Annotated in this window: 101 protein-coding genes and 16 pseudogenes (2 of these 117 running past the window's edge); 54 read left to right on the top strand and 63 right to left on the bottom strand. The window is 61.8% G+C overall.

The window, feature by feature from the left end; genetic code table 11:
* A pseudogene (locus RS901_RS35905) lies at window positions 1–103 on the top strand (hypothetical protein) (its annotated part extends 197 nt beyond the left edge of the window); the annotation flags it as partial.
* Window positions 104–286: 183 nt separating this feature from the next.
* Here RS901_RS35905 and RS901_RS35900 read toward each other — a convergent pair.
* The 5 genes from RS901_RS35900 to RS901_RS35880 form a co-directional block, all read right to left on the bottom strand.
* The gene (locus RS901_RS35900) at window positions 287–511 is read right to left on the bottom strand and encodes an H-NS family nucleoid-associated regulatory protein (protein WP_316157409.1); all 225 of its coding nucleotides are present in this window, start codon (window positions 509–511) and stop codon (window positions 287–289) included.
* A gap of 577 nt (window positions 512–1,088) precedes the next feature.
* A complete protein-coding gene (locus RS901_RS35895) occupies window positions 1,089–1,499 on the bottom strand; it encodes a MarR family transcriptional regulator (protein WP_316157408.1) in 411 nt (136 codons plus the stop codon).
* Window positions 1,496–1,861, bottom strand: coding sequence for a toxin-antitoxin system TumE family protein (locus tag RS901_RS35890; protein ID WP_316157407.1), 366 nt, complete (start codon window positions 1,859–1,861; stop codon window positions 1,496–1,498). Before RS901_RS35890 ends, RS901_RS35895 begins: the two co-directional genes overlap by 4 nt.
* 1,006 nt (window positions 1,862–2,867) lie before the next feature.
* Window positions 2,868–3,158, bottom strand: a complete 291-nt coding sequence (locus RS901_RS35885; protein ID WP_316157406.1) for a hypothetical protein — start codon at window positions 3,156–3,158, stop codon at window positions 2,868–2,870.
* Window positions 3,159–3,237: 79 nt separating this feature from the next.
* A complete protein-coding gene (locus RS901_RS35880) occupies window positions 3,238–3,528 on the bottom strand; it encodes an H-NS histone family protein (RefSeq protein WP_316157405.1) in 291 nt (96 codons plus the stop codon).
* A 740-nt stretch (window positions 3,529–4,268) separates the two neighbouring features.
* On the opposite strand from RS901_RS35880, the gene ltrA reads away from it, so the two are divergent.
* The gene (gene ltrA, locus RS901_RS35875; RefSeq protein WP_316157404.1) at window positions 4,269–5,552 is read left to right on the top strand and encodes a group II intron reverse transcriptase/maturase; all 1,284 of its coding nucleotides are present in this window, start codon (window positions 4,269–4,271) and stop codon (window positions 5,550–5,552) included.
* 212 nt (window positions 5,553–5,764) lie between these two features.
* Here the strand turns inward: ltrA and RS901_RS35870 are convergent, their stop codons facing one another.
* Window positions 5,765–7,051 (bottom strand): IS701 family transposase, encoded by a 1,287-nt coding sequence (locus RS901_RS35870; protein ID WP_316150576.1) that lies wholly within the window; start codon window positions 7,049–7,051, stop codon window positions 5,765–5,767.
* A 480-nt stretch (window positions 7,052–7,531) separates the two neighbouring features.
* Between RS901_RS35870 and RS901_RS39050 the strand changes: the two are divergent.
* Window positions 7,532–9,368 (top strand): annotated as a pseudogene (locus tag RS901_RS39050) (DUF4158 domain-containing protein); the annotation flags it as partial.
* Window positions 9,369–9,473: 105 nt separating this feature from the next.
* On the opposite strand, the gene RS901_RS35860 reads toward RS901_RS39050, so the two are convergent.
* The 6 genes from RS901_RS35860 to RS901_RS35835 all read right to left on the bottom strand — a co-directional run bounded on the left by RS901_RS35860 (window position 9,474) and on the right by RS901_RS35835 (window position 15,239).
* Entirely contained in the window at window positions 9,474–12,128 is a 2,655-nt protein-coding gene (locus RS901_RS35860) for an ABC transporter permease (RefSeq protein WP_316157402.1), read from the bottom strand.
* Window positions 12,125–12,802, bottom strand: a complete 678-nt coding sequence (locus RS901_RS35855; RefSeq protein ID WP_316157401.1) for an ABC transporter ATP-binding protein — start codon at window positions 12,800–12,802, stop codon at window positions 12,125–12,127. The genes RS901_RS35860 and RS901_RS35855 overlap by 4 nt, the downstream gene beginning before the upstream one ends.
* Window positions 12,795–13,457, bottom strand: a complete 663-nt coding sequence (locus RS901_RS35850; RefSeq protein ID WP_316157624.1) for an ABC transporter ATP-binding protein — start codon at window positions 13,455–13,457, stop codon at window positions 12,795–12,797. The genes RS901_RS35855 and RS901_RS35850 overlap by 8 nt, the downstream gene beginning before the upstream one ends.
* 4 nt (window positions 13,458–13,461) lie before the next feature.
* The gene (locus tag RS901_RS35845; RefSeq protein WP_316157400.1) at window positions 13,462–14,058 is read right to left on the bottom strand and encodes a hypothetical protein; all 597 of its coding nucleotides are present in this window, start codon (window positions 14,056–14,058) and stop codon (window positions 13,462–13,464) included.
* 71 nt (window positions 14,059–14,129) lie between these two features.
* Window positions 14,130–14,681 carry a DedA family protein gene (locus RS901_RS35840; protein WP_316157399.1) on the bottom strand — a complete coding sequence of 184 codons (552 nt, stop codon included), beginning with the start codon at window positions 14,679–14,681 and terminating at the stop codon, window positions 14,130–14,132.
* 126 nt (window positions 14,682–14,807) lie between these two features.
* A complete protein-coding gene (locus tag RS901_RS35835) occupies window positions 14,808–15,239 on the bottom strand; it encodes a carboxypeptidase regulatory-like domain-containing protein (protein WP_316157398.1) in 432 nt (143 codons plus the stop codon).
* A 173-nt stretch (window positions 15,240–15,412) separates the two neighbouring features.
* Between RS901_RS35835 and RS901_RS35830 the strand changes: the two genes are divergently transcribed.
* The 3 genes from RS901_RS35830 to tnpC all read left to right on the top strand — a co-directional run bounded on the left by RS901_RS35830 (window position 15,413) and on the right by tnpC (window position 18,309).
* Window positions 15,413–15,589, top strand: a complete 177-nt coding sequence (locus tag RS901_RS35830; RefSeq protein ID WP_316157397.1) for a DUF6444 domain-containing protein — start codon at window positions 15,413–15,415, stop codon at window positions 15,587–15,589.
* A 114-nt stretch (window positions 15,590–15,703) separates the two neighbouring features.
* Window positions 15,704–16,969: an IS256 family transposase gene (locus RS901_RS35825; protein ID WP_316154236.1), complete on the top strand. Its 1,266-nt coding sequence runs from the start codon at window positions 15,704–15,706 to the stop codon at window positions 16,967–16,969.
* Window positions 16,970–17,037: 68 nt separating this feature from the next.
* Window positions 17,038–18,309 (top strand): IS66 family transposase, encoded by a 1,272-nt coding sequence (gene tnpC, locus RS901_RS35820; RefSeq protein ID WP_410054254.1) that lies wholly within the window; start codon window positions 17,038–17,040, stop codon window positions 18,307–18,309.
* On the opposite strand, the gene RS901_RS35815 is transcribed toward tnpC, so the two are convergent.
* Window positions 18,264–18,425, bottom strand: coding sequence for a hypothetical protein (locus RS901_RS35815; RefSeq protein ID WP_316157396.1), 162 nt, complete (start codon window positions 18,423–18,425; stop codon window positions 18,264–18,266). The genes tnpC and RS901_RS35815 overlap by 46 nt on opposite strands.
* Before the next feature lie 178 nt (window positions 18,426–18,603).
* Here RS901_RS35815 and RS901_RS35810 point away from each other — a divergent pair, with 178 nt between their 5' ends.
* Window positions 18,604–19,629 (top strand): IS1595 family transposase, encoded by a 1,026-nt coding sequence (locus RS901_RS35810; protein ID WP_316157395.1) that lies wholly within the window; start codon window positions 18,604–18,606, stop codon window positions 19,627–19,629.
* A gap of 135 nt (window positions 19,630–19,764) precedes the next feature.
* On the opposite strand, the gene RS901_RS35805 is transcribed toward RS901_RS35810, so the two are convergent.
* From RS901_RS35805 to RS901_RS35790, 4 genes are all read right to left on the bottom strand, one after another.
* The gene (locus RS901_RS35805) at window positions 19,765–20,160 is read right to left on the bottom strand and encodes a PepSY domain-containing protein (protein WP_316157394.1); all 396 of its coding nucleotides are present in this window, start codon (window positions 20,158–20,160) and stop codon (window positions 19,765–19,767) included.
* 173 nt (window positions 20,161–20,333) lie between these two features.
* Window positions 20,334–21,698, bottom strand: coding sequence for a HAMP domain-containing sensor histidine kinase (locus RS901_RS35800; protein WP_316157393.1), 1,365 nt, complete (start codon window positions 21,696–21,698; stop codon window positions 20,334–20,336).
* Between the two features lie 28 nt (window positions 21,699–21,726).
* The gene (locus RS901_RS35795; protein ID WP_316157392.1) at window positions 21,727–22,404 is read right to left on the bottom strand and encodes a response regulator transcription factor; all 678 of its coding nucleotides are present in this window, start codon (window positions 22,402–22,404) and stop codon (window positions 21,727–21,729) included.
* A 615-nt stretch (window positions 22,405–23,019) separates the two neighbouring features.
* Window positions 23,020–23,928, bottom strand: a complete 909-nt coding sequence (locus RS901_RS35790) for a LysR family transcriptional regulator (protein ID WP_316157391.1) — start codon at window positions 23,926–23,928, stop codon at window positions 23,020–23,022.
* Window positions 23,929–24,022: 94 nt separating this feature from the next.
* Between RS901_RS35790 and RS901_RS35785 the strand changes: the two genes are divergently transcribed.
* From RS901_RS35785 to RS901_RS35755, 7 genes and pseudogenes are all read left to right on the top strand, one after another.
* Complete coding sequence (locus RS901_RS35785) at window positions 24,023–25,012, top strand: PDR/VanB family oxidoreductase (protein WP_316157390.1); 990 nt, start codon at window positions 24,023–24,025, stop codon at window positions 25,010–25,012.
* A 59-nt stretch (window positions 25,013–25,071) separates the two neighbouring features.
* Window positions 25,072–25,827, top strand: a complete 756-nt coding sequence (locus tag RS901_RS35780; RefSeq protein WP_316157389.1) for an SDR family NAD(P)-dependent oxidoreductase — start codon at window positions 25,072–25,074, stop codon at window positions 25,825–25,827.
* Between the two features lie 85 nt (window positions 25,828–25,912).
* Window positions 25,913–26,983, top strand: a complete 1,071-nt coding sequence (locus RS901_RS35775) for an aromatic ring-hydroxylating dioxygenase subunit alpha (protein ID WP_316157388.1) — start codon at window positions 25,913–25,915, stop codon at window positions 26,981–26,983.
* Window positions 26,984–27,033: 50 nt separating this feature from the next.
* A complete protein-coding gene (locus tag RS901_RS35770) occupies window positions 27,034–27,804 on the top strand; it encodes an alpha/beta hydrolase (RefSeq protein WP_316157387.1) in 771 nt (256 codons plus the stop codon).
* Between the two features lie 92 nt (window positions 27,805–27,896).
* A complete protein-coding gene (locus RS901_RS35765) occupies window positions 27,897–29,249 on the top strand; it encodes a nucleobase:cation symporter-2 family protein (protein ID WP_410054262.1) in 1,353 nt (450 codons plus the stop codon).
* 106 nt (window positions 29,250–29,355) lie between these two features.
* The gene (locus tag RS901_RS35760; protein WP_410054261.1) at window positions 29,356–30,429 is read left to right on the top strand and encodes a porin; all 1,074 of its coding nucleotides are present in this window, start codon (window positions 29,356–29,358) and stop codon (window positions 30,427–30,429) included.
* Window positions 30,430–30,674: 245 nt separating this feature from the next.
* A pseudogene (locus tag RS901_RS35755) lies at window positions 30,675–31,651 on the top strand (IS3 family transposase); the annotation flags it as partial.
* Here RS901_RS35755 and RS901_RS35750 read toward each other — a convergent pair.
* From RS901_RS35750 to RS901_RS35720, 7 genes and pseudogenes are all read right to left on the bottom strand, one after another.
* Window positions 31,627–33,195 carry a recombinase family protein gene (locus RS901_RS35750; RefSeq protein ID WP_316157384.1) on the bottom strand — a complete coding sequence of 523 codons (1,569 nt, stop codon included), beginning with the start codon at window positions 33,193–33,195 and terminating at the stop codon, window positions 31,627–31,629. The pseudogene RS901_RS35755 and the gene RS901_RS35750 overlap by 25 nt on opposite strands.
* 110 nt (window positions 33,196–33,305) lie before the next feature.
* A complete protein-coding gene (locus tag RS901_RS35745; protein WP_316157383.1) occupies window positions 33,306–35,042 on the bottom strand; it encodes an IS1634 family transposase in 1,737 nt (578 codons plus the stop codon).
* Window positions 35,043–35,183: 141 nt separating this feature from the next.
* Window positions 35,184–35,678, bottom strand: a pseudogene (locus RS901_RS35740) (recombinase family protein); the annotation flags it as partial.
* 56 nt (window positions 35,679–35,734) lie between these two features.
* Window positions 35,735–37,084 carry an IS4 family transposase gene (locus RS901_RS35735; protein ID WP_425476451.1) on the bottom strand — a complete coding sequence of 450 codons (1,350 nt, stop codon included), beginning with the start codon at window positions 37,082–37,084 and terminating at the stop codon, window positions 35,735–35,737.
* 110 nt (window positions 37,085–37,194) lie between these two features.
* Entirely contained in the window at window positions 37,195–37,467 is a 273-nt protein-coding gene (locus tag RS901_RS35730) for a hypothetical protein (protein ID WP_316157382.1), read from the bottom strand.
* Window positions 37,468–37,478: 11 nt separating this feature from the next.
* A complete protein-coding gene (locus RS901_RS35725) occupies window positions 37,479–37,940 on the bottom strand; it encodes a helix-turn-helix domain-containing protein (RefSeq protein ID WP_316157381.1) in 462 nt (153 codons plus the stop codon).
* Window positions 37,941–38,147: 207 nt separating this feature from the next.
* A complete protein-coding gene (locus tag RS901_RS35720) occupies window positions 38,148–38,417 on the bottom strand; it encodes a DUF5372 family protein (protein ID WP_316149634.1) in 270 nt (89 codons plus the stop codon).
* 14 nt (window positions 38,418–38,431) lie between these two features.
* Here RS901_RS35720 and RS901_RS35715 point away from each other — a divergent pair.
* Window positions 38,432–38,614: pseudogene (locus RS901_RS35715) on the top strand (integrase core domain-containing protein); the annotation flags it as partial.
* A gap of 232 nt (window positions 38,615–38,846) precedes the next feature.
* Here RS901_RS35715 and RS901_RS35710 read toward each other — a convergent pair.
* From RS901_RS35710 to RS901_RS35685, 6 genes are all read right to left on the bottom strand, one after another.
* Entirely contained in the window at window positions 38,847–39,197 is a 351-nt protein-coding gene (locus tag RS901_RS35710; protein ID WP_316157380.1) for a hypothetical protein, read from the bottom strand.
* A 421-nt stretch (window positions 39,198–39,618) separates the two neighbouring features.
* On the bottom strand, window positions 39,619–41,076 hold the full coding sequence (locus RS901_RS35705) for an acetate kinase (protein ID WP_316157379.1): 1,458 nt from the start codon (window positions 41,074–41,076) through the stop codon (window positions 39,619–39,621).
* Between the two features lie 75 nt (window positions 41,077–41,151).
* A complete protein-coding gene (locus tag RS901_RS35700; protein ID WP_316157378.1) occupies window positions 41,152–41,907 on the bottom strand; it encodes a flagellin in 756 nt (251 codons plus the stop codon).
* Between the two features lie 9 nt (window positions 41,908–41,916).
* Complete coding sequence (locus tag RS901_RS35695; RefSeq protein WP_316157377.1) at window positions 41,917–42,612, bottom strand: C39 family peptidase; 696 nt, start codon at window positions 42,610–42,612, stop codon at window positions 41,917–41,919.
* Window positions 42,609–42,974, bottom strand: a complete 366-nt coding sequence (locus RS901_RS35690) for a hypothetical protein (protein WP_316149637.1) — start codon at window positions 42,972–42,974, stop codon at window positions 42,609–42,611. Before RS901_RS35690 ends, RS901_RS35695 begins: the two co-directional genes overlap by 4 nt.
* Before the next feature lie 250 nt (window positions 42,975–43,224).
* A complete protein-coding gene (locus tag RS901_RS35685; RefSeq protein ID WP_316157376.1) occupies window positions 43,225–44,040 on the bottom strand; it encodes a hypothetical protein in 816 nt (271 codons plus the stop codon).
* A 424-nt stretch (window positions 44,041–44,464) separates the two neighbouring features.
* Here RS901_RS35685 and RS901_RS35680 point away from each other — a divergent pair.
* From RS901_RS35680 to RS901_RS35670, 3 genes and pseudogenes are all read left to right on the top strand, one after another.
* Window positions 44,465–44,883 (top strand): annotated as a pseudogene (locus RS901_RS35680) (IS4 family transposase); the annotation flags it as partial.
* 1,207 nt (window positions 44,884–46,090) lie between these two features.
* Window positions 46,091–47,050, top strand: a complete 960-nt coding sequence (locus tag RS901_RS35675) for an IS5 family transposase (RefSeq protein ID WP_316157375.1) — start codon at window positions 46,091–46,093, stop codon at window positions 47,048–47,050.
* Window positions 47,051–47,159: 109 nt separating this feature from the next.
* Window positions 47,160–47,447 (top strand): hypothetical protein, encoded by a 288-nt coding sequence (locus tag RS901_RS35670; protein ID WP_316149638.1) that lies wholly within the window; start codon window positions 47,160–47,162, stop codon window positions 47,445–47,447.
* 88 nt (window positions 47,448–47,535) lie between these two features.
* On the opposite strand, the gene RS901_RS35665 is transcribed toward RS901_RS35670, so the two are convergent.
* Entirely contained in the window at window positions 47,536–48,561 is a 1,026-nt protein-coding gene (locus tag RS901_RS35665) for an IS1595 family transposase (RefSeq protein ID WP_316157374.1), read from the bottom strand.
* A gap of 563 nt (window positions 48,562–49,124) precedes the next feature.
* Between RS901_RS35665 and RS901_RS35660 the strand changes: the two genes are divergently transcribed.
* The 3 genes and pseudogenes from RS901_RS35660 (at window position 49,125) to RS901_RS35650 (ending at window position 51,883) form a co-directional block, all read left to right on the top strand.
* Window positions 49,125–49,799 (top strand): IS6 family transposase, encoded by a 675-nt coding sequence (locus tag RS901_RS35660; protein WP_316149633.1) that lies wholly within the window; start codon window positions 49,125–49,127, stop codon window positions 49,797–49,799.
* Window positions 49,800–49,830: 31 nt separating this feature from the next.
* A pseudogene (locus RS901_RS35655) lies at window positions 49,831–50,631 on the top strand (IS110 family transposase); the annotation flags it as partial.
* A gap of 130 nt (window positions 50,632–50,761) precedes the next feature.
* A complete protein-coding gene (locus tag RS901_RS35650; RefSeq protein WP_316157373.1) occupies window positions 50,762–51,883 on the top strand; it encodes an IS110 family transposase in 1,122 nt (373 codons plus the stop codon).
* Between the two features lie 548 nt (window positions 51,884–52,431).
* Here RS901_RS35650 and RS901_RS35645 read toward each other — a convergent pair.
* Together RS901_RS35645 and RS901_RS35640 are read right to left on the bottom strand one after the other, a co-directional pair.
* A complete protein-coding gene (locus RS901_RS35645; protein ID WP_316153348.1) occupies window positions 52,432–53,790 on the bottom strand; it encodes an IS1182 family transposase in 1,359 nt (452 codons plus the stop codon).
* A gap of 205 nt (window positions 53,791–53,995) precedes the next feature.
* Window positions 53,996–55,022: pseudogene (locus tag RS901_RS35640) on the bottom strand (IS1595 family transposase).
* Window positions 55,023–55,095: 73 nt separating this feature from the next.
* On the opposite strand from RS901_RS35640, the pseudogene RS901_RS35635 reads away from it, so the two are divergent.
* Window positions 55,096–56,031 (top strand): annotated as a pseudogene (locus tag RS901_RS35635) (IS110 family transposase); the annotation flags it as partial.
* A 664-nt stretch (window positions 56,032–56,695) separates the two neighbouring features.
* On the opposite strand, the gene RS901_RS35630 reads toward RS901_RS35635, so the two are convergent.
* From RS901_RS35630 to RS901_RS35595, 8 genes and pseudogenes are all read right to left on the bottom strand, one after another.
* On the bottom strand, window positions 56,696–57,193 hold the full coding sequence (locus tag RS901_RS35630; RefSeq protein ID WP_316157622.1) for a hypothetical protein: 498 nt from the start codon (window positions 57,191–57,193) through the stop codon (window positions 56,696–56,698).
* A 17-nt stretch (window positions 57,194–57,210) separates the two neighbouring features.
* Window positions 57,211–57,636, bottom strand: a complete 426-nt coding sequence (locus RS901_RS35625; protein ID WP_316157621.1) for an IS66 family transposase — start codon at window positions 57,634–57,636, stop codon at window positions 57,211–57,213.
* A gap of 172 nt (window positions 57,637–57,808) precedes the next feature.
* Window positions 57,809–58,051: pseudogene (locus RS901_RS35620) on the bottom strand (transposase domain-containing protein); the annotation flags it as partial.
* A gap of 36 nt (window positions 58,052–58,087) precedes the next feature.
* On the bottom strand, window positions 58,088–58,435 hold the full coding sequence (gene tnpB / locus RS901_RS35615; protein WP_316157613.1) for an IS66 family insertion sequence element accessory protein TnpB: 348 nt from the start codon (window positions 58,433–58,435) through the stop codon (window positions 58,088–58,090).
* Window positions 58,429–58,842 carry an IS66 family insertion sequence element accessory protein TnpA gene (gene tnpA / locus RS901_RS35610; RefSeq protein ID WP_316157612.1) on the bottom strand — a complete coding sequence of 138 codons (414 nt, stop codon included), beginning with the start codon at window positions 58,840–58,842 and terminating at the stop codon, window positions 58,429–58,431. Before tnpA ends, tnpB begins: the two co-directional genes overlap by 7 nt.
* A 117-nt stretch (window positions 58,843–58,959) precedes the next feature.
* Window positions 58,960–60,156 (bottom strand): cellulose synthase complex periplasmic endoglucanase BcsZ, encoded by a 1,197-nt coding sequence (bcsZ, locus tag RS901_RS35605; RefSeq protein ID WP_316157611.1) that lies wholly within the window; start codon window positions 60,154–60,156, stop codon window positions 58,960–58,962.
* 120 nt (window positions 60,157–60,276) lie between these two features.
* Window positions 60,277–61,005: a cellulose biosynthesis protein BcsS gene (gene bcsS / locus RS901_RS35600; RefSeq protein WP_316157610.1), complete on the bottom strand. Its 729-nt coding sequence runs from the start codon at window positions 61,003–61,005 to the stop codon at window positions 60,277–60,279.
* An 8-nt stretch (window positions 61,006–61,013) separates the two neighbouring features.
* Window positions 61,014–63,230 carry a glycosyltransferase gene (locus tag RS901_RS35595; RefSeq protein ID WP_316157609.1) on the bottom strand — a complete coding sequence of 739 codons (2,217 nt, stop codon included), beginning with the start codon at window positions 63,228–63,230 and terminating at the stop codon, window positions 61,014–61,016.
* 467 nt (window positions 63,231–63,697) lie between these two features.
* On the opposite strand from RS901_RS35595, the gene RS901_RS35590 reads away from it, so the two are divergent.
* The 4 genes from RS901_RS35590 to RS901_RS35575 all read left to right on the top strand — a co-directional run bounded on the left by RS901_RS35590 (window position 63,698) and on the right by RS901_RS35575 (window position 68,484).
* Entirely contained in the window at window positions 63,698–65,395 is a 1,698-nt protein-coding gene (locus tag RS901_RS35590; RefSeq protein ID WP_316149552.1) for an IS1634 family transposase, read from the top strand.
* Window positions 65,392–65,889 (top strand): CHAD domain-containing protein, encoded by a 498-nt coding sequence (locus RS901_RS35585; protein ID WP_316157608.1) that lies wholly within the window; start codon window positions 65,392–65,394, stop codon window positions 65,887–65,889. Before RS901_RS35590 ends, RS901_RS35585 begins: the two co-directional genes overlap by 4 nt.
* Before the next feature lie 375 nt (window positions 65,890–66,264).
* A complete protein-coding gene (locus RS901_RS35580) occupies window positions 66,265–66,900 on the top strand; it encodes a transposase (protein WP_316157607.1) in 636 nt (211 codons plus the stop codon).
* 354 nt (window positions 66,901–67,254) lie between these two features.
* Entirely contained in the window at window positions 67,255–68,484 is a 1,230-nt protein-coding gene (locus RS901_RS35575) for an ISAzo13 family transposase (protein ID WP_316149395.1), read from the top strand.
* Window positions 68,485–68,728: 244 nt separating this feature from the next.
* Here the strand turns inward: RS901_RS35575 and RS901_RS35570 are convergent, their stop codons facing one another.
* The 6 genes from RS901_RS35570 to RS901_RS35545 all read right to left on the bottom strand — a co-directional run bounded on the left by RS901_RS35570 (window position 68,729) and on the right by RS901_RS35545 (window position 73,244).
* On the bottom strand, window positions 68,729–69,100 hold the full coding sequence (locus tag RS901_RS35570; protein WP_316157606.1) for a PHA-granule associated protein 4: 372 nt from the start codon (window positions 69,098–69,100) through the stop codon (window positions 68,729–68,731).
* An 87-nt stretch (window positions 69,101–69,187) separates the two neighbouring features.
* A complete protein-coding gene (locus tag RS901_RS35565) occupies window positions 69,188–69,631 on the bottom strand; it encodes a GNAT family N-acetyltransferase (RefSeq protein WP_316157605.1) in 444 nt (147 codons plus the stop codon).
* A 224-nt stretch (window positions 69,632–69,855) separates the two neighbouring features.
* The gene (gene phbB / locus RS901_RS35560) at window positions 69,856–70,599 is read right to left on the bottom strand and encodes an acetoacetyl-CoA reductase (RefSeq protein ID WP_316157604.1); all 744 of its coding nucleotides are present in this window, start codon (window positions 70,597–70,599) and stop codon (window positions 69,856–69,858) included.
* A gap of 165 nt (window positions 70,600–70,764) precedes the next feature.
* The gene (gene phaP, locus RS901_RS35555; RefSeq protein ID WP_316157603.1) at window positions 70,765–71,331 is read right to left on the bottom strand and encodes a TIGR01841 family phasin; all 567 of its coding nucleotides are present in this window, start codon (window positions 71,329–71,331) and stop codon (window positions 70,765–70,767) included.
* Window positions 71,332–71,567: 236 nt separating this feature from the next.
* Window positions 71,568–71,765, bottom strand: coding sequence for a hypothetical protein (locus tag RS901_RS35550; RefSeq protein ID WP_316157602.1), 198 nt, complete (start codon window positions 71,763–71,765; stop codon window positions 71,568–71,570).
* Between the two features lie 231 nt (window positions 71,766–71,996).
* Window positions 71,997–73,244 (bottom strand): ISL3 family transposase, encoded by a 1,248-nt coding sequence (locus RS901_RS35545; protein WP_316157601.1) that lies wholly within the window; start codon window positions 73,242–73,244, stop codon window positions 71,997–71,999.
* On the opposite strand from RS901_RS35545, the gene RS901_RS35540 reads away from it, so the two are divergent.
* Together RS901_RS35540 and RS901_RS35535 are read left to right on the top strand one after the other, a co-directional pair.
* Window positions 73,243–73,674: a hypothetical protein gene (locus RS901_RS35540; protein ID WP_316157600.1), complete on the top strand. Its 432-nt coding sequence runs from the start codon at window positions 73,243–73,245 to the stop codon at window positions 73,672–73,674. The two genes, RS901_RS35545 and RS901_RS35540, sit on opposite strands and share 2 nt — an antisense overlap.
* A 287-nt stretch (window positions 73,675–73,961) precedes the next feature.
* Window positions 73,962–74,165: a cold-shock protein gene (locus tag RS901_RS35535; protein WP_316157599.1), complete on the top strand. Its 204-nt coding sequence runs from the start codon at window positions 73,962–73,964 to the stop codon at window positions 74,163–74,165.
* Between the two features lie 368 nt (window positions 74,166–74,533).
* Here the strand turns inward: RS901_RS35535 and RS901_RS35530 are convergent, their stop codons facing one another.
* From RS901_RS35530 to RS901_RS35515, 4 genes are all read right to left on the bottom strand, one after another.
* The gene (locus RS901_RS35530) at window positions 74,534–74,806 is read right to left on the bottom strand and encodes a hypothetical protein (RefSeq protein WP_316157598.1); all 273 of its coding nucleotides are present in this window, start codon (window positions 74,804–74,806) and stop codon (window positions 74,534–74,536) included.
* A 76-nt stretch (window positions 74,807–74,882) separates the two neighbouring features.
* Window positions 74,883–75,164 (bottom strand): hypothetical protein, encoded by a 282-nt coding sequence (locus tag RS901_RS35525; RefSeq protein ID WP_316157597.1) that lies wholly within the window; start codon window positions 75,162–75,164, stop codon window positions 74,883–74,885.
* 155 nt (window positions 75,165–75,319) lie between these two features.
* On the bottom strand, window positions 75,320–75,457 hold the full coding sequence (locus RS901_RS35520) for a hypothetical protein (RefSeq protein WP_316157596.1): 138 nt from the start codon (window positions 75,455–75,457) through the stop codon (window positions 75,320–75,322).
* Between the two features lie 554 nt (window positions 75,458–76,011).
* Entirely contained in the window at window positions 76,012–76,440 is a 429-nt protein-coding gene (locus RS901_RS35515; RefSeq protein ID WP_316157595.1) for a hypothetical protein, read from the bottom strand.
* On the opposite strand from RS901_RS35515, the gene RS901_RS35510 reads away from it, so the two are divergent.
* Together RS901_RS35510 and phaZ are read left to right on the top strand one after the other, a co-directional pair.
* Entirely contained in the window at window positions 76,439–76,987 is a 549-nt protein-coding gene (locus RS901_RS35510) for a phasin family protein (RefSeq protein ID WP_316157594.1), read from the top strand. The genes RS901_RS35515 and RS901_RS35510 overlap by 2 nt on opposite strands.
* A 253-nt stretch (window positions 76,988–77,240) precedes the next feature.
* The gene (gene phaZ, locus RS901_RS35505) at window positions 77,241–78,479 is read left to right on the top strand and encodes a polyhydroxyalkanoate depolymerase (protein ID WP_316157593.1); all 1,239 of its coding nucleotides are present in this window, start codon (window positions 77,241–77,243) and stop codon (window positions 78,477–78,479) included.
* A gap of 236 nt (window positions 78,480–78,715) precedes the next feature.
* Here phaZ and RS901_RS35500 read toward each other — a convergent pair whose 3' ends face one another.
* The 3 genes from RS901_RS35500 to RS901_RS35490 all read right to left on the bottom strand — a co-directional run bounded on the left by RS901_RS35500 (window position 78,716) and on the right by RS901_RS35490 (window position 82,882).
* Complete coding sequence (locus RS901_RS35500; RefSeq protein WP_316157592.1) at window positions 78,716–80,521, bottom strand: PHA/PHB synthase family protein; 1,806 nt, start codon at window positions 80,519–80,521, stop codon at window positions 78,716–78,718.
* A 204-nt stretch (window positions 80,522–80,725) separates the two neighbouring features.
* On the bottom strand, window positions 80,726–80,968 hold the full coding sequence (locus tag RS901_RS35495) for a hypothetical protein (RefSeq protein WP_316157591.1): 243 nt from the start codon (window positions 80,966–80,968) through the stop codon (window positions 80,726–80,728).
* A gap of 567 nt (window positions 80,969–81,535) precedes the next feature.
* A complete protein-coding gene (locus RS901_RS35490) occupies window positions 81,536–82,882 on the bottom strand; it encodes a polyhydroxyalkanoate depolymerase (protein WP_410054258.1) in 1,347 nt (448 codons plus the stop codon).
* 22 nt (window positions 82,883–82,904) lie between these two features.
* Here RS901_RS35490 and RS901_RS35485 point away from each other — a divergent pair, with 22 nt between their 5' ends.
* On the top strand, window positions 82,905–83,558 hold the full coding sequence (locus RS901_RS35485) for a glutathione S-transferase family protein (protein WP_316157590.1): 654 nt from the start codon (window positions 82,905–82,907) through the stop codon (window positions 83,556–83,558).
* A gap of 147 nt (window positions 83,559–83,705) precedes the next feature.
* Here RS901_RS35485 and RS901_RS35480 read toward each other — a convergent pair whose 3' ends face one another.
* A complete protein-coding gene (locus RS901_RS35480) occupies window positions 83,706–83,834 on the bottom strand; it encodes a hypothetical protein (protein ID WP_316157589.1) in 129 nt (42 codons plus the stop codon).
* Window positions 83,835–83,878: 44 nt separating this feature from the next.
* Between RS901_RS35480 and RS901_RS35475 the strand changes: the two genes are divergently transcribed.
* From RS901_RS35475 to RS901_RS35465, 3 genes are all read left to right on the top strand, one after another.
* The gene (locus tag RS901_RS35475) at window positions 83,879–84,076 is read left to right on the top strand and encodes a hypothetical protein (protein ID WP_316157588.1); all 198 of its coding nucleotides are present in this window, start codon (window positions 83,879–83,881) and stop codon (window positions 84,074–84,076) included.
* Window positions 84,077–84,156: 80 nt separating this feature from the next.
* Window positions 84,157–84,732 (top strand): TIGR01841 family phasin, encoded by a 576-nt coding sequence (phaP, locus tag RS901_RS35470; RefSeq protein WP_316157619.1) that lies wholly within the window; start codon window positions 84,157–84,159, stop codon window positions 84,730–84,732.
* Between the two features lie 267 nt (window positions 84,733–84,999).
* Window positions 85,000–85,437 (top strand): universal stress protein, encoded by a 438-nt coding sequence (locus tag RS901_RS35465; protein WP_316157587.1) that lies wholly within the window; start codon window positions 85,000–85,002, stop codon window positions 85,435–85,437.
* A gap of 19 nt (window positions 85,438–85,456) precedes the next feature.
* Here the strand turns inward: RS901_RS35465 and RS901_RS35460 are convergent.
* Window positions 85,457–85,964: pseudogene (locus RS901_RS35460) on the bottom strand (OmpH family outer membrane protein).
* A 635-nt stretch (window positions 85,965–86,599) separates the two neighbouring features.
* A pseudogene (locus RS901_RS35455) lies at window positions 86,600–87,694 on the bottom strand (hypothetical protein); the annotation flags it as partial.
* A gap of 62 nt (window positions 87,695–87,756) precedes the next feature.
* Here RS901_RS35455 and RS901_RS35450 point away from each other — a divergent pair.
* From RS901_RS35450 to RS901_RS35385, 14 genes and pseudogenes are all read left to right on the top strand, one after another.
* Window positions 87,757–88,164, top strand: a complete 408-nt coding sequence (locus tag RS901_RS35450; protein ID WP_316157466.1) for a DUF6788 family protein — start codon at window positions 87,757–87,759, stop codon at window positions 88,162–88,164.
* Between the two features lie 88 nt (window positions 88,165–88,252).
* A pseudogene (locus RS901_RS35445) lies at window positions 88,253–88,638 on the top strand (DDE-type integrase/transposase/recombinase); the annotation flags it as partial.
* Window positions 88,639–89,754: 1,116 nt separating this feature from the next.
* On the top strand, window positions 89,755–89,943 hold the full coding sequence (locus RS901_RS35440; protein WP_410054257.1) for a Flp family type IVb pilin: 189 nt from the start codon (window positions 89,755–89,757) through the stop codon (window positions 89,941–89,943).
* Between the two features lie 111 nt (window positions 89,944–90,054).
* Entirely contained in the window at window positions 90,055–90,582 is a 528-nt protein-coding gene (locus tag RS901_RS35435) for an A24 family peptidase (RefSeq protein WP_316157585.1), read from the top strand.
* Window positions 90,583–90,668: 86 nt separating this feature from the next.
* On the top strand, window positions 90,669–91,508 hold the full coding sequence (cpaB, locus tag RS901_RS35430) for a Flp pilus assembly protein CpaB (RefSeq protein ID WP_316157584.1): 840 nt from the start codon (window positions 90,669–90,671) through the stop codon (window positions 91,506–91,508).
* An 88-nt stretch (window positions 91,509–91,596) separates the two neighbouring features.
* A complete protein-coding gene (locus RS901_RS35425; protein WP_316157583.1) occupies window positions 91,597–93,486 on the top strand; it encodes a type II and III secretion system protein family protein in 1,890 nt (629 codons plus the stop codon).
* A gap of 14 nt (window positions 93,487–93,500) precedes the next feature.
* Complete coding sequence (locus tag RS901_RS35420) at window positions 93,501–93,818, top strand: hypothetical protein (RefSeq protein ID WP_316157582.1); 318 nt, start codon at window positions 93,501–93,503, stop codon at window positions 93,816–93,818.
* A gap of 97 nt (window positions 93,819–93,915) precedes the next feature.
* The gene (locus tag RS901_RS35415; RefSeq protein WP_316157581.1) at window positions 93,916–95,076 is read left to right on the top strand and encodes an AAA family ATPase; all 1,161 of its coding nucleotides are present in this window, start codon (window positions 93,916–93,918) and stop codon (window positions 95,074–95,076) included.
* A 42-nt stretch (window positions 95,077–95,118) separates the two neighbouring features.
* On the top strand, window positions 95,119–96,492 hold the full coding sequence (locus RS901_RS35410) for a CpaF family protein (RefSeq protein ID WP_316157580.1): 1,374 nt from the start codon (window positions 95,119–95,121) through the stop codon (window positions 96,490–96,492).
* A 30-nt stretch (window positions 96,493–96,522) separates the two neighbouring features.
* On the top strand, window positions 96,523–97,497 hold the full coding sequence (locus RS901_RS35405) for a type II secretion system F family protein (RefSeq protein WP_316157579.1): 975 nt from the start codon (window positions 96,523–96,525) through the stop codon (window positions 97,495–97,497).
* A gap of 47 nt (window positions 97,498–97,544) precedes the next feature.
* Window positions 97,545–98,504, top strand: a complete 960-nt coding sequence (locus tag RS901_RS35400) for a type II secretion system F family protein (RefSeq protein WP_316157578.1) — start codon at window positions 97,545–97,547, stop codon at window positions 98,502–98,504.
* Window positions 98,505–98,561: 57 nt separating this feature from the next.
* Window positions 98,562–99,074, top strand: coding sequence for a TadE/TadG family type IV pilus assembly protein (locus tag RS901_RS35395; protein ID WP_316157577.1), 513 nt, complete (start codon window positions 98,562–98,564; stop codon window positions 99,072–99,074).
* Complete coding sequence (locus RS901_RS35390; protein ID WP_316157576.1) at window positions 99,074–99,703, top strand: TadE/TadG family type IV pilus assembly protein; 630 nt, start codon at window positions 99,074–99,076, stop codon at window positions 99,701–99,703. The genes RS901_RS35395 and RS901_RS35390 overlap by 1 nt, the downstream gene beginning before the upstream one ends.
* A 20-nt stretch (window positions 99,704–99,723) precedes the next feature.
* A complete protein-coding gene (locus tag RS901_RS35385) occupies window positions 99,724–101,214 on the top strand; it encodes a VWA domain-containing protein (protein WP_316157575.1) in 1,491 nt (496 codons plus the stop codon).
* A 199-nt stretch (window positions 101,215–101,413) separates the two neighbouring features.
* Here the strand turns inward: RS901_RS35385 and RS901_RS35380 are convergent, their stop codons facing one another.
* Complete coding sequence (locus tag RS901_RS35380) at window positions 101,414–101,773, bottom strand: pilus assembly FimT family protein (protein ID WP_316157574.1); 360 nt, start codon at window positions 101,771–101,773, stop codon at window positions 101,414–101,416.
* 614 nt (window positions 101,774–102,387) lie between these two features.
* On the bottom strand, window positions 102,388–102,729 hold the full coding sequence (locus RS901_RS35370) for a hypothetical protein (protein WP_316157573.1): 342 nt from the start codon (window positions 102,727–102,729) through the stop codon (window positions 102,388–102,390).
* A gap of 315 nt (window positions 102,730–103,044) precedes the next feature.
* Here RS901_RS35370 and RS901_RS39000 point away from each other — a divergent pair, with 315 nt between their 5' ends.
* The gene (locus RS901_RS39000; protein ID WP_410054260.1) at window positions 103,045–103,281 is read left to right on the top strand and encodes a hypothetical protein; all 237 of its coding nucleotides are present in this window, start codon (window positions 103,045–103,047) and stop codon (window positions 103,279–103,281) included.
* 715 nt (window positions 103,282–103,996) lie between these two features.
* Here the strand turns inward: RS901_RS39000 and RS901_RS35360 are convergent.
* On the bottom strand, window positions 103,997–105,085 hold the full coding sequence (locus RS901_RS35360) for an IS110 family transposase (RefSeq protein WP_316157571.1): 1,089 nt from the start codon (window positions 105,083–105,085) through the stop codon (window positions 103,997–103,999).
* Window positions 105,086–105,268: 183 nt separating this feature from the next.
* Here RS901_RS35360 and RS901_RS35355 point away from each other — a divergent pair, with 183 nt between their 5' ends.
* Complete coding sequence (locus RS901_RS35355) at window positions 105,269–106,966, top strand: IS1634 family transposase (protein WP_316157570.1); 1,698 nt, start codon at window positions 105,269–105,271, stop codon at window positions 106,964–106,966.
* Window positions 106,967–107,289: 323 nt separating this feature from the next.
* Here RS901_RS35355 and RS901_RS35350 read toward each other — a convergent pair whose 3' ends face one another.
* Together RS901_RS35350 and RS901_RS38995 are read right to left on the bottom strand one after the other, a co-directional pair.
* Window positions 107,290–107,667, bottom strand: coding sequence for a ModE family transcriptional regulator (locus RS901_RS35350; RefSeq protein ID WP_316157569.1), 378 nt, complete (start codon window positions 107,665–107,667; stop codon window positions 107,290–107,292).
* 282 nt (window positions 107,668–107,949) lie between these two features.
* A pseudogene (locus RS901_RS38995) lies at window positions 107,950–108,077 on the bottom strand (IS5/IS1182 family transposase); the annotation flags it as partial.
* Window positions 108,078–109,167: 1,090 nt separating this feature from the next.
* Here RS901_RS38995 and RS901_RS35340 point away from each other — a divergent pair.
* Window positions 109,168–109,863, top strand: a complete 696-nt coding sequence (locus RS901_RS35340) for a helix-turn-helix transcriptional regulator (protein WP_316157617.1) — start codon at window positions 109,168–109,170, stop codon at window positions 109,861–109,863.
* Window positions 109,864–109,895: 32 nt separating this feature from the next.
* Here RS901_RS35340 and RS901_RS35335 read toward each other — a convergent pair whose 3' ends face one another.
* Window positions 109,896–110,921 (bottom strand): IS1595 family transposase, encoded by a 1,026-nt coding sequence (locus tag RS901_RS35335; RefSeq protein ID WP_316157568.1) that lies wholly within the window; start codon window positions 110,919–110,921, stop codon window positions 109,896–109,898.
* 588 nt (window positions 110,922–111,509) lie between these two features.
* On the opposite strand from RS901_RS35335, the pseudogene RS901_RS35330 reads away from it, so the two are divergent.
* The 3 genes and pseudogenes from RS901_RS35330 to RS901_RS35320 form a co-directional block, all read left to right on the top strand.
* Window positions 111,510–111,806 (top strand): annotated as a pseudogene (locus RS901_RS35330) (IS110 family transposase); the annotation flags it as partial.
* Between the two features lie 89 nt (window positions 111,807–111,895).
* Window positions 111,896–112,915 (top strand): IS110 family transposase, encoded by a 1,020-nt coding sequence (locus tag RS901_RS35325; protein WP_316157567.1) that lies wholly within the window; start codon window positions 111,896–111,898, stop codon window positions 112,913–112,915.
* A 291-nt stretch (window positions 112,916–113,206) separates the two neighbouring features.
* A pseudogene (locus RS901_RS35320) lies at window positions 113,207–113,757 on the top strand (IS110 family transposase); its annotated part runs 445 nt beyond the window's last position; the annotation flags it as partial.

The following is a 113,757-nucleotide window of genomic DNA, read 5'->3' as shown; positions in this document are numbered from 1 at the left end:
CCTTCCCCAAGTCCTCGAACAGCGCATCTCTCTCCACCTGAGTGGCTGCCGCCGTTTGCCCCGCTTTATTGAGAACGTACCGAGGGCTATCACAAGTCATTGATGTAGCGGAACATTTCCTCTTCGACGGTATCAATTTGCACGCGAAGGACGATTACCCCCATATGGAACTGTTGCCACGTTGCGTGGCGGGGTCTGGGGCTTGCCCGCCGGAGGATATCGGCGGGGTGGAACGATAGCCCTCGTCACATTGCGGTTGGACAGAGGGCCGAATTTATCTGCGGGACTATCCAACCCGGAAAAACTCCACCGACTGCCCCGCATTGACCGCCCGCCGCAGCCAGTCCGGCATCTCGCCCTGCCCGTCCCACCTCTGCCCCGCGGCGTTCCGGTAGCAGACCACTGGCAGGGGCGCGGGTGGAGGCGGCGGTGGTGGAGGGGGCGGCGGGGGCGGTGGATCGAAGCACCCCGCCGCTGCCAACTCCTCCATGGTCAGCCCGTAGTCGGCCATCTCCGCCTGGATCCAGCCGTTGGTTTGCAGAAAACTGTTCCCGAACTTTGCAAAAGTTTGTTCCTTGCCCCATGGGCCAGACCAAGGAGCGGCACGGGAAGGAGGCCTGACACGTGGCGGCCGCCCCCTTCCAGCCTCACCGCCATACCGCCGGCTTGGCACCGTGCTTGCGCGGGGGCGCACACGGCGCCCCTGACGGCGCGCGTCCGCGGCTTCGCAAGCCTCAGTGGGCCACGCAGCGACTGACCGATCCGTTGGGATAAGGAACAAAATTGCTCAAAACGTCGACTGGAGGAACAATATTCTGCAAAATTCCTTGGCATAAAATTGTTCCTGGTGCCTCGGAAACGGCCAGCTGGCGGGCGACCAGCAGGAACAAAATTATGCAAACCGACGCCTCCCGTTGGTTTGCACGGATTGGTTTTTGCAGAATTTTGTCGCGCCCATGAGGACGACCTGCTGGTGCACGGGAGCGCTCGCGCTGGTGGCAGGCACGGCACACCACTGGCGTGACTCAGCAAGCGCCGGTCGGCGTTTTTCCTAGGATGACTGCCTACCCCAGTGTCGCGCCGCCTTGCTACGCCGACAGCAGGCTATCGGTCGACGACGGCGCGCTGCGACCGGGGGTGAAATCAAAATCCAGATCGAGCTCCACGCCGTCATAGTCCACCCGCGGTGCCAAGCGGCGGCGCGGTCCGGCCTCGAGGCGCACCAAGTTGTAGCGTTCCATGGTGCGTAGCGTACGCGACAGGTTCGAAATCGCGCGTCCGGTTTTCTCAGCCAACTCGTCGAGGGACTCAGGGTGCGTCTGGCTGATGAGCGTGAGTAGTTCGCGGTTGGCGGGCGACAGCACTTTGGCCAGCACGTCGAGCGATTGGAACCAGACCTTGGGCTCGTCAGGACCTGGTTTATATTGGCCCCGCGCAATGGCGATCGTGCGCGCCTTGTAGTCCTCGAGTGACGCAATGCCGATTTTCAATCTGCTCATGATCCGCTACTCCTTTGCTGCAGGATATTGTCGACTTCCGCCCAAAAATCGGAGACAAGCGTGCCCGCATCCTGATAGTCGTAAAACCGCACGCGCTCGCCGGCGTGCTTGTGGTCGTACTCGATTCGAGTGCGCGCCCCAGGGCCGTTGCCCTCAACGATGGAATGGGCATTGTCAAAGCCCAAGAGGCGCAGCCCAGCCGCGTCGTGCAACGTCAGCGAATATTTGATGCCATGCGGCCGTTCGGGCGACACCGCACAAGTCCTCGCTTCAAACTTGACCCAGCATGCCCCATCGGCGTCAACGGTGAAACTCTCGCCATCCAGAGCGAGTAAATTGTCCAAGCTTGGGTCACGTGTCATGCCATATCTTATCAGAGTATGATAATAAACTAAAGGGCGAGGCCGTCGCGTCGTGCGGTGCGCGCTGATACTGGATAAACATACAGTATCTGCCCGGCTCCCCCGGAGACCGAACCGGCATTGCCGCAACGTGCTTGGCTGGATTCTGGTGCCCGCGCAGGTGGTCTCCAGTTTGCACGTCTGATGCGACGGCTGTCCCCTCTGCTGCTCGATCCTGTTGAAGCAATGGCCAACGCCGCCCGCTGTCGCTCTGGGCGCGCAAGCCTGGCGCGCCGGCTTCGAGGCTGGTCGCCGCGTCGACTCGTCGCCCGCCGGCCCTTACCCTCTCCTTTCGGGGTAATCATTTGCCTGAAGCAGTGACTACATCGAGGGCCGGCTCGCGCTCCGCACATCGCCGTCAGATCGCTAGCCTAATCGCTCCAGGCCGATAAAGGCCTATCTGACCGTAGGACACGCTCGGCTAACTTATCCGCCCTCGTAGGACTCATGCGTGCGGCGCGCGACTCTGAAGCGTTGCCAGCCACACAGAATTGCGGCCGAAAACGCCATCAAATCCTGTGTTAAGTCCCGCTTACTTCACCGTATGCTGCTGCCTGAGCAGTCCTGCTACCGCCCGCGTTCCCACCCCCGGTGGCGCGGGTTCTTTTTTTCGCCTCTGCACTTACTCAATGGGGGAGCGATTGTGTGCACGGAGAGCTTGGCGGTTACTGATAGCTTGCACGGCAGCTCATGTGTGATGGCGCGCCTCACCAGCTATCAGTGCGAGCGCGGCTTCGCGGACGGCACTGGAGCCGGCCAGTCGACGATTCGGCGTAGCAAGGACCTCGACTTGCTGTCCGCAGAAACAGGTACGCTGGGCCGCGGGGAAGCCGCCCTGGCGCAGGGCACCGTGTGAGGGGACCTCTGGTGCCCCGCCGTGATCCGCTCGTCGAGTTCGAAGGTGGGGCACATGGAATCATTGGGCTCTTGCGCGATGCGGGGGTTTCCCTTCTGTTAGAAAAAGTGCCTAATGCGACTGTTTTCTGATTTCAACCTGCTCATCGATAATGGCCAGGAGTTCGGATACTGAGCCGGAGAAACACTGTCGTACCTTCTCTCGTGTTTTGCGCTCGCTGGCTGAACGCTCGAGCTCGTAGCTACCGCCTTCTTGCGAAAGTCGGATAACTCGCAGTTCCTTGCTGGGTCGAACCTGCAGCCAATAAGAATACCCATTCCTTATCCCTTTCTCTGTGCGTTCGCGAGGAATCAGGTATGGCCGGGCAAGCATGATCTCGGCGTGAATCGCTTCAGAGGACATGGTGCTGCTCTCAGAAAAACGAAACCCCTGCATTGCGGGCAGGGGCGAATTCTATTCCGAGGTGCAGAAGCTGAGGCTTTTAGGCTTCTTCTGCAATCAGGAATCTCTTGGGGTTCTTACCGAGCCAGGCCGGTTGGCGACCACGGCCGGACCAAGTATTCCCGGTCTTGGGGTCACGGTATTTAGGGGGCAGTTCCGACTTCGGCTTGCTTGCACCGCTGCCCGCTGGACGGCCGCGACGGCGCTTGGAAATGTCTTCGACCGTCAAGCCATACTCAGCCATCAGGGTCTGAATCTTCTCGATGACGCCTGCCACTTCATTAGCGCGTACCTCTTCCAGTTGGGCTTCGAGGGCCTGCTTCTGGGACATGAGTTCCTTATAGGCACCTCATTACACACAACTCCTGAAGGCTGGTCCTCCGCAGAAAGTCGTTTACGGTCAATGACATAGCGGGTGGGGTTGTATAGCGCCAGGATAAGACTGGGAATGGGGGAAGTACCGAAGTATGGGCGGAAACCATTCGTTGGATTCCAGAGGGTTCGACTCCCTCCCGGCAAAGCCTAACCAGCAGCCGCGAAGCGAGCTTTGCATGCGAGTGCGGTAACGCACTACTTGAAGCGTAAGCAGCAGGTACTAAAGCCATGTGATTGAGCCTCGATATCCTAAGCGCAGGGTGTCTTCATTCTTACAACAATGGGGACTGCACTGTTTGGTCGACATGGTGAGACCAAACAGACCGGCCGGGGTCTGAGAGCAGGGCAAAGGTACAGGATGGAATCTCCAGAAACCTGGGAGATCCTGTAGTCGACCAATCTGAGAAGCCGATGGCACGAGGCTATAAACGGGCCGGGCTCTTGCAGGGGCTTGCACGGCAAGGGAGCGAACATGCAAGAACGGATTGGGGCGGAGGAGCGAATAAATAAGTGACTCCGTATTCGCTACAGGAAGTCTTAGTGCCTTCGTAGTACCGTTGACGCCGGGGAACGCTGTTCAGGCGGACCCGGTCGAGGGAAGGGAGGCATCATCGTTGTTTTACAGAACCGTTCACGGGAAACACGGGAGGTACATTGAAACCGGAAAGCGTGTCAACGAAACAGGAACGGATAGCCATGCTGGCAAGGAGCAATCCGGCAATGGCACTCACGTCGCTAAATCAGTACCTCGACTACGAGTGGGTTAAATACGCCTACGACTGCACGCGCAAGGATGGTGCGGTTGGCGTGGATGGCCAGACTGGGGAAAATTACGCTGCCAACCTGGAGCAAAATCTTCTCAGCCTGATCAACCGGCTCAAGTCGGGCAGTTACCGGGCACCACCAGTTCGTCGGCATTTCATCGAAAAAGCCGATGGAAGCCTGCGTGGACTCGGTATTCCTTCTTTTGAAGATAAGGTAGCTCAACGTGCCGTTGTGATGCTGATGGAGCCGATCTACGAGCAGGACTTTATGGACTGTTCCTTCGGGTTCAGATCGGGTCGTAGCGCGCATGGAGCACTGGAAGCGATAAAGGAGGCAATTGTGATGCGGGGTGGGCGATGGGTGCTCGACGTGGACGTACGAAAGTATTTCGACAGCATCGATCGGGCCAAGCTGAGAGAATTTCTGGCCAGAAGAATCACGGATGGGGTGGTGAGGAAACTGGTTGATAAATGGCTAAAGGCGGGAGTGCTGGATCAGGGGCAACTGTCGTATCCCGAAGCCGGTACGCCCCAGGGTGGTGTGATTTCACCAATGCTCAGTAACGTTTATCTGCACTACGTGCTGGACGAATGGTTTGTGGAGGTGGTGCGGCCAAGGCTGCGCGGTCCGGGCAATCTGGTGCGTTTTGCCGATGACTTTGTGATGCTGTTTGCATACAGGGACGACGCAGAGCGTGTTTTGGAGGTGCTCGGCAGGCGAATGGGGAAGTACGGATTGGAACTTCATCCGGACAAGACGAGAATGGTCGACTTCCGGTTCAAGCCAAAGTCAGTGGGCGATGGCCGGGAAAAGGCATTAGCAACGACGTTCAACTTCCTTGGGTTCGTTCATACATGGGTGAAGTCGCGGTTTGGCAAACCTGTGGTGAGGCAACTGACCGCGAAAGACCGCGTGGCACGCGCACACAAGGCATTCAATGAGCAGATAAGAGCAATGCGGCATTGGCCGATACGCGAGCAACACCAGCGGATCTGCCGAATGCTAAATGGGCATTTCGCCTACTTTGGCATCAGTGGTAACTTCCAGCGACTCTCGGCCCTGAAATTCAAGGTGAAGATTCTCTGGCGCAAGTGGTTATCACGAAGGTCGAATGCAAGCTACATCACCTGGAAAGCGTTCAGGGAAATCCTGAACAGGTTTCCACTGCCGAAGGCCAGAATCATTCACCCATATCGCAAGAAGGCAAGTCCGTGAGCGAATCTGGACGATGAAGAACCTAGTGCCTTAATTGGGCTCGCTGGGGTCTGTGAGGGATGCGGGCGGTAACGCCCGTGTCTACTCGGAAACATTGGCTCAACATTAGACATGCGAACGGCCGCCTCGCCGGCTGCGATGGTGGTCGTTAACGACGCGATTTGGCAATGGAAACAGCAATGAGACGCCGTCAGAAGCGCGCGCGGGCAGTCCTACGAGGTCGGTCGCGTGTCGTTGCGTGGCGTCGGCCACTGGAATTTCTGGGACTTGCGGTTCAGGCCATCGCGAAACGCAAGTCCAGTAAATTCCATGCGCAGCCACTGCATGACCAGGCCGGCTGTGACGGGCTGATTCACGCGCCATGGTGCGACCGAGTCCATCGGGAAGGTCTCGGCAAGCACCAGACTCAGCAGTTGGTTCAAAGTCCAGGCCATCGAGCGAATTTGCATCCACAACTCCAGCACGGTGCGCGTTTGCTGCCAGAGATTGCTCACGCCGAACCAGCGCTTGAGATTGTGGAACAGCGGTTCTATGCCCCAGCGGCGCGCGTACAACTGCACGACCTCCTCGGCGCTCAAGTCCGTTTCGGTCGCGAGCAGCAGACGGGGCTTGGTCCAGACCTGTTTCTTCGCATCGAAGAACTGGCACCAGACGGCACGCACCAACGCGCCCTTGAGGAAGCGAGCGCGGGCCTCGGCAGAGCGCAGGCGAACCTGCTGGTCTTTGCCATAGAGCGGCATGCGCAGTTCGATCGCGGGCAGTGCTTCGATGGCCTCGGCATTCAGGCGCTCGCCATAGATGCGCTTGCGACCACGTCTGGGTGTAGTTGGCGGTGGCGGGACGAGAAACAGTGCGGTGTCGATGCGCGCCTGTCCAATCACATGCATTTGTCTGCGCAGCAAAGGCAATACCAGGCGGGCGCGCATGAACCACGAATCGAACAGTACGCGCACCGGCTTGTTGGCCACCCCTGCCAGAGAGCGGACCAGCACCAGCGCAATCTTCAGCTTGTTGCGGTTGCCGGCGTTTGGCACCAGCCGCGAGAGAATTGGCAGCACCAGATTTCCCCCTCCGTTGCCCAGCGCGCTCACGCCCAGTGTGACCCAGCACTGGGCCCGCATGAATTGCGGCCGATTGATCTTTCGGCTGTGGTCGTGGCGATACGCGCAACCGGGCGCCTGCTCCGAGGAGCGCGGCACCAGCGTATCGTCGATGACCAATGTCAGCACATCGCATGGCAGCACTGTGAGCACCAGCAAGAACAATCGGCGGGCCAAACGCACGGTGCGCAAGCTGCCGCGCTCGAGAAGCTTGTAGTAGGTCGTCCAGTGCCTGCGTCGCGCGATGGCGCTGATAGCGCGCGTCACCCAGCCTTCTGGCGAAACCATACAGCCGCACAGCAGTTCGATAAAGCTCGCGCGAGAGCGAATCGGCACGGCCAGAAGCAGGAGGTTGATCCATTCGGACAGACACAGTCGTACACGGTTGGACAAAGACATGGGCAATCGCAAGAGGACCGAAAACGATCCTCATTGGCCGCCGCGCTGCTTGCGCTAAAACCCGCGCAAGCAGCGCGGCGGCCACACGATCATTGCCCCATGTCAAGCATTTTTCGATTTCTTGAATCCGTTTCCAACCCGCTCGTTGAGCGGGCCTGAATGTCTAAAGTTGAGAGGTCATAACTGCTCCAGTGAAACAGAGACTCACGCGACTTGCAGGTCGCACGAACACATGTTTGGCGAGATCGATGCCGAGGATGTCGATTTCCATGATGAACCTCCACGTGTCAGGTTAGGCCGACAGTGTCCTCCGAGGGAGGCGCCGGGTCCATCTCAGTAAAATCTTACGGTTTCCCCGCAAAGCCTTTCTTTATAAGACGCTCCGGGCAAAGCAGAAGGCTGCCTGCTGCCCTCAAGTGACTTCGGGAGTACCATGTCCGCCCGCGATTTCGGATCGTGTCACCTGGATGGGGGCGGAAGATGCCGGGCTTGGAATTTCGTTATGTGGGAAAAGACAGCTTGCCTTCTCGATTGTCGGAATTCGATGTCGAGTACTATTTCGCGCTGACCGACAGCGATGTTGCCGCAATCAACCAGAAATTTCGGCGTGCCGGCCGTGCCGGAGCCGCCATCCAACTGGCATTTCTGCGGGCAAGTGGCCGTACCCTTGACCAACTGAACACACTTCCCCGTCAGCTTCTGCGCTACGTGGGCGAAAAGCTTGGGTTACCAACTCCGACGATCGCCTCGCTGCGCACCATCTATCAGCGATATCCGACGCTGTATGAACACCAGGTCTGGGCCTGCCAATACCTCGGCTTGACACGAATCGATGACGATCACTGGAGAGGCCTCGGAGCTTGGATGCGGCAAGATGCCGCCGAATCGCTGTCCCTTGAGGAGTTGATCCAGCACGCCCACTACTGGCTGTATGAGCGGCGGATTCTGATTCCTTCCACACGAGCGCTGCTGAGTCTGGCTCGTTCAATTTGGGCGGGCATCGAGCGAGATTTGCTGGTGACGATTGAGGCGGTCGTCCCCCTGGCGCAGATAGCAGGAGCCGAAGCTGCCGTGTTCGCCCACCATGCGACAGCGGGGGCGACCGTGCTGGAATGGCTCAAGACCCCGCCAGCACGGCACAGCCCCTCAACTATGAACGAGACGCTGGCCAAGATCCGCTTCCTGAAGGGCCTCGGCGTGCATACTTGGGCGTTTGATGCCATTCCGATCGAGAAACAGCGCGCCTGTGGCCAGCGTATCCAGGCTCGCCGTCCCGCCAAGGTCCGCGAACTGAAGACCTCCACGCGTACGATTGAGCTGGTGTTTTTCCTGCGTGTGACCTTGCTGGAGCTGACGGACGCGATGCTCTACCAAACCGGACGGCGCGTCTCCGACCTGGTTCGGCAGGCCTACAACAAGACCACGACGAAGCAAGCGCGCTCGGCGATCGAATCCCGGCAGCAAATGGTCGAGATCAAGGCCCTGGTTGACGATACCCGCCGCTCGGCCGACGAACGGCTGGCCGACATCGGCAAGCTGCTTGAAGGCCTATCCGGCAAGCCACGCCGCCAGCGTGCGCGAAACGCTCACGGAAGACCACCACCGTATCCGCAACCTCCTGACTTCCTTGCGGGAGTTGGAATTTGCCAGCAACGGCACCGATCCGGCCCTGCGGCAGCTTGAGTTCATCGGTAGTCTGCACGACCAAGGTGCGACGGAATTGCCGCCCGATTGCAATGTGTCGGTGGGCGCGAGCTGGCGTGACCTGGTCGACGGCGAAGACCGTAAGCGCGCGTTGCGCGCGATGGAAGCCTGCGCGATCACGGGCCTGCGTAAGGGGCTGCGCCGCGGCACCGTGTGGATCAGCCATAGCCTGTCATTTCGCGAACGCGATCAGCTGCTGATCCCGCCGGCTCAGTGGGATTCTGAGCGCGACCGGTATCTGTCCACGCTTGGCTTGCCGAACCAGGCGGACACCTACCTCAATCCCCTCATGGATCACCTGAAGGCAGGCCTCGCGGCACTGGATGAGGCGCGTGTAGCAGGCCACGTCACGATCGACACGAACGGCGTGCTGCATCTGTCACCACTCGAAGCGGCGGAAAGCGATGGCATCCCCACGCGCACCCGTGATCTGCTCTTCAAGGAAATCGGCAACGCGCAGTTTTCCGACATGATTCTCGAGATGGATGCCCGTACCAATTTCAGCGAAGTGCTGCTGGCGCGCAAGGCCGGGGACGCGCACGAACTGATCACGCTCTACGCCGCGCTGCTCGCACATGGCACCGAGCTCGACGCCAAGGGTGTCGCCGCCATGGCCTGCCCGCGGGACATGCGCAGCAACGACTTGCCCACCAGCCCAGTAACGAAGCGAAGCACTCGATGCGGTACCAGCAAAGACATGGCTGATGGCAGCTCCATGTTAAATCTCGCGCATTCGTTGTACTGCCGGGACGCGTGTTTCCCGAGTGGCGCCGATCACGGCGAAAGTGACAGAGACCAGAGCGACAACGACCACGGTAGCCAGATAGGCCCACGGCACCGTGAGAACTTCTGGCGGCGGGTCGAAGACGCCGGTCAATTGCTTGACCAGCATCCAGGCCAGTGCGAATCCGCTGAATGTGCCAACGGTGGTCCCAGCAAGAACCAGTAGTAGCGCCTCGCACCACAGAAAGGCACCGAGTTGCCGAGGCTTCGCGCCGAGGGCGGAGAGAATGGCAAAGGTACGCCGCCGGTCGGCAAGGCCGAGTGCCAGGATCAAACCGGTCGCACCGACCACCATGACAACGGCGAACCCCAGCTCCAGTCGCGTCAGCCCGGCGAGGTCGACCGCGGTAAGGCTTGAGCCAATGAGCCGCTGCGTTTGATTGACGTCGGTGACCCTTATCCCCGGGAATGGCACGACCATGGCCCGCGCGGCGAACGCGACCTGCGCCGGGTTCACGGACGTCTTCAGCAACACGATTTCAGCAGCCTCGGTCCCGGTTTGACGCCCAACGTAGCTTGCATTGGCAACCAGGAAGGAATCTCGGGGAGCGGTTGGAAACTCGCGTACCACGCCAATGAAATGGAATTTGACGATGTGATACTGATGGTCCTTCGCGCTCTGCAGCCGCAAGTTGAGTTCGTCGCCCAGGCGGAGTTGGAAATCCCTGACGGTCTCTTCCGACACCAGAATGCCATCTGGCGTACGCGCGAGCAGAGCCAGCGTTGCGCTGGCATCTCGGCTCTGGAAGTAGGCGTCCGATATTCTTGTCGCTGCCGCGATGTGCATCGCGTCGATCCCATACAGGTCCTGCAAATCGGTGCCGACGTAGGCAAGCCGGTGCTGCATCGGTTGGGCGGCGGTAACGCCGGCGAGGCCGGCGAGCTCGTTGAGCTTGAGTGACGCGGGCACCTGCGTCGTACCCGTGACGGTCACATCTGCACCATTGGTGAGTTCGGCGTCGATGCGCGCCTGCGCGTGGTAGGTGGCATTGAAGACCGCCGTTGACGTCGCGAAGGCAAAGGCCAGCGCGACCAGGACAATGCCCTGCGTCAGGCGGCGCCGCTGGCGGCTGATGGCCGCGGCAACGACCCCGGCCAGCGCCCCGGCAAGCGGGCGTAGCCCCTTGGCAAGCCGTTCACGGCCGCGCTTGAGTCCGGCCTGGCAAAGCCTGACCGTCAGCAGGCCCAGGCCCAGCCACAGAAAAACGGGGGCGAGAAAGGCCGGATAGTCGATCGAGGCCGAAGGCGTTCCCTCGGGAGCGAGTACCACCTGATACCCGGTGCTCCACGTCTTCCAGAAGATGAGGGCCGACAAGGCCAGCAGGATGACATCGAGACCGGCCCGCCGCCAGAGCCCGCTGCGATCCCGACCAATCGCCATCCGCGCCACCGTGACGGTCGCCTGTCGGGCATCGACCCAGGCTGTGGCAAGAAGCGCGGCATGGGCCAGGAGCATTCCCGCCATGGCCGCCCACACGCCCCAGCGCACGGCAGAGGCATCGACATGATCGGCGCCGAGTAGCGTCGTGGACAAGAGCGCGGCGAGGATAAGGCCGGCAAGCGCGCCGCACAGTCCAACACATGTCGCCTCGACCGCCGCCAGCCGCATAATTTGGACGGTCGAGGCCCCGCGAATGCGCAGCAGGGCCTGCTCGCGTCGCCGCCGGTCGGCACCGGATGCCATCACCGCGATCGTCAAAAACGCGGACAAGAAGACCCCCGGTGCGCCAAGAAACAGAAAGAGCACTTTGGCGTACAAGGCGTCACTGCGTACCGCGTCGAGGCGCGCTGCCAGATTGTCCGCAACGAGCCCGTTGCCCGCGATGCGCGCCTCGAGGTTCCTCGCGGCCCCCCTGACCGCAGTCAGCGCCGCCTGCGGATCGCCGGAAAGGCTGGCGTGAGACAGCCTGGCGTGCAACTGAATGCGCACCGAATCCGGTCTGATCGCTGCTTGGGGGTCGAAGAGGCGATGCCATGCGCGCATCGGCACTAGCAGCACATTATCTGGTGGCGCTTGCGGAGCGGCGCCGGGCGGCACCCCAACCGCCTGAAACATCGAATCGGCATTCGGCAGATCGACGATCCCCGCGACCTTGAGTTCGGCCGGCGGCAGGCCGACACGCAGGATCGTGACGGCGTCGCCTACCGTCACATGCAGATTGGCTGCCGTTTGCTGCGCGACCAGGACGCCCTCCAGGCCACCGAGCAGCTGGCGAAACTGCGCCGGGTAGTCATGCGCATAGGAGGCCTCCAGGCCAAGCACCTTGCCCTTGCCCGTCGTCTGCACGGTCCCGCCGGCCTGGGCCTCGAAGCCGTCCACCTCGGCATAGCCCACCGTCTGCAGCTTCGCGACCGCCGTGGCGCCTTTCATCGCCGCGACGACCGCAGGCATGGCCGTACCGGGGACAAGCTGCACCTGCCAATCGACCGGCACGCTGGCGATGGCGCGGCGCGTCATGGAAGCGGTGCTCTGGGCCAGGAATGCACCCAATGAAGCGAGCAGCGCGACGGTGATTGCAATGCCCGCCGCCGTACCGGCGAGCCGTGCACCGCGCGCCTTGATGAGACCGGAAAGCCAGAGTCCGATCATGTGCCCTCCGCCGTCTTGGCGCCTTCGGTCAGATGACCGCGCGCCATCTGCCAGACCGTCTCCATACGCGCCGCCACCAATGCATCGTGGGTGGCGACCACCAGCGCGGCGTTGGTGCCGGCGAGGTGCGCCAGCAGCGCATCGAGCAGAGCGCGACCCGTCGGCTGATCGAGCTGGCCAGTGGGTTCGTCGGCCAACACCACGCGTGGCCGTCCTGCGATCGCCCGTGCCATGGCGACCCGTTGCATCTGCCCTCCCGACAGCTCCTCGGGTAGTTTGCGCGCCAGGTCGGCCAGCCCGAAGGTCGCCAGCGCGTCGCGCACGGCCCGGTCGATATCGCCTGGCCGCTTGCCCAGCAGCAACGGTAACGCGACGTTTTCACCCACCGTCAAAGGATCGAGCAAACTCGGCGCCTGAAACACCAGTGCAATCTTCTCGGGCAGCAGCGTCTCGGCGCTGCCCAGCGCCGGCCACGCGATGGTGCCGCTGGTCGGCATCTCGAGTCCGGCCATGAGATGCAGCAGCGTCGACTTTCCGCTGCCGGAACGCCCCACCAGCGCGACCCGGTCTCCTGACTGCAGACGAAAGGTGGCAGCGGCCACCGCGTCGACCGAGGTCATGCCTTGTCGGTAGGTCCGGCCGATTGCCTGGGCCTCGATGAGCGTATCAGGCATCGATGAGGCGTCCATCCCGGATTACGAGGAGGCGGTCGGCATGCGACGCAAGCGCCTGGCTATGGGTGGCCACCAGGATGGCTCGCCCGGCGTGGCAGTGATCGGCCAGGTGGCGCAGGATCCTGGCCTCGGTTGCCGAGTCGACTTCCGCCGTGGGCTCGTCCGCCAGCAGCACCTGGGGGTTGGCCGCCAAGGCAACCGCCAACCCGGCGCGCGCCGCTTCGCCGCCCGATAGCTGCGACGGGCGTGCCAGGCGGCGGTCTGTCAGGCCCATGCCTTCGAGCAGGAGCTCGATTCCCCGCCGGTCGACTTGTCCCGCCAGCGACATCTGCAGCCGGACATTGCCCTCAACCGTCAGGTGTTCGAACAGGTTCGCCGATTGCATCAGGACGCCAAGGTGGCGCGCGCGCAAGGCGGCACGCACTGCTTCGGGCCGTCGCGACATGCGCCGCCCCATCACCTCCACATACCCGCCGTCGGGTTCGTCCAGTCCAGCGAGGCAGGCGAGCAGCGTGGATTTGCCACTCCCGGACGGACCCAACAAGGCAACGAATTCTCCTGCCCGCATTTGCAGAGAGATGCCCCGCAAGGCGGCGGTCTCGTCATCGCCGCGATGGTAGAAGCGGTAGAGTTCGACGGCTGTCAACAGTGGCAGAAGGTCAGCGCCACTGGAACGAGTTGGACATGAGCTTCCATTGATCGGCATTGTCGGCTCCCAGCGGTGCAGAGAAATCCAGCGTGACCAGCTTGCCGTGACGTTGAATCAGGTAGCGGCGGCTCTCGACGCGCAATGGCTTGTTGGTGACCGGGTTGGGTTCGGAATTCGAGGTATAGACGATCAGGATTGCCGGCCCCGCCTGCAGCGTCACGTTCCGGATTGCCTGTACGTTGACTGCGCGCCCGAGCCTGGCCAGCTCCACCGCCTCATGTTCGGCCACGGATGCCGCCGTGGGCACGGTGGGCCTGGTGGCGACCGCAATGTCGATCGCGTTGTATTTGTCCGCGAACCTCGCGCCGTCCTGGCGCTCCGTTCGCGCCCATCCCTCGGGCACCTTCAGCGCGAAGCCCAAGGGCGACGCATAAGTGATGAACACCTGGGAGTCCGGGATGTCGCCCGGCGGGGATTTCTCCGCCGCGGCCGGCCGTTGCGCTGCGCTCGCCGGCGTGCCAACACCTTGCGCACCGCCCAGCAGTGCAACCAAGGCAACGACAATCATGGGGGCCGTTGGGAAGGCGCTCTTGATGGTGCCCTGCATGGTGACTCCTTTCTCTGACTGTCGCGGCTCAATTTGCAAATGCGGAAGTTGGCTGCGCTCCTGGACTGCGCCTATCCTCGACGCCGGCGTGCAAGGAAGTGGCAACAAAGCGCCAAGCACAAGATTGCGCCTAGCACCCAGGGCTCGTAACGAGCGAAGTTCGCCAGCCATTGCTCCAGCACGTGGCCCAAGGCATAACCCGCTGCGCCAATCACAATGGCCCAGACCACGGCACCGGCGAGGTTGAGGACAAAGAAGCGGGACCGCGGCACCTGGCTCATGCCTAAGGCCATCGGCCCGACGATGCGCAGGCCATACATGAATCGAACGGCCAGGATGAGCGGGACATGGTGTCGATGCAGCAACGCTGTTGTGCGCGCCACTGAGGGTTGCATGGACGGAAATCGCTTCATCAGGGATGCGCCATACCGCTGACCCACATGAAAATACAGTTGGTCACCCAGGAAGCTCGCAAGGAGGGCAACCAAGACGACCGTCGGCAGGGCGAGGTCGCCGCGCTGGGCGGCGAAGCCCGCCATCACCAGGATCGCTTCCCCTTCCAGGAAGGTCCCCGCAAATACCGCCAGGTAGCCGTAGCTGTGAATCAAGCCTGCGATATCCATGGCGCGCGCACTTGGTCTGGCGAAAGTGGGCGGGACCGGGTGAGACGGCGACGAGTTGCCCGAAGTGGGCCCCGCATCATCCGGGCAAACACCTTGCCATTCGGCATCATCGATCCCCACTGATCCCTACTCCTGCCACTCAAAGATCAATCGCTGATGCTGGCTGGCCCGAATCTGCACCACGCGCTGCTTCGCGATGCCGTGCCGTTCGGCACTGACGCGATACCTGCCCTCGGGCAGCTTGGCCAGCAGAAAGGGACCCTCGGAAGTGGTCGCCAGGAACTCCTTGCCGGCCTCATCCTTGATCAATACTTTCACGTCGGACAGGTACTCGTCCCGCGGCACCGCCTTCCGATAGAACTGCAGCTCGAGCGGGTACTGGGCGGCGGCTTGCTTGATGGCGTCAGCCTCGTCGAGGCCGATCCCGCCGGTGACGTAGCGCACCGTCCCTTGTGCCCTGACGGGCGGCAGATTGGGTTGAGCACCGACCAAGGGAGCCATCGTCGCCAGGCATGCCGCGACGGTTGCGGCATGCCCAACCAGTGCCTTGCGTTTCATGGGAAAGCCCTCCAAGTCAAGTGCGACTATAGGCCCGGGAACGGCGGGGGGGCTGGTCTTCCGATCTGGCCTGCCCCCGGCCACCGGGCATTGCCTCACTTTTCCTTCATTTCCTGCTGCGTAACTATTCAGCGGGTGTTGTAAACATTGGCTGAACCCGGCATAGTGTCGGGATGTCGAATAAGACCCCCGAGTTGCCGGTTCCCGATTTGAAGTCGATGACGCACGAGCAGAAAGATGCGTTCATCATCGAACTGGTCGCAATGGTCAATACGCTTCTGAAGCGGGTGGATGAGTTGGAGGCAAGGCTCGGGAAGGACAGTCACAACTCGAGCAAGCCGCCGAGCTAAAGTCGAAAGTGGTGTACGGCGGGGGATTTGAGGCGCGGAGTCGAGGGCGGTGGAGCTTTTCGCTGAGAATCTGATTGTCGAGATCGGAAACCAGCACAAAAAAAGTCCACCACCATGAGCAAGGATAAGGGTAAAGAAGCAGTCGGTCTATCGGAAATCGGGCTTGGGCTCGAGGAGTTGATCAGGCGCGGGGCCCGGCGGGTCATCCAGGAGGCGATCGAAGTGGAACTGGCAGAGCTGCTTGAGCAGTTCAGTAACGTCAAGACGTTGAGCGGGCAGCGCGCCGTGGTTCGCAATGGCTACCTCCCGGAGCGGGAGGTGCTGACGGGCGCCGGACCGATTGCCGTGAAGGTGCCCAAGGTGCGCGACCGGTCCGGTTCCGGCGTGAAGTTCAACTCGGCGATCGTGCCGCCGTATGTGAGGAAGTCGCCGCGGGTGAGTGCGGCGCTGCCCTGGCTGTACCTGAAGGGAGTCTCGACAGGCGACATGAGCGAGGCGCTGTCGGTGCTGCTGGGCGAGGATGCCAAAGGGCTATCGGCCAACGTGGTGAGCCGATTGAAGGCGCAGTGGGCAGACGAGCATGCGAGTTGGAATCAGCGTGATTTGTCAGCGGCGCGGTATGTGTATTGGTGGGTGGACGGCATCCATACGGGTCTGCGCAGCGAAGGCTCGGACGGGCAATGCCTGCTGGTGATCATCGGCGTTACGCCCGACGGCAGGAAGGAGCGCGTGGCGATCGGTGACGGCTATCGGGAATCGAAGGCATCGTGGGTGGAAGTCCTGCTGGACCTGAAATCCCGCGGCTTGCAGGCTGGCCCGCTGGCGGCGGTCGGCGATGGCGCCATGGGATTCTGGGCTGCCCTGGAAGAGGTGTTCCCGGCCACGCGTACCCAGCGTTGCTGGTTCCACAAGATGGGCAATGTCCTGAACGCCTTGCCAAAATCCCAGCATGGCCGCGCCAAGGCAGATCTGCAGGCGATTTGGATGGCAGCCACCAGGGCCGATGCCGATGCCGCCTTCGATCGCTTTGTAACGATCTACGGCGCCAAGTATCCCAAGGCCACCGGCGTGCTCACCAAAGATCGAGACAGCCTGCTGACGTTCTACGACTTCCCGGCCGAGCACTGGCAGCACATCCGCACGACCAATGCGATTGAATCAACCTTCGCGACCGTGCGTCACCGCACGACGCGCACGCGCAATTGCGTGTCCCGAGCGACCTTCCTTGGCCTGGCCTTCAAGCTGATCGAGGAAGCCGAGAAAACCTGGCGCCGCATCAACGGTGCCGAACACATCGAACTGCTCTTGAAGGGCGTTCCCTTCAAGGACGGAACTCCGGCGCATGACAATCCGCCGGTTCAGCAGAAACTCGCCGCCTGACAGCCGGCCACGATCAGCCCTCGTACACCAGATTTGACAATATCTCCAAGCCGCCATCGTCGGATGGCTTGCGCCGCAAGCCGAAGTCTCTGCGCGAGCGTGGCAAAGCAAAGGCCGGTGGTCAGCCCGGCCACAAGGGCAACACGCTCAAGCGCGTTGAGCAGCCTGATCACGTTGAAATCCATTCGGTTGCGCCGTTGTGCGACGCTTGTGGTCAGCCGATTGCCCGCGAGGACGTGTCGGTATTGGCCGAATCGCGGCAGGTCATTGACCTGCCGCCAATCCGCTTTGAAGTGACCGAGCATCGCGTCGAGCGGGCACAGTGCGGATGCGGGAAGGTGCATCGCGCAGCGTTCCCCGCAGGCGTGAGTCAGGCGGCGCAGTACGGATCGCAGATCAAGGCGGCAGTCGTGTACCTGACGCAATATCAGCAGCTGCCGGTGGACCGTACGACCCAGGCGCTGGCCGATCTGTTCGGTGTGCGGCTGAGCACAGGTACAGTCCAGAACTGCATCAACGAAGCCGCCTTTGCGCTCAAGCCTGCCGTTGCACAGATCAGGCAGGCGTTGCAGGAGGCGACCGTGGCACACTTCGACGAATCGGGGGTGCACGTGGCAGGCAAGCTTCACTGGCTGCATAGCGTATCGACGGCGATGCTCAGCTGGCTGGGCGCGCATCAGAAGCGGGGCAAAGAGGCCATGGACAGTCACGGCATTCTCCCGGCGTTCACGGGCGTTGCCGTGCATGACGGCTGGGCCCCCTATGCGCACTATGAATGCGAGCACGCGTTGTGCAACGCCCATCACCTGCGCGAGCTGATTTTCATCTCGGAAACCACACAGCAGCCCTGGGCCGCAAAGCTGATTGAGCTGCTGCGCCAAGCGTGCGGCGAGGTCGGCCGCAGTATCGACCAGGGTGCGCAGAGCCTGCCCAAACAGCGTCAAAGTTACTACCGGCAGCGTTCGAGCAAGTTGATTGCCGAAGGCCGTAGACTCAATCCGCAGCAGCAGCGTGCCCCCTCGCAGGCAAAGCAGCGAGGCAAGATCAAGCAAAGCCCTGCGTTCAATCTGCTGGCGCGTCTGGAACGTCATGCCGACCAGGTCTGGCGCTTTATTGCCGATCATCGGGTGCCATTTACGAATAATCTGGCCGAGCGCGACATCCGCATGCCCAAGCTCAAGCAGAAAGTCTCTGGCTGCTTCCGCAGCCAAAACGGTCTCGACGCGTTCTGCACCATCCGCTCCTACCTCGCCACCCTGCGCAAGCAGTCCCGACCTCTCTTTGAAGCCTTGGCTCACGCGTTCACCGGCAACGTGCTTTCGCCCATGCCCGCTGAATAGTTACCCTGCTGCTTGGTTTCCTTCATTTCGTGCTTCTTGTTTTCCGCCTTCTCTTCCTTCATCTCGTGCTTCCTGCTTTCCATGCCGTGCTTCTTGACTGGCTTGGCGGTTTGCATCTTGGGGGACTCGGCACCCACTCCGGAAGCGCCTGGGTCGGCCGCCACGGCAGAGAACGTGAAGGCCGAAAAGGCCGCAGCAAATAGACTCGATAGTAGTTTGATCCGTGCTTATCCGGTTGTCTCCCAAGCCCCCTACCGATAGTATGTTGGTCATCTGTGCCTACCCGGGGCAACCATGGTTATTGACGTGCTTGACCGAAGCGATCTGCCGTTTCCGGGCTCGCTGCCGGAGTTTCAGCAGATGTTTCCAGACGAAGCGGCATGCATGGCCTACCTTGAGCGCGCTCGATGGAGCGATGGGTTCATTTGTGGCCACTGTGGCTTGCTTGATGAGCCGTACCGCTTTGCCAATCGCCCCGGCGTTTTCCGTTGTCGCCATTGCACACGCGACACGAGCCTCACCGCTGGCACCGTCATGGAGCGCACGCACACACCGCTGTCGGTTTGGTTCTGGGCGGCGTATCTGGTCGCCAGTCAGACGCCTGGCATGTCGGCCGTTCAGTTCCAGCGCCAACTCGGCCTGTCGCGTTACGAGACCGCCTTCCAGATACTCCACAAGTTGCGCGCCGGCATGGTGCGCCCCGACCAGGATCGGATCGGCGGCAAGCCTGAGGAACACGTCGAGGCCGATGAGACCTACGTCGGTGGGCGTACTCGCGGCAAAGGCAGGGGCGTGCACGACATGGTTCTTGTGGCCGGCGCTGTCGAGGTTCGGCAACGCAAGCTTGCCGGCAGCCGCAACAAACGCAAGAGCGCACGGTATGCCGGACGAGTTCGGCTCGCTCTGGTTCCTGACCGAAGCGCCCGGTCGCTTGGCGGATTCATCGAGCGTACCGTTGCACCCGGCGCAACCATCATCACCGACGACTGGAGCGGTTATGCCAAGCTGGGCGAGCGCGGCTATGGCCATATCGCCATCGCGCAGCGTGGTGACATGCAAGTGGCCGAAACCCTCCTGCCGATCATTCACCTTGTGTTCTCCAATCTCAAGACCTGGCTGCGCGGCAGTCATCACGGTGTCAGCCCGCAGCACCTACAAGCCTATCTCAACGAATTCACCTTCCGCTTCAACCGCCGTTTCTATCCCTTCAACGCGTTTCGCTCCCTGCTCGGCATCGCTGGTGACGTCACCGCGCCGACCTATGCCGAGCTCTATGCCAAAAAATCGCTACCCACTACATCTAGTAGGTCTGGGAGCTAACCGGATAAGCACGGTTTGATCATCTCAAGTCCTCTCATGGGTCGTATCAATGAGTGCATTGGGAACGCAGTCAGCACCCGATCCTTCCCCTCCACAATGCCGGCTGGGGAAGCGCGGGGACGCGCCGGCGGACTGCTAGCTTTCCTCGTCCTCTTCGTCGCCGCCCGTATCCACGTGCAGGACTTGTCCGTTGCCGGCGTCAACCTTTACGTCCTTGAGTTCGCCAGCGGGCGTCTTGACCTCAACGCTGTAGACCAGGTTGCCATTCTCGTTGTCCAGCGCAACCCGGTGCGCCGTCCCTGGCACCTTCGCCAAGGCGGCTGCGGTAGCTGTCACCGCGTCAATGCGGGCCAAGGTAGCGAGTCTGGCGGCCTCCGCCTTCTCCCCGTGATCGTGGTTGTCGACCTTGATACTGGAGCTGTAACTGGGCGTCTGCGTGCCGCCGGCAGCTACTGCGTATCCGCCACCGAGCAGGCCGAATCCAACGGCGAATGCGCCCACCACCGTTCCCATCGTTGGCTTTCTGATCATGGCTGATTGTCCTCCAATGAAGTCATCCGGCCGGGCTCTGTTCCGGGCAGCGCCGTCTGGTTCCCGCACCGATTGGCCAACCTTTGTGGTTCTTAGCCTAGGCCTGCTACCCTGCTGGAACCTTGCCCGAACGTTACAGTTTGGAAAGCTTGGCGCCGGCCGGCCCAACCACGCTAGCGGTCATCCCCAGGTGCCTGGGGAAGAAAGATGCGAAAGACGGAACCAGCGGCCAACGCACTCGACGCTTCCACATGGCCGTGGTGCGCCTCAACGATCGCCTTGACGAGGCTCAACCCCAATCCCAGCCCGCGCTGCGAACGGCTGCGGTCGCTTCGATACAGGCGAGCCCAGATTCTCGACAGCTCATCGGGGGTCATGCCGATCCCGGTATCGGTCACGCTGATGGCGATAGCCTGGTCGTGAAGCGCAACACGGACTGCGACGTGCCCACCTGGCTCGGTGTATTTGATCGCGTTGTCCAATAAATTCGCCAGGACCTGGCGCAGGCGGTTACGGTCAGCCAGCACGCGCATCTCTTGCGGCATGGTGGCTGAGATGGTGATTGATTTTTCTTCGGCGGCATACCGGTAGAGCTCGACGGTATCGTTGATCAACGGTGGAAGGCTCACGCTGTCGAGCTCCAGTCTCATCGTCCCGGTTTCCGCCTCCGAAATGTCCATGAGTGTGTTCAGCATCCTGAGCAACTGGTCCGACTCTTCGACACAATCAGCGAGTGCTTCCCGGTAGACTTCCAGTTTCGGTTCCGACCGCAAGGCGACTTCCGCAGTACCACGGAATCGCGCCACCGGAGTGCGGAGGTCGTGGGCCACGTTGTCAAGCGCTTCGCGCATGCCCCGGACCAGTGCCGCGATCTTGTTCAGCATGCCGTTGAAAAGTGTGCCCAGTTCGTCCAACTCATCGCCGGTGCGCAAGAGGGGCACCCGCGCATCCAGGGCACCCGCATCGATTTCCCGGACGGTCTGAATCAGCCTGCGAATCGGTCGCAAGGCACGCACGGCCAGGAACGATCCGCCGAGTAGGCCCAGCATGAACACCGGAATGGCCACGCTGGCGACGACCCAGACAAAGCGCTCCAGAAAGCTATCGCGCTCCTCCGTGCTCTTGCCGACCTGCAGCAAAGAGCCATCGGGAAGCCGCCGGGAGGCAATTTCGAGTATTGCCTCGTCGTCCTTTGCCGGCAGCCGAATCAGTGGCGCCGGATCGGCCAGGGGCGCGTGCTCGAGCCGGCCCACGTCGAATTCCGCCCACTGGTCGGGTATCTCCATGAACACCGTGGTATTTCGCGGTCCAGCGATGCGGATGAAGAAGGGCTTCGTGCTGCGTAGTCGTGCCTCCCGGGTCAGTTGGTTTTTGAGCCGTGTGAGGTCCGTCGCCTGATACTGGGCCACCAATTGACGAACCCTCTCGTCAACGCTGTGGCGATCCTGCTCGCGCAGAGAGGTGGCGAGAAGGAAATAGGCCAGCGCAAAGAGGCACAGCGTGCCCAGAATGAAGAACGCCGAGAACCAGAGCGTCAACCGAAAGCCAAGATCCTTTCGGTAGGCGCTAAGGGGCCTTGAGAACATAGCCCACCCCGCGGATGGTATGAATGACCTTGTCGGGGAAGTCGCGGTCTAGCTTGTTGCGCAAGCGACACACCAATACATCGACGACGTTGGTTTGCGGATCAAAGCTGAGGTCCCAGACATGCTCCAGGATCATGGCCTTGGAAACGGGGCGGCCGGCATTGCGCATCAGGTACTCGAGAAGCGAAAGTTCGCGCGGCTGCAGATCGAGCCTTTGGTTTGCGCGCCGGGCTTCGCGTGCCAGCAGATCCAGGACGATCTCCCCCACAACCAAGCGGGTGGGTTCTGCAATCCCACCAGCGGAACGCCGGATCAGCGCCTGGATGCGCGCGAGCAGTTCGCTCAGCGAGAAGGGCTTGGTCAGGTAGTCATCGCCTCCCATTTGTAGACCTTTGACTCGGTCGTCGACCGAGCGCTTGGCGCTGAGGATGATGACGGGGGTAGTCACCTGGTTGCGGCGCAATTCCTCGATGAGCGTCAAGCCGTCCAGGCGTGGCAGCATGATGTCGATGACGGCGGCATCATAGGAGGCTGCGAGGGCCAGATTCAGCCCGTCCTGGCCATCGCCAACCGGATCCACGGCAAAGCCCGCTTGCCTGAGCGCCCCAGCAACAAAGCCACGCACCTTGCTGTCATCCTCCACCACAAGCACCCGCATGGCTTTCCTTTCCCCCGAGGTGTTGCCGCACTTCGCTGGACGATGATGCTGCCGTAGGCATGGCGCGCTCCACGAGCAGCATTATCAACATCGCAGCCTACTATGCGTAATAGAGGAAAGTGGCTTACGACGCAAGAATCCGGCAGGGGCAGCAGTTTCGGCCCGATACTCCTCGCTGTCGGGTCGTCAAGGACCTCCTATACGAACACAGGGTTGGCCGCAATTCGCGAAATCCGCCACATCTCCGCTAACCCGCTGATTCGATTGCGAAATCGTCTGCCACATCGGGTGACGGAACACCCGGTGGGATCCGGGCGCAGTTCTTGCCGGATTCGCCCACGCGCACTTCCCGATCCTGGTCGTCCAACATCTCAATCCCAAGGGTCGGGCAGCCACAGGAAGCAAAGCGATCCGGTCATACATTTCGATTGCGCCCGTACATCCGGACTTTTGATGCGAGCATGGCATGCTCGCTGTCCCTGCGGGACTGCAGCGCCCAGGCCCATCTGGCCTTGGGTGGGAAATCCGATCTCTTTGACGACAACGCTCTTGTCGCCGTCAGCGCGGATCGCGTACCGCGACATCGGAGACATACCGAGTAGGCATCTCGCCCATCTAACCCAGTACTTCACGATGCTCCTTCACGTAGTCCATCAGCACCTTCAGCAGGATGGATGTCGCCGGCGACGGACTGCGCCTTGTCAGATGGAAGGCGCCCACTGCTCTATGGAGCATCGGTGGCCCCAGCTTTCGGAAAGCGAGTCCCTTTGCGTCGGCAAGCAGTTGCGCATTTGCAGGGAGGACAGAGACTCCCATGTCGTGACGGACCATGGAGAACACGGTCGCCGGGAACGATACTTCAAACGCATAGTTCGGCACGATGTCCAGTTGTGTGAGGTGAGTATCTAGCTGCTGCCGCAAGGGACTACGAGGGGAAAGCGCGATGAGTGGCTCCCGACTCAGCATCTCCCATGAAATCTGCCGCTTGTCTGCAAGCGGATGAGCGGCATGGAGCACGGCCAAGTAGGTATCGGTGAAAAGCGGTGTGCAGGTTATCTCCCGATGCGCGCCAAGGGATGTCCCGATCCCCACGTCAATCTCCTCGTCAATCAAGGCTTGCTGGAGGTCTTGCTCCGCCATGTCAAGAAACTGCAACTTGATGCCGGGATAGAGCTGACGAAACATGGCCATGAATGGCACAAGCAAGGTAGTGGACAGCACGGTTGCGCTGGCAAGCGCGACTCTTCCCCGTTCATAGCTCACCGTCTCCCGAGTGCGCTGGACGCCGTCTTCAATATCCCGAAGTACCCGTCGCGCCATCCCGAGAAGCTCCTGTCCGGAGGCAGTCAATCGCACCATTCGTGTGTGCCGGTCAAATAGCTTGAGCCCTAATTCTTCCTCCAAGTCCTTGACCAGCATGCTAAGTGCTGCCTGTGTCACGTGAAGAGCATCGGCCGCCGCTGTGAACTGGCTGCAGTCCGCAACCGCAACGAAGGCTCGAAGCTGTCGCAAGGTGATATTCATAAGGCAATCTTAGGAATGAATAAAATAAATTGAATTGTATGATGAAAGATAGCTTGCTTAAATGAGGCCATCAAGAATTACTTAGGAAGCCCCCATGACTCCAACAGCTTCATCGCCGCTGATACCCGTCTGGGTTCGTGGAATTCGCGTCGAGGCGGAAGGAATTCGGAGCTTCGAGCTGTGGCCAAGAGTCGGCGAACTCGCCGAGGCAGAGGCTGGAGCTCACATTGACGTCCATCTTCCGGGCGGCGTGATTCGTCAGTACTCCCTGACGAATCCGGGCGAATCCCATCGATACATCATTGGTGTCAACCGTGACCCGAAGAGTCGGGGAGGCTCACGCCATCTTCACGAGCAAATTCGAGTCGGTGATGAGTTGGCGATAAGCGTCCCACGCAATCACTTCCGCCTCAATGAAACGGCATCACATTCGGTTCTCGTCGCTGGCGGCATTGGTGTCACGCCGCTTTACGCGATGGCAAGGCGGCTCACGGAGCTTGGGCGTCCCTGGACGTTTTACTACTGTGCCCGATCTCAGCAGCGAGCGGCATTCCTGCCGGAGCTCTTCAGGCTGGCCGCAAGTGCAACGCAAGGAGGCCTGCACCCCATATTTGACGGTGAGCCCGGACAGGCGCCACTTGATGTCAGAGGCGTTGCGCAGCGTTACCGCGACGCAGATCTATATTGCTGCGGCCCAACGCCACTCATTGATGCGTTCCGCGAAGCCTGTTCCGACTTGCCACCAGAGCGGGTCCACGTGGAGTTCTTTGGCTCGGGTCCAGCCGCCACGGCAACCGATGCGGCGGTGCCGGCTCGCAAGGCCTTCCAGATCGTCCTGCAGCAGTCCGGCAAGACACTGGACGTTCCGCCTGAGAAGTCCGTGCTCGACATTCTGCTGGCAAATGGGCTGCCCGTCTTCAGTTCCTGCCGGGAAGGCGTTTGCGGTTCTTGCGAAACGCGGGTGCTTGGGGGCGCTCCGGAGCATCACGACCGGGTTTTGTCGCCGGGAGAGCGTGCGTCGGGAACGACCATGATGGTGTGTGTTTCCCGTTGCAAGGGCGAAAAATTAGTTCTTGACCTATGACCGCACCCCGTACGCAGTGGGGTATCGATAACGTTGAAGAGAGAGCGAGAGAGAAGAGGATGACACGCGAATTTGAGAACAAGACCATCATCGTTACGGGCGCCGGCGGCAACATCGGCCGGGCTTACTGTGACGCGCTGATTGCAGCCGGAGCAAACCTCGTGATGGCTGACTTGGGTAACCTCTCGGGGTTGGCGAGCGAGTATGGGAGCTGCGGCGCCCGGGCCATTGCCGTCAAGGTCGACGTTGCCGATCCCGCGTCGGTCCAGGCGATGGCCGACAAGGCAATGGAAACGTTTGGGCGAATCGACGGACTCATCAACAACGCCGGCTTTTTCAAGGGCTGTTCCTTTGGCTCCTTCATGGACATTCCGCTGGAGGAGTGGGACCTTTGTTTTGATGTGAACGTCCGCGGTGTATGGCTGTGCTGCAAGGCGGTGGTGCCACACATGACGTCGGCTGGGGGTGGGAAGATCATCAACGTGTCCTCGAACACACCTTACAAGGGGGTGCCGAACTTCCTCCACTATGTCTCGTCGAAGGCGGCCATCATCGGTCTCACACGTGCACTGGCTCGCGAGGTTGGCGAATTCAACATCCAGGTCAATACGCTCTGCCCCGACCTGATCCCAGATGCCGATATCACCGCCAAGCAAGGCACCGCCGCGGACGAAAGGACGATTGCTGGTCGCTGCCTCAAGCGCACGCAAAAGCCGGACGACATGGTGGGCTCGGCGCTTTTCCTGCTCGGCAAAGGCTCCGACTTCGTGACGGGTCAAAGCCTGCTTGTCAACGGCGGGGCATTCTTCAACTGACCCTCCTCGCAACCCCGATATCCCACAGCAACTGAAGCGATGAGCGAAGCCGGACCGGAAGGTCTGGCATATAAGTGGAATCCTCATGACAGACCTCTCCAATACCGGAATTCCGCTGCGCGACCTGCGCGGCCAAGCAGATAGCCCGCCTCTCTTCAAGGCGCTCAGGAAGTACTGGCATCCAGTAGCCTATGCAACGGAACTCTTGGACAAGCCGCTTGACGTGACCCTGCTTGGACAGTCCGTCGTTATCGCCCGGCTGAACGGTGAAGTTCGTGCCTTGAATGGTCGCTGCCCTCACAAGGGAACAAAACTGGCTTTGGGCCAGATTGTGGATGGCACCATCGAATGCCCATACCACGGCTGGCGTTTTGACGGCGAAGGCGCCTGTACTCGCATTCCGGCCCGCGAAGAGCTGACAGATGCCATGAAGGTATCGACATCGTGTTACCACGTGACCGAACAGGCCGGGATTATCTGGGTGGCGCTTGAGAAGCCCTTGTTTCCTACGCCGGTTTTCCCGGAACTGAACGACTCGACGTACCGGGTATTGCAGGGAGAAGCATACGATTGGGCGACGAGTGCACCGCGGCGACTCGAAAACTTCGTCGACTTCTGCCATTTTGCGTACGTGCACGATGGAACCATCGGAAGCCGTGCGAATCCGCGCGTGGAGCCAGTCAAGGTCTGGCGCGAAGAGTCGGTGTTGCGCTTTGACCGGAGCGGTATCAAGGAACCTGGTGTCGGGTTGAAGAAGCAGTTGCTTGGCCTGACGGAAGAGTGGATCGAGCCCGAGAACGAATATCACGTGACGATGCCGGCTACCGTGCATCTGAAGCGCACGTTCCCCAACGGGAAGCGCTATGTTCTGTTCATGGCTGCATGTCCTGTTGACGAACATACCACCCGCAGCTTCTGGTGGCAGGCACGTGACTTTGGGACGGAGCCGGTTTACGACAAATTCTTCATGGACTTCGAAGCCCAAGTGCTTGCTGAGGACAAGCCCATCATTGAGTCGCAGCGCCCGCTATGGTTCCACCTCTCAAACGCTCCGAACGCCGAGCGTGAGATTCCTGTGCGGGGCGCCGATGTCGTCACGATCGAGTATCGACGCTGGCTTGCTGAGATTGCTGCGGTCGAAGGTGGGGCACCATGAGGCCGGTGAGATCCGCGCCAGTGCGCCACCTCAACGTCCAACTAGATGACATGACCTTGCATGTGCTAGCTTTCGGCGAACACACGACAGGCGCGCCGCCGTTGCTTTGTCTCCATGGAGTGACCGGCAATGCGTGGCTCTGGCATGATGTCGCCGACCACCTGTCGCAGGGAGGGCTGGTCCTTGCCCCGGACCTCCGGGGCCACGGCGATAGTCGGTGGTCCGCCAAGGCCGAATATTCCACCAGTGACCACGTACGAGATCTGGCGGGCATCCTTGATGCACTGGAAATCGAGGTGTGTGACATTGCGGGATTGTCGTGGGGCGGCCTGATCGCGCTCGAATACACAGCGAACTATCCCGGCCGAGTGCGTAGATTGGCGGTTCTCGATGTTGAGCCGTCCTACCAGCAGGCGGACGATGCGGTACCGCCGCGCCCCACACAGTTTCCGGACCGCAATTCAGTCTATACGTGGGAGCGTGCCGCGAATCTAAACGCGCCAGATCCACTACTACACCTTTTTGCGGCGAGCTCTGTACGTCCCGGGGATGATGGTACCTGGGCACGTAAGCATGACCGCTTTTTCTTCACCCGCTGGCCATTTCGCAATGACGATGCCTGGGCAACTCTTGAGCAACTGAGGCTGCCCACGTTGTTCCTGCACGGCGAGCGAAGCTTCGTTCGACGGCAGGTGATGGAAGAGATGGCAGCACGGGTCCACGGCGCGGTCTTTCACAGCTTGAAGGACACCGGGCACCTCTTGCCACTCGAGGCGCCGCAGTCCGTCAGCGAGCATCTGGAGGCGTTCCTCCGAAGCTAGTGCACGCGCTTTGCCGGAGCCCAGGGGGCGTTGCCCTGAGTTCCGGCTCCTACACCACATCGAGCCTCAGTAGAAGGCACCAGGAGACAATGATGCCCCCAGTCCATGCAGTAGATGAGCGGATGCCACTCGGCCGACTCCTATCGCTCGCGTTTCAACATGTTCTCGTACTCTATGCCGGCGCTGTAGCGGTGCCGCTTATTCTTGGCGGCGCGCTCAAGCTGCCGCCGGACAAGGTCGCCGTTCTCATCAATGCCGACCTGTTCGCTGGCGGCGTGGTGACCCTTGTGCAGTGTCTCGGCGCGTGGAAGCTGGGCGCGCGTTTGCCAGTGATGATGGGGGTGTCTTTCGTGTCAGTCGGCCCAATGATAGCCATGGCCGCGAATCCCGACATTGGAATCACCGGCATCTATGGCGGGGTTATCGCTAGTGGCCTGTTCGGCATGGCAATTTCGCCGCTCGTAACGCGACTCCTCCCTTACTTCCCGCCGGTGGTAAGCGGATCAATCATCCTCTTACTCGGGCTCTCCATCGCCCCGATTGGGATACGGTGGGCGGGTGGAGGCGTTGGCGCCTCTGACTTCGGTAGTCCTGCCAACATCGGGATAGCTCTGGCCGTGTTGCTGGTCATCGTCCTCCTCCACAAACTTGGGAGAGGCATCGTCAAGAACATTTCCGTGCTGCTGGGTCTCGTCTTCGGGTACGCGCTCTGCCTGTTGCTCGGAAAAGTCTCGTTCGCCGATATCGGCAGTGCCCCGACGTTTGGCCTGGTATTGCCGTTCCAGTTCGGCCTGCCGACCTTCCATCTCGCGGCGATTGTCAGCATGTGTATCGTCATGACGGTGATTCTCGTCGAGTCGACGGGCATGTTCATCGCCATTGGCGATATTGCCGGACGGCCAGTGGACAAGCGCACGATGACGCGCGGTCTGATGGCCGATAGCGCGGGTGCGGTGTTCGGCGGGATATTCAATACGTTCCCCTATACCTCCTTCACCCAAAACATCGGTCTCATCAGCATGACCGGTGTCAGGAGCCGCTATGTCTGCGCTGCAGGCGGCGTCATCATGATGGTTCTGGGCATCTTGCCAAAGCTTGCGCACGTTATCGCAACCATTCCGCCTTATGTCCTGGGTGGAGCGGGAATTGTCATGTTCGGCATGGTGATCGCTGCAGGCGTCAGGATGCTCTCAGCGGTGGACTTTACGAACAACAAAGACAATCTGCTGATTGTGGCCGTCAGTTGCTGCGTTGCCATGATTCCGATGGCCGCGCCGACGTTCTTTGTGCAGTTCCCCAAGTGGCTGACTCCCATAACACACAGCGGCATTCTGCTCGGTGCAATGTCGGCATTCAGCCTGAATCTACTGCTGAATGGCAAACCACGCAATTGCGATGCGACGCTTGCAGAACATGGTGCCGCCATTCGCAGGAGTGAGTCCTAGTAGGGTAACCCTTGGCGCTAACGATTCAGTCGACCTGCGCCAAGCTCGCTATCCACGGTTCTCAACTGCGCTTACACTCAGAACAAGTTCCACCATGAATGTCTTTATCCAACACAAGTTCAAGCCGGTCGTAAAGTTGGCGGTCATGGCCGCAGCCTTGCTATGCGGAAACGCGATGGCGCAATCCAGCGCCACCTTGTATGGGATGGTCGACGCCTATGTTGGGGCCACCAAGGCACGCGGCGCTGACCGTGCCTATGGCGTCAACAGCGGCGGCATGCAAACCTCGTACTGGGGCGTCAAGGGCACAGAGGACCTTGGCAGCGGCCTCAAAGCGATCTTCGACCTCAACGGCTTCCTGCGCCCGGACACCGGCAAGCAGGGCCGCTTCGACGGCGACGCGCTGTTCACCCGCAATGCCTATGTCGGCCTGCAGGACGTGACGCTCGGCACGGTCAAGTTCGGGCGCAACACCACGCCCTACTTCATTTCGACCATCCTGTTCAACCCGCTGGTCGACTCCTTCGTGTTCTCGCCAGCGATCCTCCATACGTATTTCTCAGCAAGCAACGGCCGCCTGTACGATCCGGGCATCATCGGCGATTCAGGCTGGAGCAATTCCGTGGTGTACTCCACGCCAAACTTCGGCGGCCTCACCGCCAATGCGATGTATTCCTTCGGTGAGCAGGCTGGGAGCGTCGGCAAGAGCAAGTGGGGCGGCAACGTGCTCTACTTCAATGGAGCCTTCGCTGCAACGGTGGCCTTCCAGCAGGTTAAGTTCAATAGCGTACCGGGCGACGTGACCACGCCCGCAGCGCTGGCCGGCTTCGACAAGCAGAACGCCGTTCAGGCCGGCGCGAGCTACGACTTCAAGGTGATCAAGCTGTTCGCGCAGGGCCAGTACATCAAGAGTAGCGTCAACAATGCCACTGGCGCTATAACGCACACCAACGGCCAAGTTGGTGCCTCGGTACCGGTGGGCAACGGTAATGCGCTGGTCTCCTATGCTTACGACAAGACCAAGAACAATGTGGCGGACTTCAAACGCAACACGATCGGCTTCGCCTACGACTACAATCTGTCCAAGCGCACCGATGTCTATGTCGCGTACTTCTACGACAAGCTGAGCGGCCAGCCGCACGGCGACAGCTTTGGCGCAGGCGTGCGTCACCGGTTCTGATTCTGCGTTCCGCGCGAGCCGTGTAAGTGACAACGGCCGGTGCTTACTGGCCAGCCATTTCGCAATTGCGCTAGACGCATGAAGGGCATTGTCACGTTGAGGGATCCGTCGCGTAAGATGGCGCGATGAAGAAGACGAAATCGCTCTACTACGGCCAGAGGTGGCGCCGGGAATTCGGACAGTCGGATAAGTGGAAGAGCTGGGGCCTGAGTCGGCCATAATGGCTGGCAGAAAGGACCCAGAAGATGACGAAACGAAGCAGGCGCACCCACTCGGCCGCCTTCAAAGCGAAGGTCGCGCTGGCGGCGCTCAAGGGCGACAAGACGCTGGCAGAGCTGGCCCAGCAGTACGACGTGCATCCCAGCCAGATTACGGACTGGAAGCAGCAGTTGGTCGAACACGCGGTCGAGTTATTCGGTGGCGGCAAGACGGTGGCAAGCGAGCGAGCCACCAGTGGACCTGAAGGCGCTGCACGCCAAGATCGGCCAGTTGACACTGGAGAATGATTTTTGGAAGGCGCGCTCAGCAAAGCGGGATTGCTGAGCGGAAAGCGATGATCGACCGCATGCACGCATTGCCGGTGAGCCGGCAGGTCAAGTTGGTGGGCATCGCCCGGTCGAGCGCGTATTACAAGCCGAAGCCGGTCAGCGAGGCAGATCTGAAGCTGATGCGCCGAATCGATGAACTGCACCTGGAGCATCCGTTTGCGGGCGCACGCATGCTGGCCCGCCTGTTGCGTCGGGAGGGCATTCAGGTCGGCCGCCGGCACGTGAGTACGCTGATGAAGCGCATGGGCATCGAGGCGCTATACCGCCGGCCGAACACAAGCCGCAAGCACACAGCGCACAAGATCTGGCCGTACCTGCTGCGCGACCGCAAGATCGATCGGGCCAACCAGGTGTGGGCACTGGACACGACCTACATCCCGATGGCGCGGGGCTTCGTGTACCTAACGGCGGTGGTGGACTGGGCCAGCCGCAAAGTACTGGCCCACCGGGTGGCGATCACGCTGGAGAGCTGCCATGCAGTCGAGGCGCTGGAAGAGGCCTTCGCGAAATACGGCAAGCCGGAGATCGTCAACACCGACCAGGGTAGCCAGTTCACTGCGGCCGACTTCACCGATACTGTGCTCAGCCGCGGCATTGATCTGTCGATGGACGGCAAAGGCAGTTGGCGCGACAAGGCTTGCGTTTCACACTACACCTCCTCGCGGCGATCAGAGACGACGTCGGCAAGGCGACGCCGGCAGGACAGCTTGACCCCCTGTGCCTTTCGGGGTGGGTTATTGCCCGGTGGGTCATACAGGCACTCGTTCTTGTCGCTGTAGGCGTGACCACGGATCAGTCCGCGACGGTTCCATATCTTCACGCTCGTCGGCGTGACGTGCAGCGCGTCGGCCATCTCCTGCAGCGTCAGGAGACCCGCTTCGCGTAATCGATCATAGCGTGGCTTCAGACAGTAGTTGCGCTGCAGGCGTGCGACCATTTTTGCGTTGAAGGGCCTACCTGTGCCTGACGGGACGCCACGTTCGTTCAGGATATTCGCGATTTGCAGGACAGTATGGTGATTGAGCAGTTCGTCTATCTCCTTGATTACCATGGCAGGGGTGACCCATCGCTGCCACGATTTCAGCGGCAACGGCAGCCTGAGGGTCCGGTGAGCGCCGCCTTTGAAGCGGATCTGTGCGGTAACCTGCTGGTCCCGGTTTAGGGTGACGTCTTCCAGGAGCAGCCTGATCATGCGTTTGCGTTCCCGGTCGGGTGTGGCGGGATCACGCCATAGCCGGGGGAAGTTGGACGCCAGCGAGACGATGACGGCGCGCTGCTCATCCGTCAGAATACGCGCGTCCTGTTCGCGCCGACGCTGATATTCCTCGTTGGCCTCAGTCAGCGCTCGAAGCTTATGGTTCCAGTCTGCTTCGAGAGAATCGGCAACCAGCCGGTTCTCCGGATCGACGCGCATGTAGCGGCGCTGCGCCAGATCGGCTTCATACTGGGCGCGCTCCACCTGCTTGTGACGCAGACAGTCGGCTTCTTCAATGCGGGACTGGAGTTCGCGCTGAACCGCCAGGCTCACCTCAATAGCAAGCGGATTAAGCGCTTCGACGAGCAGTTCGCCAATGGCCTCGTCGATGGCAGCGCCGTGGATGCGCTGGCAGATCGGTTCAGCCTGCTCGATGCCATCGCGCTGGCAGACGTACTCGGGACACAGGCAGCCCTGGCGGCTGTGGTAACGAACCGTCATGCGGTTCCCGCATCGACCACAGACCACGAGTCCCTGAAGAAGGGCTGGACCCTCCCGCGGTGCGCCTCGGCGCCGATCGGCTCCGATCGCCTGGGCGCTCTCATGCAAACGCTTCTGATTCTGCTCATACTCTTCCCAGGACAGATAGCCGGCATGGGCGCCCGGAATCAGCGTATCCCACTCGTCCTGGGGGGCGCGAATCACACGCGTACGTCCCTCGACCGTCTTGCGAGTATGGCTGCGACCGTAGACGAACGCGCCGGCGTATCTCGGGTTGTGCAGAATACGCAGTACCTGACTATGAGCGAGGCGCCCCCACAACAATTCGCCCTTGTGGAGACCTTTGGCACACCGTCGCGGAAACGCCAACTCGAGGTGATGTGCGGCGCGCGCGGTGGCCATCGCCGACCCTGTACCACGGAAGGTGTCGAACAGCCACCTCAGGCAGTGCTGGACCTGCTGGTCCGGATCGAGAACGACCGCGCCTGCGGCGTTGTACACGAAGCCCACGGGCAGGCGCATCTGCAGTTCACCGCGCCTCGCTTTGCTTAGACCGAAGTTCACCAGCCGCCTGGGCGAGTTTCCCCTTTTGCGACAGGCACTTGTCGTGATTGCCGGGTTCCAGTTTCTGTCTACACGCGGATTTGCTGAAGCAACTCCAGAGCCTGCTTCTGTTTCGCGTTGGCCGTGGTGACGAGCTCGAACGTCGGCACTTCAGCGCCGGCGCTGGGTGTGCGGCAGGTGTTACGCACGATCGTGGCGAGTTCGGCCATCAAGCTCGAGAAGCTGTGCACGGGCGTGCCGTCGTCAAGTGTGTGGCGCGCCGCCTTGGCCAGCGCTGCCGCAGAGCGCACGGCAGGCGCCACCGGATCACGCGTGGCCTTGGCGGCCTGATCCGGGTCGGCGAACATCAGTTCGCGCCAAGCCTCGCGCATGTGCCATTCGACGTAGTAGGCCAGCATGCACAGCAGGATATGCGCACGCACCCGATCGGCCGTGCGGTGATGGATTGGCCGCACCTTCAGGTCCACCGTTTTTAGCGAACGGAACGCGCGCTCCACGTTGGCCAGAGCCTTGTAGTTGCGCACGCACTCGGCCGAGTCCATCTGCGCCGCACTCACCGAAGTGCGGATGATGTAGAGGCCGTCGAGCGCCGCCTCGCGGGCGATGCCCTCGCTCTTGCGGCTGAACGTGAAGGCCGCGTCGTCGATGCTCAGCGCAAAGTGCTTGGCCACCTTGTACTTGTCGATCACCTTGCCCACGCGCAGGCCGATCTGATCGCGCCCGGCAAGCTTGCCCGCCTGCACGCGGGCAACGATCGGCTGCAGGCACGCCTCGGTGGCCGCCAGCAACTCTTCTCGCTTGTGGGCACGTAGCCTGGCCAGTTCCGGATTGCGGCACGCCACCAGCCGCTCGCCCGGATAGTCCGGTGAACTCAGCTCCAGCAGATTGCGCTCGTCGAACAGGCCAAGCTGCAGTTGCCCTTGCTCGAGCAGCGGGCGGATCGAGGCGCTCTTGAGCGCGGTGATCCAGCCCAGGTCACCGCCCTCACGCATCTGGTCGATGGCCTTGCTGGAGATCATGCCGCGATCGCCCACCATGACCAATCGGGAGAGACCAAATTCCTCTTGCAGGCGCCGCACCTCGGGCATGAAGGTCTGGCTGTCGGCCACGTTGCCCTCATGCACCGACACCGCCACTGGGCAGCCGCGCGCATCGGTGAGCAAGCCGTAGTTGACCTGTAGCAGCCCCTTCTTGCCATCGCGGCTGTAGCCAAGCTTGGCCAGCGGGCAGGTGCTGCCCTCGAAGTAGCTGGAGCTCAGGTCATACAGCACCAGGCCACCGGCGCTCAAGTGGCGCGCGGCGAGCTTCTTCTGGATTGTGCCCTGGCGCGCGAGCAGCCAGTCCATGGCCGCGTACAGGTCGTTCTCGTTGGCCTCGGTCACGCCGAAGTCCTCCGCCAGGGTGCTGGTGTGCCACCCGCGCGTGGTGGCCAGCTTCGTGTGCGGCGCCGCGATGCGCGCGGCCACCATCGCCAGCACCAGGTCGCGCTCGCGCGAAGCCTTGGAGGCGATCAGCGAGGCAAAGCCCAGACGCTGCATGGCCGTGGCCACGGCCTGCACGTGGCCGTGAGCGCGCGAGCGTGTCACCTCGAACGCCTCGCCCAGCGGCACGAAGGTCTCGCCCTTGAGTGAGCGGCGGATGATCTCGATCAGTGCCTCGGGCAAGTGGGACAGGTTGCCCAGCGTCTCGTTCTTGACCACGCCGTCCTCGCGGTAACTGCGCCGCAACAGGTGGGTGCGATAGACCTGGTCCTTGTACTTGCGGGTCGTCGTAACGACGTGAGCGGTTCCGTTTCGTGCTGGCATAGCCAACAGAATAGGAGAAAACGCGCCAATGTCAAGTATTTTTAGTGACTACAAAATGAGGGCATCGAACGCCCCCCGATGAGCCGATTCCTCAATCAGGAAAAGGGCTTCGCGACGCCGCAGCCGCGGCGTCACCATGGAACTTCGGCTTAGAATGCCTCCTTGCAGGCGCGCCCGTAGCACGTGCAATTCGGCCTCGCTCATGGTGCCCTTGAGCCCCAATAGCAGTCGGTCGTTGAAGTGAGCAGGGTCGTATACGCCATCCTCGTCAAGGATCAATGTGTCGGTGAGTGCGCAAATCTCGAGCAGCCGATGCCAGTCGGTGGAGTTGCGCGCCAGGCGCGACACCTCCAAGCCGAGCACGATGCCGGCATGCCCCACACCAACTTCGGCGACCAGACGCTGGAATCCTTCGCGGTCCGCCGATGATGCCCCGGACTGGCCGAGGTCGCTATCAATCACAATAATGCGATCCTCTGACCACCCCAGGGCGACCGCTCGTTGGCGCAGCGCGTATTGGCGCTTGGTGCTCTCCGTGTTCTCGAACACCTGACGCAAGGTAGATTGCCGGATATACAGATAGGCGTTGCGCTTCAGATGGCTCGCCTGGACTTTCTGATGAGGATCGCTCTTCATGCTGCTGCCTCCTGACGCCGGTGTAAGAGCATTGAAGCCAGAATGAACGCATGCGGTTATACACAATTGTCCCCATCATCGACGACTCGTAATCCTCGCAAAGTCTTCGCAGCGACATGAACTTCTTTCAGGCCAAGCCAAATCGTCTTCACGCCGGGCTCCCCATCGCTCTTCCGGCCGAGGAAGCCGCCAAGGCGTGCAATCAGGCGAAGCACTTCATTCAGCGTTGGCTTAGCAGGCTGTTTGACACGGGTCAGCAGATAGGCGCCGCGTATTTCATCCGGGTCGAAGAACAAGTCAGCGTCCAGGTCCGGGCAAGTGCGTCCGAGCCGCATCAGATGCGCTATGCGCCAAGCGACGACCATGAACAGTGCCAAAGCGCGCTCAAGGCGTTCTATCGCCGACAACTGGAGCGCTTCAACGCGACAGGCGTTCTTCAGGATGTTGAACAGCGTCTCTATCTCCCAGCGCGCGCGGTACCAGTCAATAAGCTCAATCGCATCGTCCAGACTAGCTGCGCTGCGATTTGTCAGGAGGCGCCACTCGATTGGCTTGACGCCGGCAGGCGCATCAAACTCGCGTGCGACGATGCTCGTCGCCGCGACCGTCTTGCCCTTACCTGCTGGCAGATCAACCCGTTGCACCCAGAGTTGCTGACGCACGGTGCGGGCCTTGACGCCATGGCGCGATCCCATCGTGAAAGCGATCTCGCCAATAGGCTTGCCGCTGATGGTGCGCTGCCACAGCTTCTCGCCATCCGGCAGGCAGCGATTGTGGGCCGCACGTATGAGCCAGTCGGCGGGCGTACCGAGTTCTTGAGCATGCAGCATCAACGCCATCAAGTCGGCTTCGCGGTCTGCGACATAGACCAAGCGCGTGCTGGGGAGCTCCAGGGCCATTTCAGCGATGCGCTCGTAACCTTCAATCCAACGCAAGCTTTCCTTTGGCCCACCGCGTTTGCCGAATTTATCCCGCTTCTCACGCGCCCACATCCACGCGTCCAGCACACCAAGCGGTTCGCGTTGCGGCGTGACGGCGTAGGTCGGATGGAGATACATACCCCGCTGCGCCTCATAGCTCAGCGGCCCCAGACCGATAGCCCCTTGACCGTTAAAATCAAGTTCCGTCGTATCCTGAAGACACAGCACGACGGGTTCAGCCCCCATTCTCTGCCGGGTCTGCTGCCAGTGCGGCGCCAGAATATCGCGCCAGTCAACGCTGTCGTTGCCAAAGAAGCGATACGCTCCCATGGTCTCGCTCCAGCCGTGGCAAGCCTTCGGTACGCTGGCCATCGGATCGGCCGCAAATCGCTCCATCAACATCCTCGCTCGCTTGTCGAGGCGCGCATCACCGAGATCCAGGTGGGCAAACTCAGTCGCTGCCCAGTGTGTCGATTCAATCGTCAACGCGTCACCCAAAATGCGACAGTAAACGCGAGACTTAGAGAGTTTACAAGGGGCGCTTCAACTCGTTGAAAGTAAACGCTTTTCCCGGGCGCTCTGGTCGCTTTGGAAGGTCAGAGATGTGTAAAACCGCATGGAATGAACGTCGCCTCCTGATGCAGCGTGAAGGGGATGATCTCTGCCTCACCAGGCGGCGGCTGCCGCCGTACAACCGTGGTCGCGCACTGAGCCCATGCCTGCATCCACGCTCTCATGCCGCTGCGCATCAACAGCACGAGGCCCTGGCCGCGAGGAATCTCGCAGGGCAATCCAAGTGCCTGTTGCCTCAGATCTTCATAGCGCGGAATCAGTCCGTCATTGCACAGCGCACGATCCGGCAATGACACGGACGGCTTCGTTACGGTTTTTTTTGGCGCAGGAACTGCCGTTCGATACTGCGCGGATGAATCTGTACGCCGAAGTTCTGGCGTACCAGACTGGCCAATCGCTCCGCTCGCACCGTAGGCTCGGCAACCCGCGCCTGCCCCAGAAATTCGATCACTGCCGGAGTCAATTTGTGGCCGCTGCGCGGCCCGGTCTTCCGCGGAATTAAACCGGCCAGCCCACCCTGCTCGAAGGCCGCCTGAGCCTGATAGAACGACGGGCGGGAGAAACCGAACGCCTTGGCCGCTTCGCTGATCGACCACTTGTCCACGTGCACGGCACGCAGCATCTCGTACTTGACCTGCAGCAGATCGTGGGGATCGAAGAACTCTCTGTCCCGAAACAGAGGATGTGTCACGGCATCTGGACGAGGATTGAGGCTCGCCTCCTGCCGCAGTGCGCGGTGCTTGTCCTCTTTGCGTCGGTCTGTCGCCATGCACGACCCTCAAGAAACAGGCCAAATCATTGTAAATTTAATTATGTACCATATTTTAAAAGTTTCAAGCCAGAAGTCTTGAGTTCTTGCGGGAATCAGCCTTCCTAGTGCGAAAACACTTGTAGAGAGGTACCCACGGAAAACTTCATCCGGCATAGTTGACTTTACACAAGCGTCGTATTTAGCTTTACGCATCTTCGTGTTTGCTCATGGTTCCAGCGTGGCGATCAGTCGCCCGAGCTCCAGCAGCTCTTCCACGCGAAACAAGGCGCGTCCGGCAGCGACCACGTTGAATGGGTCCTCACCGACGACGCTCGTCCAACTGGCGGGCAGCGCCCGCAGTTGGCCATTCGCGTCGTGAAACCAGACCCTGTCCTCATGCCAGTTCTGGGCGTGAAGGACCAGTTCGAATTCTTGCAAATGAAGGGGATGGAACGGATGAGTTACCTGAAAACGTCGGCTTCCAGCGTCGCTCACGGGCGTAGTTGACTGCGAACTCCAACGCGATGTGCGAGGCCTTCTTCGCCACGCTCGAGTGCGAATTGCTGAACCGCTCGCACTTCGTCACGCACGACGCCGCCCGTCAGGCATTGTTTACCTGGATCGAGGGCTGGTACAACTTACATCGCCTGCACAGCGCCCTGGGCTATCGCTCCCCGCAGGAATTTGAAAAGCTATCTGTCGGTGTCAAGAATCCGTCGCGACACCGGGCCTACACCGCCCCATATCAAGGAGAAAACCCATCGACATAAAATTCCAATGCGGATCTGTCCATCAAAGCGGGGTAACCTCAGCCGGGGTCGTTGCCGCGGCCATCAGCCGGCAGCGGCGCCGCCTGACGCAGGGCATTGTCTTGGTCGCGCTGGCCTTTGCTTTTGCGACCTCGACTGCGGTCTTTAACGCCACCTACCACGCCCAGGCGCGCATCGATGCCGAGCTCACCAATGGCGCAGATGTCACCGTCACCGGGTCGACGCAGGTGCCCGCGTCAATCAGGCTCAAGGAGCTCGCCGGCCGGCTGGCGTCAGCGCTGCCCAGCCGATGCAGCACCGCCTTGCATACGTCGGCACCGATCTGCAGGACCTGTATGGGATCGACGCGACGCACATCGCGGCAGCGACAAGAATGTCGGACGCCTATTTCGAGAGCCGAGATGCCAGAGCAACGCTGGATCTGCTCGCGCGTACGCCCGATGGCATTCTTGTGTCGGAAGAGACCGTCAAGGATTTCCAACTCCGCCTGGGCGACGATTTTCAAAGCCCTTGGCCGAGCTCGAGCAACTCGGCCAAGGGCAGGTTCCGCGCGCGCCGTGTGATTGGCGTGGTTGTAGCGCGCACGCATTGCCACGATCGAGCGGCAGTTCGACGCCGCCGCGCAGGCCGAGGACCGCCAGCGTCACTGGCGCGCGATCAAGCTGCGCGCGCTGCGGGCACTGGCGCTGGAAGGCAGCGGCGCGATGGGGGGCGAGGCGACGTTCCTCGCGACGCTGCTCACACGGCTGGAGCCGGCGCGGCGGCATCGCCGCCCGACGCTGCCGCCGCAACGTGTACCGCCGCAGGCGGCTGCGCGCCGTGTTTTTCTGCGGATGCGCGCGCCTGCGCTGCGGCTATCGGGCCTTGATTTCCAATTTCTAAAGACCCCCCTACCGAGATATTGACACCCCGCTGGGCTGTGCCCGTCAGAAAGTGATCGGCAAGCGCACATTGACCTGCAGGTCGGGCGTGTCGCGGGTCAGCCCCGCGCCCACCGACAGGTTGAGCGTATAGCGGTTGTTGAAGCGGTACGAATAACCCACCAGCAGGGTGCCCTGCGTCAGGCGCACCGAGCCAGGAACCGTCTGCCCGTTTTGCTTGGTCGGCCAGATGATGCTCTGGTCGTAGCCGATACTAAACGACGAATGCTCGTTGAGCGAGAGGCCCATGCCGAAACTGAACCCGAAGATGTCCCCCGGCGCGATCTTGCCGAGGAACTCCTTCTCGCCATTCAGCACAGTACGGCTGACATTGTTGCGGGCGAAGTTATGCAGATAGCTGAAGGTACCAAAGAACACCGCCGGATCGGTCGGCAGCAGCCATGTCATCCCAGGCTGGATCGCCTGGAAGCCAGTGCCGGTCGGCAGGCCCAGCGGCTGGCCGGTACCCGTGATATTCCCAATGCAGCGCGTCACGCAATCGGTCACGACCTCGAACGGATCCTTGCCGGTATTGGACTTATAGCGCAACCAGCCGACGAAGAACGGCAACCTTTCATTGCCATAGTTGAGCTGGTATCGAACCGTGGCCTCGACGTCGCCGAGCCCCTTGCCGCTGGCATTGAATACGTTGTTGGTTGTGGAAGGCTGGAAAATCTCCCGGCTGACCGTTGAGCCGGAGACCTGCACGTAGGGCACCCTGGCCTCGATCTCGAGCCGCTTGGTCACGCCGTAGCGCAAGGCAATCGATTCGATATAAGTCGAGGTCTTGACCTCGCGCACATCCAGCAATCCGATCAGGATGGCCGGAATGACGGTGAAGCCAACCAGCGCAACACGGTTGTTGGACGAATAGCCGTACTGGAAGCCGGGCTCGACAATGAGCTTCCCGGCCCCTGTCAACACGCCAGGCTGGTCGAAAATCGGGGCAATTTCGGGCGGCCGCGTCTCGCGCTCGGGCGGCTTGCCTACCGGCTCCCCGGTGGATCCGGCCACGGTCTGTGGATCGGCGGACTCCCCCTGCTGCGGCTGGCCTTCTTGCGGCTGCGCAACCATCTGGGGAGGCTGCTGGTCAGCCGGCTGGGGCGCGCCGGTCCCCACGGGCACCGCCTGCGAGGCGCTAGCCCCGGCGGCGGCAGTCGCCGCCGCGGTTGCAGCATCCGAAGGTGTGATGGCTGGCCCCGCTCGCTGTCCGCCACGCTTGCGCGCCAGCACGTCCGTGCCGATCACGCTGCGCAACTCGCGGATGGTAGCTTCCTGCTCCGCCAGCGCCCGCTTCATCGCCTCCAGTTGCGCGGCCTGGTCGGCCATCTCCTTCTGCAAGGACTCGAGCCCGGCGGCCGGCGGCCCGGCATCGGGCAGCGTCTGGGCTTGCGCAAGCCCACCGAGCAATAGCAAGGTCGAGCACCCGGCGTTACGGATGCCCTGCATCGACCGCTTCTTCATGTCGTCTTCCTCCCCCGGGACGGCAGACTGGTTGTGCAGGCGCCTGCTACCTCCTGCGCTTCGCTATGGCTTGCTCTACCTCATGCTGGCGGCGCGCAGCAGCGCGCTGTTCAGCGTTGCGTTGGCCAACTGTGACCGGAATGCCTGTAGCGTATTCACGCCCGCATCGATTGTAGTCAGGATCCGGAAGCTCTGGTTGTCCAATGTGTTCTGAATCACTGTCGCCGGCGCTCCCGCCAGCGTGCCTACAGCCGCGGAATTACCGGGACCGTTCTGGACAACGTTCAGCACGCCGTTGGTGACGACCTGGCCTGTGCCTGCACCTGTGACAATCGTAGTCACCGGCGTGCCGGCAGTGGCCGGGTTGCTCGCGGGCGAGTTGTTCACGGCGGCTTGTGTCGCGTTCACGATCGACGGCCCAAGCGCTGCTGCCAGCTTTGCCGCCTGGTCGGCCGTGATCTTGCTGACATCCGGAATGGTAATGCTGGTTGCAACCGCCAGGGTGCCATTGATGAACACCATGCGTTCGATACCGAACGAAACCTGCAGCCCCCCAACATCAAAGCCGCCGCGCATTTCATCCAGCTGTTCATTTGCGACCGGTTTCCAGCCGGCCATTGCGCCGCGCGCGGTGGCGGTGCGTGGGTTGTCTTCCTTTGCATCCAGTGAGGCCAGCACGGCCTGCACCGGGGAGGCAGCCGCGTCGAGAGCGTCAGGCAAAGGCTGCTCGCCGGCGTGCGCCATGCCCGCGCCAAGCAGCATCGCCATGGTCATCGACCCGACCGCGCTGCGTCGGCAGACAGCCGGATGCGACGCGTATATTTGGAGCATGATGGTTTCTCAGAAATCGCTACTGCCATGCGCAGGCATGACAGTGAAGAACAAGCTGTCCCGATTTACTCCCATCCAGTACGGGCCAGTCGGCGCCACGCGCCAGTCGGCGTACTGGTTGAAACGAGCCATCTCCATGCGGTTATGGATCACGAACAGCAAGCGACTGTCCCAGATACGCTTGAAGTGTTCGCGCGACAGCGCACGCGTACCCAAGGCAGGATCACCGACCAGGACGCGGTTGCCCTGCACGCCCTTCACCACCACGAAGTGATGGTATCCATTCTCGACCACCAGCACAATTGCGGGGATCTGCGTTTCCTCCAGCTTGGAAAGGGGCAGTTCGTAACCGTCGGCCAGGAAGCCGCGCGACGCAAGGAAGCGCTTCATGTCAAGCAGGGAAAATCCTTCCCTCTGGATTTTGGCCTGCTCGCCACGGGCGTACATTTCCTGAAACACTTCCTGTTCGGAAACAGGCTGTCCATATTGAAAGGTCAGCAGGGTCGCTACCGCCGCCGAACCGCAACTGAAATCGTACTGCTGGCGGATGGTGGTCTTGAAGCGCGCCTCCCTCAAGCTCGTGACCTGCATGCGGTAGTTGCCGCCCGCATCCCGTACGAGGCTTTCCGCGGCCTGTGCCGCGGGCGCGCCGCCGGCACAGACCAGGAGCAGGGCAGACGACAGTAGGAGCCTGCGCGGTGTCATGGCTTGAACTGTATGTTGACGATGGTCGAGTTCTGGATCAGTACATTGGCCCCGCTGTTCTGAACAACGCTAACGAGGCCGTTTGCTCCGGCAAACGAGCCGCCAGTGATGACATTGTCCCCAGTGCGCACGTTTCGTGCACTGTTGTTGGCCACGTTGCCGCGCACGTTTATATCGTTTTCGACCTGGTCAGCGCCACCGCGAGCACTGGCAAGCCTTTCAACGTTAACCGGTGCGCCGAAGCCACCGGGCGCGCTGAGTCCCGCCCGCGCCGGTTCGGCTGGCAGTGGCTCGGCGTGAAGCGGCAGGCCATGCCAGAGCAGGAATACTATCGACAATGCGCCGATGCGAAGCGAGTGCATGGTGTCGCCCCCTTCTGTTTTTCGAGCTGAGTCTCTTGGTCTTTCGTGCCCCGGCAAGCCGGCTGCGCCGAAATCAGTCAGGCGTCCAGTGAGACGGGAAACCGTTGGCGTGCCCGGACCCGCGCGAGGCAAGCCGGTAAGGCCGCGGTCCCCCGTCTGATGACGTGCGTATTGCCGGTCAGGTGCCGCATTGCGGCCGGCACCGCGCGGGCCGGCCATCCGCCCGCCCCGCGCGGTGCCGACGCAACCGCTAGTTACCCACCTTGAAGTTTGCCTGCACGGTAACAGCCTGCTGGGTAAGCGACCCGATGGCGTTCTGGCTAACCATCGTGATGCCCGCGGCACCGGCCCCGACGCTCGTCATATTGTTCGACATGTCGAAGATGCCGGCATGGGCAAAAGTCCCACCGCCACTGCCGCCGGCGCCGCCATTACCGCCGGTGGCATTACCTGCATTGCCGCCGTTTCCGCCTTCGCTGCCTTCGCCACCTCTTGTGGCAATCTTGCCGCCGTTGCCCCCTGTGGAATCCCCACCATTAGCGGCCAAGCCGCCGTCGCCACCTCGGCCACCTTTGGTGATAATCCGGTGGCGGCCGCCGCTGGCATCGCCCTCATTATAGGCATAGCCGCCCTCATCGCCTCGGCCGCCCTTGGTGACAATCTTGCCGCCCTTGCCTCCGGTGGAATCGCCCTCGTTATAGGCATCGCCGCCATCTCCGCCGCGAGCGCCGCGGCCGCCTCTGCTTACAGCCCTCCCACCGTCACCGCCGGAGCCGCCGTTGGCGCTGCCATTGTTCGTGGGGTCGTTTCCGAGGTCCCCCAACGTAACGTTGGACACCGTACCGTTCAGCGTTGTGGTCGCAACCGCTTTGTAGCTAGCCCATGACGCCGACGAATATTCAGCGGCGTTGGCACCCTTCGTGCTCGACTGATCGATGTCCACCTTGTTCTTTTCGCACTCCCCCCCGCCTGAAATGGTAGAGCCCGCGCATGGGTTCGCCATTGCCTGCCCTGAAAAACCGAAGGCAGCCAGAATGACCGCCGAGGCTAGTAGAGTCTTCTTCATGATGAGTTGCTCCCAGGAAATTTGTGACACCGACTACAGGCGGTAGTCAGGCTCACCTTCGGCACCCTGCCGAGGCAGTCGACGCTTGAGCATAATCGGTGCCAGCTTCGCCACCGACGGCGGAAAACTCTTGTAATTCAAGGCTTGGCAAGTCGTCACACGGGAACTTTTGCGTGCCAAGCCGGTACCAGCAATAGCTGCCTCGGGGTGGGCGACGCGCGAGTGTCACGGCGACGTAACACGGGATTCCGCCTGTTGCAATGCCGGCCTGCGTCGGCTGCAGAAAAAACCCCTGATATTTGGCGGCGTCTTAAAGACGGGGCCGATAACTACCTCATGCGCCTGGTGTGTATCAACGTTGAAACAGCCCGCCGTCATCGCAACCGCAGAGAAGTACCAGCGGGTCGGCGCAGGAGAGGGGGGACGTGTGATGCTGCCGGGTCTGGCCGGCCCGGCGCTCACCTGTGTAGAGGCCAGGGAGATCGGAGCGCCCGCCGGCGTCAAGCCAGTGGTTTGGCGGCTGTTGACGAACCGGCAAGCGCAGGATGCCGATGCTGTCATCGAGCTGGTTGATTGGTATCGGGCCCGGTGGGAGGTCGCTACGTCCTGAAGACCGGCTGCAAGGTCGAAGCGCTGCAGCTGTCGCACATGGATCGTGTGGAGCGGGCCTTGGCGTTGTGGTAGTGGCGTGGCGCATTGCCCGATTGATGCGGTTAGTGGCGGGGCGGGGTTCCTTGGGCGCAAGAGCGACGGCGAGCCCGGCGCCAAGACGATCTGGATCGGCATCAACGAACCATGGATGCAGCACTCACCATTCAGGCATTGCGGGAAGAAATCGGGTAAGAGGACGGCGTTACCGCGATCCCCTCCCCAAAGAACCGCCCAAGCGACTTTCACCGCAAGCGGCTCGCGCATAGCTAAAGCACCTTTTAACCGATGCCGGTCGTGCCATGCAACACAAGACCTTCGCTCACGTCATATCGTTGGCCCATCTCATCGCTGAGACGGGGACGCTGAACTGCCGTAAGAACAGTCTCTTCCAAGCTGCCCCACCTCGGACCTTAGATACTGGTTTGCGACAGCTACACCTCGCGCAAGTCTGCACCCTTTCGGGTCGGGGCAAAGTTTGAACCCCTATGCGAACCATTACAGTCCGCCATTCGCTTTCTGCGCGTTCTCTTACCCGCACAACCCACAGCGGTCCTTGCGGTTCGCCTGCCCAAGTCAATCTAGCACCTCGGCAGCTGTACGGGCTTACCACGTTCCCATTGTTGCCGACCTCGGTCATATCCTCTGACCCGAGGCCTATCCGTTTAGCGCCCGCCTCTCCCCCGGCCGCCCCGATGACGACGTGCTCCCATCACGAAAAAGAGCAACCGGCGGCGCACCTTTTTGGTCCAGGCCTGACAGCCATTAAGCCCGTCACAGATTACGAGGTTTATCGGCGATTCACTTCCGTTGCGCATGCGGAACTTGCCTGGCCTTCACACCGCCTGCGGCTGGCAGTGTCACCCACTCCCGTCGCCGGGATGGGCTGCTGATCGCGAAGTACTTTGTCCCCGGAGCTTCACACCCCGCCGTTACCAGCGACGCATGTCCGGGTAGGCAACTGCTGGTCGTACAGCAGGTCACGACACGTAGCTGCCGTGCGTGACAAGACAACAACGAGCTTTGCCACCCGCTACAACTTCACTGCCAACACGCCGCGGGCAAGCAGCACGTGTCGCACTCATGACTTCCGTATAACGAGATGAGTTCTTAATGTCTGCGCTCAATTCGCGTCGCCTGTTTGTCCCGTACCGCGGCAAATTCAAGCTGCTCCCATCTGCGCTGTGGCACACATCCTGGCAAACTCGAACAGGAGAACGACATTTACCCGGCCTTGTTTACCACCTACACTTCGTTCAGCTTCACAACGTCGAAAGTGGTGAGGATTGGCGTTGTTGCACAAATCCATGGGCTGCGCCTGACGTTTACGCGCAACGGTCTGGGCGACAGCCCTGTTTACTTTCGGTAAGGCGGCGTAGTGTCTTGGATTTTTGCCAGGACGATGCGCAAGGACAAACGACAGCAAAGCGAGCCCAAGGCGGTTTACCGCGTCAGGAACTGGGCGCAATACAACGCTGGGCTGATCGCCAGAGGAGATGTCACGGTGTGGATCGATCAAGATCTGCTGCAGGCGGTCCCAGAAGCCGGAGTGCCCAAGCGAGGCCATCCGCTGGTCTATACGGATGCCGTGATTCAGATGCTGCTTGGTCTGAAGCAAGTGTTCAGGCTTCCACTGCGCGCGCTGCAGGGCTTCGCTGGCAGCTTGCGCAAGCTTGCCTTTGCCAATCTGCCTGTGCCGCACTACTCGACGGTGAGTCGCCGCGCGCAGGATCTGGAGGTCGTATTGCCCTCCCTGCGAACTGATGAACCGCTGCACCTGGTGGTGGACAGCACGGGCCTGAAGGTATTTGGCGAGGGAGAATGGAAAGTGCGCAAGCACGGCTACTCCAAGCGGCGCACTTGGCGCAAGGTTCATCTCGCGATGGACGCCAAGACTGGGCAGGTTTGCGCCGCCTTGATGACCCATCAGGACGTCGGCGATGGCGAAGTGTTGTCCGACCTGCTCGATCAGATCCCGGCTGATATGCCGATCGACACCATCGGGGGAGACGGTGCCTACGACAGCAAGCCGTGTCACGCGGCGATTGCCGTGCGAGGTGCGCAACCATCGATTCCGCCCCGCGAGGGCGCGAAGCCCTGGGCCGAGCATACGCCAGGTGCGGCCCGGCGTAACGACGTCATCGATGCCATCGAGAAAAGTAGCCGGCGCGAATGGAAGGCGTCCAGCGGATATCACCGGCGCTCGCTGGCTGAGAACCTCATGGGCCGTCTCAAAGCGCTCACTGAAAACTCCCTATGGGCGCGCGAGATCGGCTCCCAGGCCGCCGAGGTGTCCATTCGTGCGGGCGTGCTCAACCGCATGGTGGCGCTTGCTCGCCCGCAGTCCGTCCGCATCGCATGAATTCAGCCGCACAAGGGAACCTCAGCTTTCAAACTGATTTGTGCAACAACGCCGTGAGGATTGAAAGAATTTATGGCTTCTCAGCTTCTCAGCTTCTCAGGAGCGAACATTGATTAAATCTGTTACTTTCCTGAAGGCGGCAATCTCGCACTACGGCGGCAAGAAGGGCGCTGTGGCTAAGGCACTGGGTGTCAGACACAACGCACTCTCTAACTGGCTGAAGCGAGACCACGTCAGCCCGGCAGCCGCCGCCAAATGCGCTCAGATTGTGGGAGACGACGAATCCTTTGCAGAGGCCATCGCTGGTGCAGAAACCATCGAAGATGAGAATGCACGAAACACCGTGCTAAAATTGCTCCACAAGGCTTTCAACCGGTCTTTTTCGGAACACGATTAGCTAGGGAATTGCGACACGTGCTGCTTGCCCGCGGCGTGTCGGTAGTTAAGTTTCAGCGGGCAGCGAAGTTCGTTCCGTGCTTATCCGGTTAGCTCCCAGACCTACTAGATGTAGTGGGTAGCGATTTTTTGGCATAGAGCTCGGCATAGGTCGGCGCGGTGACGTCACCAGCGATGCCGAGCAGGGAGCGAAACGCGTTGAAGGGATAGAAACGGCGGTTGAAGCGGAAGGTGAATTCGTTGAGATAGGCTTGTAGGTGCTGCGGGCTGACACCGTGATGACTGCCGCGCAGCCAGGTCTTGAGATTGGAGAACACAAGGTGAATGATCGGCAGGAAGGTTTCGGCCACTTGCATGTCACCGCGCTGCGCGATGGCGATATGGCCATAGCCGCGCTCGCCCAGCTTGGCATAACCGCTCCAGTCGTCGGTGATGATGGTTGCGCCGGATGCAACGGTACGCTCGATGAATCCGTCCAGCGACCGGGCACTTCGGTCAGGAACCAGAGCGAGCCGAACTCGTCCGGCATACCGTGCGCTCTTGCGTTTGTTGCGGCTGCCGGCAAGCTTGCGTTGCCGAACCTCGACAGCGCCGGCCACAAGAACCATGTCGTGCACGCCCCTGCCTTTGCCGCGAGTACGCCCACCGACGTAGGCCTCATCGGCCTCGACGTGTTCCTCAGGCTTGCCACCGATCCGATCCTGGTCGGGGCGCACCATGCCGGCGCGCAACTTGTGGAGTATCTGGAAGGCGGTCTCGTAACGCGACAGGCCAAGTTGGCGCTGGAACTGAACGGCCGACATGCCAGGCGTCTGACTGGCGACCAGATACGCCGCCCAGAACCAAACCGACAGCGGTGTGTGCGTGCGCTCCATGACGGTGCCAGCGGTGAGGCTCGTGTCGCGTGTGCAATGGCGACAACGGAAAACGCCGGGGCGATTGGCAAAGCGGTACGGCTCATCAAGCAAGCCACAGTGGCCACAAATGAACCCATCGCTCCATCGAGCGCGCTCAAGGTAGGCCATGCATGCCGCTTCGTCTGGAAACATCTGCTGAAACTCCGGCAGCGAGCCCGGAAACGGCAGATCGCTTCGGTCAAGCACGTCAATAACCATGGTTGCCCCGGGTAGGCACAGATGACCAACATACTATCGGTAGGGGGCTTGGGAGACAACCGGATAAGCACGGTTCGTTCTTGTCTTGTCACATACGGTACTAGCATGCTGTGACCTGCTGTACGACCAGCAGTTTCCTACCTGGACAGGCGCGATGAGTAATCGTCGGGTCTGAAGCTCCGGGGACAATGTACCCGTCGAAAGACGTCATGATTCGGCGACGAATGGTGGCACGCTGCAAGCCGCAACGCGGTGTAGGGACTAGGAAATTTCCGCATGCGCAACAGATGTGAATCGCTGATAAACCTCGTCAATTCCGATGGGCCAAAGCGGCTGGTAGGCCCTGACCAAAAGGTAAGCAGCCGGTTGCTCCTTTGATCAGTAGGGGCACGTCGTCATCAGGGCTGCCGGGGGATAGGCGGGCGCTAAACGGAGAGTCCTCGGACTGGAGGTATCGCCGAGGTCGGCCAGAACGGGAACGTGGTAAGCCCGATTCGGCTCTGTCGCAGTAAGCCTTCGGTAGAATGTGCCGGTGTCAGACTCTCGATGTGTGGACAGCGGTGATGAACCCAGAAGTGGCGAAAGTGCTGAAGCGTCTGCATTACCCGCTGGAGGTGATGCTGACCTGTGTGCGCTGGTACGTCGCCTATCCGCTGAGCCTGCGCCATCTGGAAGAAATGATGGCCGAGCGAGGCATCTCGGTGGACCATTCGACCGTGCACCGCTGGGCGCTGAAGTTGCTGCCGGCACTGAACAAGATCTTTCGCCAGCGCAAACGGCAGGTGGGCAAGAGTTGGCGCATGGACGAAACCTACATCCTGGTGCGTGGCCAGTGGAAGTACCTGTATCGGGCCGTCGACAAGGCGGGCAACACCATCGACTTCCTGCTGCGGGCCCAGCGTGACAAGGCTGCGGCGCGGCGCTTTTTCGAGAAGGCCATCGCGCAGCACGGCCAACCCGACACGGTCACCATCGACGGCAGCCCGACCAACCTGGCCGCACTGCGCGACATCAATGCCGGGCAGGCAACCCCCATCGTCGTGCGGCGAGTCAAATATCTGAACAACATTGTCGAGCAGGACCATCGGGCCATCAAGCGCCAGACTCGACCAATGCTCGGCTTCAAGGACTTCCGCTGCGCGCGCATCCTGTTAGGCGGCATCGAGTTGAATGAAATGAACGCCTCCCACCTCCTCACGTGCCGACGGCATCAGAATGCCCAAGGCGGAGGATCATAAAGATCTTCACAGGCAAACCGGAGGGTCAGAAATGCAGCTTACGCCAGTTGGGATCGACATTGCAAAGAGCCTGTTTCAGGTGCACTACGTGGATACGGAATCTGGAGAGATTGTAAACAAGCCGATCAAGCGAGCGAAGTTTCTCGAGCATTTCGCGAACCGTGCACCCTGCCTGATCGGCATGGAGGCGTGTGGTGGTGCGCAACACTGGGCGCGGCAGTTCGCAAAGTTGGGGCACCAAGTGAAGCTCATGCCGGCGGAATTCGTCAAGGCGTTCAACGTCCGCAACAAGAATGATGCAGCGGATGCCCGGGCGATCTGGCTGGCTGTGCAGCAACCGAGCAAAGCGGTGGCAATCAAGACTGAAGCACAGCAGGCAGTGCTGGCGCTGCATCGGATGCGACAGCAACTGGTGAAGTTCCGCACGATGCAGATCAACAGTCTGCGCGGACTGCTGACCGAATACGGCGAAGTGATGGGCAAGGGCCGGGCTGCGTTGGACAAGGCGATGCCGTCTGTGCTGGGCAGGGTATCGGATCGCCTACCGGCATTGTTGATCGAAATGCTGCGTGAGCAGTGGAACGGGCTGGTGAAGCTGGACGAGCAGATCGCAGAAATCGAGCGGCGGTTGCGGCAATGGATGCAAGAGGATAAAGCGGTCAAGGCGATTACGGAAATTCCGGGCGTCGGCATGCTGACGGCGACCGCTGCAGTGGCGACGATGGGCAATGCGAAGTCGTTCAAATCGGGACGGGAGTTCGCGGCCTGGATCGGCCTTGTGCCGAAGCAAACGGGCTCAGGCGGCAAGGTGACGCTGCTAGGCATCAGCAAGTCAGTATGACTCCCGTCGCAGCGAGGCTGGCCGCCGTGGGGAAGTAGGCGCGGGTTAGCATTGCTGCCAGAGCCGCATTGAGTGAGCACGAAGCCCCTACTCAACGGTTCTTTCCGACGCGGAGGCCAGCATGAAAGACGATAGCACGTTGTACGTGGGACTGGACGTTCATAAGGATTCGATCACGGTTGCCTACGCGATCGGCATGAGCGAGGTGGAGCTGCTCGGCAAGGTGGGGACGACGGAGGCCGAAGTAGATCGTCTGTGTAAGCGGCTGCAGTCAAAGGCCGGGCGTGTCTCCGTAGTCTACGAGGCGGGTCCGTGCGGATATGGCCTCCATCGGAACCTTGTCGCGAAGGGGCTCGATTGCATGATGTGTGCGCCGTCGCTAATCCCGCGCAAGCCTGGGGAACGCGTCAAGACCGACCGGCGCGACGCAATCAAGCTGGTGCGCTCGCTGCGAGCAGGCGATCTCTCCGCCGTGCATGTACCGACCGTAGAAGACGAAGCGTTTCGGGACCTGGCGCGAGCATGGTCTGCGGCCAGGGAGGATCTCAAGCAGGCACGACAAAGGCTGAAGTCTTTCCTGCTTTCGCACGGCGTCCATTATCTCGGTCGTGCGAACTGGGGCCCAGCCCACCGGCGCTGGCTGAGCACGTTTTCGTTCGATAGTACCTGGCAACAACTGGCGTTCAACGAACATCGCCGTACCATTGAGGACAGGCTGGCGCAATGCGAACGGCTAGAGGTGGCGCTGCGTGAAGCCGTTGTCGACTGGCGGTTCTTCCCGGCAGTGCTCGCCTTACAAACCATGCGCGGCATCCAGTTCACGTCGGCGGTGGGATTGGTGTCCGAGCTAGGCGATCTGTCACGCTTTGAGCATCCACGGCAACTGATGGCGTGGATCGGTGTCACCCCCTCGGAACATTCCTCAGGTGCAAAACGGCGCCAGGGCAGCATCACCAAGACCGGCAACAGCTACGCAAGAAAGCTACTGGTCGAATCAGCCTGGAGCTATCGACATCCGGCCCGCGTGAGCATTGACATTCAGCGTCGGCATGAAGGCATTCCCAAGGCCATCATAGATCGAGCCTGGGACGCACAGCTGCGGCTGTGTCGACGCTACCGCAAACTCGTGGCGCGAGGCAAGAGCGCACACGTGGCGGTCATTGCTGTCGCTCGCGAGCTGGTCGGCTTCATCTGGGACATTGGGCGATTAGGCATGACCCTGGCCGTAGCGCGCAGCGCTTAGCAGCGCGTAGCAGTAGACGTAACCTGACAGACACTTGGGAGAGTTTCCTGAGGGGCGGCGTAGCCCGGTATTCGAGTAACCCGCGTCCGCGTTTGGCAACGGCATCAGCCGACTTGCGGAGCAAGAAAGCGGCAGGCTCATGAGACGGACCTCTGTAATGCGGTAGCCAACCCGCGAATATCAGCGTGATCCACCGTCGACATTTACTGCTACGCCGCCCTTCAGGAAATTCGTGAACGCCTATGAAGAAGAAGACCTGAAAACCCACCCTATTGACACGGGAAATGGAATGAACGCCTCCCACCTGGGAGGCGGTACCCACCAACCACGGTGGATTCTGGCGAGGTAGAGGCATTGGCCGTCTGGGGGGATGATGAGGATCCTAGGAGTCCGTCGGACTTGAGCCCGGGCGAATCCGAATGATCGGTGCGACGAGATTTTTGGACGGCAATCGCGCTGATCGAACGCTCTTGATGGTTGACGAGGCACTGTGATGGCACATTGGAGCGCCTTAGGGGCTCGGCTTTGGGTAGTCGAGGCGCACTTTGCTATCCAACCGCTCGCAGAACGTGCATGCGCTTGATGTTCCAGGCCATGGTCACAAGACTCCATTCGCCTTGCGCCTTGTCCAGCCCGCGCATGCTCATCTGGCGCCAACCCATTACCCGTTTGATGATGCCGAACACCGGCTCCACCGTCTGCTTGCGCAAGCTGTAGAGGGCGCGCCCGGCTTGTGTGCCCAGTCGGTGCGCCATCTGCACAACCGGGTCCGTGGTCTGGGGCTGCGGCACATCGGGGGCAAAGCGCTCCAGCACAGGGGCATGATGCGGCTCCCGCCTTAGCGCCAGCAGCGGCTCGATCCCTGCATCGTGGCACGCGATCACGTTGGCCTGACTGAAGAAGCCGTTGTCCGTGATCAGCGTGCGCACCTCGCCCAGCACCGCAGGCAACGCCGCGATCTGCTCCAGCGTGGGCACGACTTCGCGCTTGTCGTTGCACGCCTGGCTCACGTGCTGGGTGACCACCATCATCGTCTCTGTGTCTACCCCGGCTTGCGCGTTGTAGCTTTGTTCGAAGCCACCCCCCGAGACGGGCATGATGCGTGACTCTTCATCCGTGAGGTTCACCTGATCGCCATCCTTGGGCCCCGCCTCTGGTGGCTCGGGATCCTTGCCGCGCGGCTTCTTGCCAGCGTCCCGCTGAGACTTGCGCTTAGCCGTCTTGGCCTCGTACTCCTGCTGTTCGAGTTGATGACGCTCGGCGGCGCGCTGCTCGATCTTTGCCTTGGCCAGCGCCATCGCGCTCAAGCGGTCTTCGCGTCGAGCGATCTCCGCCGGCACGTCCATGCCATCCGGGATGGCTGCGCGGTCGCTGTTCTCGGCCAGCGCAAGCAGGGCCTGCACTTCCTGTCGTAACTGCGCCTCGATCTTTTGGGCATGACCCCACGACAGGGCGCGGTGCTTGCTCGCGTTCGCGTCGATCTTGGTGCCGTCCAGCGCAATGTGCCCGAGCTTGAGCAGTTTCATCTCGCGCGCCAGCACCAGCACCTGCACAAACAGCGCCTCCACCTCCTTCAGGAATCGACGCCGGAACGTCGCCAGCGTGTCGTGATCCGGGTGGGTGTTGGCTGCCACATAGCGGAAGGCCACCGAGTCGTAGGTCGCGCGTTCGAGCTTGCGGCTCGAGTGCACGCCATTGGCATAGCCGTAGATCAGCAAGCCCAGCAACACGGCGGGATGGTGCGCCGCCGAACCCCGGCCCGCGTATTGGCGTGTCAGTTCGCTCAGATCGAGCTGCTCGATGACTTCGACTACGAAGCGCGCCAAGTGATCATCGGGCAGCCATTCGTCCACTGAGGGCGGCAACAGGTACGCGGTATCTCGGTCTACGGGAACGAAGCGGCTCATCGGGTAGGTCTTTGGTTGTGCGCCAGCGATTATCTCGGACAACGTCATCTTGCGGAAGACTGCAAAGCCCGACAAACTCCTAGACCAACCGGAGATTCAAAATGAAACTCACGCCAGTGGGAGCAGACATTGCAAAAAGCGTCTTTCAGGTGCACTGGGTCGACCAGGACTCCGGCGAGATCATGAGCAAACCGTGCTTATCCGGTTAGCTCCCAGACCTACTAGATGTAGTGGGTAGCGATTTTTTGGCATAGAGCTCGGCATAGGTCGGCGCGGTGACGTCACCAGCGATGCCGAGCAGGGGAGCGAAACGCGTTGAAGGGATAGAAACGGCGGTTGAAGCGGAAGGTGAATTCGTTGAGATAGGCTTGTAGGTGCTGCGGGCTGACACCGTGATGAATACCGCGCAGCCAGGTCTTGAGATTGGAGAACACAAGGTGAATGATCGGCAGGAAGGTTTCGGCCACTTGCATGTCACCGCGCTGCGCGATGGCGATATGGCCATAGCCGCGCTCGCCCAGCTTGGCATAACCGCTCCAGTCGTCGGTGATGATGGTTGCGCCGGATGCAACGGTACGCTCGATGAATCCGTCCAGCGACCGGGCACTTCGGTCAGGAACCAGAGCGAGCCGAACTCGTCCGGCATACCGTGCGCTCTTGCGTTTGTTGCGGCTGCCGGCAAGCTTGCGTTGCCGAACCTCGACAGCGCCGGCCACAAGAACCATGTCGTGCACGCCCCTGCCTTTGCCGCGAGTACGCCCACCGACGTAGGCCTCATCGGCCTCGACGTGTTCCTCAGGCTTGCCACCGATCCGATCCTGGTCGGGGCGCACCATGCCGGCGCGCAACTTGTGGAGTATCTGGAAGGCGGTCTCGTAACGCGACAGGCCGAGTTGGCGCTGGAACTGAACGGCCGACATGCCAGGCGTCTGACTGGCGACCAGATACGCCGCCCAGAACCAAACCGACAGCGGTGTGTGCGTGCGCTCCATGACGGTGCCAGCGGTGAGGCTCGTGTCGCGTGTGCAATGGCGACAACGGAAAACGCCGGGGCGATTGGCAAAGCGGTACGGCTCATCAAGCAAGCCACAGTGGCCACAAATGAACCCATCGCTCCATCGAGCGCGCTCAAGGTAGGCCATGCATGCCGCTTCGTCTGGAAACATCTGCTGAAACTCCGGCAGCGAGCCCGGAAACGGCAGATCGCTTCGGTCAAGCACGTCAATAACCATGGTTGCCCCGGGTAGGCACAGATGACCAACATACTATCGGTAGGGGGCTTGGGAGACAACCGGATAAGCACGGAGCAAACGTCTTAAGCGAGCAGTCTTTCTGGAGCATTTTTCCAATCGCGAACCTTGTCTGATCGGCATGGAAGCCTGCGGTGGGTCGCAGCACTGGGCGCGGCGGCTCGTCACAATGGGTCACCAAGTGAAGCTGATGCCCGCCAAATTCGTCAAGGCCTTCAACATTGGCAACAAGAACGACCCAGCCGATGCGCGCGCAATCTGGCTGGCAGTGCAGCAGCCCGGAAAATCGGTAGCGGTGAAGACTGAAGGGCAGCAGGCCGTGCTGGCACTGCACCGGATGCGGCAACAAATGGTCAAGTTCCGCACGATGCAGATCAACAATCTGCGCGGTCTGCTGACCGAGTATGGCGAAGTGATGGGCCGGGGCCGCATTGCCCTGGACAAGGCAATGCCGATTGTGCTGGCACGGGTCGCCGAACGCCTGCCGGCCGTGCTGATCGACACGCTGCGAGAGCAGTGGAACGGTCTGGGGAAGCTCGACGAGCAGATCGCCGCAATCGAGCGGCGGCTGCGACAATGGATGCGAGAGGATAAGGCTGTCAAGGCGATTATCGACATCCCGGGCATCGGCGTGCTGACAGCGACCGCAGCCGTGGCGACGATGGGAGACCCCAAGTCGTTCAGATCGGGACGCGAGTTTGCAGCCTGGCTCGGTTTGGTACCCAGACAAACTGGTTCCGGCGGCAAGGTGCTCTTGCTGGGGATCAGTAAAAGGGGGGACACGTATCTGCGCACGCTATTGATTCACGGCGCTCGCGGTGTGTTGTACAACGCGAAGGATCCCGGGGCATGGGTTGAGCGCATCGGAAAACGCCGACCACCGAACGTTGTACTCGTAGCCTTGGCTAACAAAATGGCTCGTACAATCTGGGCGATCCTTGCCCATGATCGGCACTACGAGAAGGATTTCGTAAGTGTGAAACCCGCATGAACGGCGTACGCCGAGCAGAGAACATTAACCGTCCGCGTCGGAGGGATATGTTGAAGAGGTTGCGTTGGCGATTGAGTGTGATGACGAATCAGGTCGGACCGTGACTTGCTAAACCTGTATATGACTCAGAGCTTCGAGCTCTTACGGGAAATGAGGTGCGAGTCAGCGGATTTCATCGGGGCCCGCAGCCAACCACGCTGCAACCAGGCCGGATATAAAGCAGCAACCCAACCTGTTACGTCAGAGCGCACAAAGCCTCGCAAACGGGAGGCGTTCATATAGTTGGCGTCTCGTAGGAGACTAACTTTTTTGCAGGATGACACGTCGAAAGGTTGCGTTGGCAATCGAGTGTGATGACAAAACAGGTCGGACCGGGACTCGCTAAACCTGAATGTGCATAAGAGCCTTGAGCTCGTGAGTTGAATGAGGTGCGAGTCAGCGAATTTCATAGGGGCCCGCAGCGTCTGTATCGGCTGCAGCAAGGCCGGATATGCGTTTTCCGCGCCAAACTGGACACCCATTCCACGGCAAACTGGACACTGATTCCACGTCAATCTGGACGGCGATTCCAGTGCAAACTGGACACTGATTCCGCCTCAAACGTAAGCGTCAGCGGAACCCATCTGTAATGGACTTGACGCCATCCTCTGACGGTGGGTGACGGCTACAGATCGACCACTTTACGCAGAAACGCGAAGGAGACCCGCCAGTGGCCCTCGTCGGGATTGCACTGCACGGACACGGTCTTCTGGTTGATGCGTACGATGGTGCCGATGCGCTCGTGCAGGTGCTGATCCGTGAAGGCCACCGTGTCACCGACCACGAAGTCAGCACGCTGCGCACGGGGCGGTGGCGGTGGATCGTGCGGTGGCGATTGAGCCGCAGCGGTGGCATCGGCGATGACCGCGGCATAGGGCAAGGCCCAGCGCCGGCGCGTAGCGGCATCCTCGACCACGGCCTGGGTCTGCCGCAGTTCGAGGATGCGGCCCTGCCGCACCGGCTGGGTCAGATCGTCGGCCACGTAACTGACGGTCATGCCGATATGCAGGTGCCGGCGGCTCTCCAGGATCCGCTTCGGATCGTCGAGCATCCGACCGATGGTCAGATACAAGCGGTACAGGTCGGCGCTCGGGGCGAGGCGCAGGGCGTCAAGAATGTCCATGACGCCCAGTTTACCGGTTAGCGTGGCAGCGGTAGCAGTTCGTGGACCCGGCTGATGGGGTGGGCTGGCAGGCGCTCCAGGGTATCCTTGAGCCAGGCATAGGGCTCGATGCCATTCAGGCGACAGGTACCCAGCAGCGAGTACATCGTCGCGGCGGCACGCCCGCCACGCGGCGAGCCCACGAACATAAAATTCGCTCTGCCAACGGCAATTGGGCGGATGGCGCGCTCGAGGCGATTGTTGTCCGGCTCCAGGATGCCGCTTTCGGTGTAGCGCACGAGGGCCTGCCAATGTCGCAGTGCATAGCCGAAGGCCTGCGCCAACGGCTGCTTGGCCAGCAAGCCATGGGCATTGCCTAGCAGCCACTGGTGGAACTGGGCGAGCAGCGGCACGGATTGCGCCTGCCGCACGGCCAGTTTGTGATCCGGTGGCTTGTCCTTGATGCCGGCCTCGATGGCATACAGCCGGGCGATAGTGCAGCGTCTCGCTGCGCTCCTCGCCGATGCGCTCCAGGGTATCGAAGCTTGCCTTCTGCACCTCGGACAGGTCGTATTCGATGCGCGTGCGCGGCAGGTCCTTGGGCAAGGCCGGGCGGCCCTTGCGGGTGTGGCACGCCACCTTCACCTCCGGCGTCGCCGGCGGTGTCGGCAGGTCCAGCGGTTGCGCAAAGAGTTCGGCCTGCCCCGGCAGGCGCTCGGAACTGGCGCCGAACTGCGCGCGGTTAAGCTGCGCGACCTGGTGCTTCAATATCTCCAGTTGCTCCCACAGCGCGCGGGCGAGCCGGTTCTGCTCCAGCGCGAGAGTACGTACCGCCTCGAGATCGGCTGGCAGGTCGGAGGGTGTCAGTACTGGAAGCATGGCGCCATGATGCGCCAGCGCCGGCAGGTTTACAAGTCACAAGACGCGCGTGGCCGTGACAGTGCGGTGGGGTCGAACCGCCGGGATCTCGATGCCTTCGAGCCAAGCGTTCAGTTCGGCCAGCGTGAAGCCACGCTGGGCTAGCGTCGCGGGCGATGGAAACCGGCCGTGCGAAAGCCGCTTGTACCACAACGCGAAGCCGGTGCGGTCCCAATACAGAATCTTGACCTTCGATCGATCGCGGCCGACGAAGACAAACAGGTGTCCCGACAGCGGATTCTTGGCCAGCAACGGCTCCACCAGATACGATAGGCCGTCGATGGACTTGCGCATGTCGACCGCGTCACGGCAGATGAAAGCCTGCACATCGCCGCCGATCAGCACCGGCCGCCTCCCAACTGCCCCAGCACGAAGCGCACGATGCGTTCGGCATGCATCCCACTCAGCTCGATACGCGCGCCGCCGAGCGTGACGACCACTTGGTCGCGAGACTTCGACGGCAGTAAGTCGCTCGCCGACGCGACAGTCGGTACTGCGACCGTTGCCGCGGCGATGAATGCCGTGTCCGCGGTCAATGCCATTGACGGCGCCACGGGCGGTTGCTGGTCGTGGCTCAAGCGCTTGCGCCACAAGCCGAAAGTGCTGACCGCCAAGCCGTGCTGCCGGCAGAAGGCGCGGATGCTCCCGCCGCTGCGCCCCCATTGCGCCAGTAGATCGCGCCAAAAAGCCTCATCGTGGCGGTCATACCTTGCCCCGGCTCGTCCGCTCTTGCCTTCCCGCTGATTGGCCATCGCTTCACTCCCAGTGATCGTGAAGCTCCTACCTTCTCATCGCTGCCATCTACTTGCCAGACGGGTTCCGCTGACGGTTACGTCCCACGTGAAGCAGATCTGCTCCTCCCGTCTTGGTCAGACGCTCCGACAGCAGGTGCGTGCGGCCTGACCCTCCGGAACCGGGGGTGTCTCGACCGTACCCGGCAATGCTTCCAACTGCAGGAACCCGCCCACGTCGAATCCGTATCGCCGCTGAGCCCACCCGGTGGCAAAAAGCAGCAGGTTTCGGTCGTAGTAGCCAAGCGCCGGCCACTGGCCCGCCATATCGCTTTCCATCTGTGCCAGCAGCCTGGCGGCGAGCCGGTCGTGTCCCCCCGCGACCAGGAACGGATAGATCGCGGCGGAGAACCCGGCTGGGCCCTGGCCGAACACTTCGCCCGTCTGCACGTTCACATAGTGTGGCACCCGGCCGCTTGCAGCGAACGTCTTCGCCATGCCGGAAAGCGAGGACAGCAGCTGACAGCATGACGGATCCTCCGGACTCAGCATGCCTGCCCAGAGATAGGTCCGGATAGCGTCATAGCCGCCGGTGGGACCCTTGACTGGTTCAACGGAAAAGCCCGTACCATCCCTGAAGCGGCACCAGTCCGGCGCATAGCCCGCGGGCGCGCTGTGGATCAGCAGGCTTACCTGGTTGGCGGCGACCGACTGCCATGGCCCGCCGGGCTGGTGTCTGGCAAAGCGCCGCAGCAACTGGACCGGTGCGTAGCTCGGGTTCAGCAGGTAGGTCTGCTCGCCAAGGCGGAATCCGCTTTTTCCCGGAATCAGCAGGAAGCTTCCGTTCGCCAGGCGTGCTATCTCGCTGGACCGGATGGCGGCAAGCATCTGCGTGCCAAGCGGCTGGTACGCCGGGCGCTCCCACAATCGCGCGGCCTCCAGCAACGCGTAGGCGACCCAGAGATCGGCATCAGTGGCGGAATTGCTGTCGACGATGCCCCAGCTGCCGTCCTGCCGTCGCCCCCACAGCCATGCGGGCGGCCGCGCGCGGTTAATCCAGAGGTGGTCCAGCGTCCAGCCCAGTATGGTGTCGAAGCGGAATCTGTCGTTGGCGACCAGGGCGAAGAACAGCGCATAGGCCTGCCCCTCCGATGTGGTACGGTCCTCGCGGGCGTGCTCGATGACCCGCCCGTCCGCACTGACGGTTTCGCTGGCATAGCGGTCCCATAATGCCCACGATGCTTGCGCGGCGGACCGCCCGAACGGAATATGGCATCCGATGCCTGCGGAAAAGACAATGCTGCTCGCGATCCAGTGCCGCCGGCTGCGGTTCATGCGCGGCCCTCCTCAGAGACGCTGTCAGAATGCGGTTCTGGCTGGACGCGCGGCCGCGGACAATACAACTGGTCCGGTAAGCCCGCACGGCAACGACACAGGATCATTTTGACAACGTCTCTAAAACGCCTTGCTCAACTCCAGTCCGCCATAGAACGAACGGGCCTGCCCGCTCGTCTTCTTGACGCCCGAGTAGACGCCCAGCTTGAGGGTCTCGGTGACCTTGATCCCCGTCAGGACGACGCCCCCCTGGACCGCCCGATAGTCAGGATCTCCGTGCCCGACCGCCTCGAGCCCCAGCGACACGCTGCCGGCAATGCGGCGCAGCAGTCGTCCCCTGGCCCAGAAGGACGCGGGCCCGATCGCATAGGTGCCGATCCCGTTGAACGCCCAACGCTGCGCGAACTGCCACTCCCCCTGCACGCCGAGTACCAGCCCGAACCTGTGCCCTTCGGCACGCACGTCGACACCGGGCGGGTGGACCTCATTGTGACGATAGCGCAAGCCGGCGGAAGCCTCGATCCAGCCGGCTTCGGAAGCCGATTTTATCCCCAAGGCCGCTTCGACCGCATGCCCCCTGACTACCACATCGGTTCCGGCGGATTGATAGCCGTACTGATAGTCGCTCAGCATCAGCCTTTGTGTGAGGTATTGGGCCGGGAGAAACGCAGAGGCGAGTCCGAGATACTCATACCGCTCCCCGCGCTCCGCGACGGAGGCGCCCGCAAAAAGCAGCGGTGGCGCCGCCGTAGCCGCGCCGGCGCCTATCGCCAGCGTGCCGGTTGCCGCCAGCATCATGGCCGCCCGCCGCCAGACGGGCCGCTTGTCGGCAAGTTCGTTGCTCCGCATGGTCAGTCCTATTGTTGCTGCGCCGGTGTGGCTGACACTGCGCTGTAGAGATGGATCGCGCCGGTCGGCGTTTCCAGCATTCCCGCCGGACTCAGGCTGATACGCTGCTCGGACTGCCGTCCCGCGATACGCTGCCGCAACACCGTTTCCGCGTGCACGTCGAACGCCATACCGCTCGCGACCATCGAGAGCGCATGTCCGGTGTTGCCGTTCGCGTAGGCCACGGCAATCGGCACTGACGCCCCGTTCCAGGGCTGTGAGAGCAGGCCCGGCTCCCAGATGTGATCGGTGGCGGGCAAGCTGGCATCGCGCCGCAGCGCCCTCGCCAGCCGCGTCAATGGCGGTGCCTGCCTTTCCCGGAGCCGCCCCATCTCGAACTGGAGGCTGCTGCCGAACAGGAAGGTATCGAGCATCCGTCGCGCTTCCGGCGACGTCCACTGCAGGTGCAGTTCGATCAGGCAGTCGTGCTGCCCGGCCACTTCGCGCCGGGACGTGAAGGTGGCGGCGGCGTTGCAGCGGACGACAGCGTTGGGCAAGTGCACTTCCACGTCGACGTTGGCCTCGCGGGGCAGCGCCGGCACGACTTCGCCACGGTAGAGCGCGCTGCTTGCCGACAGATCCACCGTCAGGCCAACGAACGACTGGTTCTGCATCGTCAGCGTCAATGGAATACGCAGCGGGAAGCGATACTCGCCGCCTGCCCGCCTGCCAACGCGAAGACTGAAGCGGGCAAGCAGGATAGCCGTGCCGACCGTCATGCCTGCCCACAGGATCGAGATGGCGCCGGCCCCCAGCGGAAGCTGACCCAGTGCCATGCGCGCGATCCCAACCAGGATGCTGGCGAAATTCAGCACGCCGACTCCCAGCGACGGGGCCAGCCAGAGCCATGTCCTGCCGCGCCTGGTGACGTCCTTGCAGGTCACGGAGAACGGCACCCTTCGCCGGAACAGGCCCGTGATGGTCAGCATGAACGCGAAGAAGCGCGCCATGCCATATTGCTCATTGAGGACGAACGAGACAAAGCCCCTGCCCAGTTCGAGATAGACCAGCAGCGAAGCCAGGTAGTAGACCGAAAAGAACGCGAAGAAATTCCACGTCGAATCGACGATCGGCAGCACCCCGAAGATCAGGATCGCCGGCGGCGTCATGAAGAAGACGAGCTTCTGCCACCCCTCAAAATAGATGAGCATGGAAGCCAGGTAGTTCAGCCGCTGTGCAAGGGTCAGGCCGGAGGTGAAGACAACGCCTTCCTGCCGCAGCACCTGCATTGCGCCTGTGCCCCAGCGTATGCGCTGGCTGAGGTAGGTATCGATGTTGTGTGGTGCCAGACCGTACGCGAGCGATTCCGCATGGTAGACAGAGCGGAACCCTTTCTTGTGGAGCCGGATCGAGGTGTGGATATCCTCGGTCACGGTGTCGACTGCAAAGCCGCCGACCGCATTGAGCGCGGACCTGCGCAGCAGCACGCAGCTGCCGCACAGGAAGCTGGCATTCCACGTATCCTTGCCGCGCTGAATGACCTTGTAGAACACCGACTGCTCGCTCCAGACCGCCTCGCCGGCAACGCGATGGCTGAAGGCGTCAATGTTGTAGAAATCCTGCGGCGTCTGCACGAACGCTACCTCCGGATCACGAAAATATCCGAGCGTCTTTGACAGGAAGTCCTTCCGGGGTGCGTGGTCCGTATCGAAGATGGCGACGAATTCGCCCCGGCTGTGTTGCAGCGCGTGGTTGAGATTGCCGGCCTTGCCGTTCGCATTCACGACACGTGCCAGATACTTGCAATGGAGCTCCGCTGCCAGCTTGCGCATTTCGTCGCGATTGCCGTCGTCGAGCAGCCATGTCACGTGGGGATGCTGCATGTTCTTTGCGGCCAGGAGTGTCCGGCGCACCAGCTCCGCAGACTCGTCGTAGGTGGGCACGAAGACATCGACACTGGCGCCGCACCAGGGCGGCGGCGCCTCGCGAATACTCAGCCGGAACGTCATCAGCACGTAGAACAGGCCGTTCACGAATCCGAACAGCTCCGCTGCATACAAGGTCAGCGAAAATCCCATCACTTCCGAGTTGACGGTGCCGCTTCGCCAACTGAAGTAGACGATTCCGCTGATGACGTAGACCGCAATGAGAACGCGCACAGGGGCTGTCGGCCGTTCGAGCGCAAACCCCTGCCTGGTTCCCGGGACATTCGCCGCCGCGTGCTCATCTGACTGCGCATCCGTCACCTGTCTCCCCTCCAGCCATCCCCCGCGTCAGGCGATTGCATTACTCCTAGGGAGGGTATTGTGTCGGCTCTGATTCTTGTATGGCGCGGATCGGTCTCCGTGACCAAACGCTTCACGGCAATCCGGGCGCGCCGACGCTGGCGTCGCCAACAGCAGTGACGCCAATGATTGGCACATCTACCCGAGGGAATGTCCCGGCACGGCCAGCGGTCGCCACGACCTTCATGCCGGGCCAGGCCCGATTCATTAGTCGGAGGATAAAGAACGACGGGGCCGCGTGGACACGCGCAATGTTGGCTACCGCACATTGCCCGGACACAGTGCGCTGCGACCCTCGCCGGGCAATGCGCAGGCAGCCCATCCGCTTGCCGGACTTTCGCAAACTTGATGTTGTTCCGGGGCGGCACCGAGGCGGAATGTGGCGTAGGTATTGGATTTCGGTTGATTCTTTGGTTCGAAGATGCTACATGAAAGAAATGCACATTTTCGAACGAACGGTCAACGGCCATCGCTACCGCATCGCGGCGCAGTCCGTGTGGGATGCCGAGCGGGGACGATCCGTCGCACGCCAGGTCGTGCTGGGACCGGCCGAGCCGCCGCGAGTCGCGGATCTGAGTGCGACCCAAACGGTGGGCACGCGCGGGGTCGGCGACGTCGGGGCGTTGATCTGGGTGGCCGAGCAATTGGACCTGATCGGGCAGATTGATCGGGCGTGCGCAGGGGTTGGCGCCAAAGGCGGCCCGTCCGTGGGCGAGTTGGCGGTGGCCGTGGCGATTCAGCGCGCGTGTACACCGGGACCCAAGTGTGAGCTGGGTGAGTTTCTCGACGGGAGTCTGCCGCGCCTGTCGTGTTTGCCGGGCTCAGCGTTCACCGGCCAGGCCTTCCATCGTGTCGCGCAGCAGGTGACCGATGAGCAGTTGGAGCAGGCGCAGGTGGCCATCGCGAAGGCCGCCATCGCCCGCTTCGAGCTGTCCGCGGACGTGCTCGCATTCGATACCACGAACTTCGATACCCACATCGACACACAGACGCCCGGCGATCTGGCCCGGCGAGGACACGCCAAGAGCAAGAGAAAGGACCTGCGTGTGGTCGGGCTTGGCCTTCTGGTCAGCGAGACGGGTCATGTGCCGCTGTTGTATCGGACGTATCCCGGCAACGGCTCGGACCAGGCGGTGCTCGCGGCGTGCCTGGCTGGGTTGGCGCAGTTGCATGAGGCGCTCGACAGCGGTGAGGGTCGCAAGCAGCCGGCGCAGCGCACGGTGGTACGGGACGGCGGGTTCTGGAGCCCGCAACTGGAACTCGATCTCGATGCCGCCGGCTACTACAGCCTCATCTCGTTGCCGCTGGGGCACAAGGCCGCGCAAGAGGCGCTGCAGATGGCGGCGCAGCGCGGTGCGATGAAGCCGCTGTCGGGCAAGCTCAGCGAAGTGCGGGCAGCGCGGGTTCGAACCACCGTCGGCGAGTTGGACCGCACGCTCGTGGTGGTGGAGAGCCAGGAGCTGCTCGAGGGTCAAAAACGCGGGATCGCGGTGGCACTGCGCAAGGCGAAGGAGGAACTGCGCACGCTGGAGGGGTTGGTCCAAAAGGGTCGCATCACGCGCAGCCGGCTGGAGCTGCGGGTCAAGAAGGCGCTGACTCGGGAACACCTGTCGAGCTTCGTCGTGACCACCATCGCCGGAACCGAAGCGGCACCGACCTTGCAATGGCACGTCGATGCCGCATTGCGCCGCGAGCTGGAGCGAACGCGACTGGGCAGGCGGGTGCTGTGTACGGATCGGCACACCTGGAGTACAGGGCGCATCGTCTACGCGTTCCGAGGGCAGTGGAACGTCGAGGAGTTGTTCCGCAGAACGAAGAAAGGCGGCGTGGTTCCGTGGGGGCCATCACACCAGTGGGCCGACGGATCGCTGCGCCTGCACACCTTCGCGACCGTGCTCGGCCTGATGCTCGTGAGCTTGGCGAAGATTGCCCTGCGGGCCGACGCTTCGGCCCGTCGCATGATGGAAGGACTGGCCGAGATCAAGGTGACGTTGGTGAGGACGAAGACCGGGGCAGCGGGACGACGGCCAACGGCGATGCTGGCGCCGGAGCTCACGGCCGAGCAGCGCCGCGCCGTGAAGATCTTCGAGCTGCAGAGGTGGGAACCAACATTATTTCATGTATGACGTCGACGCCCATTCAGCAACGATTGACGGCCAAGAGCCGTCGATCCGGCCCCTTGCTTTGCGAAAGTACCGCTAGTGCTGAGCTTCACTTTAATATTTTACGCCCGAACGGATCACTGGATCAGCAGCGGCGACTTCCCGCCCAGTTCCTGATGCACACGCTTGACGCTCGGCGCGGCAGGCCGCTCAAGCTCGCCCATGGGGATTCGGCAGAGGCCATCTTCCTGCACATTGCCCGGAACTGCGTGGCGCAGATCTCAGGAAACGAACGCCGTGTGGTCAAGGGCACCAATCCGGAAAGCGTGCACCAGTTGCGTGTCGGCTTGCGCTGCCTGCGCTCGGCACTTGATATATTCCGGCCACTGCTCGTCTGCCCGCCAGCACTTCAGTCGGAACAAACTGGGGCTGCATATGGCACTTCGGTTGCCGCAGCCGCTTCCAAACTGAAAACCGTGCAACGCATGAGTAACAAACCGTGGTTAACACTGATATAAAGGGTTTTTACATCTGTTTACATTTCGTCGCGCAGGACCTCTTGTCCCGCCCGCGGTATCCCCGTGCCGCGGCTTTTTCTGCAACCCCTAAATATCCAGTCGGGCCGTAAACATGCGGCGCATGATGAGTTGCTGCCTGCCTTTGCTGTAATGACGTCCGTGCCCTCAATGAACACGGCAGCGCCTTGCGCAACCACGTCCTGCAGGCACCGCGCCTGCATCTGGACGACACACCACGCTGCCACCACTCGAGCGCGGGCGCGGCACCACACGGCAGGCCCGGCTTGCGCATGCCGACCGCATCGCGGCAGATGAAGGCCAAGCGCGTCATGTACCGTATAAACGCTGCCGCATTCGGGCATCATAGCGGCGTGCTTGCCGGTCCCGACACCCTCCGATCTGCCTGCCGATCTCGACGCCCTATGCGCCCTTGCGCTGGAGCAGAACCGGCTCGCCCGCTCCCTCCCGTGGGAGCAGCTCGAGATCTTGAGGCACCAGATCGCACAGCTTAACCGCGCGCAATTCGGCGCCAGTTCCCACCGCCTGCCGGGGCAGGCCGAACTCTTTGCGCAACCGCTTGACCTGCCGACACCGCCGGCGACACCGGAGGTCAAGGTGGCTGGCCACACCCGCAAGGGCCGCCCGGCCTTTCCCAAGGACCTGCTGCACACGCGCATCGAATACGACCTGCCCGAGGCGCAGAAGGCAAGCTTGGAAACTCTGGAGCGCATCGGCAAGGAGCGCAGCGAGACACTGCACTACGAGGCGGCCCGCCTCAGCTTGATCGAACCAATCCGCTTCAATCAAGAATGTGTCCACTCCACTAACTCCACTAAGGACGGTGAGCCCACCATCGTGACCGCCGCCGCGCAGCAATCGCCGCTGTGGCAGCAACCGCGGCGTGGGCGGGCTCGGGTAGTTGGGCGCAGCGCACTTGGGGGCCGAGCCTCAGCGGCGTCCGACGCTTTATCGCGAGGTGGCCGTGGTCGTGGATGTTGTTCAGTTATTTGACCTGACGGATCACGTTGGGTGTCTCTCCCATTCGGCGTTGATGTCGTGCAGGCCAGCGAGCTTGGTTGCGCTGCCGCCGATCGTCACCACGTCGGGTGCAACGTGCTGCTTGATGGCGTTGTCAAGGAAGCGCCTGGCCGTTCATGGACACTGGCTTTGAATGAAGGTCGAGACTCCGCGGGGCGCGCGAAGATCACTGCAGCGCGGTCACCCTGCATGCCGTCGCCGACCGATGCCTAACACCAAGTGGGCTCGAGCGCCAAGAGGCCTTCAAATGCCCGCATACCAAACCTTCGGTTAGGACCCTAGCAAAAATAACTTGAACAGTTGTCCTCGCGTCTATACGATGCGCACATGGATATCAGCGAGGCAGTCGAAGCGAAGTTTCGGGCCCTGCAGGCGCGCCTTGATGAGGCGACGTTGCGCCTATGGGCCGCCGCCGAAGCGCGCAGCCTGGGGCGTGGGGGCGTGAGTCTGGTGGCCAAAGCGATAGGCATCTCGCGCACCACGATCTATGCGGGACTGGCCGAACTCGAAGCGGCCGGTGGAGCGACGCGGGACATGACGGCCAAGCGCATTCGTGCCCCGGGAGGCGGGCGCAAGAGGCTAACTGAGCTCGATGCGAGGTTGTTGGAGCACCTGGATGCACTGGTGGAGCCGACCAGCCGGGGTGACCCGATGTCAGCACTACGATGGACGTGCAAGAGCACCACCCGTCTGGCCGAAGAGCTCAACCGGCTGGGGCATCGCGTGAGTCAGCGCACGATCTGCGATCTGCTGACGCAGACGGGCTACAGCTTGCAATCGGTGCGCAAGACACGCGAAGGCGCGCAGCACCCCGACCGCGACGCGCAGTTCCACTACATCGCCGACAAGGTGGCGCAGTATCAGCGCCAGCGTCAGCCGGTCATCTCGGTGGACACGAAAAAGAAGGAGCTGATCGGCGATTTCAAGAACGCTGGCCGCGAATGGCAGCCCAAGGGCCAACCCGAGCAGGCGCGTGTGCACGATTTCATCGACGATGAACTGGGCAAGGTTGCCCCGTATGGCGTCTATGATGTGACGGCCAACGAGGGCTGGGTCAGCGTGGGCATCAACCACGACACCGCCGAGTTCGCGGTTCAAAGCATCCGTCGCTGGTGGCTGGAGATGGGCCGTCCGTTGTATCCGAAAGCCAGGCGACTGCTGGTCACCGCCGACTGCGGTGGCAGCAACGGGTATCGTGTGCGGCTGTGGCGGGTGCAGTTGCAGCGACTGGCCGACGAACTCGGTTTCGCTGTGCAGGTGTGCCACTTTCCGCCGGGTACGAGCAAGTGGAACAAGATCGAGCATCGCCTGTTCTGCCATATCACGAACAACTGGCGCGGCCGACCGCTGTTGACGCGTCAGGTGGTAGTGAACCTCATCGGCAGCGTGAGTACCGCTGAAGGGCTGAAAGTGCGTGCGGAACTGGACGAGAACATGTACGACGCAGGTATCAAGGTCAGCGACGCCGAACTCGCTGCCGTGGCCATTGAGCGCGACGAATTTCATGGCGAGTGGAACTACCGCATCAAACCTCGAACATCTCGTCGCAAGACGTAATTGTTCAAGTTATTTTTGCTAGGATCCTTACCAAGCGGCCCAGTTGCCATTATGTCAGAAGCGCTACATCCGGTCGGTGACGTGGACTGATGACAACCGGTCGGAGAGCCTCCGTTGGATTACCGTAGGCTTTGCCTAGTACGCTTCGGCGCGCAATCTTGTCGTGCTTGGCACGCTGCGCATGCGACAGCGTCACGCAGCCGTATTGCGCGTAGCAGCAGTAGCCTGCAGTCACCTGACTGACTCACTCCCAGATGACGGTCGCGTCCTTCAGCAGGTGACCGGCCAGGATGTAGTCGCCGTGCAGAATGGCACGCCTTTCCAGTTCCGACAAGGCAGCTTCCGTCAGCCTTGCCAGGTCGAACAGGCAATACAGGTGACGTTGTCTGAAAGTGGTTTTCGGTTCCTTGAGCCCACGCAGCAGGCCTTCGGGTGACCGAACGGCAATGTGTTCAAGGCTCCTGAACTGAACGAGAATGCCAAATTCTTGCCCCAAGCTCCCCAGCTCAAGTGCGTCCTCCCCTCCAGTTTCGTAGTCGAGGTCGACCATGCCCTCAGTATGGGAACGGATGCACTCGATGGCTTTGGCTCGGCTGTGTGCAACGTAGATGTTCATGGGCGAAAAGTGGGCACAGAAAACTTCATCGACGGGCAAGCACGGCCAGGCCGAACGCCAGGCCACCTGCGCCACCAGGGCGATACATCAGTCGGTATGACGCCATGCGCCATGGCTCCTGGCGCCGGATCGACGCAGGAGTTTAGGTGAAAGTCTTATCTCTTCTGGCATCGAATCCACCGTGGCCAGCGGAGGATCTTCCGCCACGAGGGGCCTGTACTCGGCCGCTGTGACGACTACCGCCTTCGTGCAACCCTCGGCGCGAGCTCGCGAAAGCAAAGCACCAACAAGTGGGGCGGCAATCTGTCGGTCGCTGTACTCGCGAAGTACGGCCACCGACCGCACAACAACGGTCTGACCATGCCGCTCGGCGCAGGCGCAACCGACGATCGCTTCGTCCAGCACAGCGATATGGAAACAGCGCGATGACAGGGCGACGTGGTCGCTGGGCAACCCGCAACTGTCGAGCACCTGCGAAATGGCTCGCCAGTCGGTGCCCTGCGCCGCACGAAATTGTAAGTGTCTTGCCATCCCAATAATCTCCTCTTCTCATCCGCGCACGGAAAGCCGAAACGAAGCTGGAGACTGCAGTGCTTCTGCACCATGCGGCAACGGTGTAGAAGCATCCGTCCGTGATCAGGAGCAGGCGCCATGAAACATGGCCCCCTCCTCACCGTCCAGGGTGGCCGGTAGTCCCTCGTCTTTCCCTCCAGCGGACCGCCGCCACCCCGGCCAGCCGCGCGCAGCGAGCACCCTCACTGCAGGTGTTGGCCGCCGTTGATAGCGAGGTTCGCCCCGGTCACGAAGCCGGCCTCACGCGAGCACAGGTACACCACCAGCGCGGCCACCTCATCCGGTTGGCCGAGCCGCCCCACCGGGATTTGCGGAATGATCTTGCTGTCCAGGATCTCCTGCGGCACCGCCATGACCATTTTCGTCGCGATATAGCCCGGTGAGATGGTGTTGACGGTCACGCCCCGCTTGGCCACTTCGAGGGCCAGCGCCTTGGTGAAGCCATGCATGCCGGCCTTGGCGGCGGCGTAGTTGGTCTGCCCGAACCCGCCTTTGGAGCCAATGATCGATGAGATATTGATGATCCGTCCCCACCCCCGCTCGGCCATGCCGTCGCACACCGGCTTGGTCATATTGAACACCGAATCGAGGTTGGTCCGGATGACCGCATCCCAGCTCTCCTTGTCCAGCTTTTTGAAGCTCGCGTCGCGCGTAATGCCCGCGTTGTTGATCAGGATGTCGACGGGGCCGATCTCAGCCTGGATTTTCCCCACGCAGTCCTGGCATGACGCGTAGTCGGCGACATCGACCGCATAGGCCGGGAACGCGCGCCCCTGGGCCGCCATGCGTTCCAGCCAGTCGCCGACGCCCGCCTTATTCGGGGAATGGGTGACCAGCACCGTGTAGCCCGCATCATGAAGCCTGACGCTGATGGCCTCGCCCAGTCCGCCCATGCCTCCCGTGACGACTGCGATCTGTTTGGTCATGATTACACTCTCCTCCTCAGGATTTTCCATGGCCGCTCCTGCTCGATGACACTACCCCTACCAATGGCGCCAAGCACAGTCGGCTCGGGCCGGCGCGGGCGGTCCGCAAGACAACCTACTCGTGCGACAGCGACGCGATGGCGAAGCTGCTGCTGACATCGCGCACTATCGTTTGGCGGCACGCGCGGCCGGCCCAGTTGCTTGCTGAGCCGCGTTCGATGCTGCGTTGCCGGCCACCTTCAGATTGCTCTCGGCGACCTCCACCGCGCGCGTGGCGGTTTGCTGCATCGCTTCGAACAGGCTGGTGGTGGCGGCCATGGCCGATTTCCACGCGGCCATGGCCGCCTCCGAACCGGCGGGCGCGCCCCTCGTGGCGCTCTCGATATACTCCTGCATCATGCGCTTGTTCTCTACGTACAGGGCTTCGGCGACCTTCGCAAAGTCGGCCCGCGTAGCCTCGGCGATTTCGAACAGTTGACGACCGTACGCCTGCGCCTTCCCGGCCGCCGGCTGCATCAGACTGGCTTGCAGCGCAAACAAGTCCCCTGGATCCTTGGCGTCAAATGCTTTTCGCGCATTTTCCTGGACCTCTCCCAACGTCGATTTCATCGTCTGCAAGTTCAGTTCCGCGACCTTCTGAAGACCGTCGAGGGTCTTGCTGGTGAGGCCGGCGAGGATGTCGAAGCCGGCGGCTTGCGCCGCCGCAAACTGTTCGGGGGGTGACATTGGCATAACTAAAGCTCCTGAAAATCGTCCCGTGGCGTCTTCGCGGCATCGCTGCCGACGGAACGACAAGGTTGTTGGGAACCGATCAAAGTGAGTTGGCTACGGGCAAGACAAGCTCATCCGCGTTGCGCGGGCAACTGCTGCGCGTGCCTGGCGAACCGACGCGCGCAGCTCACCGACCGCACGCAGCCGGCGGAACTACCAACAGCAGGGAAGCAGTACGAGGCGCGCGGGTCAACGCCTTAGCGGCGCAGCCCGACAGCTTTCAGAATGGAGTGGCCACGATGCGTGATGCGGGGACGTGCGTGGCCGTAAGGACGTTTTTCCAGCTCCACGAACTCATGCTCCAGCAGCGTGTCGAGGTCCGCAGGGTCCAACCCCAGCGGACCTTGCGCATCCTTGACCAGGATGAGCGTGGCGATTTCGTGATGACTCAGCATGGGCGTCTCCTGCGTTTTTTTTAGGTTTGCTGGGCTCATACAACAACTGCCGCTACACGGGCCCCCAAGCCCACGTTGACGGCTTCTGAGACCTCGGGAGCGAGGCCTCGGTACCGAGGTCATGGCATGAAGCGAGCGCCGATACCATGCCCTGGGGGAGCCATCGTACGGGCGCCGAACTGGAGTTCTCAATATATGCGATGTAACAAATTGTGTAATGTTTTTGGTTCGTCAGAAAAATGTGTGGGTTGACGAAGGCTCGGGAAGGCTCCCAAGTGCATGATATAGCGCGATTTCCGTCGCCCTGAAGGTTCGAAACCCGTACGATTTTCTCATGGTGACTTTTGCCTTGTTGTTCAGACCCTCGACGACGCCGCTGGAGAACTGCTTGCGCGCACGGAAGTAGTTGAGGATCAGCTCACGGTGGGCACGCACGGTGCGGGCGAACTTCTTCATGGGCTCGATGCGCGAGCGCATCACCTGAGTACACCACTGGTCGAGGAATTTCCCGGCCCAGTCCGGTGAGATGTAATCCCAGAGCTGCTGAAATTCCTCTTTGAGCAGCCAGGCGCGTACGGTGCGCAGGTTGTACTGCAGCAAGTCACGCATGCGCAGCCGCTGTTTGTCGGTCAGATTTTCCGGGCGTTTGAGCAGACACCAGCGGGATTTCTTGAGCACCGGCTCGTATCCATCGCGGACCATGCGACGTGATTCGTCAGCGCGGACCTCATCGATGGCCTTATTCATCTTCGCGACGATGTGGAAGCGGTCCAGGATGTTCAGCGCATTGGGGCAATGCAGCGCAATCATCTCAAGGTAGGGCTTCCACATGTCCGAGCAGACGAACTCAACCTTCTCACATACCTGTTTGCCGATCATGGCGAAGAACTTGGCGAAGCTTGCCTTCGTGCGCTCCTGCCCCACCCATAGCAGACGCGTACAGCCGGCCTCGATCTGGTAGACCAGGGTGAGGTACTTGTGTCCACGACCATACTGGATCTCATCGACGCCAATGGCACGGATCGTACCGAGTTCGCGATGGGCCAGCCCCCAGTCCACCACCCACTCCACCGCGTTGAAGACTTTCTCCCAACTGGTGCGGAAGCTTTGTGCCGTATCCTTCCACGACAGCTTGCGTGCCCACTGCGCCAGGAACAGCATGTAAGCGCGGGTGAGCGTGTGCTTGCCGTTTGCCCACGGCAGGGCTTCGACTTTGACGCCACAGTCACGACAATCGACGCGCCGCATGGTATAGAGCAGGAAGACGGCGAAACCCCAGACCGGAATAAACTCGAACCTGCGCTGTGCGAGCGTGTCATAACCTCGCGCAGGCTGGCTACAGCATGAGCAGATCAGCTTCGAGCCCTTGCGCGGACGCACGTCGATCTCGATGGACTGGGTCGCCTCGCACAGCCGCGCACCTTCATAAACGAAACCCGGAATATGATGACAGGCATTCAGCAGGCGGGTCAGCAACATGGTTAGCAGGAGCAGAAGCGACAAGGGCAAAACCGCTATTGTTCCCGAACAGCAAACGCTCGCCCAGTACATTCCAGACCTGCATAACTGGCCTGCTTCGTGGCGAGTCGTTGACGAAGATATTTCGACTGGAGAGGCAATCGTAGCGATACTCACGCCTTTCCTGAAGCATCTCCCAACGTTGGGATATACGCGCAAGACATTGCTTCGGCACCGCGATCACATCTGGATGCTGGGCGGCGAAATGATCCGACGGCGCCATGAAGATCCCGATCTCCTCACTCTTCCTGTGGCAACCCTCCTGGACAAGATCATTGAGGAAGACGGCGGTCCTCTCATTTGGCCAGCTATCTCCGAGTCCGAACAAAATGCCTTTGATGCAACGTGTCGCAAGCTCTATCAATACCTCAATCGGGCTTCACTTGGCTAGCCGCGCATCCTCTTTCACCCACGGATTTCCCCGACGAGCCATGTTTTTTTCAGCGCACCTCGATTCGCCCGCTTGCGCTCTCCCGCCCGAAGCGGCTCTTCGCCTGTTGGCCAGGCATGCCCCCCACTCGTGGGGGTGTGGCACCGCGCAGGGTAAACGCCGAGCAGGAACGCGCCACGCGCTGTTTATATTTCTACGTGAACACTTGGGGCGCCGTCGGTCACCTTGATAGGCCAAGGTCATGGAACAAGAGAATATTGCGGACGCTTCTTTCTTGAGGATTCGATATGCCGACGGGTACTGTCAAGTGGTTCAACCAGGAGAAGGGCTTTGGCTTCATCCGCCCAGATGATGGCGGCGGGGATCTGTTTGCTCACTTCTCGCAGATTCGTCCAGAAGGCGTGAAGTCCCTGCAGGAGCACCAGAAGGTCAGCTTCGATGTGAAGGCCAGCCCCAAGGGCAAGCAGGCCGCCAATATCCAATTGCTGTGACGCGATTGAAGCCTCGCCGCGCGACGTTGCGGGCATTGCGCGCTTGGTGCCGTGACTGACAGTTAGGCAGGAGCCGAAGACCACGCCGACGGTTTCACTTCTGAAACCGGAAACGCGCCAGCCGGTTAGAGGCGCGCTCCCATCCTGTCTTTCTGCGGTAAGGGGCGTGCGACAGCACATGCGTTTTGAACGTTCCCGTGTGGCGGTGCGGCGGCTATCGACAGGTTTGGCCATCCATCAGCGCTCCCTTCCGAAATCTGGGAAGTATCAAAAAGAATGCCCCTCGGTAAAGGGGCATCATCAAATTCTGTCTTCCGCGCTGAATCGCGCAACGGCGGCGGCCCATCGCATATGGGCCGATGCCGCCATTAGAAATTCGGCACGATGTTGTGTTCGCAGCAGATCATGCGGGCTTCCAGCGTTGTCACAAAGGGGTTTTTGCTGACTTGCGCCAGGGTCGATGCCCCTGAGCTTTCCTTACGAATCAGCGGGGACGCTCCTTGCATCAGTGCTTCCTTCGGGACGCGATACAGGTCGCCGGAGCCCATTTCCACATACGCGCCAGGCTGGCTCAGGTCTTGCCAGCATACCTCAAGCAGACGCGTTCTGTGTTGCGGTTCAATCGAGACATTCGTGGACATAGGTCCTCCTCGGCTATCCACACTTCAATATTTAGCTGCCTGCGCCATCGCTCGGCCTGTTTCACTGACCGAGGCCTCAGAAGTTCGGCACGATATTGTGCTCGCAGCAAATCATGCGTGCTTCTAGCGTCGTGATGAACGGGTTCTTGCTAACTTGCACGAGCACCGATGCGCCGGCACTTTCCTTGCGAATTAGCGGCGATGCTCCCTGCAGGAGCGCTTCCTTCGGGATGCGATACAAATCGCCCGATCCCATCTCCACATAGGCGCCTGGTTCGGGCACTTCTTGCCACGCAACCTCCATCAGCCGCGTTCTGTGTTGGGGTTCCGCCGATACGTTTGCGGTTTGCGTTGCCATGAGAGTCTCCTGAGAAGTTTATTCTTGGACCCCGGCCATCAACCGGGACTTGAGTATAGGCACGCCGGACTACGATGCAAGCCGAACTGGGGGTTGCCGGAGCGGGAACACCAGCAGATCAGCGCGTCGCGCTGGCGCAGGCGCCCCAAGTCAACTCAGCGCCCCTCACTCAACGCAGCCCACAGCACGTACAGCAAGCCCAGCACCAGCAGGCACGCGCCGAGCAGCAGGTAGTAGCGAACGCCATGGAGCGGTTGCTCGGCGTTAGTGGGGTGGTGGAAGGAATCTCTCATGTTGCAGGAAACGTGGTGGAGACAGACGTCCAGCGCAGCAGCCATTGGCGTCGTGGTGCGTAGCGCCCGTCATCACCTTGACCGCTGGCGTCCGCCGCGATCCGCGTGGGTCCAAGGGTGGCTGGCACAGGCGATACCGTTCGGTCGAGCGGCGTCAGGCGCGGCGAGCGCAATCCACCCACCAACGCTGCGCACGCCTCGCCGGTCAATCCTGCCCGTCGGCTCACCGGCCGGAGGGGCACGGGGCACGCGGCCTCTGATGCCTCTCCGGCGGCGCCGTCACCACCCGCTCCCCTCTTTGACCCTGCGCCGCGACATCGCTGGATGCGGCATGCCGTCAAATCTAGAACGGCAGTCGCGCAAATTCAAGCAACTGGCGTCGGCAATCTCGCGCCCACGAGACATACAGTGGCGCCTTCTGCGAGCGAGCATCCATCTCGAGCATTGTCATGTCTTGATACATAGGGGCTCCGCACCTATCACAGCTTGATCAATCAATTGCGGCGGTATTGAATGAATGCTCCCGGCGCGGTAGGTCGCGGTCAGAATGGATCTCACGTCAACGTCACAAGGCGCGTCGCACGCGCCACGTTCGCGCGTGGCGATGGTAGTCGGGGCTTCCCAACATAGTTTTTTAGAATCAGGAGGCAAGGATGCTGAGCCTGCATGAAGTGGCTACCCTCATGCTCGTCATGAATGGCCCGGACGGTGTGGAGCTGGACCGCGCCGATCTTGAGGCCCTCGTCGAACACCGGCTGCTCCATGTCGAGACGCTCGAGTGCGGCCACCGACGACCATGTGTCACCACCAGCGGTCATGCCGTCCTCGATGCCATTACACACGTTCGTTGAGGTGTCTCTCCCACGGCGCGCCGCTGGGCGATACTGCGCGATGTTACGTTGCGCCACGATTCGATCAACTCGTATTCGGGTGCGTCCGTTGCTGCGAACACACGCCGGATCAAATTTCAGGAGCTCCATCATGAATCCGTTGCCAGCCGCCGAAGTCGGCGTCGCGCAGCAAGCGAATCTCATGCTTTTGGCCGAGCTGACCAATAAGGCGCTCAAAGGTTTCGAAAGGGTGGTCGAGCTGCAGCTACAGGCCGTGAAGGCAACCCTGGCCGAGACGAGCGACAACACGCAGAAGGCACTTGCGGTCAAGGACGTGCAGGAGTTGCTCGCGCTGCAAGTCGGCCTGATGCAGCCGACCGCTGAGAAGATGCTGTCGTACCACCGCCATCTTTATGACATTGCGCGAGCCACCCAGGCCGAGTTCGCCAAGGCCGCCGGGGCTGAATTTGAAGCGCACAACCGCCGCATACAGGATCTGGTTGACAACCTTGCGCAGAGTGCGCCATCGGGTTCGGAAGCCGCCGTGGGCGCTCTGTGCTCGGTGATCACTGCCACCAACAAGTGGTGTGAAATGATGTACCAGAGCGCGACGCAAGCGGTCGAGGTAGCCGAACAGAGCGTGCTTGCGGCTGCAGCAAAACAAGCCGTCGAGCCTGCCACAAATACCGCGAAGACCTGACGGGCGCAAGGCGCTCGTCCGCGCCTATGCGGTCAAGCTTCGATCAATCGGCGCCCTGGCTTGGCCTTGTCGCGACGCTGTGGCGACGTATATTGAAGCGTGTGCAGTCGTCGTCCGTGCGTCGTGATGGTGACGTCGGCGCTCGCTGCGGCGTAGCGGTGGCAGACGAGCTGGCTGTCCCGCCCACCTTGGATGGCGCTAGCCAGGTCAGATTGTGAGAGCCGCGCGAACAGACCCTCGTTGTGGAGTTCGCATGCTGTATCCATTCGTCGAATATCAGCGCTCGCTGCTTGCGCCATGGACGGCGTGGGTGGAGGCAGTCGCAAACGCATGGATCGAGCCGGGCAACCCCTGGTTCCCGTTGCCAGCTGCGTCATGTTTTGCCGCGGGCTGGGACATGCTGAACCGGTTCGGTAAGACCTATGAGAAGCCAGCCTTCGACATCAGGGCGGTCAACCATGACGGCCATGAGATTCCTGTGGTCGAGGATGTGGCACAGGACCGCCCGTTCTGCCGTCTGCTGCGCTTCGCGCCAGAGACGCCTGGCGCGAGCGTTGCCGCGCCAGGGCCGCAGCCTGTGGTGTTGGTTTGTGCCCCGCTCGCCGGCCATCATGCCGTGCTGCTGCGGGAACTCATCGAGACGCTGTTGCCCGAGCATGTGGTGTACGTGACGGACTGGAACGACGCGCGCCGGGTGCCGGCAGCGGACGGGCCGTTCACCCTGGAGGATTGCGTGGCCGAAGTGCGGGCATGTATCCGTGATATCGGCGTCGAACAGCTGCACGTGCTGGCCATCTGCCAGGCCACCGTGCCCGCGCTGGCAGCCGTTTCCCTGCTGGCCAGCGCAGGGCAGCCGACGCCAAGAACCCTGGTTCTGGTCGGCGGCCCGATCGACGCCCGCCGTAATCCCACCGCGGTCGGCCGCCTAGCTGCACGCCGGCCGCTTCCGTGGTTCGAACGGAACCTGATCCACGTCGTCCCGCCCCCCTACCCTGGTGCCGGCCGCAAGGTGTACCCGAGCTTCCTGCAGCTTGCCGGGCTGGTGGCGGCGCACCCGGACCGGCTGGTGGGGGCGCACTGCGATTACTACCTTGACCTCGTTCGGGGTGACATCAAGCATGCCGAAGTGCACCGGCGCCTGTGCGAAGAATACAACGCCGTGCTCGATCTGGCGGCCGAGTTCTATTTGGATACCATCCGCATTGTGTTCCAGGAATTCCGCCTGGCCGTCGGCGAATGGGATGTCCAGGGCGCGCCAGTGCGCCCCCAGGACATTTGCGCCACCGCGCTGCTCACGATAGAAGGCGAATTGGATGATATTTCCGGCCTCGGCCAGACCCAGGCGGCGCACGATCTGTGCCGGCGCGTGCCCGTTCCTCACAAGCGGCACATCTTGGCTCGCCGATGCGGCCACTATGATCTGTTCTCCGGGGCGCGTTGGCGGACCGAGGTCTTCCCGCGCATTCATGATCTGATCTGGCACTACGCGTAAGCCCCGGGGGTGGGCCAGAGGCGAGAATTCATGGTTCCTCGCAGGCGGGTACCGCGTCCCAAAGTGGGCGTGGACGATTTCGCTACGGATTTCGGTGGAAGGGGCTCAGGTTTCGGCGAACGGGCTCAGCGAAGGAAGGTGGTACGGCGCGGTCAGGGGACTGTCGCGCAGGTGATCACGATGCCCGTGTCTTTGGGTCGTATAGTGGCGCGGTCCGCCAGATCGCCGTGGAGGAGTCAGGGGGCGAGCACATAAGTACCCGGAGCATCTTCCAGTACGCTACCCCCGCCCATCGCCGGCGGGGCGCATTGTTTGCTGGAGTGCTCGGCCAGCCATTGCCGCCAGCATGGCCACCAGGAACCCTCGCAGATCGGTGGCCGCGCCAACCATTCGTCCGGATTCAAGGTGAGGCCACCCTTGGGCCTCGCGCAGAAACGATAGTGACGTCCGGCATGCCCAGGTTCAGACACGATGCCCGCGTTGTGTCCGCCGGAGGCAAGCAGGAAATTGATCTCGGTACTGGTCAGCAGGTGGAGCTTGTACACCGAGCGCCAGGGTGAGACATGGTCCCGTTCGGTGGCGACGACGAACATGGGCAGTCTGAGATCGGCGAGGGACACCGGCCGCCCCTTCGCACAGTATCTGCCCTCGGCCAAATCGTTGTTCAGGTATAGCCAGTGCAGATTCTCGCTATGCATGCGGTAAGGCAGACGTGTGGTATCGGCGTTCCACGCCATCAGATCGGTCGGCTCGGTGCGCTGGCCGAGCAGGTATTCGCGCGTCAATCGTGACCAGATCAGGTCACGCGAGTGCAACAGCTGGAAGGCTCCCGCCATCTGGCTCCCATCCAGGTAGCCTTGCTCCCACATGAGCGCGTCGAGATAGGCAAGTTCGCTGGCATCGATGAAGAGGCCGAGTTCGCCCGGCTCGCTGAAGTCGGTCTGTGCCGCGAACAACGTGACAGTCTTGAGCGGGGACGACTGCGGCCCGAGGTCGCGCCCCAGCGCCGCTGCGCCGATCGCCAACAATGTACCGCCGAGGCAGTAGCCAGCAGCATGGACCGGTGTCGCGCCGACAATGCGGCGCAGCTGCGTCAGTGCCTCGAGCAGGCCGAATTCGAGATAATCGTTCATGCCGAGCTCGCGCGCTTCCTCCCGCGGGTTCTTCCACGAGATGAGGAAGACCGTGTGCCCCTGTTCGACCAGATAGCGCACAAGCGAATTGTGTGGCGACAGGTCCAGTACGTAGTACTTCAGGAGCCACGAGGGAACGATCAGCACCGGCTCGTGCCAGACCGTCGCGGTCCGCGGTGAATACTGGATCAGTTCAATTAATGGATTGCGGTACACGACCTTACCGGGTGTGACGGCGACGTCTTGCCCGACATGATGGGCGGTGGATCGTGGGCGAGAGGTTCGCGCAGCGCCAGGGAAGATCTCCCGCAGGTCGTCGAGCCAATGGCGAGCGCCTGCCAGGAAGTTACCTCCGCCGGTCTCGGCCACCGCCCGCAGCACCTCAGGGTTCAGCCACCAACAGTTGCTCGGCGATAACATGTCTGTCCATTGCCGCGCCGAAAAACTGACCACGCGCTCATGGTGGGGAGAGACGTCGCGCAGATCGGTGGTTGCGTCCTGCCAAAACGCCTCCACTTGCGAAAACGTGTCACGCAACACCTGGAACGGCCAGCGATCCCAGTCGGGATGGGCAAAGCGCGGGTCGTCGCTGTTGGCAAGGGGAGCGGGCCGCCCCCCAAGATCAACGCACCATGGTTGCGCGATGCGCTGGACCAGCGCCAACTGCTTGCCTGGCGATCCGGCCAGGTGCCACGCCCAGTCCAGCCACGCCAGCCACAGCGCGACCGGCGAAATGCCCCCGGTGGCGCGAGCAATCGCTGCATGCAGGAGCCGGTCGACGCGCGTGCGCACCGACTCGGCCGCAGCACTTGGCGGCGACCACGTCGGATCGGCTGCGGCGGATGCGCCTGGCGCGAATCCGCCAGCACAGGGGGTGGCGGCAGGTTGCGTTGCGGTCTCCTCCAACATAAGCTCCGAATCGCCACTGCTGTGGCATGTTCCCAGGCGTTGTCAACCTGACGGAAGAAGGGCGAGCCGAGGTTGGGCGGCGCCAAGGCTCAGCAAGCAATAGACGGATTCTGGGGGAGTGCGGTAAATCGTGCCATGCAACGAGCGGTTTGCAATAGACCGAGGCGCGCCGCAAAGCGATTTGCTCTTCGTCATCGTACCATCTTACGTGACGCGAGCGCCAATCTGACAATGCTGTGAAACCATTGCCCGGCCCGCCGTTCTGGCATCGAGGAGTCGATCGCGGTCATTCGCTGTCCCGTTAGAATTCGCCCGCCTTGATGTCAGGGTACCAAACGCCGGGATGGCGTCAGTCTGGCCGGCGCGGATGGTCTTACGTCGACGCAGCGCCTGCACATCCTCGTCGGTAAACAACAGGTTTTTTTGCAGTGCGGCGAGGTCGGACACGGAGTACCGTGCGCGTGCCGCCGAAGCGTCGCCGCAAGCGGAGGCCGGGACCGGGGCGGATGGAAAGGCGCCTTCGTGCATGGCGATGGCTGCCTTCAGCACCGGCAGGCCCCTGGAAAGGGGCGGCAAAAACCCGGATGATGGCTACCATTACGTCCATCGAGGTTGCCCAACGTCCAAATTTGACGAGGACCCGGGCGCTTCACCGATCGACTACTTGTCGGCGCTCTTGGAGCAGAGCGCTTTCGCATGCGGGCGACGCTCTTCCATTCAGACGCCCTGTACGCCACACACATGTACGCGGCGCCCCCCGGTTGCGCGTTCCTGCACGTGCTGCGCTGCGGCGTAACGGAGGTCAGGCCCCCGCCCGCGCAGCGCGTGGAGCCGAGGCTGAGCCTTGTCGAGCCGACCCTTGCAGTTCCCGTTTGACCGGCAGAAGTCGTGTGCGCCTGCGCCGGCGCGGGATCGTCGGTCATCCGCAGCGTGTCACCGCCGCGCCAAATGGCTTGTGCGTCATGCCACATGGTTGAGCGCTAGCCGGGCTGCACCGTAGGTGCCCCCCAGCGGCTACCCTTGGCGCTGGTGGACCGCGTTGTGTCGACTTTCACTGTCGTGAATGACCTCCCTCAAGATCGGGTAAATTTGCGTCATCCAACGGCGGCCCGCGAAGACGCCATAATGCCCCACCCCGGCCTGGATGTAATGGCTCTTCAGATAGGACGGCAAGCCGCTGCACAGGTCCTGCGCCGCCGCAGTCTGCCCGAGCCCGCAGATGTCGTCGTTCTCCCCCTCCACCGTGAGCAGTGCGGTGTGGCGGATGGCGCGCGGGTTCACCTGACGGCCGAACACCCTCAGCTTGCCGAGCGGCAGCGCATGCTGTTGAAATACTCGGCTCACCGTGTCTAGGTAAAATTCGGCCGGCAGATCCATCGTCGAAAAATAGTCCGCGTAGAAGGCGCCAATCGCTGCCGCCTTGGCCGTGTCGCCCTGCGCGCGGGAATGGTAGCAATCGGTCAGCGCGTCAACGTGCCGCGAAAGGTTCATGGACATAAAGGCAGCAACCTGCAGGAAGCCGGGGTAGACGCGCCGACCGGCCCCGCTGAAGCGCAGCGGAACGACGTCAATCAGGTTCTCGAACCACGCCAGCGGTGTGCTGACCGCGAGTTCGTTGACCTTGGTGGGCTGGATACGAGTATCGTTCGGGCCAGCCATGAGGGTCATGCTGCGCGGTTGCGCCGGGTGGCCCGCCTCGGCCATCAGCGCCACGGCCGCCAAAGTGGCCACGGTCGGCTGACAGACCGCCACCACGTGCGTCCCCGGGCCGAGCCAGTCGAGAAAGCCTATCAACTGGGCGACAAAATCGTCAAAGCCGAAGGGGCCATGCGACAGTGGGACGTCGCGCGCATTGTGCCAATCGGTGACGTAGACGTCGTGGTCCGGCAGCATCGTGGCGACCGTGCCACGCAGTAGCGACGCGAAGTGGCCCGCGAGCGGGGCGACCAGCAACACCCGCGGTTGCCGCCGCGGCACCGCCTTCTTAAAATGCAGAAGGGAGCAGAACGGCGTGCCATGGGGCACCTCTTCGCTCACCGCAACCCGCTGGCCTTCGGCCTGAACCGCGTGGATGCCAAAGAGCGGTCGCTCATGCCGGAGGCGCACGAGGGCCAGCCATTCGTAGAGCGCGCAGATTTCCCGCGCCAACTCGGACACGCCTCTTGGCGACGCTGTGCAGGACGCAGCGGCTGCGCCAGCGGCCGCCTGCAGCGGGGCCACGAGGTCGGCAAGCGCCTGGTAAGCCTGATAGATCATCTGAGGAGCCGCAACAACCCAACCACCCGCAACGCTAGCCACCAGCATTACGGCCAGGATCGATAGAACATGCACATCGAATTGGCCGGCTTGATAGAGAGACATTCGCTACTGCAGGAAGTTCACCATGTCAAGGACTACCCTCACCATCAGCAGCAAAAATTATGGCGCCTGGTCGCTGCGCGGCTGGCTGCTGGTGAAGTTCAGCGGGCTCGAGTTCGACGAGATTTACGTGCCGCCTGCGGACCCGGGCGTCCGCGCGGAACTCTTGCTGCTCTCGCCTTCGATCCTGGTTCCCTGCCTCGAGCATGAAGGCATCAGGATCTGGGATACCCTCGCGATCGCCGAGTACCTGAACGAAGCGCGGCCAGACGCCGGTCTGCTGCCCACCGACCGCGTCGCCCGGGCGCACTGTCGGTCGATTTGCGGCGAAATGCATGCGGGCTTCAGCGCGCTGCGCTCGGCGCTGCCGATGAACCTGCGGGCCCATCGTCCCGGCTTCAAGGTCTGGTCGCGCGCGCAAGGCGACATCGACCGGATCACGGCCATCTGGCGCGAATGCCTGACGACCTACGGTGGCCCCTTTTTGTTTGGTGTACGCTCCATGGCCGATGCCATGTACGCGCCGGTCGTGACCCGCTTTCTCAGCTACGACGTGCAGCTCGATGAGGGATTGCTCGCCTATTGTCGGACGATCATGGCCATGCCGGAGATGCAGGAGTGGACCGATGCCGCCCGACAGGAACCCGACGAGATCGACGAACTCGATGTCGAGTTCTGAGTCGGGCAATTGGGTCGCGATCGACCCCGCGCGCGGCAGCCATCGATAGTCATGATGGCTGCCGCGGCAGGCCCGTGCAACGAGGCAGTGCTGGTCGACTGGTCAGCCGGAAAGGCGTGGATCTCAAGCTTTCATGGAAGCCTCATTTCACACCTTGATCAATCGACGTTCGCGGTATTGAATAAATTCTCCCGGCGCGCAGCGCAGGCACGCCGGGCAGCAGGATCCTTGCCGTTTTTTGCCGCCGCCTGCATCGCGCTTTGCTGCGGCTGTCATGACAACTTCCCAGCAGTCCAAGCCGATCAATCCAGGAGACGAGGATGCTGAGTCCTCATGAAGTGGCCACCCTCTTACTCGTCAAGGATGCACCGGATCACGCTGAGCTGGACCGCGCGGACCTGGACGCCCTCCTCGAACGCGAACTGGTGCAGTTGGAAAGGCTTGACTCGGGCCATCGACGCCCCGGCATCACCGCCAGAGGCGACGCGGTCCACAATGCCATTGCGCGCATCCGCTAACTAGTCCATCCCGCCGGCCCGGCGCACGATCCGCACTAATTCGCATAAGCGTGCCCTGGTCGATTCTGAGGAGACCCATGATGACGCCGTGGTCCGCTGAGCAAATCTCTGCCGTGCAACAAGCCAATCTCGCCATCGCGCTTGGCCTGACCAGCAAGGCCTTTGAAGGTTTCGAAAAGCTGGTCCAATTGAACTTGCAAGCCATGAAGTCGACGCTGGCAGAAACGCGCGAGAACGCTGAGAAGGCGCTCGGCGCGGGTAACCAGCAGGAGTTGCTAGCCTTGCAGGCCAGCATGCTCCCGCAGATCGGAGAGAAGGCGCTGTCGTACCAGCGCCAGTTCTTCGAGATCGGAACAGCCACCCAAGCCGAATTCGCCAAGGTCGCTGCAGCGCAATATGAAGCGCACAACCGCCAGATTCAGGAGCTCATCGACAATCTGGCGAGTAGCACACCGGCGGGTTCGGAAACCGCCGTGGGGACATTGACCTCGGTGATGACTGCCACTAACAAATTCTGTGAAGCGATGTTCCAGACCTTCCAGACCGCAAAGCAGGCGGTCGAGGTTGCTGAACAAAACGTCAGCGCGGCGAGCCACACGGCGTCAAAGGCAACCAAGCAGGCGGTCGAGCACACCTCGCGGACCGCAAAGGCATAACGTTGGCGACGCGCCGCAGAAGCTGTCGTCGTACCACCGCCGCGACTGGCGAGCCACTCTTTTTTGTCGATGGAGTGGAAGCGGCTGGTTGAGCCGATCGGCCTTCGGTGGCCAGGTATGGCAGCATCCCGCCCGCCGCCTCTGATCCGTGCGCGGAGTTTTGGCCAGCAGGGGATCCGGGGAGGCGTCCGGTGCAGAGCGCCTATCATGGCAACAGCCTGTCGCCCGGGTGCCGATGGAGCGGCGGCCAAACGTGAAGGGGGAACGATGTTCCAGCATCTCTTGGTGCCAACCGATGGGTCGGCACTCTCGGAAGGCGCGGTCCGTGTGGCGGTGCGACTCGCCAAGGTACTCCACGCCAAGCTCACCGGATTGCATGTCATCCCGGAGTACCGCGTCTTCACCCACCGCATCGACATGCTGGAGGATACGCAGGAGCGCTACGCGCAGCTTGCTGAACAGCACGCGGAGCAATTCTTGGGCGTGATCGCCCAAGCAGCTAAGGACGCGTCGGTGGCATGCGATACCATCTGCGTCGCCGGTGATCACCCCTTCGAGGCGATCATCCAGGCTGTCGAGGCGCGGAACTGCGATCTCATTGTGATGGCGTCGCACGGCCAAGCCGGTGTGCGGGGCCTACTGATCGGCAGCGAAACCCAGAAAGTCCTGACGCACTGCAAGATCCCGGTGTTGGTGTTCCGCTAGCACGATTCGAACGATTCCCCTACTCGATGCTAGCGTTCAGCGCCTTCATGACGTCGTCGGTGATATCGATGCGCGGATTCACGTAGACCGCTTCCTGTACGACCAGGTCGTACCCGCGCTGCTCGGCCAGCCGGCGAATCACCCGGTTGGCGTGCTCCTCCAGCTGGGCCAGCTCCTCGCTGCGTCGCCGCTGCAGGTCCTCGCCGAATGCCTGCTGCTTAGGGTCCAGGTCGGCCACTTCGCGCCGGCGGCGCTGACGCTCGGCATCAACCAGCGCGGCGGCGTCCTTGTCGAGTTGGTCGGCCAGGGCTCGGATCTTCCGGGCCATGTCCTGCAGTTCACGGACGCGCTGGGCAAACTCCTGCGCAAGCTTGTTCTGGGCCTGCTTAGCGGGCTGCGAGTCGCGCAGGATCCGTTCGGAATTCATTGCGGCGATGCGCGCGCGCTGACTGCGCCTGCGCCGGTGCGGTCGCGCACAGCGCGGCAGCGGTCAGGGATTGCGCAGTGGGGTTGACGGTTTCATGAATCGGAGCCTCTGTCAGTACGCCGTGGCAATCTGGAGCCTTGTCGCCGCCTATGGGAGTGCATCTCATCGATTCCACATTGGAGCCTTGCGCTAGGACACGTAGGACACCAAGCGCGCCGACTTGGAGCGGTGCGAGGCCGATGGGTGGCCATACCTCGAGGCGCTTTCGGGAGCCAGCCCTACTAGCGTGGCGGGCGTCGACTGGTGTAGATCGTGATTCGAGCCCTGACATGTTCAGCGGGCTGCGGGTATCGTCCGCGTTTGCCCCAATTAAGCCCAGCGATTTCTCACCAGCTCGCGCCCGGGGCGGCATGGTTCGGCTGGATCGCACATACACACTATGATCCGCCTGCCGCTGGCGCGACCAACCTCGCACTTTCCTGAGTCCCAGTGACGCAGGCCGGCTGCCTTCAGCGACTCAGTGCGGATAATCAGTATAGAGAATGCGGCGGCGCGCAGTATGGGCAATCCTGCTACGCCCTTTACAGAAGGCCTTCGCTTTTTCCGTGTTCCTATACCCGCAACTACAGCGTTCCTTGCCGTTCGCCTGCCTTGGGGGGGCGGCGCTGCGGGCTTATCCGGTACCACATGAACTTCAGAGCGTGTCAGACCCTACGCCTGGCTGCCGATCATGGGTCAACGCATATTGCCCGTGTGGCCTAGCGAATAGCGACCGGGTTGCGGCCAGACCGTCAGGCCATGCGGCTCCATACCGACCGGAATGGACTTGATTGAACCCGTCGTCGTGTCGATCGCGTAGACGACATCGTCAAACCGACCAGAGAGCCACAGCGTCTTGCCGTCGGCGCTAACATTGCCCATATCGGGGCTGCCGCCCCCCGGTATGGGCCAGGTCGCGACGACTTTGCGCGTGGCGAAGTCGATCACTGACACGCTGCCCTTGCCATGGCGCGGCCCGTGAACGCGATTGGAGCCGCGATTAGTGACATACAACCTGGTGCCATCACGGCTCGGGTACAGCCCATGCGTACCAATGCCAGTCTTGATGAAGTCGATCTTAATCAAGCGATCGCCGTCGACCACATGGACGCCACCGGCCATCATGTCGGCGACATAGAATACTTTGCCGTCCGGCGCGATGCGAATGTCCTGCGGCATGCCATTCCTGGCGAGTTGCAGATAGCCGACGACCTTGCGGCTCACAAGATCGATCTTCGCGAGGCTGCCATCGAATTCGCAGGTAAAGAGCGCGTACTTGCCGTCAATCGAGAAGTCGGCATGGTTGATGCCCTTGCACTGCGGGACTTCAAGGCTAGTTCTGAGTGCCATCGTGTGCGAATCGCGAAAATCGAGTCGCGCTTGCGCCTCCGCCACGACGATCGCTTCCTTGCCGTCTGGCATGAAGTACATGTTGTATGGATCGTCGACCCTTACCTCCTTGCCCGGCCTCCCGCTCTTCGGATCGATCGGGGTCAGGCTGCCGTCGGGCCGGCCTTCGGCATTGTTGGTCACCCACAGCGTGTGAAGATCCCACGAAGGGACGACGTGCTGCGGCCGGTAGCCGACACGAAACTTGTCGACCACTTTGCATGTCGCCGGGTCGATGACATAGACGTCGTTCGAGCGCAGATTGGGCACATAGACCCGCGGCAACGCCTCAGCCACCGCCGGGCTGAAGTGGTCGGCTCCCGCCTCGCTGTAGAGATTGCTCGCGTTCACGACGGGCGGCATGCCTGCCACTGTGGCAACAGCCGGCGCGGCGAATGCGGCGGGGGTAAAGGCCCCAAGCGCTCGCTGTGAAGGATGAAGCGAGCCTTGTGCGGAGAAGGTTCTTGCGTGCCTTTCATTCTGTCGCTAAGCTTAGCGACAGAATCTTAAAAGTCAAGTTCATGCCACACCGCCCCGAAGCCGTCATCAAGCAAGCCCGCGAGCGGATCGAGCGCATCCGGGAGACGCTCAATGAGATTGACTATCTGTGTTCCGGGACGCTACTGGAACGCATGAAGGTCTGCGGCAAGCCGGGCTGCCGCTGCGCGCAGGATCCCGACGCACGCCATGGCCCGTACTATGAGTGGGGGCACATGAAAGGCGGCAAGCTTGTCCATCGGACGGTCTCACCCGAGCAAGCCGCCGTGTTACGGCGTGCCATCGCCAACTATCGGCAGGCGAAGAAGCTGATGCAGGCGTGGGAGGACGAAACCGAACGCCTAATAGACGCCGAAGCTCCCCGCAAGCCCTGACCTACCGGGGCGCCCGGGAAATTACGCGGAAATTCGATCGGCGACCTGCGGAAAGTAAGGCTAAGAGCTACACCAAACAGGGGCAACATCACTCGACGAGCATGGAGCCGAACTGGACATCCTGTTGCAGAAGCGTCGCGACAAGGCCGCCGCCAAGCGCTTCTTCCAGCGGGTGCTGCGCTCCTGCCCGGCACCGCGCAAGATCGTCACCGACCAGTTACGCAGCTACCCGGCAGCAAAGGCCGACATGCCAGAACTGGCTAACCCACCCGCGATCGCGAGCGGCGCATGCGGGGCTTCCGCGACCGCAATCGGGCGCAGGCATTCCTATCGAGCTTCGGTCCGATCCGGCAACATTTCGCGCTGAAACGGCATCTGCTGCGTGCTTCGCTCTACCGCAAACATCTCGCCGCCCGATTCTCGGCCTGGCGAAACTTCACCGAAGTGGCCCAAAATCCGTCCACAGCTTTTTGACAGGGGGCACGCCGACCACTGCTTTGCCCCGTCACCGTTAAGTTGACAGTGCCCTGACAACGCTTGTTTCAGAGCTGCAACCCATATGGCCGCTACTGCCCACATGCAGGCCATCGGGGCAGGCCTCATCCATCATGGCGAGAGCAAGGTACGTTGCCACACATTGCGCACGATCCTTCCCCCTTGGCCTACGCCATACGCTGTTGCGTCGTAGTGCACGATCGCGATGCACAAGCGCATTGAATCAGGTAGTGGTGACGCGATCGCGCCAGGTGACTCATTACCTTCGCCTTCCAGGTGTTTCACATCTGCAACCATATCCAATCATGGCGATCACCCGTAGCCAATTCGAGTAATTTGCGTCTCAAACGCCATTTATTGCGGTATTTACACGACTTATCAATCACTTTTAGCCTTGCCAGTGTTAGCAGCGGAACAACGGCCTGGCGCCTGAACTCGTAACAACCCGGAAACATCTGGTTACACAGTATCGCTGCCGGCACATCCCTCAACTCCACGCCCCTTAAAAATCAAAGACTTAGCTCGCGTGGCACGGTCGTCGCGAATGAGGGCCAAAGCATAACGACGGAAGGTCTCTGAAGTTAGTCCCGACAAGGCGGCACGCGATGCCGCAGCGGGCCAGGAGACCAGCCGATGGCCAAGACGAACGATGGGCCGCCATGGCGGCCATCGAGGGGAGAAAACAGAGCCGGGCGAGCGCACAGCGACGCTGGCCCATGCGGGACCGGCGTTCTTGCCGGACAAGCCCGCCGTATCTCGCAGTGTTGCAGCACTTTCAGGCGTGGGACGGTTCCTGAAGAAGGTTGGACCGGTCCACGGCACCTGTCACGGCAGCCGCAGGGAGCGGCTGCACGCCGGGTGAGCGAGCGCTGGCGGACCCAGCCGCCGGTGCGACCCCTGAGAACGGTGGAGTCGGGGAGCCGCCCTGTCATTTGCGCTCCGGGGGACGTGCCGATCCTGTATCGGCCGGCGCTGGCAATCGCACGCGAAATGGCAACTTCCTGATTTGGCCCTGGCCGGCCCGTCCGGCTGAATCCTGTGCCTGTCTTCAGCGGGTGCATTTTTCCCTTGAACCATGACGTAAAGGAGAAGGACATGAACACCATGTTCCAAGGCATCAAGAACTTCGTTCGCGAAGAAGACGGCGCGGCCGGCATCGAGTACGCACTGTTGCTCGCTTTCGTGGCGCTGGTGATGGTCGCGGCTGCGACGACGGTGAAGGACTCGGTGAGGACGATTTGGACGTCGATCAACACCGCCTTGGCGGGCGCCGCAGCGCCCTGAGCCCGAGTAGCCAGCGTTTCGCTCATGGTCTTGCCGGGCGTCCGCACGGCAAGACCATGCACGCGAAGCCACAACAAGCAAACGCCCCGATCTCCGAGAGGGACCAACAGCATGCACCCGTTCTCACCTGCCACGACCTTCTGCCTGCTCGCCATGGTTGGCATTGCCGCCATCAGCGATCTGCGCAGCCGCCGAATTCCGAACTGGCTGGTTGTCGCCGGGCTGCTCGTCTCCCTGGTTTTACAGATTTCACAACTGGGTGCGGCTTCTGGCGCCTGGACATGGCTGACCGGTGCCCTCGCTGGCCTGGTGCCCTTCGTCGTGCTCTATCTCATGCGAGCGCTCGGCGCCGGCGACGCCAAGCTCATGGCCGCCATTGGCGCATTCGTCGGCCCTCAGCCATTGCTGTACATCATGCTGGTCACCTTCCTCGCCGGGGGAGTGATGGCGCTGGTGATGATCGCGATTTTCAGAAGCCCGCGCCAGGCGCTGGCAAGCATCTCGGTGATGTTGATGTCACTGCCGTTTGGGGTGACATCGGTCCACACCGCCGGGGAAGACAAGACACCAGGGTCCAGGCTGCCCTACGCCGTTCCAATAGCAGCAGGAGTGCTGCTGGTGGCAACAGACATGTTGTAGCGACAGGACTGGAGCGTCGAGGACGGGCGCTGGAGCAAGCCGCAAGGCAAACGATTCATGCTTGACACACGGGGGAGGACCACCAAATGAGAAACATTCGTGCATTCATCATGCTGCTCGTTGCGGCCTTGGCAGGCCTGGCGGCGGTGGTACTCGCCTCGCGCTGGATGATGCAACAGAGCGCCGGCACCACCACCAAGGTGGTGGTCGCTTCCACCGACATCAACCTCGGCCAGCGCCTGAGCCCCGAGTTCGTCAAGGTCGTCGACTGGCCGCGAGAAAGCCTGCCGCCCGGCGCGCTGACCGAGCAGAAGACCGTCGATGGCCGCGTCACCAAGAACAGCGTGATGCGCGGCGAGCCGATCCTCGAATCCAAGCTCACGCCCGCCGGGACAAGAGGTGGTTTGTCCGCAGTCATCGCAGACGGCAAGCGGGCCATCACCGTGCGCGTGAACGACGTGGTCGGCGTTGCCGGCTTCGCCCTGCCCGGCAGCTTTGTCGACATCATCGTGAACACGCAAAAGGACGCCAAGTCCGATAGCCAGCGCGAGCAGTCCATCTCCAAGATCGTGCTGGAAAAGATCCTGGTGCTCGCCGTCGCACAGGAAGTGAACCGCGACGAGACCAAGCCGAAGGTCGTCAACGCCGTGACACTTGAAGTCTCGCCGGAAGAGGCAGAGAAGCTCGACCTTGCACGCAGTGTCGGCTCGCTGTCGCTCGTATTGCGCAACCAGATCGACCCGCGCCCGGTTGACACCGCAGGCGCCACCAAACGCAGCCTGCTCAACGAACCGGTCCTGCCGGCAGCGGTAGCAGCGCCTGTCGTAAAGGCCGTCCAGGTCGTGCACCGGATCACCGAACGCAAGATCGCGGGCAACTGCGTTGGCGTCATCAGCGGCATGCAGCAAAACCAGGAGTGCTTCTAACAACGAAGTATCGAGCATGCAATACGCGGCCGCAGACGTCGCCAAGCGCCAGCCCCACTGAGCCGGGGCAACAACCGGGGGAAATCAAATGAAGCCACTCAGCCACCAGGCAGGCAGCCGTGCATCGGGGAACGGCGACAAGCGCAAACCTGCGCGAGACCACAGGCGCCTGCGCCTGAGCGCGCTGGCCACGCTGACCATGACCTGCGTCTGGCTCGCCAGCGAGCAGGCGCAGGCAGCGGACGAGACAAACAGCGCCACCACCGCAAACCAGCCAATGAAACTGGCGGCCAGCGGGCCGATTCAGCTCACTATCGGCGCCGCCGCAGTGCCTGCAGCACCGAGCGACAGCGGCGCAAACCGCGGACCGAGCTGCACCGGGGCTGCCGCTGAGCCCGCGCAGGTGACTGTGCCGGTCGGCAAGTCGCGCATGCTTCCGTTGCCGGAACCGGTGCGCACCCGAACGCTGGGCAATCCCAGCGTGGTACAGGCGATGCTCGTCGCACCGCAGACGCTTTACCTGCTTGGCCTTGAAGTGGGCACCACCAACATGATCGTCCAGGGCAGGAGTGGCCGCTGCACGATCATCGATGTCATGGTTGGCGCTGACCCGGGCGGCCTGCAGAGCACGCTGCACTCGCTGCTGCCGGAAGCCAAGGGCGTGCGCGTGGCCGCCGCCGCGGACAGCCTCGTGCTGAGCGGCAACGTGCCCGATTCGACCACCGCGCAAAAGGTGGTCGACATTGCCAACGCCTTTGTCATGCGCCAGACTCGCAGCCCGTTGCAGGCGCCAGCGCAACAGCTGGGCGGACCTGCCGGACAGCCCGGCGGCTATAGCATGGGCGGTGGGGGCGTGATGCAGGCCTCCTTGGGCGGATCAGCCAGCGGGCTACCGCTGCGCAGCCCGCGCGTCATCAACATGATGACCGTCGACTCGCCGCAGCAGGTGATGCTGGAAGTCAAGGTGGCGGAAGTCTCGAAGACGCTGATCGACCAGTTTGGCGCCGCGGCCAATATCAACGGCGCCTTCGGCAGCTGGAGCTTCGGCCTGCTGGCGAACTTCCTGTCGGGCGGCGCAGCCGCGCTCACCGGCATCAAGAACAACAACCTGCCCTTCGCCTTCAAGCTCGACGCACAGAAGACCGACAACCTGGTCAAGGTACTCGCCGAGCCGAACCTGATGGCGATTAGCGGCCAGGAAGCCAGCTTCCTCGCCGGCGGCAAGGTATTCATCCCGGTACCGCAAAGCTCCGGCGCAGGCGGCGCCGCTGTGGTCACGCTGCAGGAGGAAACCTTCGGTGTCGGGCTAAAGTTCACGCCAACCGTGCTGGCGAATGGCCGCATCAACCTCAAGGTTGCGCCGGAGGTCTCGGAACTGTCGCCCACCGGCGTCGCGCTGTCCGCACCGAACCTGAGCGGCATTTCCATCCTGCCGCTCATCAATACCCGCCGCGCGTCCACCACGCTGCAGGTCATGGACGGCCAGAGCTTTGCCATCGGCGGCCTGATCAAGAGCAACGTCACCGGCGCGCTCAAAGCACTGCCTGGCGCGGGCGAGCTGCCGATCCTTGGCAACCTGTTCCGCAGCACCAACTTCCAGCAAGACAAGAGCGAGCTGATCTTCGTGGTAACGCCGCGCCTGGTCAAACCGCTGCCTGCCAACTATCCGTTGCCCACCGACACGTTCGGTCCGCCGATCAATGGCGAGGTCTATATCAACGGCAGCATGGAAGGCCACCCCGTCAGCAAGCCGGTCAATGCACCGCCGCCGGGTTCGCCTTCGGCACCCATGCCCGCGCCGATGCCGGCCCCGGCTGCCGCCCCGGCACCGGTGACGCGCTTGCCTGCCCCGCCGGCGGAGCCTGTTGCCTCGACGCCCGCAGTGTCGACGCCAGTCATCGAACCCGTCGTCACGGCAACCAGCATCGATGCCGCGACCGCCACCGTGCCGGCCCAGTCGGGCACCCTCATCCAGTGACCAGGGGACAGATCATGACTATCCTGAAGCATCCCATCCGACTCGCCCGACCCGCCGCGACGCTCTCGGCAATCACGGCCCTTCTCCTGCTCGGCGGCTGCATGAACTCCACGCCCCGCTATGACGCGCAGTTCGGCGATGCCGTTCGCACGCTACGGGCCATGCAGACCATCAATCCGGAGGCATCGGGCAATACCGACCCGGTCACCGGGGTCGACGGCCGCGCCGCAACGTATGCGCTGGATCGCTACGGCATGTCGTTCCGCAACCCACCGACCGAGAACAATGCCTACGTGATCGGCGTGGGCAGCGGCAACAGCGGGTCGCCCTGAGCACCGGGCAAGACGTCTCGGAAACCGGCATTCCAAATGGGGTAGCAAGATGGCAAAGCTCTTACTGATCTCGGCAGACGAGACGCGTGCCCGGCAGTTGGCAGCACTGGCCGGGCAGGTTCGCACCACCCGGCAGGTACGCATGGTCTGCGCCACGCCCGAAGAAGCGCTCGCCACACAGGGACTGATCCATCCTGCTGATTTCGTCGTGCTGCAGGCAGATGAATTCAGCCCCGCCCTGCTGGACCGGTTGTGCCGGCGCTTTCACGATCCCGATGACATGCCCTGCATGCTGGTTACGCAGGCGCCAGGCGCAGACTTGCTGATGCGCGCCATGCGCGCGGGCATTCGCAGCGTGCAATGCTGGCCGCCCGAGGAGCGCGAGTTCTGCGACGAACTGGAGCGGCTGGCCAGCAAGAACGCCGGCGGTGTCGAAGGCGAAGCGCACACCATGGCCTTCGTGTCATGCAAGGGGGGCAGTGGCACGACTTTCACTGCATCGAACTTCGCTTACGCCCTGGCTGCGCTGCGCGGCAAGCGCGTGCTCCTGGTGGACCTGGTGCAGCAGTTTGGCGATGCCGCCTTTCTCGTCACCGACAAGACACCGCCGGCCACGCTGGCAGATCTGTGCGCCCAGGTCGACCGGCTCGACCTGGCCCTGCTCGACGCGTGCATCACGCACGCCCACCCCAACTTCGACGTCATCGCCGGCGCCGGCGATCCGGTGCGCGCCGGGGAGATCAAGGGTGCGCAAATGAAGCACATCCTGGAACTGGTGCGGCCCGTGTACGACGTGCTGATCTTCGACGTCGGCCAGGATATCAATCCGTCTTCGATCGTCGTGCTCGACCAGAGTGACACCATCTATCCGGTCCTGCAGCCGAGCCTGCCCTATCTGCGAGCCGGCCGACTGCTGATGAGCATGCTGCGCGCGCTTGGCTACCCGTCTGACCGCCTGCACATCGTCGTCAATCAATTCGAGAAACACGCGTCGGTCACCGTGCGCACACTTGAAGAGGCCTTGGGGGCTGAAGTCCGCCATCTTGTACCGCTCGACCCGAAGTCCGCCCGCGATTCCGCCAATCAGGGCGTACCGGCATTGCAGCTAGCCCCGAACAGCTCGATTTCGCGCGCTCTGAAGGAAATGGTAGATGCCGTCTACCCCCCGACTGCAAAGAAGGACGGCGGACTGCTGGGCCGGTTGTTAGGCCAGGGCGCGAGCATCATGCGGCCACCCCGCGCAGAGAAACACGCCTAGCGAGCCAGCCCGCAAGCAATAGACACCCTGTGGAGAATGAACATGTCACTGCGCGAACAACTCTATGAACGAGCCGGCGAAACGCTCTCGGAGCGTGTGAACGCGACGGTGCCCGCCACAGGTGTCCCGAATCCTTCCAGCGCGGCATACCAACAGCTCAAGCTCGAGATCCACGAAGCCATCATCGAACGCGTCGAACTGGACAAGCTGCAGCATCTTTCCCCGGAGCAGGTGAAGCGGGAGCTGGGCATCCTGGTCGAACGCATCATTGAGGAGCGCAGCATCCCGGTCAATGAATCGGAGCGCAAGCGCCTGGTTTCGGACGTGCGTGACGAGATGCTCGGCTTCGGCCCGCTGGAGCCGTTGCTCACGGACCCGTCGGTCTCGGACATTCTCGTCAACACATCGAAGCAGGTGTACGTGGAACGTCGCGGCAAGCTCGAACTGACCGACGTGACCTTCCATAACGACGCGCACCTGATGAAGATCATCGACAAGATGGTATCGCGCGTCGGACGGCGAATCGATGAATCCAGCCCGATGGTAGATGCACGCTTGCCGGACGGTTCCCGGGTGAACGCGATCATTCCACCGTCTGCAGTCGATGGGCCGCTGCTTTCGATCCGGCGTTTCTCCGCCAACCCGCTGATGATCAAGGACCTGATCGAACTGCAGACGCTGACCCCTCCCATGGGGCAGCTGATCGAGGCCATGGTCAAGGCCAAGCTCAACATCCTGATTTCTGGCGGCACTGGCTCCGGTAAGACGACCATGCTCAACATCCTGTCTGGCTTCATCCCGGCCAGCGAGCGCATTGTCACCATTGAAGATGCGGCCGAACTGCAACTGCGCCAGGAACATGTGCTGCGGCTGGAGACCCGACCGGCCAACATTGAGGGCCGCGGCGAAATCACCCAGCGCGCGCTGGTCAGGAACGCCCTGCGGATGCGCCCGGACCGCATCATCCTCGGCGAAGTACGCGGTGCCGAAGCGCTGGACATGCTGCACGCGATGAATACCGGACACGAGGGGTCACTTGCCACCATCCACGCCAATACGCCGCGCGATGCGCTGACCCGGCTCGAAAACATGGTCAGCATGGCCGGCTTGTCGCTGCCGCCAAAAACGATGCGCCAGCAGATCACGTCGGCCATCACGGTCATCCTGCAGGTCTCTCGTCTTAGCGATGGCCGCCGCAAGCTCATGAGCGTGCAGGAAATCACCGGGATGGAGAGCGACGTGGTGAACATGCAGGAGATCTTCACGTTCAAGCGCACCGGCGTGGATCACGAAGGCCGCGTCAAGGGCTACTTCTGTGCGACCGGTGTGCGACCACATTTCTCGGAGCGCCTGGCCGCCTTCGGCCTCAGCGTGTCGGAACGGCTTTATGAGCCCTCGGTCCGCTATGACGTCTGAAGACTTGCGCCCTGCGCAGGAGACAATGCCATGAACAACACCCTGCTTGGCTTCGCACTCGCCCTCTTCGTGGCCCTCCTGATGCTGATGATCGGAGGCTACCAGTGGTGGAACGCACGGCACGGCGCCAGCGCGCGGCGGTTTGGCCGCCGGCTGCGCGCGGCCTCCGAGGCAGCGTGGGAAGGTGATGCGCCGATCATCAGCAAGGTGCGCACCCTGGGTGGCTCGGCATGGTTTGCCAGCCTGCTGAAGAAGCTGCCGCGCGTGCACGCCCTGGACCGGTTGCTGATGCAGTCGGGTCTGCTGTGGACGGTATCGGCCTTCCTCTTCATGACCCTGGTGCCGCCCGTGGGCATGCTGCTGCTGGCGCTGCTGCTCGGATTGCCCGCGCCGGTTTCACTTGCACTCACCTTGCTATGGCTTCCCGTTCCACTCTGGTATGTGATGCGCCGGCGCCAGCGGCGTCTGCAGAAGATTGAACTCCAGCTGCCCGAAGGTGCCGACCTGATCAGCCGGGCATTGCGCGCGGGTCACTCGTTTTCAAGCGCACTGGATATGGCGGGCAGCGAATTGCCAGATCCGCTAGGGGCGGAGTTCCGGGTGACCTTTGATGAGATCAACTACGGCATGTCCATGCACGACGCTTTGACCAACCTGGCCAGCCGCGCACCGCTGGCCGACCTGCGCTACCTGGTCATCGCCGTGCTGATCCAGCGCGAGTCCGGTGGCAACCTGGCGGAGATTCTTGGCAATGTCAGCCACATCATCCGCGAGCGGATGAAACTGGCCGGCCAGGTACGCGTGCTTTCCGCGGAGGGTCGTTTGTCCGGCGTGATACTCGCGCTGCTGCCCTTCGGCGTGGGCGGGGCCATGTACTTGATGAATCCGGAATTCCTGATGCCGTTGTGGACCGATCCGGTCGGACCGTGGATTCTCGGTTATGCCCTTGCGCTGATGGTACTCGGGATCATCTGGATGCGCCGCATCATCCGGATCCACGTCTAGCCGGCAACGCAAAACGAACTGGAGGATGGGCCACGCCCAGCGCAATCATGAGAATTGAGCACATCATCATCCTGGCCCTCACTTTCGTGCTGACCTTCGGCGTAACCCTCGGCGCGCTGTGGCTGATGCAGCCGGATTCGCTGCGCCGGCGCATTACGCAAGTCATGCAAGCGCCCAGCAGCGTGGAAGGCTCTCCTTCAGAGAAACCGCAGCAGGACTGGCTGCAGACCCTGGAGCGCATGTCCAAACCACTGGCCAAGCTGTCGCTTCCCGGCGAGGGGTGGGATACCTCGGCGATCCGGACGCGCTTCATGACCGCAGGCTGGCGCAATCCTGCCGCGATCGCAGTCTACTTCGGCGCCAAGACGGTCCTGGCGGTGGCATTTCCCGCATTGCTGTTTGTACTGCTTCCACCCGCATGGAACGAAGACAGCCCACGCCTGCTGCCGACTGCCATGCTGGGGGTTGCCATCGTCGGCTTCTACCTGCCCGATCTCTTCATGCGCCGCACGATCAGGAATCGCCAGAGGCAGATCTTCGAGACCTTCCCCGATGCACTCGACCTGATCACGGTCTGCGTGGAAGCAGGCCTGGCCCTCGACGCCGCGCTGCTCAAGGTGGTGGAGGAATTCCGACGCGAGCGGAATCCTCTGGGCGACGAACTGGAATTGCTGGTGCTTGAACTGCGTGCCGGCCTGCCGCGCGAGAAGGCCTTGCGCAACCTCGCGCTGCGCACCGGCGTGGATGACGTGGAGATGCTGGTGAGCATGCTGATCCAGGCCGACCGCTTCGGCACCAGTGTCGCGGAGTCGCTGCGTGTGCATGCGGACTCGCTGCGTGTGAAGCGACGTCAACGTGCCGAGGAAACGGCCGCCAAGATCGCGGTCAAGCTCCTGTTCCCTCTGATCTTCTTCATCTTTCCGTCACTGATGGTCGTGCTGCTCGGATCCCCAGCGCTGGGTTTCTATCGCACACTGATGCCGGCGATGATGGGCGCCGGTGGCTGATCGCGGAGCGGCCATCTTGCAGCACGACAATCCATAGTAAGCCACGGGGAAGCTGCCATGCCGAATCACAAACCGATGCCGATGCCTGCACTGCGGCAGCACCTCTGCGAGACCGGCGCCAGCGCCGTTGAGTTCGCGCTGGTTGCACCCCTCTTTTTCTTGCTGATCTTCTCCATTGTGGATTTCGGCATGATGATGTTCGCCAACCTGACGATGCAGCATGCCGTCCGCGAAGGCGCGCGCTACGCGATCACCGGCCAGAGCAACCTGGATCCGAGCGCAGGCGCTAAGCAGCGCTACCTTGCAGTCGAAGAGAAGATCCGCTCGAGCTCGCTCGGCATCTACAAGATGTCGGGCGCCACCATCTCTACCTTGATCATCCCCCCCGTGGGGAGCGGCATTGCGCAGGCCAGCGGAGCCGGCATGTACGGGTCCGCTGGCGAGTTGGTGGAGATTCACGTGGACTGTTCGTGGCCACTCCTGACGCCGGTGGTCGCAGCCTTCTTCAAATCCACCGGCGGAAAGTACAACTTCCGCGTCGCCGCCACCATGCGCAACGAGGCTTTCTGATGAAACCGATCCGCGCCCTCGCCCGCAGAAAGGCCGCCCATGGCATCGCAGCCATCGAGTTCGGCATCTTGCTACCGGTCCTCATCTTCCTGACATTGCCGGTCATTGATTTCGGCCGCGCAATCCAGGCCAACCTGGTGCTTGTCAACCTGACCCGTGAGGGTGCGAGTCTCGCATCGCGTGCGTCGAACTACACACCGCAGTTCATCATGGACTCGCTCGGCGACACCGCGACGCCGATCCAGATGAAGCCGCAGGGCATGATCTACATCACCAAAGTCATGGGGCTGTGCGCCAAGGGCGAAACAACGTGCTCGCGGAATGTCGTACTGGAGCAGCACCACTGGCTTAACGGGTGGAAAGGCGCAGGCGGTTCGGCACCACTCAGCAAGGTGTGGAATTGCGGCAGTAACGGTACCAGTTGGGCGGGCAATGGCAGTTGCGGCAGCATCCCGACCGGCCCTTCGGCTCCGACAGCTAACGTCATGACCGGATCCATGCACGATGGGGAGATTGCCTATGTGGTCGAGGCCTACTACGGCTTCAACATGCTGTTCAAGGGTCTCACCATGGGTGTGCTGGCCATGCCCTCCATTGGCCCGAACCTTTATTCCATCACCGTGTTCTGACCCGCATGCAAGGAGGCGACATGACGCGCAAACCAGTTCGCAGACAACAGGGGCAGATCACGATCATCGTCGGGGTGTTGATGCTTGGCCTGGTTGGTATCGCCGGGCTGGGGATTGACGCCGGCATGGCTTACATCGTCAAGGCCAAGCTGAATGCAGCGGTGGACTCTGCCGCAGTCGCTGCGGCGCGCGCCGTCACCAACGGTGCTACCCGCGCGGACCAGACTGCCAATGCCAGGCAGGCTGCCAGCGAATTCTTCAATGCCAATTTCAAGACAGGATTCCTGAAGTCAACGGCGTCCCTCAATCCGGTATCGGTGGATTTCGATACGCCGACGCCCGGTGCGGTGACCCTGGGCGTGTCAGCGTCCGCCACGATGCCGCTGACACTGATGAAGGTCCTCGGCTTTTCCAACGTCGCCGTCGCCGCTACGTCGCAGACTATCCGCAAGGACCTTGACCTGATCTTCGTGATCGACTCGTCGGGCTCGATGGGCCCAGTGTGGTCCACAGTGAAGTCCAATGCGAACAGTTTTCTTGACCAGTTCAGTCCCACGTCCGACCGTGTAGGCCTGGTGCATTTTTCCGCCGGCGCGGTGTCCGATATCGCGATCAATACCGTGCAGCGCGGGTTCAATCGCACTGCGATGAAGACCAAGATAAGCGGTCTTTCCAGCAATGGCACCACCAACTATGCCGAAGGGCTGTACCAGGCGCGCGTACAACTCGATTCGATATTGCAGGCGAACCGGTCCAGCCTGCGCGTCGTCGTGTTCTTCTCGGACGGTGAACCCAATACGCTGGCCGCCACCTACAACATGGGCACGCGCACGGACGTGACGACTACAACTAGGGTCTACACCTGCGCCAAGAATCAGACGAGCAACTGCCCATACACCGAGACAAAGAACACCACGAGCAATACTGTGAACGCCAACAAGACTTGTGCGGGCGGCGCCAGTGGCACATCGGATCCGCCATCCGGGCTGTATGAACCTAACCAGCAGTCCAAGCCGATGTCGAACCCCTGTGCGACAAGCTCGAACAATAGTTCCTCGGGAAATCTTGGGAATGGGAAGAAATCGGGATCCTTCACCCAGAAGGATACGACTGTCTACTATGGCCCGACCGCCATGCCGGCGACCTACGACGTTCGCCAGGAGACGGATCCGGCGCTAAAGTTCAAGATCGTCGGCAGCCAGGCGACCACTGGTTCCGGCTTGCCGGTAGACGCCACCTTCAGCACGCAGAACCTCATGAACGCCTCGACCAACGTAGCGCTGGAGATGGCTACCTACCTGCGCCAGCACAATGTGTATATCTTCACCCTTGGCCTGGATGGCAACGGCGGCTTCAACGAAGACCTGCTCAAGAACATGGCCAACACGAGTGATGCCAAACTGTACAAATCGGATCAACCCAGCGGCGTCTATTGCTACGCCAAGACCATCGACGACTTAAAGCCTTGCTTCTCCAAGCTGGCTTCCGAAATCCTGCGTATTTCCAAGTAAGCGCGCAACGCGCTAGAACCCACGCCGCTCGCTCGCATTGGGGCTGCAACGGGTTCCCCCCTTTGGCCCGGCCCTGACCGGGCTGTTTTTTTCGGGGAGTGAGTGTGGCACAGCATGGCTCTTGGAGGGAGTCATCTTGTCGCATGCATTATCGGTGCTATTCCAGCCAGCGGTATAGCGGATTTTGTCGTCGGTGACGTCATAATCGCCATTGCCATTGCAGTCGGCAAACACCAGCCGGCCGTTGCCCCAGGTGTTGAATCCGGTGCAGCTGGCGCCGTTGGTGGACGGGCATCACCGACTGCCCGCGCCGAATGGCTTCGCTGCGGGCCAGTTGCAGGTCGCCGACCATGGCGCTTGCCTCGCCCAATACACGGCTGTTTTGGATCAGTGATGTGAAGGAGGGGCTGGCCACGGCCGCCAGAATCCCGATGATGGCCACCACGGCCATCAGCTCGACGAGCGTCAGCCCGCGTTGCCGACGCTCGAGACGCCTGCGCACGGACAACGGCCCTGCCAACATGGCGGCCGTCCGCACCCCACCGCTCGAAGCGTGCAAGCCCGATTCGACGCAATCCGCGACTGGTGCACTGCTGCTGCCTGGCAGCGGCAGGCACTCTGGAGACTGGTGACCGAACTGGGTCGCACGGCGTTGCGCCGTCGCCCCATGTCAACGGTTGCGCAATGGTGCCGCCGCAAGCGATGGTGTATAACTCTGAATGACCCGGCTCATATTGACCCCCGCTGCAATGTTCTAATCTGGCAATGGCGTCCCACTCTGAGGCAGAAGCACCGGCCCATACCCGAAGTTCCTTTTATGACTCGCGCCGCCTATCGCCTCCCTACGACGACGCGCACCTTCCATATAGCGGAACGATTACTAATCTGCTATTCCGCAATAGTGGGGTGGGGAACTTAGCAAAACGTGTCAATTGCGGCACGCGGCACCCGCGATTTCCGTGCTCACTTTTGGCAGATCGCAACTATTTGGGCTGTATGGACCTGACATGCCCTTCCGTGCTGATAGAACGCATAGTGCCATGGCGTGAGTTTCTCGCGCCGATTGTGCCGCACGCGCCGACCAAGACAAGGGGCCAGCCGTCTCCTCTCAAAGCGATGCTACGCATCCGCTTCACGCTTGGCCTGCGCGATGTCGCCAAGATGCATTCGTGATCAATTTGATGCGGCTGACCGCCGAAGGTCGGCTAGCGGCTGAATGACATCGTGCGCATGTTTCAGCATCCGCATCAAATCGCCCACTTCTTGCAGAACCCTCTCGGCCTGGTCAGCAAGGGAGAGAACTGCCTGAGCTTCCTCTGACTGTTCGCGGTGCAATATTCGTTCAGCCGATTCTTGCACCTCGACGAGATCGAGCCGTAAGCCCCGCAAGTCCTGGGCAAAAGGATTCGAATCGATCTTCTCGATAAGATACCGGAGGGAGCGCACGTCGAAGGCCTCGCGCAACACTTGCAGGACTTCAAGGTCGACGGGGCTGCCGGATGATAGTTGCGACATGACGGTTTCTGATTTCTGCCGGGTGAGGAATCCGAAAGTGGTCGCTGAGCCCGGCCTCCTGGGCGAGGCGGCGACGCCAACTACATGACATCGGCCTGGAAGCATTCACAGACCTAATCTACTGACGCTGCCCCCTTGCTGCGTTCCAGGCACGCAGGCCAAGAGCAGCTAACTAAGCAGCGATGGCGGATCCTGAGACGACACCTTGGTGACAAGGACTTCCAATTCTGCGAAAGCCGCCGCGTTTTCCACATGAGATCGGCACCGCTCATCTTCACCGCATTAAGTTGAACTTGTGGCCCAGCTTACCCTAAAATTGGGATCCGCGCAGCGGGAGTTGCGGCCTTTGACGCCTGGACGGGAATTATCGAGCACGCACTATTGCGTAGCAACGTAGAGAAGACCATGGCTCGCCGCCTTTCTAGTGTGGCGATTGCAGCGACCTCGGGTGCGCTTGTTCAGGCGCGCGTGCAAATGAGCGCCAAGCCACTGCTGGAAGCTGGCGCAGAGCTTGAATTGCTCATTACGGCGGCCATTGCAGGTCAAGGTTGAGTTCGCCCAGGTCCTGGCGAAGCGGAGCGTGAACATAGCTCCCACTACATCGTGCGGAGCATGGGTCTAGCTAGCAAGGGATACCAGATACACGGCACCCGCCATGGCTTTGTAGCCAGGTGCGTGCCCTCCCCACAATCTGTATGAACTGACTTCTTTCCAAGGAGCGCAAGCATTGATCGCATGATGGCTAACAGGTTGGACCGGGGCGAGGAAAACCCGATAGGGAATGTGAGCAGCAACGCTCGATGATCAGATGAGGACCTCGCCAGCGAATTCCATATGGGCCAGCAGGCTGAGCGGCCTGCACAAACGGGCCGGACATAAGCGTGCTGCCTTCACCTGTCGACCACCATGTCAACCGGCTTGCAATCCGGGAGGCGTCCACATAAGCATCTCCCTAGCCCGATATATGGACTCCCCCTTGTTTGCAAGAGCTGACCACTGAGTGTCAACGAGGATCGACTGCAGCAATATATGCGGCCTTTTGATGCGCCCGTCGGCGCTGGCCCTGATGACTTTCGCTCGTGGGGGCCTCGCAACTTTGACGGTGTCTGACTGCCACCAGTCGGGCTATCAGGCTCTCCCCACGCCGGTCTGACCTGTTTCCATCAAGCGGTTGGCTCTACGCAACCTGTGGCGGGTGTTACTCCTTTCGGTTCGACGTTGTGCTGCTCTCGAGGCAGGGCCGCAATTCGACCATTCGCGGCAACCTTCAACCTATGTCACCTGCAATTTCCCCCTCCCTGCAAGCAAAGCCTTTCGTGTCTAACGTCTCCGCTAGCCTCCTCGGGCTGCGGTAATCCGAACCCTTGGCGAGCATCGCCCAGATGATGCGGGCATGCTTGGCGGCCAGCGCCACGGCGGCCACGTTCTTTCCGCTGCGTGCTTCGAGCGCCCGGGCCCAGGCGCTGTTGGCGTCACTGCGCCGCTCGATGGTGCGCATGACCGCTCGGGCGCCGTGCACCAGCAGGGTACGCAGGTAGACATCGCCGCGCTTGGTGATGCTGCCCAGCCGTGCCTTGCCCCCGGATGAGTGCTGACGTGGCGTCAGGCCCAGCCAGGCGGCAAACTGTCGGCCGCTATCGAACAGCCTCGGATCGCCGATGCTGGCCACCAGCGCGGTAGCGGTGATGGGCCCGACCCCCTCGATTTGCATCAGTCGCTTGGCTGGCTCGCTTTGGGCGGCCAGCCGGTTGATCTGCCGTTCATAGCCGGCCACGCGCTCGTCCTGGTGATGAAACTCCTCCATCAGCTCGCATACGGCGACGCGTGCCAGCCCAGGCAATCCGTTCTCGGCGTCCTCCAGAACATCAGGCAGCCGCTCGCGCAACTTATGAATGCCCTGGGGCAGCACGATGCCAAATTCGCCCAACAGGCTGCGGATCTGATTGGCCTGTGCGGTGCGCATCTGAACCGCCAGCGAGCGCGCCCGGTGTAACACCAGCACCGCCTGCTGCTCCTCGCTCTTGACGGCGACAAAGCGCATGCTGGGCCGCCGGACCGCTTCGCAAATCGACTCCGCGTCGTTGGCATCGTTCTTGCCGCTCTTGCGGTAAGCGGCGACGAACTGGCCAGCCATCAGGCGCACCTCGTGCCCCAGCTTGCGCAGCTCTCGCGCCCAGTAGTGGGCACTCGCGCAGGCTTCGATCCCCACCAGGCACGGTGGGAGCTTCGCAAAGAACTCCCTCACCCGGGACCGGGTCAGCGTCCTGCGCACCACGATCTTCCCTTGGGCGTCCACCCCGTGCACCTGGAACACATTTTTCGCGATATCCAGTCCGATGCATGTAACCTTGTCCATGACTCCCTCCTCACCGTGATTGAGTTTGGTCCGAACTCTCAATCTGGCACTTCCGATGCCGCAGGGGAAGGGGGGAGTCCATGTCATTACTTTCGCAAGCTTGATGTTGTTCCGGGGCGGCACCGAGGCGGAATGTGGCGTAGGTATTGGATTTCGGTTGATTCTTTGGCTCGAAGATGCTACATGAAAGAAATGCACATTTTCGAACGAACAGTCAACGGCCATCGCTACCGCATCGCGGCGCAGTCCGTGTGGGATGCCGAGCGGGGACGATCCGTCGCACGCCAGGTCGTGCTGGGACCGGCCGAGCCGCCGCGAGTCGCGGATCTGAGTGCGACCCAAACGGTGGGCACGCGCGGGGTCGGCGACGTCGGGGCGTTGATCTGGGTGGCCGAGCAATTGGACCTGATCGGGCAGATTGATCGGGCGTGCGCAGGGGTTGGCGCCAAAGGCGGCCCGTCCGTGGGCGAGTTGGCGGTGGCCGTGGCGATTCAGCGCGCGTGTACACCGGGACCCAAGTGTGAGCTGGGTGAGTTTCTCGACGGGAGTCTGCCGCGCCTGTCGTGTTTGCCGGGCTCAGCGTTCACCGGCCAGGCCTTCCATCGTGTCGCGCAGCAGGTGACCGATGAGCAGTTGGAGCAGGCGCAGGTGGCCATCGCGAAGGCCGCCATCGCCCGCTTCGAGCTGTCCGCGGACGTGCTCGCATTCGATACCACGAACTTCGATACCCACATCGACACACAGACGCCCGGCGATCTGGCCCGGCGAGGACACGCCAAGAGCAAGAGAAAGGACCTGCGTGTGGTCGGGCTTGGCCTTCTGGTCAGCGAGACGGGTCATGTGCCGCTGTTGTATCGGACGTATCCCGGCAACGGCTCGGACCAGGCGGTGCTCGCGGCGTGCCTGGCTGGGTTGGCGCAGTTGCATGAGGCGCTCGACAGCGGTGAGGGTCGCAAGCAGCCGGCGCAGCGCACGGTGGTACGGGACGGCGGGTTCTGGAGCCCGCAACTGGAACTCGATCTCGATGCCGCCGGCTACTACAGCCTCATCTCGTTGCCGCTGGGGCACAAGGCCGCGCAAGAGGCGCTGCAGATGGCGGCGCAGCGCGGTGCGATGAAGCCGCTGTCGGGCAAGCTCAGCGAAGTGCGGGCAGCGCGGGTTCGAACCACCGTCGGCGAGTTGGACCGCACGCTCGTGGTGGTGGAGAGCCAGGAGCTGCTCGAGGGTCAAAAACGCGGGATCGCGGTGGCACTGCGCAAGGCGAAGGAGGAACTGCGCACGCTGGAGGGGTTGGTCCAAAAGGGTCGCATCACGCGCAGCCGGCTGGAGCTGCGGGTCAAGAAGGCGCTGACTCGGGAACACCTGTCGAGCTTCGTCGTGACCACCATCGCCGGAACCGAAGCGGCACCGACCTTGCAATGGCACGTCGATGCCGCATTGCGCCGCGAGCTGGAGCGAACGCGACTGGGCAGGCGGGTGCTGTGTACGGATCGGCACACCTGGAGTACAGGGCGCATCGTCTACGCGTTCCGAGGGCAGTGGAACGTCGAGGAGTTGTTCCGCAGAACGAAGAAAGGCGGCGTGGTTCCGTGGGGGCCATCACACCAGTGGGCCGACGGATCGCTGCGCCTGCACACCTTCGCGACCGTGCTCGGCCTGATGCTCGTGAGCTTGGCGAAGATTGCCCTGCGGGCCGACGCTTCGGCCCGTCGCATGATGGAAGGACTGGCCGAGATCAAGGTGACGTTGGTGAGGACGAAGACCGGGGCAGCGGGACGACGGCCAACGGCGATGCTGGCGCCGGAGCTCACGGCCGAGCAGCGCCGCGCCGTGAAGATCTTCGAGCTGCAGAGGTGGGGACCAACATTATTTCATGTATGACGTCTGCGCCCGTTCAGCGACGATTGACGGCCAAGAGCCGTCGATCCGGCCCCTTGCTTTGCGAAAGTACCGCTAGGCCGACTGATACGACCAGAACCGCCACCTTTCAGCTAGGCCGAACCCACAATCCGAATTTTTCAGGTCCGACTGGGTAATCGCAAGATTGGCCGGTCGCTTACGGTGCAGGCAGGCCAACGCTAGCGGCGGTTGGTTCGGCACGCAGACTGGCACGGCGACGGTGGCCGGCTCCGGCTCCCATTCTCCGAGCCGACGCACTCGATGTCTTCAGCCCCGTCCATGCCGACCGGGGGTTCTTCTTCTAGTCACTGGTCATCGGTTGGAAAGGCGTCCGGCGCCCTATCAATCTGCCTTCTGATCGCCGCGATTCCTCGCCTAGCCGCAGCTTGACAAGCTGAATCAATCTTGTCGAATTCCTCGATGAGAGCAATTCCCAAAGGGGTCAACTGGCTGCCACGCCCTCCCGGCCCCTGCATCTTCACGACGATCACAGCGGGCTTTTCGAGTGCTGCGTTGAGGTCTTGAATGAACCCCCATGCGGTCCGAAATTCCATTTCTCTTTCCCGCGCTGCGCCAGCGATTGATGACTGCTTGCCAATCTCACGTAGAAGCTCAATAACTTCATGCCGTATGACAACGCCATCTCCGACTTGAAGGCGCGGTTTAAGGAGGTTCAATTGCATCTGCTGGTCCTCGTTGGCTTCAGTTCATCTGCACTGTAGCAAAAGCAACAGAATTCCTCCCATGTCGCCTAGTCCGGAGAAGAGACTCGGCCCCAAGGTTTCCGTGGCCGAGGGTTTATCCTGTTGTGTCTTTGCACCAGCTTTTTCGGACTGGCGCCAGAGTCGAGCGCGTCGTGGCATGCTCTCGACGCCGGTTGGCTTGGCGAGTGAGCCGAAAACAGGCGCCAAACTGCTGAAAAACCGACAACAGCATTATTGCCACTGCGGACGGACTTGTCCCAGCTAATGCATCCGCACGAGGTTGTAGACGGCCATGGTCCGCACAAACATCTAATCGGCCTTCGTCAAGCCGCGCACCCAATCACCTGACACATGCGTCCAACCGTTTTGGCCCAGCCGACGCTTTGCTCGTGTTGAGGATCACGCTGCGCGGTGTTGAACTTCATGGCGATGTGGAACCAGTCGAGAATCCTGCCGCGAGCAAGCTGACTGCCCTGGACGGTCTTCTCAAATTCACTGGCGTCGTCGCTAATCACGGTCACGCGTTCATCGGTTGCCACACCGTTCCGACTGAGGAACTGATCGAGCCGCGCTACAGCCGAGGTAACTTCCCGGTGCACATAGGCATAGAACTTTGGCGGACTGTCGGTAAACGTCGCTCGCCCGGCAATGAGGTTGACGTGGCGGCCAAGGCCTCTCACGGAGTCGCAATGCCACAGCCACGCGGAGTCGACGCTCACGGCGGCGACATGGCTGGATTCGCGAATCTGGATGTCGGCTACAGGTTGGGGCAGCTTCGCGATGTCAAGCTTGATGTCAGCGTCAAGTCGTTTTCCAATAGTGCGAATCCGGTCACGGGTCGCGCTGAACGAAATGCCCTTGTCCAGCGGCAGCGCTTCTTTAAGCAGTGCCGTGGCCTGCCGGTACGGCAGATCGCTTGCCCACCTCGCCTGGAGGTATTTCAGCTCCGACGTGGCACGGTTAGTCAGAGTGCTTTTCAACAGCCCGCTAAACTAAAGGATTATGAACGTCCGTTCATTGCCACCCCGTCTCGTCCCAGATCCACCCGCTTGCAATCCTTTCAGCCAGCCCATAATATGAATATAAGCTGACTTAGTACGGATACTTCGATGCTCTCGAATATTTTCAATAGCCCGAGCCGGAGCAGCGGATGCTCCTCGATCAGCAACGCGTTCATGGCTTCACTCCCCGCTTTACTCAGGAGCGGACTGTGGGCGCAGTGCTTAAGGAGAGTGTGACAAGGCAGCAGCCCACTAACCACTAGCTAGGGCCTGACTGGAAATGATTCCCCCCTGCTTCCAGGTTCCGGCTGTTCCGTTCTTATGGGATTGAACTTGCCGCGGCTGGAAGGTTAACCCGTACCCGTACCCGTACCCGTACCCGAAAAATTCTAGCTCCGTACAGGTTGCGGCCAATGCGCCCGCCGACATCGCGCGGCTGGATGCCAAGCACCACAATGCAGACCTGCTCGTGTTCGGCATGCCCGCCGATACTGCGGCCGGCTGGGAGCAGCTGGAGCGGGCCAGCGAAGCGCTGTCTCCACAGCGCATCCTGATCTTGGCCGACGTGCTCCCCCTGCACGTCCCCAACCCTAGCGCCCGCTGCGTTTGCGGCTGCCTGCCGAAATCCGCCGCGCTCGCGGTAATCGAGGCTGCGATTCGCCTCGCTGTATCGGGCATACAGGGGATGCTCTTCGCCCCCGAGACCGGCGCGATGCCGTCCGCCTTGCGTTCGGCCATGCCGACGGTGCAATCGCTGGCATTGGCGGCGCCGCTCCCGCTGGGCGCCTCGCACCCAGCGCCATTGCAAGGCGAGCCGCTGTCGCTCGCATCCTGTGCCGGCACGCTGCGCACTGCAGTGGCCGTGCACGATCTGAAATACTTCAAGCACAAACAGCCCCTGTCCGCAGCAACCGCCGCACCGATGGTCGAGGAAGAGCCCAACTACGGCGAAGCCGTGATGCTGAAGATCACGCCGCGCCAATACGAGGTGCTGGTACTGCTGGCGCGCGGCTACCCGATCAAGACGATCAGCCGCATGCTCAATATCTCGGTAGCGACGGTCAAGAGCCACGCCTGCACGCTGTACCAGCGCCTGAAGGTGCGCAACAAGGGCGAGGCTGTTTACGCCGCCCTACAGCGCGGCGCGACGCTGGAGTGGGTTCTGCCGCAATAGTCCATTCATTAGAATGGACCGTGCTTATCCGGTTAGCTCCCAGACCTACTAGATGTAGTGGGTAGCGATTTTTTGGCATAGAGCTCGGCATAGGTCGGCGCGGTGACGTCACCAGCGATGCCGAGCAGGGAGCGAAACGCGTTGAAGGGATAGAAACGGCGGTTGAAGCGGAAGGTGAATTCGTTGAGATAGGCTTGTAGGTGCTGCGGGCTGACACCGTGATGACTGCCGCGCAGCCAGGTCTTGAGATTGGAGAACACAAGGTGAATGATCGGCAGGAGGGTTTCGGCCACTTGCATGTCACCACGCTGCGCGATGGCGATATGGCCATAGCCGCGCTCGCCCAGCTTGGCATAACCGCTCCAGTCGTCGGTGATGATGGTTGCGCCGGATGCAACGGTACGCTCGATGAATCCGTCCAGCGACCGGGCACTTCGGTCAGGAACCAGAGCGAGCCGAACTCGTCCGGCATACCGTGCGCTCTTGCGTTTGTTGCGGCTGCCGGCAAGCTTGCGTTGCCGAACCTCGACAGCGCCGGCCACAAGAACCATGTCGTGCACGCCCCTGCCTTTGCCGCGAGTACGCCCACCGACGTAGGCCTCATCGGCCTCGACGTGTTCCTCAGGCTTGCCACCGATCCGATCCTGGTCGGGGCGCACCATGCCGGCGCGCAACTTGTGGAGTATCTGGAAGGCGGTCTCGTAACGCGACAGGCCGAGTTGGCGCTGGAACTGAACGGCCGACATGCCAGGCGTCTGACTGGCGACCAGATACGCCGCCCAGAACCAAACCGACAGCGGTGTGTGCGTGCGCTCCATGACGGTGCCAGCGGTGAGGCTCGTGTCGCGTGTGCAATGGCGACAACGGAAAACGCCGGGGCGATTGGCAAAGCGGTACGGCTCATCAAGCAAGCCACAGTGGCCACAAATGAACCCATCGCTCCATCGAGCGCGCTCAAGGTAGGCCATGCATGCCGCTTCGTCTGGAAACATCTGCTGAAACTCCGGCAGCGAGCCCGGAAACGGCAGATCGCTTCGGTCAAGCACGTCAATAACCATGGTTGCCCCGGGTAGGCACAGATGACCAACATACTATCGGTAGGGGGCTTGGGAGACAACCGGATAAGCACGGAATGGACGTAACTCGACTGCAGCAGTTTATGATCGGCCAAATCCGGAAGCCACGGAGGTCTTGACGCGCCTGCACTACCTGCGTGCGCTGGTACGTCGCCTATTCGCTGAGCTTGCGCCATCTCGCTTGCCACGACTGCAGCGGGCGGCCACATTGTGGCCGGGAGCGGTCCATTCCGCGCTGCACCACCAGTTTCTCAGGAGCATTTTAGGCCCCTTGGCCGGGCCCGGCGTGGGCGGAGAAACCGAGATGAGCTATACCGGTGAACGGCAGCGCTGCGATGACCGACCGCCCAATGGTGCGCGCTCACGGCGTGGCATGCCGTGGAGTGAGCCCGCTTAGGAGCATGGTCCGGGATTCGTCGGCGACAGTGGTGAGCGGCGCGAGCCGCATCCCGTTCATGAGATCGAGTCAACTTCGACGCTTCCCATGGCGCTGCCGTTCACTGACGATTCTGGAGCAGGCCATGGCGATGCGCAAGCGAGACGACGACGAGGTGTTCCCACGCGGCGGGGATCGATGTGGGCGCGTCGAGCCACTGGGCGGCGGTGCCGCGGCATCTGGCCGAACAAGCCGGCTCTGAGCCGGTGCGTGAGTTCGGCGCGATGACTGACGATCTGCACGCGCTGGCCGACTGGCTGCTGGCGTGCGGCGTGGACACGGTGGCGCTGGAATCCACCGGGGTCTACTGGATCCCCGTGTATGAAGTGCTGGAACAGCATGGCCTGACGGTCTGGCTGGTCGATGCGCGGCAGATGAAATACGTGCCCGGGCGCAAGAGCGACGTGCTCGACTGCCAGTGGCTGCAGAAATGGTATGGACGCCTCCCCTCGCACCAAGCATCAAAGTGCCCAAGTTGGAGGATCATGGAGCTCTTCACAGCCAAACCGGAGGGTCCGTCATGAAGCTGACTCCAGTTGGTATCGACATTGCAAAAAACGTCTTTCAGGTGCATCACCTCGACGAGGAGACCGGTGAAATCGTGAACAAGCCGATCAAGCGGGCGAGGTTTCTCGAATACTTCGTCAACCGCGCACCGTGCCTGATCGGCATGGAAGCGTGTGGCGGTTCGCATCACTGGGCAAGGCAGCTCACCAAGATGGGGCATCAGGTAAAACTGATGCCCGGGGAATACGTGAAAGCGTTCAACATTCGGAACAAGAAGGATGCCGCCGACGCCCGGGCGATCTGGCTAGCAGTACAGCAGCCGAGCAAGCCCGTCGCGATCAAGACCGAGACGCAGCAGGCGATACTGGCGCTGCACCGTACACGTGAGCAGCTCGTGAAGTTCCGCACGATGCAGATCAACGCGCTGCGCGGACTGCTTACCGAGTACGGCGAAGTCATGGCCAAGGGCCGAGCGGCGCTGGACAGGGCAATGCCCGACGTGCTGGCCCGGGTTGCCGATCGCTTGCCAGCGGCACTCATCGACACGCTGCGCGAACAGTGGAACGGATTGACCGACCTGGACAAGCAGATCGCCACAATCGAGCGAAGGATGCGCGAATGGAAAAAGGAAAACAAGCAGGTCAAGGCGATCAGCGAGATTCCTGGCGTCGGCCTGCTGACTGCGACAGCGGCAATCGCGACGATAGGCGACGCAAAAGCATTCCGCTCCGGCCGTGAGTTTGCCGCCTGCATCGGGCTCGTACCGAAACAAACGGGTTCGGGTGGCAAGGTGAACCTCCACGGAATCAGCAAGCGCGGTGACACCTATTTACGCACGCTACTCATTCACGGTGCACGCAGTGTTATCACGAACGCGAAAAAGCCTGATCCCTGGATCGAGCAGATGAAAAGGCGACGGCCACCGAATGTGGTGGCCGTCGCGCTGGCCAACAAGATGGCACGGACCATCTGGGCGGTACTGGCCCACGACCGGCCCTATCAGAGAGGATACGTGAGCACCAAACCTGCATGAGCAGAATAGTAACCGTTGCGTGTGAAATCAACTTTGTAGAGGTCGATGGAACGTCAAAAGGTTGCGCTGGCAATCGAGAGTGATGGCAAAACAGGTCGGACCGAGGACTCGCCAAACCTGAATCAGCTGGAAGAGCTTCGAGCTCGTTGCAGAAATGAGGTGCGAGTCAGCGGATTCCATAGGGGCCCGCAGCCGAAATACCAGCTGCCACAAGGCCGCATATAAAGCTGCAGCCGTTCCTGTCACGTCAGATCGATCGAAACCCTTTGCAAAGATGGAGGCGTCCATATAAAGCTAATGAGCCTGGGGCTGCTGCGCGCGGCCTGGCGCCCCGGCGATGAAGTCTGTGTGGTGCGCGCGGTGGTGCGTCAGCGCGAGGTGCTACTGACCGCGCAGGCCGAATGGGTGCAGCGCATGCAGAAGGCGCTGGTGCAGATGAACCTGCAGCTCAGCGAAGTGCTCACCGACGTGATGGGCCTGACCGGGCAGGCCATCGTGCGGGCCATTGTGGCGGGCGAGCGTGACCCCAAGGCGCTGGCGCGCCATCGCCACAGCCGCGTCAAGGCCAGCGAGCGCGACATCGCGCGGGCGCTGACCGGTAACTGGCGTGAGGAGCACCTGTTCGTGCTCGGGCAGGCCCTCGCGATGTTCGACAGTCTGGCCCAGCGCATCCTCGAGTGCGACGCGAAGATCGAGGCCTTGCTCGCGCCGCTCGGCCGTCACGAGCTCGAACTCGGCGGGCCGGGCAAGCGGCGCGGCAAGAACACCCCGGAGTTTGATGCCCGCGCCGCGCTGGCGCGCTGGGCCGGGGTCGACCTCACCCGCATCAACGGCCTGGCCGT

Source organism: Cupriavidus sp. BIC8F, from assembly GCF_032465815.1.
GTDB classification, from domain to species: domain Bacteria; phylum Pseudomonadota; class Gammaproteobacteria; order Burkholderiales; family Burkholderiaceae; genus Cupriavidus; species Cupriavidus necator.
Note: the sequence above shows the minus strand (reverse complement) of the source record. Positions and strands in the feature narration are given on the sequence as shown.

What these genes read in the sequence shown, in the direction of transcription:
- RS901_RS35900 (WP_316157409.1), bottom strand. Translation starts at nt 511, where the DNA reads ATGGCCGACTACGGGCTGACCATGGAGGAGTTGGCAGCGGCGGGGTGC.
- RS901_RS35895 (WP_316157408.1), bottom strand. Translation starts at nt 1,499, where the DNA reads ATGAGCAGATTGAAAATCGGCATTGCGTCACTCGAGGACTACAAGGCG.
- RS901_RS35890 (WP_316157407.1), bottom strand. Translation starts at nt 1,861, where the DNA reads ATGACACGTGACCCAAGCTTGGACAATTTACTCGCTCTGGATGGCGAG.
- RS901_RS35885 (WP_316157406.1), bottom strand. Translation starts at nt 3,158, where the DNA reads ATGTCCTCTGAAGCGATTCACGCCGAGATCATGCTTGCCCGGCCATAC.
- RS901_RS35880 (WP_316157405.1), bottom strand. Translation starts at nt 3,528, where the DNA reads ATGTCCCAGAAGCAGGCCCTCGAAGCCCAACTGGAAGAGGTACGCGCT.
- ltrA (WP_316157404.1), top strand. Translation starts at nt 4,269, where the DNA reads ATGCTGGCAAGGAGCAATCCGGCAATGGCACTCACGTCGCTAAATCAG.
- RS901_RS35870 (WP_316150576.1), bottom strand. Translation starts at nt 7,051, where the DNA reads ATGTCTTTGTCCAACCGTGTACGACTGTGTCTGTCCGAATGGATCAAC.
- RS901_RS35860 (WP_316157402.1), bottom strand. Translation starts at nt 12,128, where the DNA reads ATGATCGGACTCTGGCTTTCCGGTCTCATCAAGGCGCGCGGTGCACGG.
- RS901_RS35855 (WP_316157401.1), bottom strand. Translation starts at nt 12,802, where the DNA reads ATGCCTGATACGCTCATCGAGGCCCAGGCAATCGGCCGGACCTACCGA.
- RS901_RS35845 (WP_316157400.1), bottom strand. Translation starts at nt 14,058, where the DNA reads ATGCAGGGCACCATCAAGAGCGCCTTCCCAACGGCCCCCATGATTGTC.
- RS901_RS35840 (WP_316157399.1), bottom strand. Translation starts at nt 14,681, where the DNA reads ATGGATATCGCAGGCTTGATTCACAGCTACGGCTACCTGGCGGTATTT.
- RS901_RS35835 (WP_316157398.1), bottom strand. Translation starts at nt 15,239, where the DNA reads ATGAAACGCAAGGCACTGGTTGGGCATGCCGCAACCGTCGCGGCATGC.
- RS901_RS35830 (WP_316157397.1), top strand. Translation starts at nt 15,413, where the DNA reads ATGTCGAATAAGACCCCCGAGTTGCCGGTTCCCGATTTGAAGTCGATG.
- RS901_RS35825 (WP_316154236.1), top strand. Translation starts at nt 15,704, where the DNA reads ATGAGCAAGGATAAGGGTAAAGAAGCAGTCGGTCTATCGGAAATCGGG.
- RS901_RS35815 (WP_316157396.1), bottom strand. Translation starts at nt 18,425, where the DNA reads ATGCAAACCGCCAAGCCAGTCAAGAAGCACGGCATGGAAAGCAGGAAG.
- RS901_RS35810 (WP_316157395.1), top strand. Translation starts at nt 18,604, where the DNA reads ATGGTTATTGACGTGCTTGACCGAAGCGATCTGCCGTTTCCGGGCTCG.
- RS901_RS35805 (WP_316157394.1), bottom strand. Translation starts at nt 20,160, where the DNA reads ATGATCAGAAAGCCAACGATGGGAACGGTGGTGGGCGCATTCGCCGTT.
- RS901_RS35795 (WP_316157392.1), bottom strand. Translation starts at nt 22,404, where the DNA reads ATGCGGGTGCTTGTGGTGGAGGATGACAGCAAGGTGCGTGGCTTTGTT.
- RS901_RS35790 (WP_316157391.1), bottom strand. Translation starts at nt 23,928, where the DNA reads ATGAATATCACCTTGCGACAGCTTCGAGCCTTCGTTGCGGTTGCGGAC.
- RS901_RS35785 (WP_316157390.1), top strand. Translation starts at nt 24,023, where the DNA reads ATGACTCCAACAGCTTCATCGCCGCTGATACCCGTCTGGGTTCGTGGA.
- RS901_RS35780 (WP_316157389.1), top strand. Translation starts at nt 25,072, where the DNA reads ATGACACGCGAATTTGAGAACAAGACCATCATCGTTACGGGCGCCGGC.
- RS901_RS35775 (WP_316157388.1), top strand. Translation starts at nt 25,913, where the DNA reads ATGACAGACCTCTCCAATACCGGAATTCCGCTGCGCGACCTGCGCGGC.
- RS901_RS35770 (WP_316157387.1), top strand. Translation starts at nt 27,034, where the DNA reads ATGACCTTGCATGTGCTAGCTTTCGGCGAACACACGACAGGCGCGCCG.
- RS901_RS35765 (WP_410054262.1), top strand. Translation starts at nt 27,897, where the DNA reads ATGCCCCCAGTCCATGCAGTAGATGAGCGGATGCCACTCGGCCGACTC.
- RS901_RS35750 (WP_316157384.1), bottom strand. Translation starts at nt 33,195, where the DNA reads ATGCGCCTGCCCGTGGGCTTCGTGTACAACGCCGCAGGCGCGGTCGTT.
- RS901_RS35745 (WP_316157383.1), bottom strand. Translation starts at nt 35,042, where the DNA reads ATGCCAGCACGAAACGGAACCGCTCACGTCGTTACGACGACCCGCAAG.
- RS901_RS35725 (WP_316157381.1), bottom strand. Translation starts at nt 37,940, where the DNA reads ATGGCGACAGACCGACGCAAAGAGGACAAGCACCGCGCACTGCGGCAG.
- RS901_RS35705 (WP_316157379.1), bottom strand. Translation starts at nt 41,076, where the DNA reads ATGAAGAAGCGGTCGATGCAGGGCATCCGTAACGCCGGGTGCTCGACC.
- RS901_RS35700 (WP_316157378.1), bottom strand. Translation starts at nt 41,907, where the DNA reads ATGCTCCAAATATACGCGTCGCATCCGGCTGTCTGCCGACGCAGCGCG.
- RS901_RS35695 (WP_316157377.1), bottom strand. Translation starts at nt 42,612, where the DNA reads ATGACACCGCGCAGGCTCCTACTGTCGTCTGCCCTGCTCCTGGTCTGT.
- RS901_RS35690 (WP_316149637.1), bottom strand. Translation starts at nt 42,974, where the DNA reads ATGCACTCGCTTCGCATCGGCGCATTGTCGATAGTATTCCTGCTCTGG.
- RS901_RS35685 (WP_316157376.1), bottom strand. Translation starts at nt 44,040, where the DNA reads ATGAAGAAGACTCTACTAGCCTCGGCGGTCATTCTGGCTGCCTTCGGT.
- RS901_RS35675 (WP_316157375.1), top strand. Translation starts at nt 46,091, where the DNA reads ATGCGCAAGGACAAACGACAGCAAAGCGAGCCCAAGGCGGTTTACCGC.
- RS901_RS35665 (WP_316157374.1), bottom strand. Translation starts at nt 48,561, where the DNA reads ATGGTTATTGACGTGCTTGACCGAAGCGATCTGCCGTTTCCGGGCTCG.
- RS901_RS35660 (WP_316149633.1), top strand. Translation starts at nt 49,125, where the DNA reads ATGAACCCAGAAGTGGCGAAAGTGCTGAAGCGTCTGCATTACCCGCTG.
- RS901_RS35650 (WP_316157373.1), top strand. Translation starts at nt 50,762, where the DNA reads ATGAAAGACGATAGCACGTTGTACGTGGGACTGGACGTTCATAAGGAT.
- RS901_RS35645 (WP_316153348.1), bottom strand. Translation starts at nt 53,790, where the DNA reads ATGAGCCGCTTCGTTCCCGTAGACCGAGATACCGCGTACCTGTTGCCG.
- RS901_RS35630 (WP_316157622.1), bottom strand. Translation starts at nt 57,193, where the DNA reads ATGGACATTCTTGACGCCCTGCGCCTCGCCCCGAGCGCCGACCTGTAC.
- tnpA (WP_316157612.1), bottom strand. Translation starts at nt 58,842, where the DNA reads ATGGCCAATCAGCGGGAAGGCAAGAGCGGACGAGCCGGGGCAAGGTAT.
- bcsZ (WP_316157611.1), bottom strand. Translation starts at nt 60,156, where the DNA reads ATGAACCGCAGCCGGCGGCACTGGATCGCGAGCAGCATTGTCTTTTCC.
- bcsS (WP_316157610.1), bottom strand. Translation starts at nt 61,005, where the DNA reads ATGCGGAGCAACGAACTTGCCGACAAGCGGCCCGTCTGGCGGCGGGCG.
- RS901_RS35590 (WP_316149552.1), top strand. Translation starts at nt 63,698, where the DNA reads ATGAAAGAAATGCACATTTTCGAACGAACGGTCAACGGCCATCGCTAC.
- RS901_RS35585 (WP_316157608.1), top strand. Translation starts at nt 65,392, where the DNA reads ATGACGTCGACGCCCATTCAGCAACGATTGACGGCCAAGAGCCGTCGA.
- RS901_RS35575 (WP_316149395.1), top strand. Translation starts at nt 67,255, where the DNA reads ATGGATATCAGCGAGGCAGTCGAAGCGAAGTTTCGGGCCCTGCAGGCG.
- RS901_RS35570 (WP_316157606.1), bottom strand. Translation starts at nt 69,100, where the DNA reads ATGAACATCTACGTTGCACACAGCCGAGCCAAAGCCATCGAGTGCATC.
- RS901_RS35565 (WP_316157605.1), bottom strand. Translation starts at nt 69,631, where the DNA reads ATGGCAAGACACTTACAATTTCGTGCGGCGCAGGGCACCGACTGGCGA.
- phbB (WP_316157604.1), bottom strand. Translation starts at nt 70,599, where the DNA reads ATGACCAAACAGATCGCAGTCGTCACGGGAGGCATGGGCGGACTGGGC.
- phaP (WP_316157603.1), bottom strand. Translation starts at nt 71,331, where the DNA reads ATGCCAATGTCACCCCCCGAACAGTTTGCGGCGGCGCAAGCCGCCGGC.
- RS901_RS35550 (WP_316157602.1), bottom strand. Translation starts at nt 71,765, where the DNA reads ATGCTGAGTCATCACGAAATCGCCACGCTCATCCTGGTCAAGGATGCG.
- RS901_RS35540 (WP_316157600.1), top strand. Translation starts at nt 73,243, where the DNA reads ATGGTTAGCAGGAGCAGAAGCGACAAGGGCAAAACCGCTATTGTTCCC.
- RS901_RS35545 (WP_316157601.1), bottom strand. Translation starts at nt 73,244, where the DNA reads ATGTTGCTGACCCGCCTGCTGAATGCCTGTCATCATATTCCGGGTTTC.
- RS901_RS35535 (WP_316157599.1), top strand. Translation starts at nt 73,962, where the DNA reads ATGCCGACGGGTACTGTCAAGTGGTTCAACCAGGAGAAGGGCTTTGGC.
- RS901_RS35530 (WP_316157598.1), bottom strand. Translation starts at nt 74,806, where the DNA reads ATGTCCACGAATGTCTCGATTGAACCGCAACACAGAACGCGTCTGCTT.
- RS901_RS35525 (WP_316157597.1), bottom strand. Translation starts at nt 75,164, where the DNA reads ATGGCAACGCAAACCGCAAACGTATCGGCGGAACCCCAACACAGAACG.
- RS901_RS35520 (WP_316157596.1), bottom strand. Translation starts at nt 75,457, where the DNA reads ATGAGAGATTCCTTCCACCACCCCACTAACGCCGAGCAACCGCTCCAT.
- RS901_RS35510 (WP_316157594.1), top strand. Translation starts at nt 76,439, where the DNA reads ATGAATCCGTTGCCAGCCGCCGAAGTCGGCGTCGCGCAGCAAGCGAAT.
- RS901_RS35515 (WP_316157595.1), bottom strand. Translation starts at nt 76,440, where the DNA reads ATGATGGAGCTCCTGAAATTTGATCCGGCGTGTGTTCGCAGCAACGGA.
- phaZ (WP_316157593.1), top strand. Translation starts at nt 77,241, where the DNA reads ATGCTGTATCCATTCGTCGAATATCAGCGCTCGCTGCTTGCGCCATGG.
- RS901_RS35500 (WP_316157592.1), bottom strand. Translation starts at nt 80,521, where the DNA reads ATGTTGGAGGAGACCGCAACGCAACCTGCCGCCACCCCCTGTGCTGGC.
- RS901_RS35490 (WP_410054258.1), bottom strand. Translation starts at nt 82,882, where the DNA reads ATGTCTCTCTATCAAGCCGGCCAATTCGATGTGCATGTTCTATCGATC.
- RS901_RS35485 (WP_316157590.1), top strand. Translation starts at nt 82,905, where the DNA reads ATGTCAAGGACTACCCTCACCATCAGCAGCAAAAATTATGGCGCCTGG.
- RS901_RS35480 (WP_316157589.1), bottom strand. Translation starts at nt 83,834, where the DNA reads ATGACAGCCGCAGCAAAGCGCGATGCAGGCGGCGGCAAAAAACGGCAA.
- RS901_RS35475 (WP_316157588.1), top strand. Translation starts at nt 83,879, where the DNA reads ATGCTGAGTCCTCATGAAGTGGCCACCCTCTTACTCGTCAAGGATGCA.
- phaP (WP_316157619.1), top strand. Translation starts at nt 84,157, where the DNA reads ATGACGCCGTGGTCCGCTGAGCAAATCTCTGCCGTGCAACAAGCCAAT.
- RS901_RS35465 (WP_316157587.1), top strand. Translation starts at nt 85,000, where the DNA reads ATGTTCCAGCATCTCTTGGTGCCAACCGATGGGTCGGCACTCTCGGAA.
- RS901_RS35440 (WP_410054257.1), top strand. Translation starts at nt 89,755, where the DNA reads ATGAACACCATGTTCCAAGGCATCAAGAACTTCGTTCGCGAAGAAGAC.
- RS901_RS35435 (WP_316157585.1), top strand. Translation starts at nt 90,055, where the DNA reads ATGCACCCGTTCTCACCTGCCACGACCTTCTGCCTGCTCGCCATGGTT.
- cpaB (WP_316157584.1), top strand. Translation starts at nt 90,669, where the DNA reads ATGAGAAACATTCGTGCATTCATCATGCTGCTCGTTGCGGCCTTGGCA.
- RS901_RS35425 (WP_316157583.1), top strand. Translation starts at nt 91,597, where the DNA reads ATGAAGCCACTCAGCCACCAGGCAGGCAGCCGTGCATCGGGGAACGGC.
- RS901_RS35420 (WP_316157582.1), top strand. Translation starts at nt 93,501, where the DNA reads ATGACTATCCTGAAGCATCCCATCCGACTCGCCCGACCCGCCGCGACG.
- RS901_RS35410 (WP_316157580.1), top strand. Translation starts at nt 95,119, where the DNA reads ATGTCACTGCGCGAACAACTCTATGAACGAGCCGGCGAAACGCTCTCG.
- RS901_RS35405 (WP_316157579.1), top strand. Translation starts at nt 96,523, where the DNA reads ATGAACAACACCCTGCTTGGCTTCGCACTCGCCCTCTTCGTGGCCCTC.
- RS901_RS35400 (WP_316157578.1), top strand. Translation starts at nt 97,545, where the DNA reads ATGAGAATTGAGCACATCATCATCCTGGCCCTCACTTTCGTGCTGACC.
- RS901_RS35395 (WP_316157577.1), top strand. Translation starts at nt 98,562, where the DNA reads ATGCCGAATCACAAACCGATGCCGATGCCTGCACTGCGGCAGCACCTC.
- RS901_RS35390 (WP_316157576.1), top strand. Translation starts at nt 99,074, where the DNA reads ATGAAACCGATCCGCGCCCTCGCCCGCAGAAAGGCCGCCCATGGCATC.
- RS901_RS35385 (WP_316157575.1), top strand. Translation starts at nt 99,724, where the DNA reads ATGACGCGCAAACCAGTTCGCAGACAACAGGGGCAGATCACGATCATC.
- RS901_RS35370 (WP_316157573.1), bottom strand. Translation starts at nt 102,729, where the DNA reads ATGTCGCAACTATCATCCGGCAGCCCCGTCGACCTTGAAGTCCTGCAA.
- RS901_RS35360 (WP_316157571.1), bottom strand. Translation starts at nt 105,085, where the DNA reads ATGGACAAGGTTACATGCATCGGACTGGATATCGCGAAAAATGTGTTC.
- RS901_RS35355 (WP_316157570.1), top strand. Translation starts at nt 105,269, where the DNA reads ATGAAAGAAATGCACATTTTCGAACGAACAGTCAACGGCCATCGCTAC.
- RS901_RS35350 (WP_316157569.1), bottom strand. Translation starts at nt 107,667, where the DNA reads ATGCAATTGAACCTCCTTAAACCGCGCCTTCAAGTCGGAGATGGCGTT.
- RS901_RS35340 (WP_316157617.1), top strand. Translation starts at nt 109,168, where the DNA reads ATGCCCGCCGATACTGCGGCCGGCTGGGAGCAGCTGGAGCGGGCCAGC.
- RS901_RS35335 (WP_316157568.1), bottom strand. Translation starts at nt 110,921, where the DNA reads ATGGTTATTGACGTGCTTGACCGAAGCGATCTGCCGTTTCCGGGCTCG.
- RS901_RS35325 (WP_316157567.1), top strand. Translation starts at nt 111,896, where the DNA reads ATGAAGCTGACTCCAGTTGGTATCGACATTGCAAAAAACGTCTTTCAG.